A 115,343-nucleotide genomic window follows, 5' to 3' on the forward strand; every position below is an offset into this window, starting at 1 on the left:
GAGGGTCATTGGAAACTGGGGAACTTGAGTGCAGAAGAGGAGAGTGGAATTCCACGTGTAGCGGTGAAATGCGTAGAGATGTGGAGGAACACCAGTGGCGAAGGCGACTCTCTGGTCTGTAACTGACGCTGAGGAGCGAAAGCGTGGGGAGCGAACAGGATTAGATACCCTGGTAGTCCACGCCGTAAACGATGAGTGCTAAGTGTTAGGGGGTTTCCGCCCCTTAGTGCTGCAGCTAACGCATTAAGCACTCCGCCTGGGGAGTACGGTCGCAAGACTGAAACTCAAAGGAATTGACGGGGGCCCGCACAAGCGGTGGAGCATGTGGTTTAATTCGAAGCAACGCGAAGAACCTTACCAGGTCTTGACATCCTCTGACACCCCTAGAGATAGGGCTTCCCCTTCGGGGGCAGAGTGACAGGTGGTGCATGGTTGTCGTCAGCTCGTGTCGTGAGATGTTGGGTTAAGTCCCGCAACGAGCGCAACCCTTGATCTTAGTTGCCAGCATTCAGTTGGGCACTCTAAGGTGACTGCCGGTGACAAACCGGAGGAAGGTGGGGATGACGTCAAATCATCATGCCCCTTATGACCTGGGCTACACACGTGCTACAATGGACAGAACAAAGGGCAGCGAGACCGCGAGGTTAAGCCAATCCCACAAATCTGTTCTCAGTTCGGATCGCAGTCTGCAACTCGACTGCGTGAAGCTGGAATCGCTAGTAATCGCGGATCAGCATGCCGCGGTGAATACGTTCCCGGGCCTTGTACACACCGCCCGTCACACCACGAGAGTTTGTAACACCCGAAGTCGGTGAGGTAACCTTTATGGAGCCAGCCGCCGAAGGTGGGACAGATGATTGGGGTGAAGTCGTAACAAGGTAGCCGTATCGGAAGGTGCGGCTGGATCACCTCCTTTCTAAGGATATTTAACGGAATATAAGACCTTGGGTCTTATAAACAGTACGTTCCCTGTCTTGTTTAGTTTTGAAGGATCATTCGATTCTTCGAGATGTTGTTCTTTGAAAACTAGATAACGATAAGTAAGACATCACATTCAAAAGTAAGACCAAGAATAACTGTAGTGATTCTTTTTTAACGGTTAAGTTAGAAAGGGCGCACGGTGGATGCCTTGGCACTAGGAGCCGATGAAGGACGGGACGAACACCGATATGCTTCGGGGAGCTGTAAGCAAGCTTTGATCCGGAGATTTCCGAATGGGGAAACCCACCACTCGTAATGGAGTGGTATCCATATCTGAATACATAGGATATGAGAAGGCAGACCCGGGGAACTGAAACATCTAAGTACCCGGAGGAAGAGAAAGCAAATGCGATTCCCTGAGTAGCGGCGAGCGAAACGGGATCAGCCCAAACCAAGAGGCTTGCCTCTTGGGGTTGTAGGACACTCTATACGGAGTTACAAAGGAATGAGGTAGATGAAGAGGTCTGGAAAGGCCCGCCATAGCAGGTAACAGCCCTGTAGTCAAAACTTCGTTCTCTCCAGAGTGGATCCTGAGTACGGCGGAACACGTGAAATTCCGTCGGAATCCGGGAGGACCATCTCCCAAGGCTAAATACTCCCTAGTGACCGATAGTGAACCAGTACCGTGAGGGAAAGGTGAAAAGCACCCCGGAAGGGGAGTGAAACAGATCCTGAAACCGTGTGCCTACAAGTAGTCAGAGCCCGTTAACGGGTGATGGCGTGCCTTTTGTAGAATGAACCGGCGAGTTACGATCCCGTGCAAGGTTAAGCAGAAGATGCGGAGCCGCAGCGAAAGCGAGTCTGAATAGGGCGCATGAGTACGTGGTCGTAGACCCGAAACCAGGTGATCTACCCATGTCCAGGGTGAAGTTCAGGTAACACTGAATGGAGGCCCGAACCCACGCACGTTGAAAAGTGCGGGGATGAGGTGTGGGTAGGGGTGAAATGCCAATCGAACCTGGAGATAGCTGGTTCTCTCCGAAATAGCTTTAGGGCTAGCCTTAAGGTAAGAGTCTTGGAGGTAGAGCACTGATTGGACTAGGGGCCCCTACCGGGTTACCGAATTCAGTCAAACTCCGAATGCCAATGACTTATCCTTAGGAGTCAGACTGCGAGTGATAAGATCCGTAGTCGAAAGGGAAACAGCCCAGACCGCCAGCTAAGGTCCCAAAGTATACGTTAAGTGGAAAAGGATGTGGAGTTGCTTAGACAACCAGGATGTTGGCTTAGAAGCAGCCACCATTTAAAGAGTGCGTAATAGCTCACTGGTCGAGTGACTCTGCGCCGAAAATGTACCGGGGCTAAACGTATCACCGAAGCTGCGGACTGTTCTTCGAACAGTGGTAGGAGAGCGTTCTAAGGGCTGTGAAGCCAGACCGGAAGGACTGGTGGAGCGCTTAGAAGTGAGAATGCCGGTATGAGTAGCGAAAGAGGGGTGAGAATCCCCTCCACCGAATGCCTAAGGTTTCCTGAGGAAGGCTCGTCCGCTCAGGGTAAGTCGGGACCTAAGCCGAGGCCGAAAGGCGTAGGCGATGGACAACAGGTTGATATTCCTGTACCACCTCCTCACCATTTGAGCAATGGGGGGACGCAGGAGGATAGGGTAAGCGCGGTATTGGATATCCGCGTCCAAGCAGTTAGGCTGGGAAATAGGCAAATCCGTTTCCCATAAGGCTGAGCTGTGATGGCGAGCGAATTATAGTAGCGAAGTTCCTGATTCCACACTGCCAAGAAAAGCCTCTAGCGAGGTGAGAGGTGCCCGTACCGCAAACCGACACAGGTAGGCGAGGAGAGAATCCTAAGGTGATCGAGAGAACTCTCGTTAAGGAACTCGGCAAAATGACCCCGTAACTTCGGGAGAAGGGGTGCTCTGTTAGGGTGCAAGCCCGAGAGAGCCGCAGTGAATAGGCCCAGGCGACTGTTTAGCAAAAACACAGGTCTCTGCGAAGCCGTAAGGCGAAGTATAGGGGCTGACGCCTGCCCGGTGCTGGAAGGTTAAGAGGAGCGCTTAGCGTAAGCGAAGGTGCGAATTGAAGCCCCAGTAAACGGCGGCCGTAACTATAACGGTCCTAAGGTAGCGAAATTCCTTGTCGGGTAAGTTCCGACCCGCACGAAAGGCGCAACGATCTGGGCACTGTCTCAACGAGAGACTCGGTGAAATTATAGTACCTGTGAAGATGCAGGTTACCCGCGACAGGACGGAAAGACCCCGTGGAGCTTTACTGCAGCCTGATATTGAATGTTGGTACAGCTTGTACAGGATAGGTAGGAGCCTTGGAAACCGGAGCGCCAGCTTCGGTGGAGGCATCGGTGGGATACTACCCTGGCTGTATTGACCTTCTAACCCGCCGCCCTTATCGGGCGGGGAGACAGTGTCAGGTGGGCAGTTTGACTGGGGCGGTCGCCTCCTAAAGAGTAACGGAGGCGCCCAAAGGTTCCCTCAGAATGGTTGGAAATCATTCGCAGAGTGTAAAGGCACAAGGGAGCTTGACTGCGAGACCTACAAGTCGAGCAGGGACGAAAGTCGGGCTTAGTGATCCGGTGGTTCCGCATGGAAGGGCCATCGCTCAACGGATAAAAGCTACCCCGGGGATAACAGGCTTATCTCCCCCAAGAGTCCACATCGACGGGGAGGTTTGGCACCTCGATGTCGGCTCATCGCATCCTGGGGCTGTAGTCGGTCCCAAGGGTTGGGCTGTTCGCCCATTAAAGCGGTACGCGAGCTGGGTTCAGAACGTCGTGAGACAGTTCGGTCCCTATCCGTCGCGGGCGCAGGAAATTTGAGAGGAGCTGTCCTTAGTACGAGAGGACCGGGATGGACGCACCGCTGGTGTACCAGTTGTTCTGCCAAGGGCATCGCTGGGTAGCTATGTGCGGACGGGATAAGTGCTGAAAGCATCTAAGCATGAAGCCCCCCTCAAGATGAGATTTCCCATTCCGCAAGGAAGTAAGATCCCTGAAAGATGATCAGGTTGATAGGTCTGAGGTGGAAGTGTGGCGACACATGGAGCTGACAGATACTAATCGATCGAGGACTTAACCACACTTTTGAATTAGTGCTTACGCGTTATCTAGTTTTGAGAGAACACTCTCAAATTGTTTGGTGGCGATAGCGAAGAGGTCACACCCGTTCCCATACCGAACACGGTAGTTAAGCTCTTCAGCGCCGATGGTAGTCGGGGGCTTCCCCCTGTGAGAGTAGGACGCCGCCAAGCTTTTGTTTTTAAAAAACATATTTTATCATCGCGGGGTGGAGCAGTTCGGTAGCTCGTCGGGCTCATAACCCGAAGGTCGCAGGTTCAAATCCTGCCCCCGCAACCAAATTTATTCACTACATAAAAGTGAAATATGGTCCGGTAGTTCAGTTGGTTAGAATGCCTGCCTGTCACGCAGGAGGTCGCGGGTTCGAGTCCCGTCCGGACCGCCATTTTTTATTGTAAACGAAACGATCAGTTTTCGTTTTTTTTGTGTTTTCTTTTATAAGAATCATCAGCTTGGTTTATTGCCAAGCTTTCTTTATATCGACAAAGTCTTGGACATTAGAACATAATTCGATACACTAGAAGCAGTACACATGCAAAAGTATGGCGGAAAGGAGGTAGTAGTATGGATGAGTTTGACCTGATACATAGTATCACTCCACCGACAATCCATCATTCTTCCGTTGACGTAGGGATTGGTGATGACGCCGCCGTTTATACTGCAAATAGAGGGGTTCAGGAAATTGTGTGCGTCGATACGATGGTCGAGGATGTCCATTTCAAATTGGATTATTCCAGCCCTCAAGATATCGGTTATAAGGCTCTGGCTGTCAATATCAGTGACATTGCCGCCATGGGAGGATTTCCTAAGTTCTATTTGGTTTCTATTGCAGTCCCCACAACGTGGCAGGCATCAGATGTAAGAGCAATGTATGAAGGAATGAATGAACTGGCGAAACTATACCAGATGGATCTGATTGGCGGAGATTCAGTTTCTACTTCGGATAAATTAGTGGTCACTGTGACTGTGATTGGTGAAGTCGAGCAAGGACGGGCGTGTTTGCGAAGTTCGGCTAAGCCGAATGATATTGTGTTTGTGACAGGTGAACTAGGTTGCTCTGCCGCAGGTCTTTCTCTGTTATTAGAAGAGTTTTTTCCTCCTGTATCTATTGAAACGGCTCATTTTATTAAAAGGCATAAACGGCCGGAACCAAGAGTGATGGCTGGAAGGTTATGTTCGACATTTGAGCGTGTGGCTTTAAATGATATAAGCGATGGATTGGCCAGTGAATTAAATGAAATTGCGGAAGCCAGCTCAGTTACAATTGAAATTGAAGAAAGTCTGCTTCCAGTCCGCCAAGATTTGTCCAAACTTCATCCTCAATGGCAGAAGTGGGCATTATTTGGCGGAGAGGATTTTGAACTTACCGGAACCATTTCAAACCTTGAGTGGGACTTGTTAAAGGAGCAGTGCAAAAAGCTCTGCATCCCTATAAAACAAATAGGGGTAGTAATTGAGAATACAGGAAGCAGTGTAATATTGAATACAGGAAGCCAAAGGATGGCACTTGAGAAAAAAGGATATAATCATTTTAGATAAGACGGGTGATTTACAGTGAAGCAATTAACATGGAAAACAAAAAATCCCGAAGAGACAAAAGCAATTGCAAAGCTCACTGCTTCGTTTTCAAGACCGGGAGATGTCCTGACATTAGAAGGCGATTTAGGTGCAGGAAAAACCACTTTTACAAAAGGTTTTGCTGAAGGTCTAGGAATTAGTCGTGTAGTGAACAGCCCGACTTTCACTATTATTAAAGAATATAATGATGGCTCGCTTCCTTTATATCATATGGATGTGTATAGAATGGAAGACGAGAGTGAGGATTTAGGCCTGGAAGAATATTTTGAAGGGCAAGGTGTGTGTCTGGTTGAATGGGCTCATTTAATTCATGATCAGCTGCCCCATGACCGTCTGGAAATTGTGCTGAAAAGAGTCGGAGATGAAGAAAGAGAAATTACCTTCACGGCCGTTGGAAAACGGTATGAAACGCTTTGTGAGGAGATCAATAAACATGACAATATTAGCAATTGATACGTCGAACTACACGCTGGGTATAGCCCTGGTACAGGAAACGAAAGTGGTTGCGGAGTATATTACATATCTTAAAAAAAATCATTCTGTAAGAGCCATGCCTGCTGTACATGCTCTTTTGAACGATTGTGATTTGAAGCCTGAGGATATTTCTAAGGTTGTTGTTGCAAAAGGGCCTGGCTCATATACCGGGGTCAGAATAGGGGTTACACTTGCTAAAACACTGGCATGGTCTTTAAATGTTCCTATTTCTTCTGTATCAAGTTTAGAAGCGTTAGCTGCGAACGGTCGTTATTTCAATGGTTTGATCAGCCCTTTATTTGATGCAAGACGAGGACAGGTGTATACGGGGCTGTATGAATATAAAGACGGCCTTCTGCATCCTGTCGTTCCAGACCGGAATGTGCTGATGACTGAGTGGCTCGGGATGTTAAAAGAAAAAGGACAGCAAGTATTATTTTTGGGACATGATACAGCGATTCATGATCAGACGATTCAAGATATATTGGCTCATCAAGCGGTTATGGGAGATACTGTCCTTCACAATCCGCGGCCTTCAGAATTGGCTTATTTAGGTGCTGAAAAAGAGGCCGAGGACGTTCATCAGCTTGTTCCGGATTATTTGCGTCTTGCTGAGGCGGAAGCGAAATGGATCGAAAGTCAAAAATAGGGTGATGTGATGAAAACAAAATCAGCGATTAGAAAAATGCAGCTCGATGATATTGATGAAGTATATGAAATTGAATCGGCTTCCTTTACGTCTCCCTGGACGAAGGAGTCTTTTTACCATGAACTCTTGGAAAATTCATATGCCCATTACCTTGTCATTGAAAAAGATGGCTGTCTGGCAGGTTATTGCGGGATTTGGATTGTGATGGATGACGCACAAATTACGAATATCGCCATCAAGTCTGAATATAGAGGGCAATCTTTAGGAGAGGCTCTTTTTCGTTCGGCGCTTGAACTATGTAAAGAGAAGGAAGTGAGACGGCTTTCACTAGAAGTAAGAGTCTCGAATCATCCTGCCCAAGGCTTATATAAAAAGTGCGGTCTTCAGCCTGGCGGAATCAGAAAAAACTATTATACGGATAACGGGGAAGATGCGTTAATTATGTGGGTGACAATAAATGAATGAGCAAAAAGATTTATATGTATTAGGAATTGAAACAAGCTGTGATGAAACTGCGGCTTCTATTGTTAAAAATGGGAGAGAAATCGTATCGAATGTTGTTGCCTCTCAAATTGAAAGCCATAAACGTTTTGGAGGAGTGGTGCCTGAAATTGCCTCAAGGCATCATGTTGAACAAATTACGCTTGTTATAGAGGAAACATTCCGTAAAGCAGGCATGACATTTTCTGATATTGATGCGATTGCTGTTACAGAAGGACCTGGGCTTGTAGGGGCGCTATTGATTGGAGTCAATGCGGCCAAGGCTTTGAGCTTTGCCCACAATATTCCTTTAATCGGAGTTCATCATATAGCCGGTCATATTTATGCGAACAGGCTGATTGAGGAGCTTGTCTTTCCGGCATTGGCGCTGGTTGTTTCTGGCGGACATACTGAGCTGGTTTATATGAAAGAGCATGGTTCATTTGAAGTCATCGGGGAAACACTTGATGATGCTGCAGGCGAAGCTTATGATAAAGTGGCCAGAACAATGGGGCTTTCATATCCGGGAGGTCCCCAAATTGACAAGCTTGCTGAGAAAGGAACTGCGAATATTCCGCTGCCTCGCGCATGGCTTGAAGAAGGGTCCTATCATTTTAGCTTCAGCGGTTTGAAATCAGCTGTGATTAATACGCTTCATAATGCAGCTCAGAAAGGGCAGGTTATTTCTCCTGAAGACCTTTCCGCCAGCTTTCAGGAAAGCGTAATCGATGTGCTTGTGACAAAAACGGCACGTGCAGCGAAGGAGTACGGCGTTAAACAGGTTCTTCTTGCGGGAGGAGTGGCTGCCAACCGAGGCTTGAGGGCTGCATTACAGGAAGAATTTGATCAGCATAGTGATATCGATCTGTTAATTCCTCCGCTTTATTTATGTACTGATAATGCGGCAATGATTGCTGCTGCCGGTACGATTGCATATGAAAAAGGAATACGGGGCACTTACTATATGAACGGTCAGCCCGGACTTGAATTGATATCCTTTGAAAGTCTCACAAGATAATGTGAGGCTTTTATTTTATTAACAGATAATTCTTAATTATCCACAATGGTGTGAATAATTATTAAACTAAAGGTGGATAAAGAGATTGTAGCTTGTTAGTAACGGGGATAAAATCAGAATATTTTGTGGATATTGTGTATAAAACGCTTTCTTTCTTGATTGGAAAGGCATTTTTTTGTGGATAAAAAAACACCTCTAAAAAGAGGTGCTTGACTTTTTTATATGTCTTCTGTGGACAGTTCTTCCCATTCTGCAAGCAGGTTTTCCAGGTTGTGATTCAAATTTTCATTGTCTGCATGAATGGCTTGGACTTTCTCGTGATTTTGATATACTTCAGGGTCACAAAGCATTTCTTCGTTGTGGCTGATTTTTTCTTCTATCTCTGATACATTTGATTCAATTTCTTCGATGCGTCTGATTCTTTGGCGTTCTTTCTTTTTCCACTCTTTTTCTTCTTCATATGATCGTTTTGATTCAGATTTTCCGGCGGCCGGGCTCTGTACTTGTTCGGCTGTCTGCTGCTCTAATTCTTCTAGTTGGCGCTGCTGTGTTTTTTTCTCGGTATAGTAGTCATAGTCTCCAAGGAACTCTTCAACATTGTTTCTGGACAGTTCAAATACTCTTGTTGCGATTCGGTTTATAAAATAACGATCGTGAGAGACAAATAAAAGAGTGCCCGGATAGTCGATCAGTGCATTCTCAAGTACTTCTTTGCTATCTAAATCAAGATGGTTCGTCGGTTCATCAAGAATAAGAAAATTGGCCTTTTGAAGCATCAGCTTTGCCAATGCGACTCTGGCTTTTTCACCGCCGCTTAGTGAATGGACTGGTTTCAGGACATCATCTCCTGAGAATAAGAAATTCCCAAGGCATGTTCGAATCTCTTTCTCTGCAAGCTCCGGATATTCGTCCCATAGCTCGTCCAGTACGCGTTTAGATGATGTCAATTTGGCCTGTTCCTGATCGTAGTAACCGATACTGACATTTGACCCGTAGGAAATCGTTCCTTTATCCGGCTCAAGTGTTTTGATCAATGTTTTTAATAAGGTTGATTTTCCGATTCCATTCGGGCCGACAAGTGCGGCGCTTTCTCCTCTTGTGATGCTGAACGTCAGTCCGGTGAGGAGCGCCGGCTGGTCCTTATAGCTGATGGTGAGGTCTTGGGCACGTAAGACGTCATTTCCGCTTTGCTTTGTTATTTCGAAACGGAAAGCGGCTGTTTTTTCGTCACCTAACGGCCTAGACATGACGTCCATCCGTTCAAGCTGCTTCCGTCTGCTTTGTGCTCGTTTTGTTGTAGAAGCTCTGGCCAGGTTCCGGTCCACAAAGTCTTGCAGCTTGGCGATTTCACCTTGCTGTTTTTCGAACATTTTCAGATCCTTTTCATACTGCTCGGCTTTTTGTTCTAAATAGGCACTGTAGTTGCCGTGATATTTTTTGCTTTCTGAGCGTGAGACCTCGTACACTTGATTGACCACTTTATCAAGAAAGTAGCGGTCATGGGAAACGATAAGGATGGCGCCTTTATAGCCCTGTAAGTAGTGTTCAAGCCACGTCAGCGTATCAATATCGAGGTGGTTGGTCGGTTCATCCAGGATAAGCAAATCGGGCTGTGTTAACAGCAGCTTCCCCAATGCAAGTCTTGTCTTTTGCCCGCCGCTGAGACTCTGTACTTGTGCGGTATCGTCAAAATGGCTAAAGCCGAGCCCGTGCAGCACAGATCTTACGTCTGCTTCATATTGATAGCCGCCTTTGTCTTTAAAGTCCTGCTGAAGCCTGTCATAGGTTTTCATCAGAGCTTCAAGGTCATTTGCTTCAGCGGTCGCCATTTTTTCTTCAATGAGACGCATTTCTGTTTCCATCTCTTTTAGGAAATCAAATACCGTCAGCAATTCCTCTTTTATGGTAAGCTGAGAATCCAGGCTTGTGTGCTGCGCAAGATAACCCATGGATAAATCTTTAGGTTTCACGATTTCGCCCTTTTCATATGACAGCTGACCTGCGATAATTTTAAGGAGAGTCGATTTTCCGGCTCCGTTTCTGCCTACGATGGCAATTCGATCCCGGGATCTGACTTCCAGCTTTATATTGGTTAAAATAGTATCAGCTCCAAAAGACTTGGATAGCTGATTAACTTGTAAGATCATCATGTTATTTCACCTCTGTTATAATAAGTTAAGTGTAGCTTATCAATCAGCAGTCAGCAAACAATACATCGGAACTGGAAGATTATTGTTGAATAAGACATAGAGAAGAAAATAGTGTATGATCTTCTTAAGGAGAGTTTAATATGAATGGATTTTCTCATTTTAATGAACAGGGCAGAGCCCAGATGGTTGATATAAGCGAAAAATCTTCAACTGTTCGTACTGCGATTGCAGTTTCAAGCGTACAAATGAAAAATGAAGTGTACGAAAAAATAAAAAGTCATGACATCGGCAAAGGAGACGTGCTTGCCGTTGCACAGGTTGCCGGAATTATGGCGGCGAAGCAAACTTCATCTATTATTCCGATGTGCCATCCCCTCTCGCTGAGCGGAGTTGATATCTCTTTTGGGTGGGAAAACAAGGAATCAGAAGCCATTCTTCATATACAAGCAAGTGTCAAAACGAAAGGGAGTACAGGTGTGGAAATGGAAGCGCTAACTTCTGCTTCTGTGTCCGCCCTTACCGTTTATGACATGTGCAAGGCTCTAGATAAGGGCATGGTCATCGGTCCTACCTGCTTGTTAGAAAAAACAGGCGGGAAAAACGGTGATTTTAAAAGAGAAACATCCGAGTACGATTTGGAGGACCAAAAATGAATAAGGATCAATCAAAAATTCCGCAGGCGACAGCAAAACGGCTGCCGCTTTATTATCGCTTTTTAAAGAATCTGCATGCATCAGGAAAGCAGCGCGTTTCGTCTGCTGAGCTGAGTGATGCCGTAAAAGTAGATTCCGCCACGATCCGCAGGGACTTTTCCTATTTTGGGGCGCTGGGCAAAAAAGGATATGGATATAATGTGGATTATTTGTTGTCGTTTTTCAGAAAAACACTTGATCAGGATGAAACGACAAATGTCATCTTAATCGGTGTCGGAAATTTAGGAACAGCATTTCTCCACTATAATTTCACAAAAAATAATAATACAAAAATTTCAATGGCTTTTGATATAAATCAGAGTAAAATAGGAACTGAGGTAGGTGGAGTTCCCGTTTATAATTTAGATGATCTTGAGGTCCATATTAAGGACGTGCCCGTTGCGATTCTCACTGTCCCGGCGGTCGCCGCCCAATCTATTACAGACCGATTGATCGCCCTTGGAGTGAAGGGAATCCTTAACTTTACGCCGGCTCGTTTGAATGTGCCGGAACACATTCGAATTCATCATATAGATTTAGCTGTCGAACTTCAGTCACTGGTTTATTTTTTGAAGCACTACTCGGTAATAGAAGAAATCGAATAAAAGGAAAGGGGGAGCCCAAAATATGCCGATCGGTCCTGGAAGCCTTGCCGTTATTGCAATTGTAGCGTTGATTATCTTTGGCCCTAAGAAACTGCCTGAACTGGGAAAAGCAGCCGGAGACACACTTCGTGAATTCAAAAATGCTACTAAAGGTTTAGCGAGTGATGAAGAGGAGAAGAAAAAAGAAGATCAGTAAGATAGGATGACCCTTATGAAAGTTAATCAAATGTCGCTTATAGAGCATATCACTGAACTTCGAAGACGGTTGCTTATCGTGGCGATTTCTTTTGTCGTCTTCTTTATCGCAGGCTTTTTTTTAGCGAAGCCTGCTATCGTTTATCTGCAAGGGACTGATGAAGCGAAAGAGCTTACACTGAATGCGTTTAATCTGACAGACCCGCTGTACGTGTTTATGCAGTTCGCGTTTATCATCGGTCTTGTCCTGACCTCGCCAATCATTCTTTTTCAGCTTTGGGCTTTTGTAAGTCCGGGGTTGTATGAAAAAGAGCGCAAAGTTACGCTTGGGTATATCCCGATCGCCATTATGCTGTTTTTAGCAGGCGTGTCATTTTCCTATTATATTTTGTTTCCTTTTGTTGTTGATTTTATGAAGCGGATTTCTAATGATTTAGATGTGAATCAAGTGATAGGAATTAATGAATATTTTCATTTTCTCCTGCAGCTGACGATTCCGTTTGGCCTGCTGTTTCAAATGCCGGTCATTCTGATGTTTCTGACAAGGCTGGGGATTGTTACACCGATGTTTTTGGCGAAAATCCGCAAATACGCGTATTTCACGCTGCTTGTCATTGCCGCGCTGATTACGCCGCCGGAGCTTTTGTCTCATATGATGGTAACCGTTCCGCTCTTGATCCTGTATGAAATCAGCATTTTTATATCGAGGACCGCTTATCGGAAGTCGCAGAAAAACATGGCGGAATCTGATAAGGATGTATCTTCTTAAGACATAAAAAAAGCCAGTCCTATTTTTAAAGGGACTGGCTTTTCATTATTTCTGATCTTTCTTCAACTTAAGCGAAAAAGCAAACATTTTAAAAGAAATGCTTATATTGTAAGCGGCGAAGACCATCAGCAAAATGGAATAAAAAGACCACATGCTGCCTGGTGAGCTTGCGGCGAGGTAAGTGAAAATGACGCCGACGGCAAAATATATCAATCCCCAAGTCACTGGGTTCCTCATAAAAATAATCCTCCAATAATTAATTGCATTTGCGCGCTCTGCTGCTCAAGGTATTTTTGAACAGGTTCAAGCTGCATCAAAACCACGAATGTATTCATCATTATATGGGCAAAAATCGGTACGATAATCCGCTTTGTGCGTGCATATAGAAATGCGAAGGTAAAGCCCATCGCTGTATATAATAGAATGTGTTTCAAATCAGCATGCACAATGCCGAAAATAATCGAACTGATCAGGCCGGCAATAAAGAAATTTGTTTTTTCATACAGGACGCCGAAAATGATTTTCCTAAAAATGATTTCTTCTAAAATTGGACCGATGATGGAAGAAACGGCAATCATCAGCGGAACTGACTGGATGATTTTCAGGATGGCTTCGGTATTTTCTGATTCTCTGCCGATTCCCAAGACATAGTATTCTATAGATCCGGCAATCATCTGAGAAATAAGGGCGAGGAAAATACCGATAATCGCCCACATGATGGAAATGCCGATCGGAGCCTTTTTTTCATTATGGAGCGTACGTTTCGGAGCTGTTCTTAAAATAAGAAGAACAATGACCAGGCCGATGACAAAACTGATGACAGACCACAAACCCTGAGCCTGAATCAAGTTTTCATCGGTTACTTGTCCGCCTCCGAATCCTGCTTTATATAATAAAGGGACGCCGATGATGACTGAAAACTGCATGAGGACATATGTCAAAATAATAAACCAATACTGTTTTTTCAAATGGTATGTACTCCTTTATCCAATAAGATCAACTCATCTATAGCTATTGTAACACAACTCGACTAACGGTAAAAAAGCGAGGCGGCAGGAGACACGGAAAGAATAATGTAAGCGTGAAAATTTTTTATTCTTATCACTTGAAATTGGAAGTGAGATTCTTTATTATAAGAATTGTGTTAGCACTCTTTAGAGTTGAGTGCTAAAATTACATATTCATACTATTGAGGAGGTTATTACATTGTTAAAGCCATTAGGTGATCGCGTTGTCATTGAACTCGTAGAATCTGAAGAAAAAACTGCCAGCGGAATCGTTTTACCGGATTCTGCAAAAGAAAAGCCTCAAGAAGGCAAAATTGTGGCTGCCGGTTCAGGTCGCGTGTTGGAAAGCGGAGAGCGCGTTGCTTTAGAAGTAAAAGAAGGCGACCGCATTATCTTCTCAAAATACGCAGGTACTGAAGTGAAATACGAAGGTACTGAATACTTAATTTTACGTGAAAGCGACATTTTAGCTGTTATCGGATAAAACAGATTTGAAAATAAATTTTTAAAAACTTGAGGAGGTTTCGTGACATGGCAAAAGATATTAAATTTAGTGAAGAAGCACGCCGCGCAATGCTGCGCGGAGTAGATGCACTTGCTGATGCGGTGAAAGTAACTTTAGGACCAAAAGGACGCAACGTGGTTCTTGAGAAAAAATTTGGTTCTCCGTTAATCACAAATGATGGTGTAACAATCGCGAAAGAAATCGAGCTTGAAGACGCGTTTGAAAACATGGGTGCAAAGCTTGTAGCTGAAGTAGCCAGCAAAACAAACGATGTAGCGGGTGACGGTACGACTACAGCTACAGTTCTTGCTCAGGCTATGATTCGTGAAGGCCTTAAAAACGTAACGGCAGGCGCTAACCCTGTAGGCGTTCGTAAAGGTATGGAACAAGCTGTAACAGTTGCGATTCAAAACCTTCAAGAAATCTCTAAACCGATCGAAGGAAAAGAGTCTATCGCTCAGGTTGCTGCGATTTCTGCTGCTGATGAAGAAGTCGGAAGCCTGATTGCTGAAGCGATGGAGCGCGTTGGAAACGACGGCGTTATCACGATCGAAGAGTCTAAAGGTTTCACAACTGAGCTTGAAGTTGTTGAAGGTATGCAGTTCGACCGTGGATATGCGTCTCCTTACATGGTAACTGATTCTGATAAGATGGAGGCGGTTCTTGAAAATCCTTACATTTTAATCACAGACAAAAAAATTACAAATATTCAAGAAATCCTTCCTGTGCTTGAGCAGGTTGTTCAGCAAGGCAAACCATTGCTTCTGATTGCTGAGGATGTTGAAGGTGAAGCTCTTGCAACACTTGTTGTGAACAAACTTCGCGGCACATTCAACGCAGTTGCCGTTAAAGCTCCTGGCTTCGGTGACCGCCGTAAAGCAATGCTTGAAGACATTTCTGTCCTTACTGGCGGAGAAGTCATCACAGAGGATCTTGGCCTTGACCTGAAATCAACTGAAATCGGACAATTGGGACGCGCTTCTAAAGTCGTTGTGACAAAAGAAAACACAACAATTGTTGAAGGTTCTGGCGAAACAGACAAAATCGCTGCACGCGTAAACCAAATCCGCGCTCAAGTGGAGGAAACAACTTCTGAATTCGATAAAGAAAAATTACAAGAGCGTCTTGCGAAACTTGCTGGCGGCGTAGCTGTCATCAAAGTCGGCGCAGCGACTGAAACTGAATTAAAAGAGCGTAAACTTCGTATCGAAGATGCCCTTAACTCAACTCGCGCAGCAGTTGAAGAAGGTATCGTATCCGGCGGAGGAACAGCACTTGTGAATGTATATAACAAGGTAGCTGCAGTTGAAGCTGAAGGTGATGCTCAAACTGGTATCAACATCGTGCTTCGCGCGCTTGAAGAACCAATCCGTCAAATCGCACACAATGCAGGTCTTGAAGGATCTGTCATCGTTGAGCGCTTGAAAAATGAAAAAATCGGCGTAGGCTTCAACGCTGCAACTGGCGAATGGGTAAACATGATCGAAAAAGGTATCGTTGACCCAACAAAAGTTACACGTTCTGCACTACAAAACGCAGCTTCTGTAGCAGCAATGCTCTTAACAACTGAAGCGGTTGTTGCTGACAAACCAGAAGAAAATGCCGGCGGCGCAGGAATGCCTGACATGGGCGGCATGGGCGGTATGGGCGGCATGATGTAATTAAGGTTTTAAAACCTTTTTATATCAATGTTCTGTGATGTTTTATTAATTTCTTGTGTGCAGGTTTGTGTGCATCGATCCGAAATTTAATAAACCTAGACAAAAAAGAAGAGCCCATTATAGTAGAAGGTCTTTCATCAGTTTACTGAACTGTTGGGAGGCCTTTTCTTCCATATTTGCTGTCATATGAGCATAGATATTCATGGTTGTATTTATGTCTGTATGTCCCAATCGCTGTTGTATCTCTTTAATACCTACTCCTGCTTCAATCAATAAAGATGTGTGGGTGTGTCTGAATGAATGGGGAGTAATATTTTTTTCTATTTTAGCTTTTTTTAATAAGCGTTTAAGCCTAGTATCCACTACTTTTCTTAGTTGTGGATGCCCATCTTCACGGGCAAAAATAAATTCGTTATCTTGATAAGTAAGTCTGTTTTTTAATTTAATCTCATTTTGTTTAAGCCGATGCTTCTTTAACATATTAGTTATCATGTCATCAATCTTGATTGTACGTACAGAGCCCTTTGTCTTTGGAGTTAAAAGCTGATATTTCTTAAAATGATTGGTAGGGTTATAAAGAGTTTTATTAACTCGGATTGTACCTTGCTTTTCGTTGAAATCGCCCCCTATGATGTGTTCTTTATTTCATAATGGGACAAACGGCGATAAGGGAATCATTTCCGACCAAGAAGTAATTTAAAAAGTTTTTTTCAAAATTGATTTATAGAAGGGGAAAATAAGTAGTATATTTTCAAGTTCATCTATCCGTAGCTTACTTGAATTATCGTAACTTAAAGGATATAAAAAAAGAAAAGTGACTCGATTAAAATACTTGAAAAGTTAGGTGAAGAGTTAGAGACTAAGTGTGGATATTTTTTTAAAATAAATTCACCACCCTGTTTGCAGCTATCAAAATACGTAGCTGCTCTTTTTATTGAAACGTATATAGAAAATATCAATTTATAAAAAGTCTTACTTTAGGATTGTGAGGCTTTTTTTGAGCTGTATTTTGGATTTTTTTAATAAATTTGTTTAGCTTCTACTTAAAATTTAATGGTAATTGAAATAAATATGATAAAATAATATATATTATATTGCATATTGACATGTGTGGAAGGAGGATAAAGTATGAGTAATTTTACATTTTTTAAGGAAAAGTGGGAAGTTTTAGCTTTCTTTGGTGAATCTGCTGAACGAAATGTGTATACTTCTCCTGGTCTCGCTGTAATGGCACTAAGATCGTTTGCAGAACATTTAGCTAAGTCGATAGTTGCATTAGAAGGAATAGATGAACCTAAGCGGGATTTTGGTCAAGATAAACGTATTAAACTAATAGAAAGAAATGTTGATATTATTCCAAAAGATATTATAAGTATCTTTCATACCATTCGAAAGTTAGGTAATACAGTAAACCATAATGGCGATCATGCTATTGAAGTAACCTCAGACGAAGCAATGACTCTTTTAGAGTTAGGGTATTCCCTGGCGTCTTGGTTTAATGATGTATATATATATCCACCTTTTAGCATTGGTGAATTTGTAAAACCAGAAAAGATTGAAATGGTACAAGAAAAACTTGCTCACCTACAGTTAGAGTTAAAGCAAAAATCCAAGTTATATGAGCAAACTATTTCTGAATTAAAAGCAACGCCTGTTTCTACCAAAGAACGTGCGAATCGTAGAAAACGTAGTATTAACCGTCACTATCCTGAAAAAGAAGCACGTGTCATTATCGACCAACAGTTACGAGAAGCTGGATGGGAAACAAATACAGAATTATTAAACCATAGGAAAAACAAAACAATGCCAAAGCGCAACCGTAATATGGCGATAGCTGAATGGCCTACTTTAATTGGACCAGTAGACTATGCATTATTCATTGGAATGAAATTGGTTGGTTTTATAGATGCAAAAGCAAAAAATAAAAATGTGTATAGTGTCCTACAAGGTCAAGTAAAAGACTATGCTAGCAATATTAAATTCTTTAGTGATATTGAATTTGTAGATATGGAGGGTGAGTACCAAGTTCCTTTTCTGTATGCTGCTAATGGACGTGCTTACAATGAAACGATTGAAACTTTATCAGGTATATGGTTCTTCAATGCATTAGATAAAAATGGGTTATCACACGCCAATAACGGATGGCACTCACCAGATGAATTAAAAGAGAAATTAAAGATAAATGTGAAGGAAGCAGAAAGTGAATTATTAAAAAAACCTCTAGATGAATATGGACTTTATGATTATCAGCAAGATGCCATCTGTGCTATTGAGAAGGCTGTTGCTAAGGGTAAGAGGCGTATTCTACTTTCAATGGCAACTGGTACTGGAAAGACACGGACCGCATTAACATTAATGTATCGTTTACTTGAAGCGAATCGCTTTCATCGTATTTTGTATGTGGTAGACCGTACTTCTTTAGCTGAACAAACTGAAGACTCTGCGAATGCATTGATCTTTAAAGATATTACATTCGGGCAAACTTACACGATTCAACCAGTTGAGGAAACTGGTTTTAATGCAGATTCTAGAGTTAGACTTGCAACAGTTCAAGGGTTAAATCAGAAACTGCAAAATGGTGAACTTGGGACGGTTGGACAATATGACTTTATAATCGTCGATGAAGCCCATAGAGGTTACAAACTGGATAAAAATATTCCTGAAGATGAGATCGATTTCCGTGATGAAACTGAATATCAGAGCCAATATAAAAAGGTTATTGATTATTTCGATGCACCAGTTGTAGGGATGACAGCAACACCAACATTAACTACGACAAGGATTTTTGGTGAGCCAGTGTTTGAATATTCCTATTCACAAGCGGTTATTGATCAAGTCCTTGTTGATCACGATGTGCCAAAAAGATACCATACCAAACTTGCCGACGAGGGAATTAAGTTTAATGCAGGAGATATTGCTGAATTTATTAATAGTAAGACTGGAGAAATTGAGAGTAAGCGATTGCCAGATGAATTGAGTTATGATGTAACTGCGTTTAATAAAAGAGTTGAAAATATAGAGTTTAATAAGAATGTTGCAAACATGATAGCTGAAGATATACCATTAACAACTCCTGGAAAAACATTGATTTTCGCAGCTTCTAATATCCATGCGGATAATATGGTAATGTTTTTAAAAGAAGCCTATAAGGACTTTGGTGAAGAAATTCAAGATAATGATATTATGAAGATTACAGGTGAGATTAAAAATCATAATAGTGCTATTCGACGGTTCAGAAACGAAGAGCGCCCGAAGATTGTTGTAACAGTAGACTTACTTACAACGGGGGTTGATATTGAGGATATCGTTAACCTGGTGTTTTTACGTGCAATTAAATCACGGGTTCTATATGAACAAATGCTAGGACGTGCTACCCGTAAATCGAAAAATTTTGTTAAAGAGAAATTTTACATTTATGATGCAGTAGGTGTTTATGATATATTAAATAGCGTTACTAATATGAAGCCAGTTGCCACAAATCCAAAGCGTTCTATCAAGCAAGTTCTTGAAGATACATTAACCGCACCAACTGATAAAGAGTTCAAGACAAATCGTAGAGAATTAGTAGCTAAACTTAATCGTAAGCTATTTCACTTCACTGATATACAAAAAGAAGAAATTCAGTCTACTTTGCATTTAGATGATATAAATACTTGGGTGAAAAATTTAGATAAAGATGATCAACACAGCATTGTTGAAAAAGAAACGACAATTAATGAGCTTCTTTATTATATTAGGCAAAATGTTGATACAACTGGTGGTATTTTAATATCAAAACACAAAGATGAAGTGCGTGAAGCCTCTCGGGGTTATGGTGAAGGGAATCAGAAACCAGAAGACTATATTCAATCATTTTCAAATTTTATTAAAGAAGAAAAAAATAAAGTTAATGCACTAACGATTGCTATTACTGCTCCTGCAGACTTAACCAAACAAGACCTCAAAGAACTTCAGTTATATTTACGAAACAATACCTACACAGAGGACCAACTTAATAGTGCCTATTCCTCAAAAAATAAGGTTGAATTGGTTACTGATATTATTAGTTACATTAGACAAGTAGCTTTAGGTAGTCCACTTGAATCTACAGAAACACGTGTCAAACGAGCTATTAAACGGATTAAGGAAAGACATAATTGGACTGATAACCAAATTAAATGGCTGAATGTTATCGAAAAACAGTTAATTGCAAATATTGTCCTTGGACCAACTGCCGAAGAAGCATTAAGTGGACCTGCTTTTAGAGATCTTGGAGGATTGAGGAGAGCAAAGATTACATTCAAGGATGTAAATTTGGATGATCTTATTAGAAAAATTAATAGCGAACTATATGTAAGTTAAAGGAGAAATACACATGACATCTGATTCAGTAATTTCAAAACTCTGGAGCCAAGCAGGCGTTTTAAGAAACGACGGCGTGGGATATAATGAATATCTTTCAGAATTAACCTTTCTTGTTTTTCTTAAAATGGTTGAGGAACAAGATTTAAATAACCAAATCCCAGTTGGCTATCGCTGGTCGGATTTATCTACACTTGATGGTCGTAAATTATTAACCTTCTATGAGCAACTTTTAATTGACCTTGGAAAAGATAAAATAGAAATTAGTGAAGAAAGCTATAGAAAACTTCTCAATAATAATGATATTGATATTATTGAAGAGGAAGAGAATGGCGTATCCACTTATTATATTATTAATAAAAATGAGTTGCTTAAAAAAATATTTCATAGAGCAAAAACTGCCATTTCTGAGCCGAAAAACCTGAAGACGATCATTAATGCTATAGATGCAATTGACTGGTTTAGTCAGGATCGTGAAAATCTAGGTGACATGTATGAAGGGTTATTAGAAAAGAATGCTGAAGATACGAAATCAGGTGCTGGTCAATACTTTACTCCACGTGCGGTAATTGATGCTATTGTTGAAGTTATTAAGCCACGACTAGGTGAAAAGCTCCTCGATCCAGCATCTGGGACATTCGGTTTCATGGTTGCGGCAAATAAATATTTACGTGAGCATAATGACTACCATAAGTTAAATGATGTAGATTTTGAATTTCAAAAGTCTCATGCATTTTCTGGTATGGAATTAGTACCAGCTACTTACAGGTTAGCATTGATGAATGCTTTACTTCATGACATTGACCCAAAAGATTTGCGCATGGGAAATTCACTATCTGAAAATGGAATGTGGATGAAAAACTTTGATGTTGTATTGACAAATCCACCATTCGGGATTGCGAATGAGCGTGCGACACGTTCAGATGTTACTTTTGAATCATCCAACAAGCAGTTGAACTTTTTACAAGTTATATATAATTCATTAAAAAAAGATGGAATAGCACGTGCAGCTGTAGTTATTCCTGATGGAGTCCTTTCAGGAACAGGAATCGGTGCAGAAATTCGTAGAGATTTATTGCACAAAACAAATCTACATACGGTATTACGCCTACCAACAGGCATATTCTATAAGCCAGGTGTGAAAACATATGTTTTATTCTTTACTCGTGGAGAAACTGATGATAACAACACAAAAGAAGTTTGGTATTATGATTTACGTGCTCTAAACCACTTTACTCCAAAACAAAACAAATTAAAGTACAGTGATTTTAAAGAGTTCATTGAACTTTATGCTGGTGATGAAAATGGTGTCCGTCATGAAACTTATTCTGAAGAAAATCCAAATGGTCGTTGGCGAAAATATACGATAGAAGAAATTCTAGAAGATGAAGGTGTTAGTCTTGGCCTTCATTGGATTCGTGAAGAGGAAGAAATACGAGATATAACTGAGATTATTGAAGAATATGAAACAGAACGTTCAGAAATAGACCTTCAAATAAATAAGTTACTAGAAGAGATTCATGAGATTTTGGGGGCACACAAGAAATGAATATAAGTGAGTTTCGAACTTCCGTAATAAGAAAAGCTATATATGGAGAGCTAGTCCCTCAGTATAAAGAAGAAGGAACATCTACGGAGTTACTACAGCAAATTTTAGAACACAAAAAAGAAAAAAAGAAAGCAAAAGTCACTTCTACTATTAAAAAAAATTCTAATGGTATTTTCTATGAACATTTTGAAGATGGAAGTTTACGTGAGGTAGAGGAAGCATTTGATATCCCAGACTCTTGGAATTTCACATCACTTTCGACTGTAATAGATTTAACCTCTGGTAGAGATTTGAAAAGTAATCAATACTCTGATGAAGAGATGGGTATTCCATATCTAACTGGAGCAAGTAATTTTTTAAATGGTGAATTGATTATTAATAGATACACTAATGAACCTGCTGTAATTGCTCTTAAGGGAGACTTATTATTCACAGTTAAAGGTACAATTGGAGAAATGGCATATTTAAATTTACCAGAAGCTCATATAGCACGTCAGATAATGGCAATACGCTCAGAACATATACCGCTTCCATATATAAAAATCTTTCTTGATTATTATGTGGAGGAGTTAAAGATTAAAGCTAGAAGTTTAATTCCAGGGATATCTAGAGACGATTTATTAGGTGCACTTATTCCTATTCCTCCTCTACAAGAACAGTTACGCATTGTAAAAGCAGTTGAAACATGCTTTACTTTTGCAGACTTAGTTGAACAACGCCAAATGCTTACTAAACGGTTTAAGGTGAATTTGCAATCAGCATTGCTTAATGAGGCAATTCGTGGAAAACTAATCCCGCAAAATAATGACGATGAGTCAGTATTATCTAAATTAAAGTCTCTAGATATTAAAGGTGAAATATTTGAGGATGGACCATTTAATCTTCCAGATGGCTGGATATGGACAAACTTAAAAACAATTTCAGAGACAATTAAAGCAGGAGGAGATAAGCCGAAAGAAGTTTCCTCAGTAAAGACAGACGAATTTCCTTTTCCTATTTATGCAAATGGTGCAAAGGACAACGGTCTTTATGGATATTCCAAGGAGGCAAAAATAACTGAAGAGTCATTAACAGTTTCTGCCAGAGGAACAATTGGCTTTTCCGTTGTTAGAAGGGAGCCATATACTCCAATTGTTCGTTTGATTGTTATTGTTCCGAACCGTAATTTAATATGTTTAGAATATCTTAAGGTTGTGTTCGATGCATTTTATACAGATGGGAACGGAACTAGCATTCCTCAATTGACTGTTCCACATGTTAAGGAAAAGCTTATTCCTGTTCCACCTTTGCAAGAACAGGAACGAATTATAGCGGTTTATAAAAAATTGATAGCAAATCTTTGAGCTGCAATAAAAAATGATTAATTATTTATTAGACAAAAAACAAGGGTTATTTCATTATATATGTATCTTTCGTGTTAAATAATCAGGAAAGATGTTTTCTTGTTATCACCCATCATTTTTATTCTAATGGATAATTTATGGGTAAATTAAAAGAACTCACAGATTGTAATCTGTGAGGTCCTTGAATAATACACATGGATATTTTTCACGGCAATACAGCGTGTCGTGTTTGTGCCGATTTTATGCCGAAAAGCTTTTATATCAAAGGTTTGATCAGATTTATTGTTATTCAGTTCGAGCCATTTCAAGCAAAACTAATCAAGTTCGAGATGGAAGGTTCTATTGGATATAAACAAAATTGATTAAGACGAATGTATATAAAAAAGCTCAGAACATTAATATTCCGAGCTTATTTTATAACAATAGTGTTAATATAGTTAGTGCTTGTTTTTAGGCTGCTAATTCAATTTTTATTTTTGTGTTAAGTGTACTTTGTACTACATAACCATACTCAAATTGCATCTATTGAGGGTGTTTTTTTGTGTGCGAATTTGTGTGCAATCTTTTTTGCTTATATTAAAATGCATTTGATCAAAGTGTATTAAAATATTGATATAAAGCCTTTTTTTAAACCTATTTTCTTCAGTTATATCTAAAAATGAATGGGCGGCATGATGTAAAACCGACAAAAAACCCTTGATAAGCAAGGGTTTGTCGGCAACAGACGTCATTTTTGATGCCCTTTTGATGCCAATTATAAATTTTCGAGGCTTCTCACGAGTTCACTGAACTTGTGAGAGGCTTCTTTTTTTGTCTTTTGTGGTTTGATTTTTTCAGCGCATGCTTTATTTGCCCTTATCCACAAAGGGGAGGGGCATTGAGTTATTTATGTTTGGTCATTTTCTATATCCATTCATTCCTCGTAGAGCTTATTAACCAACTCGGTAAATGAATCACATATATCACTCAAAGCTCCATTAGAATCTTCATATGCAATTTCATGATCGCAGAAACCAGGGAGAGATTCTCTTTATTCTGCCGATAACCGAAACAGATTTCGTTACCGAAAAGAAAAAGACCCAGTTATCTAAATAAATAGTGCCACCAACACTCTTAGACGGTTTCCCCTAGGAAAGCACTGTCAAATAGAAATCCTGTTAAAATGTCTATGTCCCGACTCTATGGAGACAGATAATCCAATTATCAACTCTGATATTAGTTTTTTTATGATTTATCAAGGAGGACTTAAAAGTGCATTTTTCAGGAATTATAGATCGTTTGGCTTTATATGATTTACACAGAAAAAGAAGCAAAGATAAACATTTTTCTGCTGTTTTTAAAGTCGATGTAGATGATAGAGAGAAATTTTACAGTGCAAATATAGCTGATGTTTCAATTAATTTGAATAAATCTAAAAAAAGTTATAGGGTTGGAACATTTAGTTATGAATCCTTAATTCAAACTGGGAATCTTGTTAATGATACTTTAAAAGGGGAGGTTTTTTTAAATGAAAATGATATAGATCAACCCAATGTTATCTTTGTACATGGCTGGCGCATGGATTCGTACAATAGGATCAAAAAAATATTTCATAATCGTATAATGCACGATTTAGGCTGGAACATGTATTATTATTCTCTTCCATACCATTTTGAAAGAGAACCGGAAAATTCGCTGTATAGTGGCGAATTGATGATTAGTGCAAATATTGATCGTACAATTGAGTCGACAAGACAGGCCATTGTAGATTTACGGGCGTTAATTCACTGGATAAAAGCAAATAAAAAAGGCCCTGTTATCATAGTGGGAGTAAGCTTAGGGGGATGGGTCACTAATCTAATTGCTACCCTAGAATCCCAAATTGATGTAGTGGTATCAATCTTTTATGCCAATCGCCTTTCTTATTCAATATGGAACACGATCCCAGGTAAATTTATAAGAGAGGAATTAGAACAAAATGGTGTGACCTATGAATATTTAGAAAAATATTGGAATATCACAGATCCTAGTCAAGCCTTACCGAAAGTTAATAAAGATAACATTTTGTTGATTTCTGCTAAACATGATCAGTATATTGACTTAAAAGATGCAGATTATTTATGGGAAAGTTGGGGGAAACCCACAAGATATGTTTACAATTGTGGTCATTCCGGTATTGTTCTTTGTCGCAAAAAGCTGGCAAATAATACGCTTTCCTTTATACGAGAAAGGATACATACGGGCAAAACAGGTTCAGTTACATCGTAGACCTTATAAGAAAGGAATTTCTTATTAAAGATACCAAAAGTGATACAACCTTTTTCATATTTAATAATTTTATAAAAGTCAAAAAAGTCCCTTCCGATTAAGGATGGGCTTTCTCATAGACCGATATAAACATTCTCCAAAAATGAAAGTACCCTCTAATACAGCGGTGTGGTCACCTGCCTTTTAGAGCACGGCGAGATGCCGCAGAAAGTTGCGGGTTTGTACCGGCTTACGACTGTGAGTATATCCGTAGGTAACTCCCTGAAAGGATTTTAAAGATCTAAAGGGTTTTAGTAGTTTCTAAAAGATGAAGAAATAGCAGCACTGAAAGAGTTATTGAGAAGAACAAAGGGAGGAAAAAGAAATAAGGCTTGTAAGGAGTAGTTTAACAAGCCGTGGATTGGGGATTTTTGGGCCGGTTCGATACAAATCAACAATATTCAGATGGCAAAGCTTTTTTTTCATGATAATTGCATGCTTAATTTCCTTTTCTACCCTTCCTAATTTAAAAACTTTAGTATACTTTCCTCAGTTTCCTCAGTAAGTGTATTTTTTTCAACAAATATATCTATATATAAATATAAAGCCGTACATCCAGATGCAAAACCATTGAAATACGGACCAGAACTGAAGCGCCAGTGGAGAAAGACGTTAGATGAAGTTATTGTACCATTGGATGGCGAGCTGAGATAAAGTCGTTTTGAACTAAAGGAATCTATATAACGATAGGCCAACTGCGACTTGAGTTGGCCTATCCTGTTTATTTTAAAGAAACAGCGTGAGATTGCTGACGGAACTACTATGCGTACTAGTCGTTTTCTTTAATCACCATTTCCAGTTCTTCCACCTCTCTCCGAATACTAATCGCAGGCTCCCAAGAATCAATCAGACGAATTGCCTTCTGATTAGATTCCATCGCTTTCGTATGCTCTCCTGTACGATATAACAGTAGTGCCATCCCGTAATGATAATAGATCAACTCAACCTGATTGGCGTTATGTTTGTCGTACAGAATGTGATCGAAGGCGGCCTCTGCTTTCTCGAACTGATCACAGTTGACATAAGCGACACCCAAATTAAAATAGGCTTCTATCGTTTTTTCACCGCCGTACATGTTGCTGATTTCATTTGCCGCTTCATATAATTGAATGGCTTCTTCGTACTGGCAACGTACAAAGTTCAGGTCTCCCCGAACCAATAGCACCCTATGATGAATAGCAGGGGAAATAGGCTCATCTATGATTTCTTTCAAAATCGTCTCTGCTTTTTCAAAATTGCCTGCTTTTAAAAACCGTCTTGATTGCAGCGCAAGCCCCCACACCTTTAAATCGTGAACATTGGTATCCGCAGCGTCTAATTGCTCCAGAATTTTCAGGCCGGCTTCTATTTGCTGAAGAGCCCCGTCTAAATCATTGACTTCCATGAGTGCCCAGCCTGCTGTGTCCATTCGAAAGAAAGCTTCTAGTGTGTGTTTGCCTAATTGATGGGCGGCGTCGGCGGCTTTACGGCCGTATTCGATTCGTAAGGGCAGGTTGATTCTGCTTAGAAAATGGCTGATGCGAGTGATGAGTTCAATTAGGATTTCATTTTGTCTGGTTTCGCTTGACCATTTGATCACCTTTAGGATGTTTGGCCATTCTGTTTTGATTTGGTCTAAATCACGTCCAAGGAGATAGCTCCAATAAATAGAGTTTGGCTGTTCCCGCTTTAAATGGGTTTCCGCATAATGAATATAATAATGCGCCCACCGCCTGCGCGCCTCATTTTCAAAGTCCTGATTTTCGGACATGTGCTGTTCTCCGTATGCGACAACGGTTTGATGCACTAAGTACTGTGTTCTTTCTTTGCTTCGTTCCGGCTGAATCAAGGCGTATGACCGCATTTGTTCAACTGCGTAATGAAAACAGCGAGCGTCTAATCCGGCCGCTGCCGCCAGGCTTTTTTCATCTGGCGGCTTGCTGAAAAAGCATAGCACCTGCCATAGCTTCCGGGTGTCTTCATTGCATCTGTGCCATGTGCGCCCAAATAGAAAATCAAACAGATCTAATAGTGAGTAGCCTGCCTTTCCAAGTTCATGAATCAGCTGCTGAGCGGGAATGTCATCGTCTGACATATAGGCGATGCTGAGTGCCATGGCTTTCGGGTTTCCGGCTGTCGCTGAAATGAACTCACTCTTCAGTTCTGGAGATAGTTCCAGCAGCTGCGCTAGCTTTTCTCGTTTAGTTGGATCGTTGCACATTTGCAGGCAGCGGTTCACTTCTTGATGAAAATATTCCAGGGCATCTGTTTGTTCAAGTCCGCTCAGCTGGATGGTTACCATTTCACCGAAGCCTTCCCGATAGGCTTGCTTCAAGTTTTCACGTGCTGTGAGGAGAACTTTCACGCCTTGGGGCAGGCTGGTGATAAATTCGTGAATGGCTCTTTCAGCAGTGTCTATGCTGTCCACGATCAGCAGTACCGGTTTTTCTCTGGTGTAATTGGCCAAAGCATTGCGGACGACAAATCGTTTTTCGTTTATTGATTTATCGATTTGTTCCGTTCGACCGAGCTGATAGGCAATCGTATTTAAAAAATCACTAAAGCTTAATCCTTTCCAATCAGCACTGAGCCAGATGATGCTGTTGAATGCCGGCCAATCTGAGGAATCGCCGATACAGGAATAGGCTGCTTCAAGAGCAGTAGTCGTTTTTCCCATGCCTGCCCATCCGGTAATTAAACAGGCAGGTGATGCGGAAATCATCCATTGCCGTATTGCCTCGATGTCAAATCTCCGTCCTATAAAGTGACCCGACCAGCGTGACGGTAAGTTGTGTGTTAAAGGCTTCTGTTCTGTAAGCGTATTCGTTTTATGGTCGGGAACCTCAGGAAATAAACGTTTGACTGTTTTTTCAATATCTTCATCAAGCGGTGAACCGAATGATCCGTCTTTTCTTAACGTTTTTGCTTTTTTCAAACAAGATGCCGCCCAAACAGGCAATGCAGGTTTAATGACAGGTATGGTTGTGGTTTCAAGCAGGCCAGTAAACCACTCTATATTCATGTCGGTTTTTTCAAGAATGATCCAGATCATCCCGAACAGTTTTCCATCGTCAATTCTTCCGGGAATATAGTTCACACCCATCTGTCCGATCCAGCTTTTAATCGTGTTTGGGGAAACTCCCAACTGGTGTGCAATTTTATCTAAATAAGACTGTCCTGTTTTTTCATTCTTTTTCCTTCTGATCTTGTAATCAGGATGAAGTTTTAATGACTTGACGCCCGGTGCCAGCAGTTCTGCAAATTGTTTTTGATCTTCAAGTTCAGCCATAAAACCTGCACCTCCTATTAGTACTATTTTATCAATCCTGCTTGTTTTGTATATGAAAAATCAAAAAGTACAGTGCGGCTGTCCTTTTATACAGCATGAAAAGCTGTTGAATGTTTTGAAAAGCAGATAAAATGGGGGCAGTAACAGAAAATGCAAAAATGTATGCACTTACATTTCTTGATGAAGCGGCCATATGCCGTTAGAAGTGTTCATAAAGAAAGGAATTTGCCGAAATGACTCAAACAGTACCTACACAGATGAAAGCAGCTGTTATGCACAACACAAGAGAAATCAAAATAGAAACACTGCCTGTACCTGAAATCAGTCATTATGAAGTGTTGATTAAGGTCATGGCTGTCGGTATTTGCGGATCGGATCTGCATTACTATACAAACGGAAGAATAGGCAACTATGTGGTGGAAAAGCCATTTATCCTCGGCCATGAATGCGCGGGAGAAATCGCGGCTGTCGGCTCGTCTGTTGAACAATTCAAAGTCGGTGACCGCGTCGCTGTTGAACCAGGTGTCACGTGCGGACGCTGTGACGCGTGCAAAGAAGGTCGTTATAACCTTTGTCCGGATGTGCAATTTTTAGCAACGCCGCCAGTAGACGGCGCGTTTGTGCAATATATAAAAATACGGCAGGACTTTGTTTTTGCAATTCCAGATTCACTTTCCTACGAGGATGCTGCCTTGATTGAACCGTTTTCTGTCGGTATTCATGCAGCGATGAGAACGAAGCTTCAGCCTGGATCAACGATTGCGATTATGGGAATGGGCCCTGTGGGGTTAATGGCTGTCGCAGCAGCTAAAGCGTTTGGAGCGGGCACTATCATCGTAACCGACTTAGAGCCGCTGCGATTAAATGCCGCAAAAAAAATGGGAGCGACTCACGCCATCAATATCCGTGAACAGGACGCTCTTGAAGAAATTAAAAACATTACGAATGATAGAGGCGTTGACGTTGTTTGGGAGACAGCGGGGAATCCAGCAGCGCTGCAATCTGCACTGGCTTCTGTTCGCCGCGGCGGAAAACTTGCGATTGTCGGTTTGCCTGCACAAAATGAAATACCGCTTAATGTGCCGTTTATCGCAGACAATGAGATTGATATATACGGCATCTTCCGTTATGCCAATACGTACCCAAAAGGAATCGAATTCCTCGCTTCCGGTATTGTAGACACTGAGCATCTTGTGACGGATCGATATTCGTTGACGCAAACGCAAGAAGCGATGGAACGGGCCCTTCAGTTTAAGAACGAGTGTTTAAAAGTAATGGTTTACCCGAATGAACTGAGTTAAGAACAGGGGGAAGTTGTTTTCCCCCTTTCATGCCATGTGAAAGACTGAGTATGGCTTGTATTCATTTAAATGAAAACGGATTCTTGGGGTGTGAATGATGATTGAAACAGAAAAGATAACCGTATTGAAGGCAAAACATAAATCAGCTTCCAATGCCAGATTGTCCTGGCTTGAACGAATCGGATACGGCTTCGGTGATATGTCGTACAATATTGTGTTTCAATTTGTAAACGCATACCTTTTATTCTTTTATACGGACATCGGTGGCATACAGCCTGCGGTCATCGCCACATTGTTTCTTGTTGTACGGGTGCTGGATGCTATTTTTGACCCGATTATGGGGGTTATTTTAGATAAAACCAATACAAGGTGGGGAAAGGCAAGGCCTTATCTATTATGGGTCGCACTTCCTTTTGCATTATTCACTTTCTTGTGTTTCACGACGCCTCACTTTGGAGCAACGGGAAACATTGTATATGCGTACATTACCTATATCTTACTTGGCATGACCTTTAGTATGCAAACGATTCCAGTAAACAGCTTAACGGGGCGGATTACGAATTCTGTGAAAGAAAGAACAGTATTAACAACGATCCGTATGATATTGGTTTATATCGGAATCCTTCTCTCCATCTCTTGTGCAACGCCGCTTGTGGCATCATTTGGAGGGGATAACCAGGCTTTCGGATTTCAGATGACGGCTTTAGTCTATGCCATTGTCAGTATTGCTTTGAATCTCTTTAGTTTCTTTACAGTAAGAGAGCGGATTGCGCCTAAAAAGAGAGAAAAACAGGGAATCAAAAAGACGTTATCTGTATTGTTTAAAAACAAACCTTTGTTGGTTTTGACATCTTCATTTTTAGCATTTGCGATCGGGTTTAATATTAAAATCAGCACAATGGTGTACTACTTTACGTATAACGTGAACCACAAGGAATGGGTGTTTTTTGGAACTGTTTTATTCTTTGGTGCAGCATTAATCAGCAACTTGTTTATCCCTTACTTTTCTGAAAAGTGCGGCAGAAAAAATGTGATGATCATATCGGCTGCTCTATCACTGATTTCGTATGCGGGTCTGCAGTTTACAGCGTATTCATCGGTGACGCTCATTTTCATCTGGCTATTTGCTTCAGGGTTCTTTACAACCCCTTTAAACACGCTTGCTTGGGGCATGGTTGCAGATTGTGTTGATTATGCGGAATGGAAAACCGGAGTTCGGGCCGATGGAGTGGTAATTTCCAGTATGAGTTTTATTAATAAGTTAGGCGTTGCGCTTGCTGGATCGTTTTCAGCCATTTATTTAGGAGTAGCAGGATATGTGGCTAATACAGATCAGACGGCCGCATCGCTAAATGCAATAAAAAATATGAATGCATTGATACCGGGTCTTTTTATTTTACTCTCTATCATTTTAATATCCTTTTATCCTTTAACTGAAAAAAGATATAGAAACATCGTATCAGAGCTGGAAGAAAGGTCGAACGGTAAGTAAAATTGATTTAAAATTATTAATATTCGATGTAAAGAGTTGTATTTATGACTGAAAGTAATATACTCATAATGAAGTCTGAAGTGAGATAATAATCTAGAATTTGTAAATGAGTGTGATAAAAATGCGAAGTAATTCTGTTGTTTGTATTGGAGAACTATTGATCGATTTCTTCTGTACCGATGTAGACGTTGATTTAATGAAAGGACACAATTTTGTAAAAAGTGCCGGCGGGGCACCTGCGAATGTGTCAGCCGCCATTGCAAAGCTTGGCGGAGACGCTGCCTTTAGCGGAAAAGTAGGAAAGGACCCCTTTGGGTATTTTCTGAAGGAAACACTAGACGCTGTTAACGTTGATACTTCCATGCTGGTTATGGATGAGAAAGCACCTACAACGCTTGCTTTTGTTTCATTAAAAAATAATGGAGAGCGCGATTTTGTTTTCAATAGAGGTGCGGATGCTCTGTTTACAATGGATGATATTGATGAAGATAAATTGAGTCAAGCGAAGATCCTTCATTTTGGCTCGGCGACGGCATTGTTATCTGATCCATTTTGTACAGCCTATCTGCGGCTTATGTCCATTGCTAAAGATAAGGGACAATTTGTTTCTTTTGATCCTAACTATCGGGAAGATTTATGGAAGGGAAGAGTCCATGAGTTTGTCTCAATCGCAAAAAGAGCCATTAAATTAAGTGATTTTGTCAAGGTGAGTGATGAGGAGCTGGAAATTATCAGCGGTACTGAGGATCATGAGAAGGGCGTCAATATCCTTCATGAAATCGGAGCCAAAATCGTTGCCGTGACACTTGGTAAAAGAGGAACACTGCTGTCAAATGAAGCGAAAAAAGAAATCATTCAAAGTATTCCTGTTACATCCATTGATTCTACAGGTGCGGGGGATGCTTTTGTCGGTGCAACCTTATACAGATTAGCAAAAACCGATCATATTACATCTATCTATACTGATTTTGAGCAGCTGCATGATATCGTATCTTTTGCGAATAAGGTGGGAGCTGTTGTTTGTACAAAAATAGGGGCAATTGATGCATTGCCAAGTCTTGAAGAGATTGAAGCCCCTTAAAGGTAATGTCGGTATGATGTAAGGTCAGCGTCTGGCTGCTGATAGAAGAAGGAGGCTCTTTATAGGGCCTCTTTTTTTATTAAATGGTTAAAGTATTATCATTCACATCTACAGTACTCATGAAGTCGCAAAGAAACTGCATGAGCAATTTGATATTGAACATCCTACGATTCAAATTGAAAAGGGAACATTTTCTTGTAAGCTGCAGCCCGATCATAAAATATAACAGAGGCCTTGGAAGCCTTTGACTATGACACTACCTAAAAATGAGAGTGTTTTTTTAGTTTATAAGTGAATATAGACAGGTCCAATAGTAGTGTATTTTATAAAAAAATATACTATTTATAAAAATATTTTATAAAAAATCGAAACTTTTTGCCGAAAAACTAGTATATTTAAATAAGAATATTTATCCATCAATGAAAGCAGGAGGAAACCACAGCATGAGTATAATAGGAAGATTTAAAGACATTATGTCAAGTAACATTAATGCTTTATTAGACAAAGCGGAAAATCCGGAGAAAATGGTTGATCAATATTTACGAAATATGAATAGTGACTTAGGCAAGGTAAAGGCGGAAACGGCCTCTGTTATGGCTGAGGAGCAAAGAGCAAAAAGGGTATTAAGTGAGTGCCAGGCAGATATGGAAAAGATGGAGAGCTACGCAATGAAGGCGCTGCAGGCAGGTAATGAAGGGGACGCGAGAAAATTCCTGGAAAGAAAGACGTTCTTGGAATCGAAGCTGTCTGAACTGCAAATGACGTATCAGGCGGCCTCATCTAATGCCTCTCAAATGAGAAAAATGCACGATAAGCTTGTTTCTGATATTGGTGAACTTGAAGCGCGTAAAAACATGATGAAAGCCAAATGGTCAGTCGCGAAAACGCAAGAAAGAATGAATAAGCTAGGCACTTCTGTTTCAGGCGCGAATCAATCTATGTCCGCTTTTGGCAGAATGGAAGATAAAGTGAATCGCGCGCTTGACCAAGCAAACGCAATGGCAGAGCTTAACTCCGCCCCAAGCGATGGCATTGAGGATTTAACGGCTAAATATGATACTGGCAGTACGAGCGATGTGGATGATGAGCTGGCGGCATTAAAGGCAAAAATGATGTTGAATTAATCATACATAAGAAGCTGAAGTTTTGCCGATAGATAAAAGTACTTTATTTTATAGTGAGAGGTAGCAGAAATGGTAATTTCTTATAAATGTCCGAACTGCGGGAGTGATATGGTCTTTGACAGCGGATCAGGTATGCTGTCTTGCCACAGCTGCGGAAGACAGGATAATATTGAAAACCTGCCTGAAGAAAATATCACAACGAGGTTTTCTGAAGATGAAGCAAAAGAATATCAATGTGAAAACTGCGGGGCGGTTTTAATCACAGAGGCTGAAACGACAGCGACTACATGCGGTTTTTGCGGGGGAGCGGCTGTCCTGGCGGATCGATTATCAGGGGATCTTGCGCCCGCCAAGGTGATTCCGTTTACGATCAGTAAGGAGGAAGCGGTGCAGGCATTTCGAAAATGGTGCAAGAAAGGGCTTCTGACGCCGAAAGGTTTTATGTCAGCTGACCGGATTAAAAGCATAACCGGAATGTATGTCCCGTTTTGGATGTTTGACTTACATAGCAAAGTACAAGTGAATGCTCATTGTACAAGGGTTCACCGTTATACTGAGGGAGATTATAATTGCACGGAGACAGAGTATTATGAGGCATTTCGTGATATTAATCTGGACTATCTCAAAATCCCTGTGGATGCTTCAGAAAAAATGAATGATGAATTAATGGACAAGCTGGAGCCTTATTCATACGATGAATTGAAGGAATTTCAAACGGCCTATTTGGCAGGCTTCACTGCAGAAAAATACAATTATACTGATGATGAACTTTTCCCAAGGGCGGAAGATAAAATCAGCAGTTATATCGATTCTTATATAAGCTCTTCTTTTTCCGGATATACGACAGTGAATGTAAGGGACAAATATATCAATACTAAAAAAGTAAACAGCTTTTATGTTTTACTTCCGGTCTGGATGGTCAGTTACGATTATGAGCGGTCTGAACATATATTTGCGATGAATGGACAGACAGGGAAAGTTGTCGGCAAACCTCCGATCAGTTCAGGCAAAGTGGCAGCGTGGTTTAGCGGGATTGCCGGCGGGACGTTTATCGCCTTGAAACTCGTCTCACTCATGATGGGAGGCGGATTTTGATGAGCAGTTTTTGTAAGAAAATCATTCTCGCTTGTTTTGCTGTTCTTTTGCTGATGCCTTTACTGATAATCGGGACGGTGTCTGCGTCTGATCAAAAGCAGTATGTATATGATCATGCCAACCTATTAACAAAAGAAGAGATTGGGAAGCTTGAGGCGTTAGCTGATAAGTTAGGCGCCAAAAGGAAAACTGACTTTTTCATTATCACGACAAATGGCACGAACGGTGAAGACATTGCTCAGTATACCGGAGATTTTTATGATCAATATGGAAATGGCAGTACAGCTATTTTAACCATTGATATGAAAAAAAGAGAAGTATTTATCGCGGGTTTTAAAAAGGCTGAGCGGTATCTCGACAGCAGCAGGCTTAACAGTATTCGCAATACAATTTCATCGGATATATCCAGCGAACACTACTTTAAAGCGTTTAAAACATATATTACTCTTTCTTCTAAGGATATGGGCATAAAACCGGGAGTCAATCCTGATCTTATTTTGTTTAAGTGGTGGTTTCAGCTGATAGCAGCAGTTGTAGTGGCTGGAATAGCAGTAGCGGTTATGCTTTTTAATTCCGGCGGAAGGGTAACGGTTAACGGACAGACTTATATTGATAATCGCACGTCTGATGTCATCGATCAATATGACACATACATCAGAACAACCGTTACGAGAGAGAAAAAATCGTCAGATAAAGACAGCGGTGACGGCGGCGGAGTGACAAGGGGCGGAAGCTCATACAGCGGCAGCCGGGGAAGCTTTTAAGAGAAAGAAGAATAGATGATAGAAAGGTAAGGATGATAAATGGGGTTTTTCAGAAATCAGTTAGCGAATGTAGTAGAATGGGAAGAATTTAGAGATGATATGATTTTCTATAAGTGGAACAACCGTGAGATTAAAAAGGGAAGCCGCTTGATCATTCGTCCCGGCCAGGATGCAATTTTTTTGAACAATGGAAGAATTGAAGGGATTTTTCAAGATGACGGCGATTATGATATCGAATCAGAAATTATTCCTTTTTTATCGACATTAAAAGGCTTTAAATTCGGCTTTAATAGCGGAATGCGCGCCGAGGTGTTATTTGTAAATACGAAGGAATTTACCGTCAGATGGGGCACGAAACATGCAATTAACATTCCGGCGGCAGGAATGCCGGGCGGTATGCCGATTCGCGCAAATGGTACATTTAACTTTAAGGTGCAGGATTATATCGGTTTAATTGATAAAATTGCCGGGGTCAAAGATCAGTACGTAGTAGAGGAAATTAAAACTCGGATCACTTCTATTCTTGATCAGCTTCTTATGAAATGGATTACTAGAGAAGGAAAAGATATGTTTAATCTCCAATCTAATGCTTTTGATATTGCGAAGGGCATTAAAGAAGATTTAGATATGGAGCTGATCGGTGACGGAATGGCGATCACCGGTTTTCAAATTATGAGTTTCAATTATCCGCAAGAGGTTCAAGATATGATAACGAAAAATGCCTCCTACGGTATGGTTGGTGATGTGAACAAATATCAGCAAATTTCCATGACGGACGGGATGGCTTCCGGCAAGATGAGCGGCGGCGGAGCGGCATCCGATATGGCAGGAATGATGATGGGAATGAACATGGCCAATCAGATGATGAATCAAATGAAACAAAATCAGCCGACACAGACATCAGCTTCATCAAACAATGCTCCTAAAGGCGAGGACAAGCCGAATTTCTGCCCGAATTGCGGAACGAAAACAGGAGAAGCAAATTTCTGTCCTAATTGCGGCCATAAGCTGATTTAGCGGTAAGTAACTACTATTAAAAGGCCGGGAGCTGTAAAGCTCCCGCCAGTAACAGATCATCCATAAGGGTGGTCTTTTTTTATGATTTACTTTAGCGGCTTGGGGCACTAAATGGAAAGACAATATGGGGTGGCGAATTGCTTCAGGATGGTAATCACCCAAGGTGAAGTTTCGGATATTTATCAGCGGATCATGATGTTCACTTTGTTTTCCCATTGCCTCGGTATTCGTGTGTCTGCTATGGCTTTGAGAAAGACATGTTTACATCAGATTGGAGAAAAACTAAACTTTTTCGGGCTCGCCTCACGTCTATTTGTAGAAAGGGCTGGCAATACGTATCTATGCTGTTGTTACAAATCGACGAGAGAAGGAGGGACTGCATTAGCTGCATAATTTTCATATCAAATACGAAAACCCATGATTTCGGGCAATCATGGGTTTTTCTTTCGTTATTTTATTGGATATATCGGTCTCCGACGAGAAGCTTCGATATGACTTTGGTGGGGATTTTAAACTCGGTCACTCCCATATACCCCGGGGCGACTTCATATTCATCAAACGAGATGACCAGTTTATGATCTTTCGTAATATAAAACGTTTGATCCGGATCTATGCTCTTGAAGGGATCCATATCCTCGTCTGTAATCCAATAGATTTTATTTGAATCAGCCTTCATTTGCTTTTGCATTTGTTCTTTAATATTTTGGCTGATCACTTTGATATAGCGGTCATCTTTAAATAAACTATTAAGTGTGATCAAAATTTCATTCTTTTTGTCAATGTTAATATAACGGCTTTGTGTGTATCCGGAAGCCTGGGTTTTTTGTATATCCCGCCGAACAGACAAGAGATCGGGGGTGTCGGTCACCGTTTCATAGTTGCTGTAAATATCAAGATGCCCCTGTTTATTTTTTGATGCTGACTTGGCAAATTCCTGATAAAGCTCTTTACTTTCTTTTACATATTTTTTGTTGATGTTCTCTTCGAGTGATTTGTTTGTAAGGCCTGACAGAGCAGGGGTTTTAACGTCAATGCTTAATTGGTTCCGTTCTTCTTTGAATTCATTGAATGTGACGACTTTTACAATTTTCCCGATTACAGGGATTTTAGACATGGCATGAGCAGCATCAGGATTCATATTCACTGTTGTTATAAATAGGATAGCTGCGGCAACTACTGCGGATGTTGGCCATAGAAATATCTTTTTCCTTTTTGGTTTTTGTTGAAATGCTCTTTCTATAATGCTGTCCAATTCTTTTGGGATGGGCACATTTTCATACTCTTCTCTTAATTTTTCTAATCTCTTGTCCATTAAGAAAGGTCCTCCTTAGTCAAATTGATGCGCAATAACTTTAATCCTCTGTATAGGCGTGTTTTGACTGTATTAATGTTTTCGTCTGTAATTTCAGCAATTTCTTCTATTTTTAAGTCTTCAAAAAATCGCAGGATAATGATCGTTTTATATTGGACAGGTAATTCATCTAAGGCTTCATGGAGGTCAATATCTTTGTAGGTATCTTCCTTTCCGTGGCTTAAAAATTCTAGCGTTTGATCATCCATAACCTTTATTTTTTTTTGCCTGCGCAAGAAATCAATGGCAGTACGGACTAGGATTTTATAAAACCAGCTTTTTACGGTATTAGGGTTTCTGAGATTGTCGACAGAAGCAAGCGCTTTTTGGATGGAGTCCTGCAAAACATCCAATGCGTCTTCTTGATTTTTTACATAACTATATGCTAACCGGTAAAAACTTGCTTTATGGTCAGTAATGCATGTGACAAGCAATGTTTTATTATTCTGATCCTTCATTACGTTAAAGAGCTCCTTTATTAAAATATACGTATCATCGGGCTGTTACGAAAGATAGACGGGGAAAGATTAAAAATAGTTTGCGGAGTGCAGCGCCAAATTTTTGTCAGAGATAAGACTAATACTGTTTATGCTGATTTTAGTATGGACATATTTGCTTAGCGCTATTTTAAAGAACTAGTCGAGCTGTGATGATTTGGCCCGGTGCTGTAAAAGAAAGATATGAATGGCTTTTTATTATGATATGTAAATCGTGGCTTGTGAAGAAAAAAGAGACAAAAAAAACCCCGGTCACCGACCGGGTAAATCATTTGTTTGTATAGAAGAGATTTAGAGGTGTTCTAGTAGTGTTTCTTATGATAGTCATAGGATTTAACGTAATCATAATCTTTGTCATGATCATAATATTTCTTATAATCCTTTTTATCATGGTCGTAGTACTTCTTGTCATGGTCATAATACTTTTTGTAATAAGTTTTTTTGCAGCTATAGTACTCTTCTTTATATTTTTTGTAATAACCCATAGGAACCCCTCCTTTCAGGTTAGTCAATTTTAATATATGAAACTTTGATTACGTTGTTTGGACATTTACAATCATAAATAAAAAAAGGCTGTCTTTATTAGGGCACGATAGGGGAGATGAAAGCTAAGAGTGGAAAAAGCCGAATAGGGGATATTAAATTGAATTACGGCCAGGAAAAGCCAAAAAAAGAAAGCCCTATTAAGGGGCTTTCAGCTTTTCAGATATTTATTTCCATTCTGCAATTGTATCTATCGGCAGACGGTATGAGGCGTATCCTTTATCGGCCGCTTTTCCGATGGAGAGGAGCATGACCGGTACATAGCGCTCTTTTTCTAATCCGAAGGCTTCTGCGATATTTTCTTTGTCGTAGCCGCCGATCGGGTTTGTGTCGTAGCCGTGTGCGCGGGCTGTCAGCATCAGCTGCATGGAAACGAGACCTCCGTCAATCAGGATGGTTTCCCGGTTCACTTGCGCCGGCAGTTTTTCGAAATGAGCAGTCAGAGCTGCGATTTGTCTATCTTTTACCTCTTGCGGCATGTAGCCGAGCTCTACGGCTTTTGAATAAATCTCTTCTAAATAGTCTGCGTTGTTCATGTCTGCAAATACAGCGATGACGGCAGATGATGTGGTAACTTGTGTTTGGTTAAAGCTGGCAAGCGGTGCGAGCTTTTCTTTTCCTTCCGGGCTGTCGATGACGAGAAAACGCCATGGCTGTGCATTGACGGAAGATGGCGCTGTAGTAGCTTCCTCTAAGATTTCAGTCATCTCTTCTTTGCTTATTTTAACTGCCGGATCATAGCTGCGAATGGAGCGGCGTCCTTTCATAATCTCCATAAAATCATTTGTTTGTAATGTATTTCCCATGATGAAACACTCCTCTTATACTTTGATGTTGTCTATGTTTTTCTGCATTCGGGCCAGCACATCAATGAGTATGCGGCGTTCTTCTGCACTGACATTTGCGAGCATTTCTTTCATAAAACGCTCTTTTTCTTTCTTGGAAGACTCAATTCGTTCTCTCCCTTGCTCCGTTAAGCGAACGAGTGTGATACGGTTGTCCTCCGGCTTTCTTCTTCTTGATACCATGCCTTTGGCTTCAAGCTGTTTTACATGTCTTGTGACGGCTGCGCTATCAATATTGACCTTTTTTTGAAGGTCGCTTTGACTGATTTCATTGGCATGATAGAGCAATGTGAGTAATTCCAGACGAGATTGGCTGATGCCCGTGCATGCTTCGAACTTCACGCCGATCACTCTGTTCACGCATTGCATCTGATATAAAATCTCCGCTTCTTCCGAACAAAATGATGTCAAAACCCATCCCCTCTTTCTTGTCAGATCAATTAATTGATATATCAATGATTGACTCATCAACTAATATACACCCGTTTATCTATTTGTTCAAGTGTTACGTTTTACCTTTTGATTTTTATTTTGTTCAAGCTGCTTTGCCTTCATCCAGACCTTTTTTCTTTTTTATATGAAGAGGCAATGCGAACGAAGAGCAGGTTCATTGGCAAAAGATCTATAGAACTTAAAGTAAAAGCTTATGGGGAAAGTTACTTATGTTAACGTGAAGTAATCAAAAGGTAATCAAAAGTTATGAAAACATAATCATTTATAGATATTCTTGAAGCGGTATAGCCATTTTATCGTGGATAATTCTTATTTTATGAGTAAATATTACATAAATAAAAAATTTTCTGAATTTTATATTGACTGAAAGCGCTTTTATAAGTATGATGATATCATACATAACAACAATTTAACTATAATATAACAACAAATTAACTATAAAATACCAACTATATCTCACTAATTTGGTCACATTTGAAATCGCTTTCACGAAAGATCTTTGTGAACAGCCCGTTACATTATGTAAAACTTGCAGAGATTAAGGTTTGGATCTGGTCTGTCTGCATCATTTGCGGACAGGGTTATTTCAATGATTATGGATCATGATTGAAGCTGAACAAGATCCTTGAAGTGCCTCATCCGTTGGAATCAGGATTTAATGTCTGGAAATTTCAAAAGATTCAATTATCCATTCTACATACAAAGACAGGGGAGATAGATATGAATCAACAGGGTAATCAAAAGTCGTTTTTACATACTGTTATCTTAATCTCAACATTCGGAGGGCTTCTCTTTGGATACGATACCGGTGTTATTAACGGTGCTTTGCCGTATATGGCTGAACCGGGGCAGCTTAACCTCAACGCTTTCACTGAAGGTCTCGTTGCAAGTTCGCTTCTATTAGGGGCAGCGCTCGGTGCAGTGTTCGGCGGAAGGCTGTCGGATTATAACGGACGCCGCAAAAACATTATCTTTCTTGCCGTTTTGTTTTTTATTGCAACACTTGGTTGTACCCTTGCTCCTAACGTTACGATTATGGTTATCTCCCGTTTCTTGCTTGGCCTTGCTGTAGGGGGCGCGTCAGTAACGGTTCCGACCTATTTAGCGGAAATGTCGCCTGCGGACAGCCGAGGACGAATGGTTACACAGAACGAGCTGATGATTGTGACCGGACAGCTATTAGCTTTCACTTTTAACGCTATTCTTGGTACTGCCATGGGTGACAGCTCACATGTTTGGCGATTTATGCTCGCTATTGCAGCACTTCCGGCTGTCTTCTTATTTTTTGGGATGATTAAGATGCCTGAGAGCCCGCGCTGGCTTGTATCAAAAGGGAAAAATGGAGATGCCCTGCGTGTCCTCCGACGGATACGTGAAGAGAAACAGGCAAAAGCGGAACTTCTTGAAATTGAGGCAGCTATAACGGAAGAATCAGAGGTTAAAAAAGCAACTTACAAGGATTTGGCTGTGCCGTGGGTCCGCCGCATTGTATTTATTGGAATTGGAATTGCGATCGTGCAGCAAATTACGGGTGTCAACTCCATTATGTATTATGGTACGGAAATTCTTAAAAATGCGGGCTTTGAAACCAAGGCTGCGCTTATCGGCAACATAGCCAATGGACTTATCTCGGTTTTAGCGACGTTTGTCGGCATCTGGCTGCTTGGCAAGGTGGGCCGCCGGCCGATGCTGCTGACCGGTCTGATAGGAACGACAACGGCACTTCTGCTCATTGGCATATTCTCAACTGTACTTGAGGGATCGACTGCGCTTCCGTATGTCGTGCTTTCACTAACAGTTACCTTCCTTGCTTTCCAACAGGGAGCCATTTCACCGGTAACCTGGTTAATGCTTTCTGAAATATTCCCGCTGCGGCTGCGGGGGCTTGGTATGGGTTTCACGGTGTTTTGTCTCTGGATCGTAAACTTTTTTATTGGATTGCTGTTTCCTGTATTACTCGATAAAATCGGCTTGTCCAACACATTCTACATTTTCGTAGCTTTCGGAATCATTTCCATCACATTCGTGAAGAAATTCCTGCCGGAAACCAGAGGGCTTACACTTGAACAGCTGGAACATAATTTCCGTACGTATGACAGCCAAAGTGAAAAGAACGGCAATGAAGCGAATATTATCGGTTAAGGTGTCATAATGATAAGCGTTATAAACGCATGTAATCTGTAGAAAATAGAAAACCCGCGCTTTCTTAGCAGAGAAGCGCGGGTTTTATTTTGATGATTGCTTAATTTGGTTTTACCAGGATTTTCACTTGGTCTTTCTCTTTAATAAGGGCTCCAAAGCCTTCATCAATTAAGTCATCTAAAACGATTTTTTTGGTTACCAGTTTGTCGGCTGAGAAATATCCTTTTTTCATTAAGGATAGTACGGAAGGAAAGATATCGCGGTAGCCGATAATCCCTTTGACTGTACGTTCTTTAATAACGATATCATTCGGAAGGATCTCGGCGCCTTTTTCCCAAATGCTGACGATCACCGTTTCACCGGCAATGGTTGTTGATTGGATCGCTTGCCGCAATACAACCGGAACACCTGTTACTTCAAATGAAACGTTTACACCGCCGCCCGTGCGGCTGATGATTTCTTCAACGGCATCGCCGACTTTGGCCGGATCAATGATGATAGCTCCAAGTTCTTTCGCTTTTTGCTGACGTTCAGGGGACAGCTCAACAGCATATATTTCAGTTGCGCCAGCTGCTTTAAGCGCTTCAATCACTAGAAGGCCGATCGGTCCGCACCCAAAGACAGCTGCTTTGTCACCGGCTTTAATCTTGCTGGAACGGACAGCGTAAAGAGCGACTGCGGAAGGTTCAACAAGCGCTCCTTGCTCATAGGACAGCTCTTCAGGAAGTTTAAATAACAGTTCTTCATCAACGGCAACATATTCGGAAAAACCGCCTCCGCCTCCTGCTAAGCCAAGAAAGCCCATTTGCTCGTCCAGATTGTAGGCGCCTTGGTGCCCGTGGGTAGCGAAAATCGGTTCGACGACGACGCGATCACCGATTTTATAGTTTTCTACGCCTTCACCAACTTCAACAACTTCACCGGAAAACTCATGGCCCATCGTGACAGGCGCGACTTCCTTAGTAAGCGGATGTGGTTTTTCGACCGGGATAAAGATTGGGCCGCCTAAATATTCATGCAAGTCACTGCCGCAAATCCCGCACCATTTCACTTTGATTTTTACTTTGTCGGGTTCTGTTTTCGGTTCTTCAATGTTTTCAATACGGATGTCTTTTTGATTATGCCATCTTGCAGCTTTCATGGATTATCACTCCTCCGTTTTTTAAGACGAGTATTTACGCATTGTATCAATATGAACTTGATACTTTTCACAAATTCGACATTTTTAAAAACAAAAACAGGGAGAAACCTCTTATATAATGAAGGGTACGTTATTTTTAATAAAGATACTTTGGAAAAAAGAGTCTAGCACACTCTTTTTTCTTTAAATCAGAGTATTTCACTTGGTTTATAGCTGTGAATTTGTTTTGAATAAATGTGTTTAATGTCAGTCCATATTGAATGCGATGACTACTCTATAAATATTATAACTCTAATTTTACTTTTATAATAGTATAATCTTCCATACAATTTTCCTATTCGAGGAAATTGTATGTTCTTTTCTGATTGCTCAGATATGTTTCAGCTTGAATGCTATACATAGGGATACCTTGTGTTACATTTGTAATATTTAGAGATAATTGATTGATATAATGGTAAAAGTTTCTCCTTTTCTTGTAATATTTCTGTAAGGTGATTGAAATAAAATATCAGCGGTTCATAGTGTATAATTTTCCCTAGAAGAAAACATGTCGGGGGGACAAAAGCTTGAAGAAGTTATTTTTAGCGGCTTTTATTTTAGTAGGTAGTACACTTGGCGCAGTCGGTTTTTCAACTGAAGCCAGTGCGAAACATGTGAATGGAAATATTACTTGGTATAATGGAGTTGGAAAAAAAGGTTCTTCGGGCAAAAAGTTAGGACATTGGGATTGTGCTACAAAAATTGGTTTTGATGTTCCGAGAAACGGCACGAAAATTAAGGCGTACGCTAAAGCGAAGCCTAAAAAAGTAATTACAGTATATAAAAATGATGTAGGCAGAATGCCAAATGCAGTATTGGATGTAAGTCCGAAAGCGTTTAAAGCGTTAGGATATCCTTTAAGCAAAGGCAAAGTGTCAGGTCATTACAGCTATTAATAGATAATCTGAAAAGCAAGAATAACCGTTTCTTGCTTTTTTCTAATGGTGGAGATAAAAGATGAAAAAGACAATGGCGTTTTTCTCAGTTGGTATTGTGCTGGCGGCAGCGGTGATTTTCTCTGTGTATTGGTTTATGAATAAAGGTGAAGAGAAGACAGATGTATCGGTAAGTGCGGCGGGCGGCGGAAATCTGCTTGTTTCCATTACAGATACCGATTTGTTAACAAAATATTATTTGAATGATAAAGTGCTGCATGAGGATAAACTGACGAGTTATCCGGCTTTTGCACTGGATCAGCAGCATGATGTGCTGTACTATACGGGCAATAATGATCAAAATGAGATGCGGCTGTTCAAACTTGATTTGAAGTCTAATAAAAAGAGTACGCTTTATAAAGGTGTGGAGAGCGCGGACAGCTTGTTTTTGTCAAAAGATCAATCGAAGATTTATTTCCGTCTCGGAAGCCCTGATGAAAGCAACTTCCGTCTCGCTTCATTTGATTTGAAGACGAAGCGGTATGAGAATGTGTTTCCGGCAGCGGATGATCAGGATGACAGTGTCAGCAGTTTCTTTTATAACAGCGATAAAGATTCATTGGCGCTGCTCCATTATTCTGTTGAAGAAGATTATAAAAAAACAGATGAAGCGAATGAGAAGGGCACTGACCCTGAACCGACAAAGATTCATTTTGCTGCCGGGAATCAAAACGAAATTGATGAACTGACGAGCCTTGACCAATTTATTAGTGATATTGCCGTTTCTGCGGATGGAAAAAGCATCTTGTTTACATCATATGTAGAAAAAGGCGCAGAACAAACAGCGAAAATCAATCTTATGAATGTGAAAACAAAAAAATATGAACCGATCATTTCTGACCAAAAAGATTTTACACTGTTAATCGACGCACAGCCTCAATTTTCCAAAGACGGCAAGACGATTTATTTTCTTGCGGAAGCTAAGGGGGCAAAACTGCTGAAGGATGAAACCGGACGCGAAGCAAAGGTCAGAACGGTCTATTCCTATAACACAGAAACGAAAAAGTGCCAAAAAGTATGGGAAAACCCGAACGGAATTATTAACAGTTATTCTGTGGTCAAGTAATAAGAAAAATCACTCAGTGCGATGCTGAGTGATTTTTGTTTAAGGAATGAGTTTTGAGGATCGGCACAGACGCTCTTTTTTTCAGGTCCTCTTTTTGGCGGTTTATTTTCAAGGCGATCACCTTTATTCACCAACATTTCATCATAATTAGGTAATTGGCGGTGCGGGTATTTGCAGGAGAAAGATAAAAGACCCCGCATATGAAAATGGAGGTCTTTGCTGTTCGTCTATTCACGCTTCGAGAGAATTCATGAGGCGATTGAGGCGGTTCCGGTGATGCGGTTATATGCAGCATTCCATCTTGAATCGCGGATGCTTTTCTAAAAGGGAAGTGCTAACTTGTTTTCGTCTGGCTGTTGTTTTGCAGATTCACTAATGTACGGACGCCGTCGATCATTTTACTGCCGCACAATGGGCATTCCGGTGTATCACTGCTGGCAAAGTTTTTTCTGGTCCAGCCATTACAGTCTTCTTTCGTACACTCCCATGTGGTTACTTCTTCTTGAGGCAGAGGTTCTTGATTACGTTTGTTATAGTAAGACATAAAGTCACTTCTTCCCTAATGAATTTTACTGCACATCTTTATTGTCTCATACTTTCCTCTATTCTCCTAATTCCTTTTTCTTTATTGCTTTCCAGCGAGTTCTTCTAAAAACGAAAGCAATTCGCCGTTAAACGCGTCAGGCTCCTCTAAAAATGGGCAATGGCTGCTTTTAGAAAAAGTCACGAGTTTAGATTGCGGTATTTTGTTATGTAGATATTCACCCGCTTTTGTTGAGAAAAACTTGTGATCCTCACCAAAACAAATCAGTGCAGGCACTTGAACGTTTTGCACGGTCTCACGATAATCCGCTGCAGTTTGGTTAAATAAAATCGTGCTGGCAATGGCGGCGGGCTGTTTCCTGATTTCCCTAAGCATCCACTCTTCTTCTTTTGCGGCAGGCGGTTCTGCGAACATATTAGCGATGAAATTTTTGTAAAATGGCAGCGGATCTGTTTGAATGGATTCCATGGCTGCTGTTAATCCCGCAAAGTCAAATGCTCCATGCTCCCAGCCTTCCCAATTGTAATCGGAAGCCGACTGATCAACGATGGTGACGGCTTGTATCTTATCATGCCCAAATTGATTGATATAATCCCATACGACAAAAGCGCCCATTGACCACCCGACAAGCACCGTGTTTTCGAGCTGGAGTGCCTCTATAAATTGCCTCACATCTTTAGCATATTCAGAAATCGTGTGTCCATGAAGAGTTTTTTCCGACTCGCCGTGTCCTCTTAAGTCGAGGCGTATGCATTGGTAATTATTTGATAAGGCGGAGAATTGTTTGTGAAAAAACTCCCCGCTCATTAATACTCCGTGGATAAAGAGTATGGGTGTGCCTTCCCCATACATTTCGTAATAAAGCTGTGTGTGATCCTTAAGAGTGATATAAGGCATATCGAGCGTTCCTCCTTTAATTTGTACCAGAAGAATGGTGGGCTGAGTGAGCGGCAGCGGTTGTGCTGATAATCGCAGCGGTTGAAGCGGCTTGCTGGGCTTGGAGAACGGTTTCAATTACCGCGTATAAACCTGACTCCGCGATGAGATTTTTTTCTATGGTATCGCCCATGAAAAGACTGACGGCTATTTTGAAATTTATATCTTTATGCCATTTAAGGGCCTTTTCTTTATTAAGAAGCTGAACCGTTTCTATGACTGTGCTGATGTGTTTTTCAGGTTCTTCAAGAAATGTGAGTAAACCGATGTCGGGATAGTGAATATCTTTAGGTTTTTTGTATAACTCATTGATAGACCGGAACATCTCGTGGCAGCGTCTGGCAAGTTCATCTGTATCTTTTTCTTGGTGCAAGGCAAGGATCTGGCTTAGAAATTGAAGGTTCTGGCCTTTTTTAAAACCTGCGGCGGAAAGCTTTTGATAAGAAGATTCCGCTTGTTCCATCAATGCGGTTTTTTCTTTGTCGATTCCAGCGAGCATTACGGCGAATGGGTAATTTTGAGTTGATGTCAGGAAATAATGCTGCTGCTTCATCAGCTGATAAATGGATGAAGCGCCTGACATGATTTCTTTGGCTGTTTTTTGTTCAGACTTTCCGGTCAGCACAATTAAGGCAGACAGATAGGTGAAAATATCTCTTTTGAAGCCCTGTTTCAGCATGTCTTCGTAAAGATCACTAAATGCCTGAAATTGTTCCTTTGCTTTATCTTGAAAATGAATGTCAAGGATAGAGGCGATGGTAAAACGGTGATGCGAATTCAATGTGGAAAACATGCCGACATTTGCCTTGATATAATTGCTAAGATCGTAAAAACGCCGAAAATCAAATTCTCTTTTATTCACAATATATGCAGATGCGGTGAGCATTAATAGTCCTTCATGTGCGATTTTCCATTTTAATTGTTTTTTCAGTTCGGTATAAATGGAGATGTAGTTGTTTACGTTGTTTTGCAGTTCTGATGTAAGCATAGGAGCGGCTCCTTTCTATATGTCCTATTACGTATTACGGGGAACAGCTTTTGAAAGTTTCATTTTTGGGAAGACAATAAAAAAACTTGCCGGAAGCCGGCAAGTTTTATTGATTTGGATCCACAACATCCATAGGCCTCATCATATCGTAATCTTCATGCTCTAAAATATGGCAATGCCAGACATACCGTCCGCTGTATGGGCCGAATTTCGCCATGATTCTGATGACTTCCCCCGCATGGGACTGTACGGTGTCTTTCCAGCCTTTTTCGCTTGGAGGCGGCGGGACGGCCGGACCTGTAAAGACGACGTTGCCGGTTTCTGCGTATTTGGCCGTGTCAAAGGGGCGGCGGTCCAGTACACGGAAAGAAATCAAATGCAGATGGATCGGATGGGTGCCGCGCGTCGGATTAATGATAGACCAAATCTCAGATGTGCCGAGCTTTGGAGCTTCTGTTACAGGATCGCTCCATCGTTTGTTATTCAACAGCAGGACAGGCCTTCCATATTCATCTTGAGTGCCAGTGAGTTTCAGTGTTCTGAGATTTTGTATTTTTTCATCAGTGACAGGAGGCAGGTTTGTGAGAAATCTAGGTTTTCTGCTTTCATCTTTTTCTTTTAATGGCTTTATGACGCGAAACTGCATGACATTGGCGTCGGATTCGGGATTGGCGGGCCCGCCGCAGCCTTCGCTGTTTGCCAAAACGATGGATTGTCCTTCGAAGGCTGCAAAATCAATGATGATATCAAATCGTTCTGCCGGAGCGAGACTGATGGAGCTGAGTTTAACAGAGCGGGGCAGGAGGCCGCCGTCAGAGCCCACTTGGAGAAATTCGCCTCCGTTATCTAGCGATAAGTTATAGGTTCTTGTATTTGAAGCGTTTACGATCCGAAAACGGTACGCCCGAGGTTCTACTTCCATATACGGCCATGCCTTCCCATTTACGAGAATGGTATCACCGCAAAAAGCCGGAACGATGGATGGGGTGGGCAAGGTTGGTGAGGGATTCTCCGGTCCGCTCGGATAAAACAGTGAGCCGTCCTCGTTAATCGTCCGGTCCATGATCATGAGCGGCACATCATATTCGCCTGCGGGCAGCTTCAGCCGTTTTTCTTTCGGGTCGTGAATGATATATACTCCGGCGAGTCCGGCGTATACATTTAATCTTGTCAGCGCCATCGCGTGGTCATGGTACCACAGGATAGCTCCGCGCTGCCGATTAGGATAATGATAGATTTCTCTGGAGAAATAAGGCCCTGTTTCTTGAAAGCCCTTTGAGAACCAGGCTTCCGGATAACCGTCACTGTCATAAGGCGTGGCGCCGCCATGTAAATGAACGACGGTTTTGACTTCGGGCTCTTGGTGATGGCCTTCCGAATGATGGATGGTATGGTCAATCGGAAGAAAATGCTGATCAGGAAGGTCATTCATCCACTTAATTTGAACGTTTTCATTTCTGTTGACTTCAATCGTAGGTCCGGGAAACAAGCCGTTGTAACCCCAAAGACGGGTTGGCGGGAGGTCACGATGAAGCTTTTGATAGAATTCCTTCATGGTGACTTCGTAGTAGGTGCTTTCTTTTGTCTGCTGGTGCGGCTTCAGCACTTCTGGAATAGGAAGCATATCCGCAAATTTTTCAAGATTCATATTCATCTGTCCTTATATTTAGTGAAAACCTAGTAATACACAGTAAATGATGGCAAGGACAGAAAGGTGACATAAAAAATCCCGCCCATTAAGGCAGGATTTCGGGATCAGGCTGTTGCGCTGAATGGTTTTCAGAGGTGTTTGCTTTTTCTTTGCGGCTTTTGAAAATAAAGTAAGATCCGAGAACGATGGCTGTTATGAATCCTGTCAGCAGCAGTTCATCTCGCATGGAAGAGATAAATGCCATCGAAACCAAAATGCCGCAAATGGCGATAATGGTCAGGTAGGTTAAATAAGGGAAAAACCACATTTTTATTTTCAACGATTCGGGCTTCGTTTTTTCGAGATTTTTCCGCATTCGAAGGTGAGAAACAGCGATCGCCAGATAGACAAGGAGGGCAATGGCGCCTGATGAATTGACTAGAAATAAGAATACCGTTTCAGGTGAAAAGTAGTTCATTACCACCGCTATATAAGAGAAAAAGGTTCCGGCAACAATCGCTTGTACGGGCACTCCTTTTTTGCTCAGCTTCATAAAGCGGCGCGGTGCTTCTTTTCTTTCTGCCAGTGAATAGAGCATTCTTGATGTGGTGTAGAGGCCTGAATTCAGACAGGACAATACGGCTGTGAGAACGATGAAGTTCATGATTTGCGCCGCAGCCGGCACGCCTATATGTCCAAGCACCGCTACGAACGGGCTCTCCAGAATGTTGGCGGAGTTCCATGGAAGCAGCGCGACGACGATAGCTATCGAGCCGACGTAGAAAACGATGATCCGCCAAACGACTGATCTGGTTGCTTTTGTAACGGATTGAACGGGGTTTGATGTTTCTCCGGCGGCGATGGCGACGATTTCAGTTCCCATAAAAGAAAAGATCACGACAACGATGCCTAATAAAACAGAGCTTATTCCCTTTGGAAAGAACCCGCCCTCACCCGTCAAGTTTGACAATCCGACCGGCTCGCTGCCGGGAGCAATGCCAAAAATGAATGCAAAGCCGATGAGTAAGAAAGCGACAATGGTTACGACCTTAATAAGTGAGAGCCAATATTCAAACTCTCCAAACGATTTGACAGAATAGACGTTTGTGAGAGTCAATAAAATGGTCAGTAACAGGCTTGTCAGCCACAATGGGATATCATGAAACCAATATTGGATAATTCCGGCTCCGGCGATAGCTTCAATCGCAATGACAATAACCCAAAAAAACCAATAAAGCCAGCCGATTGTAAAGCCGGCCCAAGGACCTATGGCATCGTGCGCATATTGGGAAAACGATCCGCTTGTGGGGTTGACTGACGACATTTCACCAAGCATTCTCATAATAAAGATGACCAAGAGGCCTGCTAAAGCATAGGAGACAATCGCACCGGGGCCTGTAGAATGAATGACCGATCCGCTGCCTACAAATAGTCCGGCGCCGATAACGCCTGCGATGGATATCATCGTCATATGACGGGTTTTCAGTCCCCTTTTTAATCCTGATTCAGATTGGTTCATAGTATACCTCCTAATAGGACTATTTAAGTATCGAATATTCTGACAAATTAAATTGTATCATATATTGGCAAAAAATCTAAAGATTATGTTAGAAAATATGACATTTTATTTCAAATTGTATATAACATATTAAAGAAATTACACGCTATATCATACAGGTTACATCCTTATATCGAATTCCTTTTTCTGTAGAAACTTGGCTTTTTTCCATGTTACGCTCGGTATGAGACGAGCAGACAGGGAGCTGAATAATATGAAGGGAAGAGTAAAGTGGATAGATATATCAAAGGGTATAGGCATTATTCTAGTTGTCTTAGGCCACGCGCCGACAGATGATGTATTGAAAAGCTTTATTTTTTCATTTCATATGCCGTTGTTTTTTTTCTTATCGGGCGCCGTTTACCGGGATACAGGGCTTGGTTTCTTTCAGTTTGCGCTGAAGAAAGCCAGGGGGCTGCTGGTTCCTTATGCTGTCTTCTCGGTGATCACGTATTTGTTTTGGCTGCTGGTGGAACGGCATTTTCAGTTTCTCGGCAGTGCGGATGTTGATCCGGCTGTGCCTTTGAAAGGTATTGTTTATTCAATACCGGATCATTATATGCTTACACACAATCCGGCACTGTGGTTTTTAACCTGTTTATTTCTCGTAGACATCGTATTTTTTTTGTTGAAAAAAGCATGCCGCGGAAAGTGGCTGATTCTCATTGCAGGAAGCTGCCTGGTCAGCGTTGTGAATGTTTATGTACTTCATATCAGCCTGCTTTGGAATGCCGAGGTAGCCGCAGCTGCTTTGGGTTTTTATACAATTGGTTTTGTGGTGAGAAACAAACTGAAGGAGCTTTCTTACAGAAGAACCATTTTCGCTGTGGTTGTATGTTTTTCATTGATCGCTCTTTTGCAGATGGAGAATACAAGAGTTGATATGAGGGCGAATGAATACGGCAATATGCTGATTTTCTACTTGACGGCTGCGCTTGGCACGGGGGGAGTCGTTTTTGCGAGTTTTAAGCTTCGTAAGCTCGCTTTCTTACAGTTTCTCGGCAGGAATTCGTTAATCATTCTCGTTTTGCACTATCCTATTCTTAGGACGATGGAAGCTGTCGTATATTATGTGCTGAACATCCCCGTATCTTCGACATATCAAGCGGGCTGGGGAATTCTCTATACAGCAGCGACCTTTGCCGCACTGGTGCCTTTTATTTTCTTTTTCAAACGCTATCCGGTTTTGTTCGGGAAGCCTTTGGCTAAGCGGAGAGTGTATGGCATCCGAGGATTGTTCCCGGGAAAATATAGAGAATACAGGTCGTATTGAGGGCGGATGAAAAGAAAAAATTTTCTGTCATTAGCTCTTTTTTGTGATTTGCTATATTATTGAAAAATTGTATAGATGGAAGAAGTCTTGATACGCCTGGGTTCAGGCGTTTTTTTCTGTATGAAATTAAGTTGGTTCAGGTGAAAAATGTTCTATAATCACTATTTTTCTGAGGTAAGTGAATCATGTTTCTGTAGACCCACTGCGGTGTTGCTTTGTATGATAAATATAGCTTAAAACATGGACGGAAGGAGGATTTTGATGGAGAGATATGATGAACTGAAAAAAGGCGAAACCGGGGCGCTCATCAGCATCGCCGCGTATCTTGTTCTGTCTGCTGTTAAGCTGGTGATCGGCTATGTGTTTCATTCAGAAGCGCTTACGGCGGACGGATTAAACAATACGACAGATATTATCGCTTCAGTTGCGGTGTTCATCGGTCTTCGCATCTCTCAAAAGCCTCCTGATGAAGATCATCCTTACGGCCATTTCCGTGCTGAAACGGTCGCATCACTTATCGCTTCTTTTATCATGATGGTTGTCGGGCTTCAAGTGCTGCTCAGTGCGGGAGAATCTATTTTTTCTTCTAAAGAAGAGTCACCGGATATGATTGCGGCATGGACGGCTGCGGCGGGTGCGGTGGTTATGCTGCTTGTGTATCAATACAATAAAAGGCTTGCGAAAAAGGTCAACAGCCATGCGCTGCATGCGGCTGCTGCTGATAATAAGTCCGATGCGATCGTCAGTGTCGGAACGTTTGTCGGTATTTTCGCGGCGCAGTTCCATCTTGCTTGGATTGATACGCTGACAGCGTTTTTGATCGGCCTTTTAATTTGCAAGACGGCTTGGGATATCTTTAAGGAAGCGTCTCATTCTTTGACGGACGGCTTTGATGTGAAGGATATATCTGATTATAAACGGACGATCGAACAGATCTCCGGAGTCAGCCACTTAAAGGATATCAAAGCCAGATATTTAGGCAGCTCTGTTCACGTGGATGTTGTGATTGAAGTAGAGTCTGATCTGAATATTAAAGAAAGCCATGATATCGCAAACGAGGTTGAGCGGAGGATGAAGGAGGAGCATGCGATTGATCACTCGCATGTCCATATGGAGCCTTTACAAAACAAGTAAAACCTGTTGAAGCTTCCCGTTATGGGAGGCTTTTTTTGTGGTTTGCTGTTGTATTTGTTCATTGATATTTCTGTTAAAAATGTTGAAATCAGCAAGTGTAAAAAGTATTCAATTGGAAACAGTTTGCTAGATTCGTTTTTTTATACCGGGCATTTTTTGTGGTAAAGTTAGGTTACTATAAGAAACTAGATAGATGAGTAGGAGGAAGAGAATGGCATACCATGAAGAGCTGCATCCTTTGCTGGGTAAAGCTGTTGAACATATTGATAAAGTGATGATTGGGAAAAGAGATATAGCGATACTCAGCTTAGCGGCCATTCTTGCCAAAGGGCATGTGTTATTAGAGGATGTTCCAGGGGTGGGAAAAACGATGATGGTACGCTCGTTGGCAAAATCAATCGGCGCTGATTTTAAAAGAATCCAATTCACCCCGGATTTGCTGCCGTCCGATGTGACGGGCGTATCCATTTATAATTCGAAAACGATGGAATTTGAATACCGGCCGGGTCCGATTATGGGTCATATTGTGCTGGCGGATGAGATCAACAGAACATCGCCAAAAACCCAATCTGCATTACTTGAAGCGATGGAAGAGGGGAGTGTGACAGTAGACGGAAAGACGATGCCGCTTGCCGAGCCTTTCTTGGTGATGGCAACCCAAAACCCGGTGGAGTATGAGGGGACGTACCCGCTGCCCGAGGCGCAGCTCGACCGCTTTTTATTCAAGCTCCGTATGGGTTATCCGTCTGTTGAAGAGGAATTAGAGGTATTGGCGCTCCAAGAGAAAAGCCATCCGATCGAGACAATGGAGCCTGTTATCACAAAAGAACAATTTGTCCGCTTGCAGCAAGAAGTGCAGCATGTCCAAGTGGACGCAAGTATTAAGGCTTATATTGTTGACTTGACGCACAAAACGAGACAGCACCCTTCCGTTTATTTAGGCGTGAGTCCCCGTGGATCTATCGCCCTGATGAAAGCCGCTCAGGCATATGCGCTGATGCACAATCGCGATTATGTCATTCCGGACGATATTCAATATCTTGCGCCTTATTCCTTGCCGCACCGAATGATTTTGCATTCTGAGGCGAAGTTTGAAGGAATGCAGTCTGAGGCGGTCATCCGGGAGATCATTTCAAACGCGAAGGTCCCGGTTCAAAGGTCGCTGAGCCGATAATGAAGAAAAAACTGCATTGGTTGGTTTATGGATGGAAGCTGTTGGTGCTGCTCGTTTTGACGGCTGCAGTATTTTCCTATGCAATGTTTCAAGGCGGTTTTGTAAGCTGGTTTTTATTTTATGCGTTTCTTCCTTTCGTCTTGTATGCGGGTTTGTTTTCTTTGTATCCGATCAGTGCAATGCAAGCGGTGCGGGAGACGGACCGTACCCAGGTCAATGCTGGCGGTACGCTTAATATAAAGGTAACCCTTACGCGGAGGGTTCCGTTTCCGCTCATGTATATGGTGATTGAGGATTGTCTGCCGGAAACGCTTGAAAAGCTGTACGGAGATCAAGCGGCGGCGAAGCGGCTTGTGTTCCCGTGGTTTAAAAGGAAAGTCACGATGTCATACCGATTATCCCCAGTTCCGAGAGGCGAGCATCATTTGCATACCGTCAGAGTTCGAACGGGTGATGTGCTGGGCCTTGTGGAAAAGGAGGCTTATTATGAAGTGAAGCACTCTTTTTTGGTGTTTCCATCTTATCAATTTCTCCATTTTCAGCTGAATGAACGGCATCTTGAAGAAGGAATAAGCAGCTCTGCACCTTTCCAGATGAATCATTCCATGGCTGCGGCAAGTGTGAGGGAATATCAGCCGGGAGACCGGATTGCAGCATTGGACTGGAAGACCTCGGCCAGACGCAGCCAGCTAATGACAAAGGAATTTGAACCGTCCAAAAACAAAAACCTGTTTCTCTTAATGGACCGTTCTCCTTCGGCGTCTTTTGAAGAGGTTGTTTCAGCGGCTGCGTCCATTCTTCATTCTGTTTTAAAAAGCGGCACGGGGGCAGGCCTTGCTTCCGCCGGAAAAGAAAGATCCGTTTTTCCGATTCAGCAGGGAGAGCAGCATTTTCAGCGGCTGATGCATCATTTGGCCGTCGTGGCTTGTGACGCGGCAGCTCCTCTCAGCCGCTTTATGGAAGAAGAACTTGCACAGCAAGCCGTGCGGCATGCTGATAAAGTAGTTGTCACCGGGCAGGTGACCGAAGACTTGGTAAGAGCAATCGAAATCAGTTCCGGTTCCATGCCGGTTACGATTATTTTGGCTAAAGAGAAAGAAGCCGCTCTGTCCCAAGCAGAAACGATTATGATCGAGCGCTTACTAAAGCGGGGAACAGGGGTCCGGATCATAAAAGACGGCGGATTTTCTCAAGTTTTTTAGGAAAGAGAGGTGAAGAACCACATGCCGCTTGATGAAAATCAGGGAAGCCGCATGAGCTTGCTGTTATTTTACTTCTTAGCCTTTTTATTATTGTGGGAATGGCTCAGACCGTTACACAATTTTAGCGATACAAAGCATACGGGATTTTTTATCCTGTTTATCGGCTTGACGTTTTTGCTGACGTTTTTCAGGGTGAAGTGGTATGTCACAGTTCCATTTTGCATCTTGTTTACGTTGATTTCTATTCATATCCTGTTTTATGACGGCTCGATTTTTAACGTAAGCTGGATCAGCTCCTTTTTACAGGATGTATTCATGAATATCGGCTTTATCAAATCAGGAAACTGGAATGAGATGATTCCTTCCTTCCGCACGCTCTTGTTTTTTGTGCTGCTGTGGCTTCTCGTTTACTTGCTGCATTACTGGGTGATTTACCAGCGGAAGATTTTATTTTTCTTTATCATGACAGTTGCTTACATCACCATTCTTGATACGTTCACACCGTACGACGCCACCTACGCCGTCATCCGGATTGTGCTGATCGGATTTTTTATGCTGGGGCTTTTGTATATGGACCGCATTAAGATTATGGAAAGGCTGTCTTTTAAGAAAGCTCATATCTTAAAATGGTTTCTTCCTTTGACCGTTTTTGTTATCGGCTCAGCGGCATTCGGTCTTGCCGCTCCGAAGTCTGACCCTAATTGGCCTGATCCCGTTCCTTTTCTCAAAAAGGTCACCAATCATGATCAAGTGTCAGCTCAAGAAAGCAAAATCGGGTATGGGAATCATGATGAATCCCTTGGCGGTCCGTTTCAGGAAGATGATACGCCGGTTTTTACATGGCAAGGCAAAAAACGTTCCTATTTCAGGGTAGAAACGAAGGATACCTATACAGGCAAAGGATGGGTTGAAACTGATGTGGGGACGTCTTATCAGCTCACGGGCGGCCTTGTGGAAAATCTGTGGTTTGATCAGCGGGTTTCCACAGAAAATGAAACTGCGCGTGTGAAGGTAAATAAGCTGTACGGATATAATCACGTAATGTATCCGATCGGCGCGGCAAAAATTAAGCCTAAACAATCCGTTTTGCTTGAGATGAATGGCAATACGGAACAAATTTCGCCTGTCAGTGAACAATCCGGCAAAGTGCGCAATATGGGAAACTATACAGTGGCGTACAAGTCGCCGGTCTACAAGCTGAATGAGCTGAGAGAGGTTAAAGTTAAAAAGAGCAGAGAAGAAAACAAATTTGACGAGCGATATATGCAGCTTCCCGATACATTGCCGGTGCGGGTCAGAAACCTAGCCCGGGAGCTGACGCAGAGTAAAGGCAATATGTATGACAAAGCAAAGGCGATCGAGGATTATCTGGGCTCGAATGAGTTTGCTTATGAGACGGAAAATGTCAGCATACCAAAAAACGGCCAAGATTACGTCGATCAATTTTTATTTGAAACAAAACTCGGCTATTGTGATAACTTTTCTTCGGCTATGGTTGTATTACTCAGATCGGCAGGCATTCCATCCCGCTGGGTAAAAGGGTATACATCTGGTGAGTATAAAGAGGCCGGCAATAACAATGGCCGAATTTATGAGGTGACGAATAACAACGCCCATTCTTGGGTGGAGGTTTATTTCCCGGGGCAAGGCTGGGTGACATTTGAGCCGACAAAAGGGTTCACTAATCCTGCTGAGTTCACGTCAAGTTCGAGCCAGTCGAATAAAGAAGGGAAAGACAGCGATTCATCCCGGAATACCTCTGAAGATCGCGGCGAAAAGAGCAAGCCGCAGCAGCAAAAAGAGCAGCAGAAGAAACAGCAGCCATCTGTGGACGAAAAACCGTCCGCTGCAAATGAGAGTATCAGTCCCGCATGGTACGTAACTGCCGCAGCAGCCCTTTTAGCGGCACTTGGTTTATATGCCGCGCGTTCCAAATGGATTCCGATGCTCGTCGCCGTAAAATTAAAGCGCCGTACCGATAATGAAGTCTTCTTTGAAGCATATGATGCACTGCTTCGCCAGCTGAAAAGAAAAGGAAAAGGGATACAAAAAGGCGAGACGCTACGTGACTATGCAGCGAAAATCGACGCGGCATACGGGTCTGAGGAGATGTCAGAGCTGACTCACCGCTATGAGCGAGCTTTGTACAGAAACGATGATTCGGCGGCTCTTTGGAATGATTCCAAAGAGTTATGGGAAAATTTAATTAAAAGGAGATAGTCTTGACCGCTTACCCTCCTGTTGTTAGAATAAGTGAATATTAAATCAGAGTCCGCGAGCGATTGTCCGGACGCTGAAAACGGTCTTACCAGCAGAGGGCAGAAACCGTGTTCCACATCTGTCCTCCGTTTTTTTCTGTGTCAAAAAACTTAGAGGAGATTAGGTGACAACCATGACGAAGTTAGTGAATGAAATGATTCTTGTCCTTGATTTCGGCAGTCAGTATAACCAGCTTATTACACGCCGTATTCGTGAATTTGGTGTTTACAGCGAGCTGCATCCGCATACATTGACGGCTGAAGAAATTAAAGAAATGAATCCTAAAGGTATTATTCTATCCGGCGGTCCAAACAGTGTGTATGATGAAGGTTCTTTCCGCTGTGATGAAAAAATCTTCGAACTTGATATTCCTGTTTTGGGAATTTGCTACGGCATGCAGCTGATGACTCATTATCTTGGAGGCAAGGTAGAGGCAGCAAGCCAGCGTGAGTACGGAAAAGCGAACATTCATATCGAAGGAACGCCTGATTTGTTTAAAGACCTTCCGAATGAGCAAGTTGTATGGATGAGCCACGGAGATTTGGTTGTTGAAGTTCCTGAAGGTTTTACGGTTGATGCCACAAGCCATCATTGTCCAAACTCAGCAATGAGCAAAAAGGATAAAAAATGGTACGGCGTTCAATTCCACCCGGAAGTGCGCCATTCAGAATACGGCAATGACCTGTTGAAAAACTTTGTTTTCGGTGTATGTGATTGTGAAGGTAAATGGTCAATGGAAAACTTTATCGACATCGAAATGCAAAAAATTCGTGAAACTGTCGGAGATAAAAATGTACTGTGCGCGCTAAGCGGCGGTGTTGACTCTTCAGTTGTAGCGGTTCTGATTCATAAAGCAATCGGCGACCAGCTGACTTGTATCTTTGTTGACCACGGTCTCCTTCGTAAAGGCGAAGCGGAAGGCGTTATGAAAACGTTCAGTGAAGGCTTTAACATGAACGTGATTAAAGTGGACGCGAAAGATCGGTTCCTGAATAAGCTAAAAGGCGTTTCAGATCCTGAACAAAAACGTAAAATTATCGGAAATGAATTCATTTACGTATTCGATGATGAAGCGGACAAGCTCAAAGGAATTGATTATCTCGCTCAAGGAACGCTTTACACAGATATCATTGAGAGCGGAACAGCGACTGCGCAAACGATTAAATCCCACCATAATGTCGGCGGGCTTCCTGAGGATATGCAATTTGAACTGATCGAGCCGTTAAATACTTTGTTTAAGGATGAAGTACGTGCGCTTGGTTCAGAGCTTGGCATTCCTGACGAAATCGTTTGGCGCCAGCCTTTCCCTGGTCCTGGTCTCGGTATCCGTGTCCTTGGTGAAATTTCTGAGGAAAAACTTGAAATTGTTCGTGAATCTGACGCGATTTTGCGTGAAGAAGTCGCAAAACATGGTTTGGAGCGCGACATTTGGCAGTATTTCACTGTTCTTCCCGACATCCGCAGCGTAGGGGTTATGGGCGATGCCAGAACATATGATTACACAATCGGCATTCGTGCGGTTACTTCAATTGACGGAATGACTTCTGACTGGGCTCGTATCCCTTGGGACGTGCTTGAAGCGATTTCTACACGTATCGTAAATGAAGTGAAACACATTAACCGTGTCGTGTATGATATTACAAGTAAGCCGCCTGCTACGATTGAGTGGGAATAAGTAAAAAGAAGCTTAGAATCCTTGGTTTATAAGGGTTCTAAGCTCTTTTTTTCTTTTGAAGCAAACAATTTGCAAACAATCCCATTACTTAGCAAAACCATGGAGGGAAATGAGGGATGGTTTCTTCAGGTAATTCAGTAACTATTTTTTTACAGTAATTATGGACTTCCTCAACTCTATTAGCCATTATATATTCAATAAGTTCATCTTCTGTGTCGAAAAAATTTTCATTATAAGTAAACATTGGTGGCAATTCGCTAGAAGATGTTTCGATAAATATTTGTAATCCAAGAAATCCATTGGAATACCCAAAATCATAGTACCCATATGTATAATTTCCTTCACTATTTCGTTGATGGAAAAAATCATCATATGTCTTTGATACATTTAACAGATATCCTGGCTTTAAAAAAGTTCCTTCTTCTTTATTAGCCAAACACCTTTGATAGGCATGTATCATTCCATTTTGATATGCTACTGATAATAACAATTCAGGATATTTTTTTAATTTCTCTAGAAAATTCTCTTTTTCTGTCCATTCATTATGAAAATCAGATAGGTACGTAGCAGCATTTTCGGAAAAATTATATATTTCCGAAGTGAGAAGAACTCCTTCTTCTTTTAAAATATTGCTTAATGAGTGTATAAAAAAGCTTCCGTCAGTAATTATTGGTATTATTCTGGTATTTTTATTATTTTTCCAAGCTTCATCAAGCGTAACTAAATAATATTGATTCGCAAATTCCTCCAATTTTTCAGAAAGTATATCAATAATCTTATTTAAATCTTCATCACCAAATGAAAAACCTATAAAGACGACGCAATGACTACTTAATAAAGTTTTCAATCTGTCTCCAATTGGTTCCTTCTCTAATCTTTCATAACATTTTTGATAATCATCTTTTGTAGCAACAATTGATCCAATATTATTAATCGAACCATGAATTTTAAAAACTCTCTTGGAAAAAGTATTCCATAATGAGGTATCTTTGTTATCAATAATCGGAAAAGTAGCACACTCTTTCTCAAAATAGTCATCCCAGTTTGTTGTTACTATAGTGTTGATTTGTGGGATCTTTGCAACTTCTTTATGGAACCTTGTTGCAGAATTATATAATTTCGGAAAAGTCTTTACCCTATCAAACCGTTCTTTTATTTTTCTAAATAAAGCTTTTCTTCCATTCGGAACCTCATTACAAAAAGCACTCATCAAATCAGAAAAACTAATATCTGTTGTGAGAGCTAAATTATATTTATCATGTAAAAAATTAAGAATATCCATATAAAATGACATTGGTAAAACACTCTTAGACTCTGTGCTAATACCCGCACCACAAAAAAGAATTAGTTCTTCATTTTTTACGGATTCAATAATTTCATCAGGCATATTAAAACTTTTGTTATCCCCACATAGTGCACAACCACAAATGCTATTTCCTTCTATGTGCATACTAACTACCTCCCTGTTAAAGCCTATTAATTAAATTATCATTTACCAACTAGACTTTTTCAACAAAAATAAGTTACATATTTTTCCGAATGAAGGATATGTAACTTGAATGATTTTATTGGTCTTCAATATTCTGTTTTCTTCGGATGTATTGATTAGATATTAACTGACTCTGTTTTTATTATCAGTATTAATTTGTATGATATTAGTTAATCTATTTGCAACTTCTCTATTCATATTAGGATACAAGTGTCCGTAAGTTCCTAAAGTTGTTTGAATATCTTCATGTCCTAAGCGGTCACGAACCACTAGCGTTTTTAATGTTTAGAAAGCATTGAGTGGGGAATAAGTAAATACCTAAGAAAAACGTCCCTTTATAAAAGGGGCGTTTTTTTTTGTTAACTTTTTGAAACCGTTTTGGCAGTTCTTATATCTAACAACATAGGAGGTGGATAAGGTGAAGGAAGAAAGATTGATTACAAAGGCGAGAAAAGGAAATACTCGGGCCTTTGAAAAGCTTATGCTAGCACATCAGGAGACTCTATATAAAACAGCCTATCTCTATTTGAGAAATAAAGAAGATGCACTTGATGCTGTACAGGAAACGGCTTATAAAGCTTTTATAGGTATAGAAAAACTAAAAGAGCCAAAGTACTTTTTAACGTGGCTCACCCGAATACTCATTAATTCAATTTTTGCAATGAAGAAAAAGAAGGGAGAATTGGTTCCGTTTGAAAGCCATCATGACACTGGCACTGATCAAAGGAATATTGAAGAATATATAGACTTGCGCAATGCGCTTGATACACTTGATGAACATGTTCAGTTAACAATTCAGCTCTATTATTTTCAAGATTATTCGATTTCAATGATAGCTGACCAAACAGGAATGGCAGAAGGCACAATTAAAACACATTTACATAGGGCAAGAAAATCACTAAAACAGGAGCTGGAAAAGGAGGATAAAAAAATATGGAAAAACACCAAGTAAAGCAGTTGTATGATGACATAGAAGTGCCAAAGAAGGCATTAAAGAAAGCAATACATCAAGCTGTCGTTCGTGCTGAAAATGAAAGTAACACAAGGCGCCGTTTTAAATGGGGACGAACAATTACAAATGGAATCGCTGTTGCTGCTATGGTATGTATACTGTATTTAACGTCCGGGCTTTTTCTGCCATCTGTAAACAAAGCGATGGGAAGCATACCCATTGTCGGCCAAATTTATAAGGATTTTCAAGATAAAGTTGGCCTATCATTGTTTAAAAGCAATTTGGTCACAGCTTTGAATGAAAAAGCAGAGTCTAGGGGAATCACTGTTTCTGTAAACAGCTCCTATTACGATGCCGGACAGCTTGTCTATAACTTTACTGTTGATAACTTCCAGTCTGATGAAAAAGAGATCATGTATGATGTGGACGAAGCGAGTTATAACGACAATTTTTCAATCAATTACGATTCCTTAATGCTTAAAAAATTAAATAACAAGCAATACGCAGGACAATTAAGGATTTATACAAATGGTACTGAAATAAAAAATGGGGATACCGTGCCCTTTGTTATTACGCATATCAATGAAATACAGGGAAATTGGAGATTTAAACTGCCTATTACCAAAAAGAATGCGAGTTATTTAGAAAGCTCAAAAGTGGTATCGGTTTATCATAATCGTTATCAATTTTCCAATATTCAAGTGGAAAACGGGAAACTTGGATCTGTCCTTCAATTTACAATAGATTATCAAGGCATAGCAAAGCATGATACGGTTGAAATTAACGAAGTCAAAGATGATTTAGGAAACACATATGAGATGACATCGTCAAACATCGAACTTGGAGACCGCAAAAAAGTAACCGAGAGAACGGTAAGAGCAAAAGGACAGACACAGTTAAAATCACCAATCAATCCAAAAGCGAAAAAGCTAACTTTAATAGCAGATATCAGATCTGAGGCAGAGGGCAGTGAAATCGTTCCGCTAAATGCAGGGATGCCGCTTCGTCTTTCAGAAACAAAACATCAAAACATAGGGATTGAAATCAATAACATTAAACAGGAAGGGAGGAAGGTATTGGTTCATTACCGCTTCACTGGAGTTGACACTTCAAGTATGTCAAAAGATGACTTAATGAATATAGGTGAAATGATTGGCCTTGGTGATATGAAAAAAATGCAATCATGGTCTGATCCAATGGGTGATTATGAAGAAGGTTATTATTTGAAAGCAAATACAGCTAAAGTGAAAAATATGGACACAGCAGAAATGTTATCTACTTTTGAACTGGATGATTATTATGATGATGAGCTGTCTTTAAAGCATTTTGAGTTTAATGAATACGGTCTGTATATTGATAAAGGCGTTTTAAATGACTTGATTCAACTAGAGCCATTCTCGTTTACTGTACCAGTGCATCAAGTGAGTCAGCCTCCAAGATAAAATAATCATAAGTTGAAAAGCCGTATGTAGTCATGCATACGGTTTTTATCATTGTTGCCTATTTAGTCAATAGACGAATAAACTAATTTTTTTAATAAGTAATGTTCGTTATTTTATATTGTCATTTCAAATCGAAGTTGGTACAATAGACACAGAAATCAAATAAGATGAATTCGTATAATCGCGGGAATATGGCTCGCAAGTCTCTACCAAGCTACCGTAAATGGCTTGACTACGTAAACATTTCTTTCGTTTGATATAAATAAAACAGGTTTATTTATTCAAACTGAAATCCGTCTGTAGTCAAGCGTCCCAAAATGTATTGGGGCGTTTTTTATTTGGCGATTTCAGGGCAGGATAAATAGCAAAGAGTGAAGGGAGTCACATAGCTTGAAAAAGTTTTTTCAGTTTGATGAGCTGGGCACCAGCTATCGCAACGAAATCATCGGCGGATTAACGACCTTTTTATCCATGGCGTATATCCTGTTCGTCAATCCGATTACGCTTGCTTTGGAAAGTGTAAAAGATTTTCCGGAAGCATTGAGAATAGATCAAGGCGCGGTCTTTACGGCGACAGCTTTGGCGTCAGCAGCAGGCTGTATCTTAATGGGATTGATTGCGAGATATCCGATTGCCATTGCGCCCGGTATGGGGCTGAACGCGTTTTTTGCGTTTTCTGTTGTTCTCGGTATGGGGATTTCCTGGCAGGCGGCTTTGTCTGGTGTTTTCATTTCAGGACTTATCTTTGTTGCTCTTTCTTTAACAGGTTTTCGTGAAAAAATCATTAACGCCATTCCGCCTGAGCTGAAATTGGCAGTCGGAGCGGGGATTGGCCTATTTATTACATTTGTCGGCTTACAGGGCTCAGGGATCATTGCAGCGAATCCTTCAACCCTTGTCACAATCGGAAACATTCACAGCGGTCCTGTTTTGTTAACGATTTTCGGTGTCATTGTAACGGTTATTTTAATGGTGCTTCGCGTGAACGCTGGCGTGTTTATCGGGATGCTGTTAACGGCGATTGCCGGGATGATTTTCGGTTTGGTTCCGGTTCCGTCTCAAATCGTGGGAAGTGTGCCGAGCCTTGAACCGACGTTTGGACAAGCTTGGATTCACTTGCCTGATATTTTCTCTCTGCAAATGTTGGTCGTCATTTTAACATTCTTGTTTGTCGGATTTTTTGATACGGCTGGTACACTGGTTGCTGTGGCAACACAGGCTGGTTTAATGAAGGAAAATAAATTGCCGCGTGCGGGCCGTGCGCTTTTAGCTGACTCAACTTCAATCGTTATCGGCTCCGTGCTCGGGACGTCTACGACAACATCTTATGTGGAATCAAGCTCGGGTGTTGCTGCGGGCGCTCGTTCCGGATTTGCGGCAATTGTAACTGGGTTTCTCTTTTTACTCGCTATGTTTTTCTCGCCGCTTCTATCAGTCGTTACCACGAATGTAACCGCTCCGGCATTAATTATTGTTGGTGCCTTGATGGTTGCGCCGCTCGGCAAAATCGCGTGGGATAAATTCGAAGTGGCTGTGCCTGCTTTCTTAACAATGATTATGATGCCATTAACATACAGCATCGCGACCGGGATCGCGATCGGATTTATTTTCTATCCTATTACAATGATTTGCAAAGGAAAGGGAAAAGAGGTTCATCCGGTGATGTACGGGCTGTTTGTGGTGTTTGTTCTGTACTTTGTCTTCTTAAAATAAAAGAGCGGAAACCGGCTGCGGCAAGCGGCCGGTTTTTGATTTAGGTTTTTGATCGTAAAAGGTAAAACCATTACATACAATATACCGTCATATAGGTGTCAGGCCATCGGGCTGTTAAAAGCGGGAAATGACTTGACTGTTCAGGAAGGCTTCGGTACCTTATATAAGTGTTTTATTTTCTTGCTGAATGGTATTCCGCCGTATTTTTCTGATAGGAGTTGCTAACATGACGGAAGAAAGAAAAGAAACAATTGATGAAGTGAATCATAATCAAGGAATAGATGAAGAGCCGGTTTTGTCAAGGGTCTCCAGAAAAGCGAGCCGCCAGCAGAAGCAAAAACAAAAGCAGGAGCGGCCGGCGTCGTCTGTTAAAAAGACGCTCGGTTCGATCGGTTCCGCTGTCAAACGGTATGGCAGCTTTGCGTCTGCTATTTTAAAATCGCCGGTAAAAACTGTAGTGGCGGACGGTTTTTCCCATTTTAAATATGCCGTTATCTCAATGGTGCTGTTTAGTGTCATTTTCTCAATCGGCAACTGGTTTCAGCTGACAGCCAGCAAAGGAAGGCAGCTTGGATACGGCGTTCACCACCCTTTTTACGACGGATTTTTTGTGGTGCTTGTGTATACGCTGATTTTCCTGGCGGTGATGGTCATTGCCATTTGGATTGTGTCACGCTACATGATGAAACAGAAATTGCCGTTTAAGAAGATCGCGGCAGACTTTGGATCATTGCTTGTGCCTGTGATGGCGCTGTCGGTGCTATGGATGATTTTCGCAATAGTAAATATCACTCCTTTAACCACAGCGTTTACGGTTCTCATGTTTTTTGGCTTGCTTTTCAGCGTGTCTCTGCTAATTCAAAGCATTCATCAAAAAGCCGACCGTGTTTCATTAGACCTTATTTATTGTGTACTAGCCGCTTTGGCGGTCGGGCTGATCTTTATCACGGCAAGTTGGCCGTTTATCTCGGGTTACCTGACATCTTCACTTATTCCGCTTTAATCGGAAAAGCCGGCTCCAAATGAGGCCGGCTTTTTTGTATACTCGCCGCCACACTTTTTACAAAAAAAACTAAAAAACATAGTTGATTTATAAGATTAATCGGTTTATTATGGATTGACATATAAATGACAGCGCTTTTATTTTTTCGGAGAGGATGATGGTTATGTCCCGTTTACTTCGTGAAGCGATTCATCAAAAGAAGCAGTTTTTAATATCGAAGCTGTTGTTATCCGGTTTTTATCAGCAAGATGATAAGCGGCTGAGAGATTATACGCTGAGTGAACTTGAAAAAGAATATGAGTCGTTGAAAACATTGAAAAAAGAGCCGCTTCAATGACAAGCAAGTAAGACCTGCCGCAAAGCAGGCTTTTTTTATTTTTGAAAAGGGGATAAAGAGGGTAAACTAATGCTGAGGATATTTATGTCGAAAAATTTAGTGTCTCTGAGTTTTTACTGTGCATTGTAAAGGGCTTATTTCTCTAGTAGAATATGATTGCTTTAGCGTAAATTGAATGGTTTAGGGGGGATGATAATTGATGCAAACCATCTTGTCTAACAGTATAGCCATGGTTATCATTATTCTTATCATTAATATTGTATATGTATCTTTTTTTACGATCAGAATGATTTTAACGCTGAAAGGCCAGCGGTATCTAGCGGCTTCGATCAGTACGATTGAAATTTTAGTTTATGTGACAGGCCTCAGTCTTGTGCTGGACAATTTAGACCAAATTCAAAATGTCATTGCATATGCGCTCGGCTATGGTCTCGGTGTTATCGTCGGTATGAAAATAGAAGAAAAACTCGCTCTAGGCTATATCATGGTAAATGTTATTACAAAAGAGCTTGATCTTGACCTCCCCAGACAGCTGCGGGAGAAAGGGTACGGCGTGACAAATTGGGTGGCCGGAGGGCTTGAGGGCGACCGTACGGCGCTTCAAATCCTGACACCGAGAAAATATGAGCTGCAGCTTTATGATACGATTAAAACACTGGATTCAAAAGCTTTTATTATCGCGTACGAACCGAAATCAATTCACGGCGGTTTCTGGGTGAAAGCAGTGAAAAAGAGGAGAATCAAAGAATAATGGCAAAACCGAAAAAGAAACGGTTTGAAGTAACCGAGCAGCAAACGATTGACACCGTACTAAATCAAATGAAAGAAGAGGGATATATGCCCGTCAGACGCATGGAGGAGCCGATCTTTACAGAAAAGAAGGAAAATGGATCAATTCAGATCATTCCATGCGGGAAAAAAATCGTATTTGAAGGGAAATTGATCTAAACCCGAACATTAATAGAATGAAAATTAGTATCGTTCGATAATGTCGTTGACATTATCCAAGTCCGTTGTTAAGATAAACATGAAATCAAAACACGACCTCATATAATCTTGGGAATATGGCCCATAAGTTTCTACCCGGCGACCGTAAATTGCCGGACTATGCAGGAAAGTGAACAAATAACTGACATGGCTATCGCAGAAGCGAACGACTGACGATACACGCACCATGCCCGGTTTGTGTTGCTTCCTCATAAGTGCAATGCAAGCCGGGTTTTTTCTTCTGAAAACAAAAGCATTAGAAGGTGGGAACAGAATGCAGCCGCTAGTAGGAGTCATCATGGGAAGCACTTCCGATTGGGAGACAATGAAAAACGCATGCGACATACTTGAAGAACTTGATGTGCCATACGAAAAAAAGGTCGTTTCCGCTCACCGGACGCCTGACTTGATGTTTGAATACGCAGAGGGAGCAAGAGAAAGAGGCTTGAAGGTGATTATTGCCGGAGCCGGCGGAGCGGCACACCTGCCGGGGATGACAGCGGCAAAAACGACATTGCCGGTTATCGGAATTCCGGTTCAGTCGAAAGCGCTGAACGGGCTTGATTCACTCCTGTCTATCGTTCAAATGCCGGGCGGAGTGCCGGTGGCGACAACAGCCATCGGAAAAGCGGGCGCGGTTAACGCCGGACTGTTAGCGGCGCAAATTTTGTCAGCTTTTGACGAAACAATCGCCCGAAAGCTGGATGAAAGAAGAGAGAACACAAAAAAGACAGTGTTGGAAAGCAGTGATCAGCTTGTCTAAAAAAATCATCTATCCGGGAGCCATGATCGGCATCATCGGCGGCGGCCAGCTTGGAAAAATGATGGCTGTCGCAGCAAAGCAAATGGGATACAAAGTTGCGGTCGTTGATCCTGTAAAAGACTCGCCGTGCGGCCAAGTGGCTGATATAGAAATTACCGCCCCGTACAATGACAGAGAAGCGATTCGGAAATTGGCCGGGATCAGCGACATGATCACATACGAATTTGAAAATATTGATTACGACGCACTGCACTGGCTTGAAGAGAACGCGTATCTTCCGCAGGGAAGCGAGCTTTTGCTCATTACCCAAAACCGGGAGACAGAGAAAAAGGCGATTCAATCAGCCGGCTGTCAAGTTGCCCCGTATCGGATCATCCATACACAGGATGACCTGAAAGAAGCGGTTCAGTTGCTCGGGCTGCCTGCGGTGCTGAAAACATGCCGAGGCGGATATGACGGCAAAGGGCAATATGTCATTAAAGATAAAACACAAATTGAAGATGCGTCCGCGCTATTGCAAAACGGAACTTGTATTCTCGAAAGCTGGGTTCCTTTTAAAATGGAGCTGTCCGTGATTGTGACAAGATCAGTAAATGGAGAAATCACGACATTTCCCGCTGCGGAAAACATTCATAAACACAACATTCTGTTTCAAAGCATTGTTCCGGCAAGAGTGGAAACGGATATCCTGACTCAGGCTGAAAAGCTTGCGGTTCAGCTGGCGGATAAGCTCGGACTTGTCGGACCGCTGGCTGTAGAAATGTTTGTGGCGGAAGACGGAGAGCTGTTGATCAATGAACTGGCTCCGCGGCCACATAACTCAGGCCATTACACGCTTGATCTTTGTGAAACCAGCCAGTTTGAACAGCATATCAGAGCGTTGTGCGGCTTGCCTCTTGGAAAAACGGAGCTTTTGAAGCCCGGCATGATGGTGAACCTTCTCGGTGATGAAGTGAAGCTGGTGGAGGAAGATCCCGCGCTTTTAAAGGAAGCTAAACTTTATATATACGGTAAACACGAAATAAAACAAGGCCGCAAGATGGGTCATATCACCTTTTTGAAGCAGCCTGAAGATAAATGGATACAGCATATCACAAATAAGTGGATGAATAGAGACGGAGGACGAACAGAATGATTGAACGTTATTCAAGACCTGAAATGTCCGCGATTTGGACGGACGAAAACAGATTCCAAGCTTGGCTGGAGGTTGAAATTCTCGCCTGTGAAGCGTGGGCAGAGCTTGGCGTGATACCGAAAGAGGATGTAAAAGTCATGCGCGAAAACGCATCTTTTGACATCAACCGCATCTTTGAAATCGAACAGGATACACGCCATGACGTCGTTGCTTTCACACGCGCGGTTTCTGAATCGCTTGGCGAAGAAAGAAAATGGGTGCATTACGGATTAACATCAACTGACGTAGTAGATACGGCTCTTTCTTACGTATTAAAACAGGCAAACGACATTTTGCTCAAGGACATTGAGAGATTTGTTGACATTATAAAAGAAAAAGCGAAAGAACATAAATATACGGTTATGATGGGGCGCACACACGGCGTACACGCTGAGCCTACAACATTTGGCCTGAAGCTTGCGCTTTGGTATGAAGAAATGAAACGCAACTTAGAGCGATTCAAGCAAGCCAAAGAAGGCATCGAGGTTGGGAAGATTTCCGGCGCTGTCGGCACATATGCGAACATTGACCCGTTTGTTGAACAATATGTTTGTGAAAAACTTGGGTTAAAAGCAGCCCCTATTTCAACTCAGACGCTTCAGCGCGACCGCCATGCCGATTATATGGCTGCACTTGCACTTGTTGCGACAAGCATTGAGAAATTCGCTGTTGAAATCCGCGGCTTGCAAAAAAGTGAAACACGCGAAGTAGAAGAATTTTTCGCAAAAGGGCAAAAAGGTTCCTCAGCGATGCCGCATAAACGGAATCCGATCGGATCAGAAAACATGACGGGAATGGCACGTGTGATCCGCGGCTACATGCTGACGGCTTATGAAAACGTTCCGTTATGGCATGAGCGTGACATTTCTCATTCATCAGCTGAACGAATCATTCTTCCTGATGCGACGATTGCATTGAACTACATGCTTAACCGTTTCGCCAATATCGTGAAGAACTTGACGGTATTCCCTGAGAATATGAAGCGCAACATGGACCGTACGCTTGGCCTGATCTATTCTCAGCGTGTACTGCTTGCTTTGATCGACACAGGTCTTACCCGTGAAGAAGCGTATGACACTGTTCAGCCGAAAGCGATGGAAGCGTGGGAGAAACAAGTTCCATTCCGCCAGCTTGTAGAAGCGGAAGAGAAAATCACATCCCGTCTTTCTCCGGAAAAAATTGAAGATTGCTTTGATTACAATTACCACTTGAAAAATGTAGACCTGATCTTTGACCGTTTAGGTTTAGCATAAAAGAAGCCGTGGGCGGCTTCTTCTCTGCCGCCTTAGATTGAAAATTCCCAACATTCGGGTTAGGAGGCCTTCTGTGAATATTGTGAAAAACGAACTTTTATACGAAGGAAAAGCGAAAAGAATTTACAAAACGGATGATGAAAACACGCTATACGTGGTTTATAAAGACTCCGCTACTGCATTTAACGGTGAAAAAAAGGCTGAAATCAGCGGGAAAGGCCGTTTGAATAATGAGATTTCCAGCCTGATTTTCAAATATCTCCACGACAAGGGCATCAATAATCATTTTGTGGAGCGCATTTCCGAAACCGAACAGCTCATTCAAAAGGTGACCATTGTGCCGCTTGAAGTTGTGGTGAGAAATGTAGTGGCAGGAAGCATGTCCAAACGTCTCGGCATTCCAGAAGGAACGGAGCTAGAACAGCCGATTATCGAGTTTTACTACAAGGATGACGCGCTGGGTGATCCGCTCATTACAGAAGATCATATTTGGCTGTTAAAAGCCGCGACTCCTGAACAGGTGGAAAAGATCAAGTCCATTACAAAAACGGTAAACAAAGAACTTCAAGTCATTTTCAACGATTGTAATGTCAGATTAATAGATTTTAAGCTTGAATTCGGCTTGGACACAGAAGGACAAGTGCTGCTTGCGGATGAGATTTCTCCTGACACGTGCCGCCTGTGGGATAAAGACACGAACGAAAAGCTCGACAAAGACGTATTCAGACGCAATTTAGGCGGCTTAACCGACGCATACGAAGAAATTTTCAAAAGACTGGGAGGCATTTAATATGTACAAAGTAAAAGTTTATGTCAGCTTAAAAGAGAGTGTATTAGATCCGCAGGGGAGCGCGGTTCAGCATGCCTTACACAGTATGTCTTACCAAGAAGTCGCCGACGTTCGCATCGGAAAATATATGGAGCTTACGATTGAAAAGTCTGACCGTGATCTCGATGTGCTTGTGAAAGAAATGTGTGAAAAACTTCTTGCGAATACAGTCATTGAAGACTATAGATACGAAGTTGAGGAGGTTGTCGCACAGTGAAATTTGCGGTGATTGTTTTACCAGGCTCCAACTGTGATATTGATATGTTTCACGCCGTAACGGATGAACTCGGTGAAGACGTGGAATACGTCTGGCATGACGAAACAAGCCTTGACGGTTTTGACGGCGTATTAATTCCGGGCGGATTCTCTTATGGAGACTATTTAAGATGCGGCGCCATCGCCAGATTCTCCAACATTATGCCGGCAGTGAAAAAAGCGGCTGAAGAAGGAAAGCCTGTTCTCGGCGTTTGTAACGGATTCCAGATTCTGCAGGAGCTTGGCCTTCTGCCGGGTGCGATGAGACGAAATAAAGATTTGAAATTCATCTGCCGTCCGGTTGACCTGATTGTGCAAAACGATGAAACAGTGTTTACATCTTCTTATGAAAAAGAAGAATCCATTACAATTCCGGTTGCCCATGGCGAAGGGAATTTCTACTGCGATGAAGAAACGCTTGCGGCTTTACAAAAAAATAATCAAATTGCTTTCACATACGGTTCCAATATTAACGGAAGTGTGAACGACATCGCGGGTGTCGTCAATGAAAAAGGAAATGTACTGGGCATGATGCCTCACCCTGAGCGCGCGGTCGATTCTCTGCTCGGAAGCGCCGACGGACTTAAATTGTTTCAATCTATCGTGAAAAATTGGAGGGAAACTCATGTCACTACTGCTTGAACCAAGTAAAGAACAAATTAAAGAAGAGAAAATCTATCAGCAAATGGGAGTCAGTGATGATGAGTTTGCATTGATAGAATCCATTATAGGAAGACTTCCGAACTATACGGAGATCGGCATTTTCTCGGTAATGTGGTCTGAGCATTGCAGCTACAAAAACTCAAAGCCGATCTTGCGGAAATTCCCTACAAGCGGCGAGCGCGTGCTGCAAGGGCCTGGAGAAGGCGCCGGAATCGTTGACATCGGTGACAATCAGGCGGTTGTGTTCAAAATTGAATCTCATAACCACCCGTCAGCGATCGAGCCTTACCAAGGAGCTGCCACAGGCGTAGGCGGAATCATTCGTGATGTATTCTCCATGGGCGCGCGTCCAATCGCAGTCTTAAACTCTCTTCGATTTGGCGAACTGACTTCACCGCGCGTGAAGTACTTGTTTGAAGAAGTAGTCGCAGGAATTGCCGGATACGGTAACTGCATCGGAATTCCGACAGTCGGCGGAGAAGTGCAATTCGACAGCTGCTATGAAGGCAACCCGCTTGTTAATGCCATGTGCGTCGGATTGATCAACCACGAAGACATTAAAAAAGGCCAGGCTAAAGGGGTCGGCAACACCGTGATGTATGTCGGCGCGAAAACGGGCCGCGACGGAATCCACGGGGCAACTTTCGCTTCTGAGGAAATGTCTGATTCTTCTGAGGAAAAACGTTCTGCCGTCCAAGTCGGAGATCCTTTCATGGAAAAACTTCTGCTTGAAGCATGTTTAGAAGTCATCAAATCTGACGCCCTTGTCGGCATTCAAGATATGGGAGCGGCGGGACTGACAAGCTCAAGCGCTGAAATGGCAAGTAAGGCGGGTTCAGGAATAGAAATGAATCTGGATTTGATTCCGCAGCGTGAAACGGGCATGACGGCGTACGAAATGATGCTTTCTGAATCACAGGAGCGGATGTTATTAGTTATCGAGCGCGGACGTGAACAAGAAATCGTTGATATTTTTGAAAAATACGACCTTGAAGCCGTTTCTGTCGGCCACGTAACGGATGATAAAATGCTTCGCCTTCTCCATAACGGAGAGACGGTTTGTGAGCTTCCGGTCGATGCATTGGCGGAAGAAGCGCCTGTTTACCACAAGCCTTCAAAAGAGCCTGCTTACTACCGTGAATTTTTAGAAACAACTGTCCCTGCACCTAAAGTGGAAGATGCGAAAGACACACTTCTTGCCCTCTTGCAGCAGCCGACCATCGCAAGCAAAGAGTGGGTGTATGATCAGTATGATTACATGGTTCGGACAAATACTGTAGTCGCGCCTGGCTCTGATGCGGGAGTGCTCAGAATCCGCGGAACGAAAAAAGCCCTTGCTATGACAACCGACTGTAATGCCCGTTATTTATACCTGGATCCGGAAGTCGGCGGAAAAATCGCTGTGGCAGAGGCGGCGCGCAACATCGTTTGCTCTGGTGCAGAACCGCTTGCAGTTACGGATAACCTCAATTTCGGAAACCCGGAAAAACCGGAGATTTTCTGGCAGATTGAAAAAGCGGCCGACGGAATCAGTGAAGCGTGCAACGTGCTCAGCACACCGGTTATCGGCGGAAACGTTTCTCTTTATAACGAATCAAACGGAACAGCCATCTATCCGACGCCTGTTATCGGCATGGTCGGTTTAATTGAAGATACAGCACATATCACAACACAAAGCTTTAAAGAATCCGGCGATTTGGTTTATGTGATCGGCGAAACAAAGCCGGAGTTTGCAGGAAGCGAGCTTCAAAAGCTGACAGAAGGAAAAATCTTCGGCAAAGCGCCGGAGCTTGATCTCAGCCTTGAGCAGGCTCGTCAAAAAGCCCTTCTCGAAGCAATCCGTTCTGGTTTGGTTCAGTCAGCTCATGACGTGTCAGAAGGCGGACTGGGTGTTGCGCTTGCTGAAAGTGTGATGTCAACAGAAGGACTTGGCGCAAACGTCACATTAGAGGGCGAAGCTGCTTTGTTATTCAGTGAATCACAATCAAGATTCGTGATCTCTGTGAAAAAAGAACATCAGCAATCATTTGAAAAGCTTGTCAAAGACGCGATTCATGTCGGTGAAGTAACATCAGACGCAATTCTCACAGTCCAAAGTCAAGAAGGAAATCTATGGATTCATGCGCAGACTGAAGAGCTGGAACGCGCATGGAAAGGAGCTATCCCATGCTTGCTGAAATCAAAGGCTTAAACGAAGAGTGCGGCGTTTTTGGGATTTGGGGACATGAAGAAGCCCCGCAAATCACGTATTACGGGCTTCACAGCCTCCAGCACAGAGGACAAGAGGGCGCGGGGATTGTGGCGACTGATGGAGAAAAGCTGTCGGCGCACAAAGGCCAAGGGCTGATTACGGAAGTCTTTCAAAATGGTGAACTCAGCAAAGTGAAGGGAAGAGGCGCCATCGGCCACGTTCGCTATGCGACGGCGGGCGGCGGCGGATATGAAAATGTTCAGCCGCTCCTCTTCAATTCTCAAAATAACGGCAGTCTCGCGCTTGCACATAATGGAAACCTGGTGAACGCGACTCAGCTGAAGCAGCAGCTTGAAAATCAAGGGAGTATTTTTCAAACTTCTTCCGATACAGAGGTGTTGGCTCATCTCATTAAAAGAAGCGGCCATTTCGCATTGAAGGATCAAATTAAAAATGCTTTGTCTATGCTGAAAGGCGCGTATGCGTTTCTCATTATGACTGAAACAGAAATGATTGTGGCACTTGATCCAAACGGACTCAGACCGCTATCCATTGCGATGCTCGGAGACGCGTATGTCGTAGCCTCAGAAACGTGTGCGTTTGATGTGGTCGGCGCGACTTATCTGCGTGACGTTGAACCGGGGGAAATGCTGATCATCAATGACGAAGGCATGAAAACAGAGCGTTTCTCCATGAACATCAACCGTTCAATCTGCAGCATGGAGTACATTTATTTCTCAAGACCTGACAGCAACATTGACGGTATCAACGTGCACAGCGCCCGTAAAAACCTTGGAAAAATGCTCGCTCAGGAATCAGCGGTAGAGGCTGATGTCGTAACGGGAGTGCCGGATTCAAGTATCTCCGCAGCCATCGGATATGCAGAAGCAACCGGCATCCCGTACGAGCTTGGTCTGATCAAAAACCGTTATGTCGGCCGAACGTTTATCCAGCCGTCACAGGCTCTTCGCGAGCAGGGCGTCAGAATGAAGCTTTCCGCAGTGCGCGGAGTAGTAGAAGGCAAACGTGTTGTCATGGTTGATGATTCGATCGTGCGCGGAACGACAAGCCGCCGGATTGTAACGATGCTGAGAGAAGCGGGCGCAACAGAGGTGCATGTGAAAATCAGCTCGCCGCCGATCGCTCATCCGTGCTTCTACGGAATCGACACGTCCACTCATGAAGAACTGATCGCCTCCTCCCACTCGGTGGAGGAAATTCGCCAAGAAATCGGAGCGGATACGCTGTCATTCTTGAGCATAGACGGATTACTAAAAGGTGTCGGCAGACAGTATGAAGGCGAGCAATGCGGCCAGTGCCTCGCTTGCTTTACAGGGAAATATCCGACAGAAATTTATCAGGATACCGTTCTCCCGCACGTAAAAGAAGCGGTATTGACAAAATAAATGTTGAAAATGGGATAAAGGCAGCGGAGGTTCGGCTGCCTTTATCTTTCTGCAACAAAGAACGGTAAGCGGGAATTACGAAGCGCGCAAAAAGGAGTGATTGTGATGTCAGAAGCATACAAAAACGCAGGAGTTGACATCGAAGCCGGGTACGAAGCTGTAAAACGGATGAAAAAACATGTGGAACGCACAAAAAGACTTGGCGTCATGGGCAGTCTTGGCGGATTCGGCGGCATGTTTGATTTATCAGAGCTGCCTTATAAAAAGCCGGTTCTTATTTCAGGAACAGACGGAGTGGGGACAAAGCTGAAACTCGCTTTTTCAATGGACAAGCATGATACGATCGGCGTAGACGCTGTGGCAATGTGTGTAAACGATGTGCTTGCGCAAGGAGCGGAGCCGCTGTTTTTCCTCGATTATCTTGCTGTCGGGAAAGCAGATCCCGTAAAAATTGAACAAATCGTAAAAGGCGTTGCCGATGGCTGTGAACAGTCGGGTTCTGCGCTTGTCGGCGGAGAAACGGCCGAAATGCCTGGTTTGTACACACCTGAAGAATACGACATCGCCGGTTTCTCAGTCGGTGTTGTCGAAAAGGATGAAATCGTTACGGGCGAAAACATCAAAGAAGGGCATCTTCTGATCGGCCTCAGCTCAAGCGGCTTGCACAGCAATGGGTTTTCGCTTGTGCGAAAGGTTCTTCTTGAAGACGCAGGGCTTAACTTGGATGAAACATATGAAGCTTTCGAGCGCCCTCTTGGCGAAGAGCTGTTAGAGCCGACGAGAATTTATGTCAAGCCTGTGCTTGAAGCCGTCAAAAGCGGCAAGATCGACGGCATGGCGCATGTGACTGGCGGAGGCTTTATCGAAAACCTGCCCCGTATGCTGCCTGAAGGCTTAAGCGCGGAAATTGACCACGGCTCTTGGCCGATTCCGACGATCTTCACATTTTTACAGGAGCGCGGCAAGCTGAAAGAGGAAGACATGTTCAACGTCTTTAATATGGGCATCGGCTTTGTCCTTGCCGTAAAAGAAGAGCATCTGACGGATGTGATTCAAACACTTGAAGGCCATGGCGAAAAAGCTTACTTAATCGGCCGTGTCAAACAGGGGGAAGGCGTCACTTTCGGCGGTGCGTCTCTTTCATGAAAAAGTTTGCGGTATTTGCATCCGGAAACGGCTCGAACTTTGAAGCGATCGTCACTCGGTTAAAAGAAGAGAATTGGAATGCGGAGGTTTCACTGTTAGTGTGTGACAACCTTGAGGCAAAGGTGCTTGAACGTGCGGAGGCATTCAGCATCCCGTCGTTTGCATTCCAGCCGAAATCATATGAGAACAAGCCCGCGTTTGAGCGCGCGATCATAGAACAGCTCCGCCTCCATGAGGTTGAACTAATTGTGCTTGCCGGATATATGAGATTGATCGGTGACACTCTGCTCAAGGCATACGGCGGGAAAATCGTAAACATCCATCCGTCTCTTCTGCCTGCGTTTCCTGGAATTGACGCTGTCGGCCAGGCGTACCGGGCAGGCGTGAAGGTGGCCGGCATTACGGTTCACTATGTCGATGAAGGTATGGATACAGGGCCGATCATCGCCCAGAAGGCGGTCGAAATCGGGGAAGGCGACACATTGGGAACAATTGAACAACACATACACGAACTTGAGCATAAGCATTATCCTAGCGTAATCAAAGAGCTATTAGGACTAAACAGCAGAGGTGAAAAGCAATGACAATTAAACGCGCACTAATCAGTGTTTCAGATAAAACGAATCTTGTCCCTTTTGTGAAAGAACTAACAGAGCTTGGCGTTGAAGTCATTTCAACCGGCGGCACGAAAAAACTTCTTCAGGAAAACGGCGTGAACGTCATCGGAATTTCTGAAGTAACAGGCTTTCCAGAAATAATGGACGGACGCTTAAAAACGCTTCATCCGAATATTCACGGAGGACTTCTTGCTGTGCGTGACAATGAAGAGCACATGTCCCAAATCAATGAGCACGGCATTTCTCCGATCGACTTAGTTGTAGTCAACCTCTATCCTTTTAAAGAAACGGTTTCTAAAGAGGATGTCGCTTATGAAGATGCGATTGAAAACATTGATATCGGAGGACCCGGCATGCTGCGCGCCGCATCCAAAAACCATCAGGATGTTACGGTCATCGTCGACCCTGCTGATTACAATCCGGTCCTGAATCAAATTAAAGAAGAAGGCGGCGTTTCTCTTCAGAAAAAACGCGAACTGGCGGCGAAGGTTTTCCGCCACACGGCTGCATATGATGCGCTTATCGCCGAATACTTAACAAACTTTGTCGGCGAAAAAGATCCAGAGCAATACACAGTGACTTTTGAGAAAAAACAATCTCTTCGCTACGGAGAAAATCCGCATCAAGAAGCGACGTTTTATCAAAGCGCACTGCCGGCAAGCGGTTCAATCGCATCAGCTGAACAGCTGCACGGCAAAGAGCTTTCTTATAACAACATTAAAGACGCCGATGCGGCGGTCCAAATTATACGTGAGTTTACAGAGCCGGCGGCAGTTGCGGTCAAGCATATGAACCCATGCGGCGTCGGAACAGGCAAAACGATTGCAGAAGCGTTTAACAGAGCGTTTGCGGCAGATGAAACGTCTATTTTCGGCGGCATTATCGCGCTTAACCGTGAAGTGGACAAGGCAACGGCGGAAGTGCTGCATAAGATCTTTTTAGAAATCATTATTGCGCCTTCATTCAGTGAAGAAGCACTTGAGGTGTTAACGTCCAAGAAAAACCTGCGCCTCTTAACATTAGATGTGTCAGCTTCTATTAAAAAAGAGAAACAGCTTACTTCCGTTCAAGGCGGACTATTGATTCAAGATTTAGACATGCACGGCTTTGATGACGCAAAAATCAGCATCCCGACAAAAAGGGAACCGAACGAACAAGAATGGGAAGACCTTAAGCTTGCTTGGAAAGTCGTGAAGCATGTGAAATCAAACGCGATCGTACTTGCAAAAGACAACATGACAGTCGGGGTAGGCGCAGGACAAATGAACCGCGTCGGCTCGGCGAAAATCGCGATTGAACAGGCTGGAGAAAAAGCGAAAGGCAGCGCGCTTGGATCTGACGCTTTCTTCCCGATGCCTGATACTGTTGAAGAAGCGGCAAAAGCTGGTGTCACAGCTATCATTCAGCCTGGCGGTTCTGTCCGTGATGAAGATTCTATCAAAAAAGCGGATGAGTACGGCATTGCCATGGTGTTCACCGGAATCAGACATTTCAAACATTAAGGGGATGAAAACGACGTGAATGTATTAATCATCGGTAAAGGCGGAAGAGAGCACACGCTGGCATGGAAAGCGGCAGAAAGCAGCCTTATTGATACTGTATTTGCAGCGCCGGGAAATGACGGCATGACATCTTCAGCTACACTTGTCAGCATCGAGGAAAATGACCACACCGGACTTGTTGCGTTTGCAAAAGAAAACAACGTCGGTTTAACAATCGTCGGGCCAGAGGTTCCTTTAATCGAAGGTCTTGTTGATGAATTTGAAAAAGCGGGCCTGCGTGTTTTCGGTCCGTCAAAAGCGGCAGCAATTATAGAAGGCAGTAAGCAATTTGCAAAGGATTTGATGAGAAAATATCAAATCCCGACCGCTGAATACGAAACATTTACTTCGTTTGACGAGGCTAAAGCCTATGTACAGGAAAAAGGCGCTCCGATTGTCATTAAAGCGGACGGACTTGCGGCTGGCAAAGGCGTTACTGTAGCGATGTCGGAAGAAGAAGCGATCGCGTGCCTTCATGATTTTCTGGAAGATGAAAAGTTCGGAGATGCCAGCGCGTCTGTTGTCATCGAAGAATTTCTCTCCGGAGAAGAATTTTCTCTTATGGCGTTTGTGAAGGGAGAAACCGTCTATCCGATGGTGATCGCCCAGGATCATAAGCGTGCTTTTGACGGAGATAAAGGGCCGAACACAGGCGGAATGGGTGCTTATTCTCCGGTTCCGCAAATTTCAGAAGAAATCGTTCAGCACGCTGTAGAGACGATTGTCAAACCGGCAGCAAAAGCAATGGTCCAAGAAGGACGTTCCTTTACGGGTGTCTTATATGCGGGCCTTATGCTGACACAAGACGGTTCGAAGGTGATTGAATTTAACGCCCGTTTTGGCGATCCGGAAACACAGGTTGTCCTGCCGCGAATGGAATCCGACCTTGTGCAAGTTCTTCTTGATCTGCTGGATGAGAAGCAGGTTGAATTGAAATGGAAGGATACATCTGCTGTGAGTGTTGTGCTCGCATCTGATGGCTACCCGGAAAGCTATGCCAAAGGCACGCCGATCGGAACCCTCACATCAAGCAAGGATCAAGTAGTTGTCTTCCACGCCGGAACAAAAGCAGACGGCGAAACATTTGTCACAAACGGCGGCCGTGTCGCAAATGTGACGGCATTTGATGATACCTTTGAAGCAGCGAGAGACAGAGTGTATCAAGCCGTTGACGAAATCATCAAGCCCGGATTGTTTTTTAGAAAAGACATCGGAGCCCGCGCACTGAGAGTTTCTCAGAAATAAGATGAAAAAACCCGCAGTTTGTGCTGCGGGTTTTTTGATGTCAGACAAAGGCATGCTGAAAGGCTGAAGAGGAAAGAACCACTAATGTCGTTGGTTTTCCGTGGTCCATGCAGGCATCGATAAAATCCTCAAGGGTATGCACCGATTCGGTGACGACCTTTGTTACATAGCTGTACATGCCTGTAATGCGATGATTTTCTGCTACGTCAGGGTGGCTTTGGGCGAAGGCGGCGTAATGTTTGCAGCTTTTCGGTTCCATGAGGATAAAGGCTGTAACCTGTTTGTTTAGCTTTTCAAAACAGATATTGGCGCTGTAACCTGTGATGATTCCTTTTTCTTCAAGCTTTTTGACCCGTTCAGCTGCGCTGGGAGAGCTGAGTCCGACGAGTTTCCCCAACTCAACCATGGTAAGTCTTGCGTTTTTCTGTAAATGCGAAAGGATTTGTAAGTCTGTGTGATCCATTTTGTTGGCTCCTTTTTATTTTAAGCAGAAACATATAGATTCCTTCATTATTAAATCCATTGGGTTCATTTTTCTTAATTGTAGCATATGGCTGTCTGTTTTCTTTTTCTATAATAAAGCCAGAGCAAAAAAGGAGAAATAATGATGGAAACTTTACGGCGTTCGCTTACTTGGGTGCAGGGGACTGCGCTGACGATAGGGGCAGTGTTAGGATGCGGAATATTGATTCTCCCTTCCGTCACGGCTAATACGGCGGGACCGGCTTCTTTATTGGCATGGGTGCTGATGTCTTTATTGTCCTTTCCGCTTGTCGGCACGCTGGCACGGCTTGTGAAAATAGCGCCGAGCGCGGGAGGGATTACTGCATATGTTCAGCTTGCTTTTTACAGTAAAGCCGCTGCTGTCTTAGGGTGGATCATGATGGGTTCAGTACCGATCGGAGTGCCGATCATAGCGCTGGCCGGCGCGCATTATGTCGGCTCTGTCACGGGAGCGGGGAATGGCCAGATAACTCTTATAGCAGCCGGTATGCTGGGATTATCTATTATTCTCAATATAAAGGGATTGCGGCTGTCCGCGAAAATCAGCACCCTGGTCATCTTTATGATAGTGCTTTTACTGATTTTAGCCGCAGCGGTCTCGCTTCCTCATGTGAAAGCAACTGCGTTTCAGCCGTTTCTTCCTCATGGCTGGTTTGCTGCCGGTTCGGCATCTGTTGTGATCTTTTTTTCATTTGTCGGCTGGGAGATGATCACGCCGCTGGCAGAAGAATTTAAGCGTCCGGAAAGAGACATTCCGGTCAGCTTGTTTTTAGCCGCCGTCTGTGTAGCGCTATTGTATATTATGATTTCTTTCGTGACCATCGGAACGCATGCTTATGGCGGAAACGGAAACATTGCCTCACTCAATATGTTAATGTCAAAGGGAATTGGCAAAAGCGGTGTCTATGTGACCGCATGGCTGGCACTTTTTATCACCTTCAGTACGATTCACGCGAACATTGCCGGATTTTCAAGAATGGTTTACGCATTGGCGAGAGAGGGACATTTTCCGCATTATTTTGAAAAGGTCAGCTCAAAAAGCCATACGCCGGTGCGGGTGCTGATAGGGCTCGGAATCGTGTTTGGCTTGGTTCTCGCGGTGAACGGAGCGCTTCAGATTGATCCGGCGTTTTTGCTGAAAGGGCCAAGTGCCGCGTTTATCGCATCCTATTTGTTTACATTGGCGGCGGCGCTGAAGATCTTGCACTGGAGGGATATCGGCTGGTGGCTGGCTTTAACTGCATTTGTTTTATGTTTGGGGATTTACTGTTTTTGCGGCTGGGCCTTCTTTTATCCGGTTGTGCTCGGGGTAGCGGGGATGATGTATAAGAAATATGGGCGAGAAAATAAATAACAAGCCAAATGTCGGCTTGTTATTTTTCTTGTTGCTCATTATGATTTGTGTTTGCGGCGTTTTGGCACATATAAGTAACAGGGCAAAAACGTAAAATTCCGGAGGCTGCTTTCATGCCGCCCATAAAGATACAGAAGAGAGTCATTTTGCACCAAGGCTTTCTGGTGTACTTTGCTGCTGCGGCGGACATAAGGGTTAACCCGCAGGCGATTCGGAAAACGGCATTAAGTAAACTGATGTTTTGTTTCATTGATTTCAAGCTCCTTTTCACTTAAAAAAGTTTTTTAATCTAATCTTCAAAAATTTGTAACGTTTAAGCCGTGCGTGATATGTAAGGATGTGATACGATAAATCTAATACATGTAAAGGAGAGTATGTGAATGTCCGAACGTACCTTTAACTGGAAAAATAAAGACATCAGGTCACAGGTCGATGTTGTAGACTCAAAGCTTCTTCCGACACTCCTTTTACGGAATGCTCTCGTCTTAAATCCATTTTTAAAACAATGGCTGAAAAAAAATATTTGGATTTACCAAGACCGTATTGTCTATGTCGGGGATGACCTCCCAAATAAAACAGGTCACATTCATACGATTGATTGTGAAGGAAAGTACATTGTGCCTGGTTATATCGAACCGCACGCTCATCCTTTTCAAATATATAATCCCCATACGCTGGCGGAATATGTGTCTCAATTTGGAACAACAACATTTGTGAATGATAATTTATTTTTGCTTTTACAAAGCGGAAAAAAGAAAGCGCTTACTGTTTTGAACGAACTGAAAAAGCAGCCTGTTCAATATTTTTGGTGGTCTCGGTATGACCTTCAGACAGAGGTGCTCCATGAGGATCATATCTTGCCGTTTGATGTACGAAAGCAGTGGATGGAACATCCGGATGTTCTTCAAGGCGGCGAAATGACAGGCTGGCCTCGTTTGATGGACGGCGATGATTTAATTTTGCACTGCATGCAAACCACTAAAAAGCATCGAAAGCGTATTGAAGGGCACTTTCCCGGGGCTTCAGAAAAAACGCTTACAAAAATGAAGCTGTTCGGAGCCGATTCTGATCACGAAGCGATGACAGGGGATGAAGTGCTGAGAAGATTAGAGCTTGGATATTATGTCTCGCTCAGAAACTCTTCGATCCGCCCTGATTTAAAAAACATATTACAAGATCTTCATGAAAGAAATTTCCGCCAGTACGATCACTTTTTTTATACGACTGACGGAGCGACGCCTAATTTTTATAAGGGCGGCATGATAAATGAAATGATCCGGATTGCGCTGGACGAAGGTGTGCCGGCAATTGACGCCTATAATATGGCATCCTTTAATATAGCGAAGTATTACCAGATTGATGATTACCTAGGTGTAGTCGGGCCGGGGAGATTAGCCTCGTTAAATATTCTTGATGACCCTGCAAATCCTGATCCGGTTACCGTCCTTTCAAAAGGCGTGATCCTGCGTGAAGACGGCCGAAATATGAATGCGTTTACAGAAATGGATTGGAACAAAGGCGGTCTTGTCCCGTTAGAGCTGTCATATGATATGACGATGGATGATTTACAGTTTTCGATGCCGATGGGTGTGAAGATGCGAAATGCTGTTATAATGGAGCCGTATATGATTGCGATCGACAATTCAGTTGACCAGCTTTCTTTTGACCATGATGAATGTTACTTAACAATGCTTGATAAGCAGGGGAAATGGCGTGTGAACACGATGGTCAAAGGATTTGCCTCCAGTGTGCAGGGATTTGTCAGTTCCTTTACGACGACCGGCGATATTATCGCGATTGGAAAAAATAAAGCTGATATGCTGCTTGCTTTTGCACGTATGAAAGAAATCGGAGGGGGGATTGTCCTCGCGGAAAACGGGGAAATTCTGCACGAGATCCCGTTGCATTTATGCGGATGCGCCTCTTCCGAAAAGTACGAGACTGTGCTCGAAAAGGAATTAAAGCTGAAAACCCTTTTGGCTGAAAGAGGCTATCAATTTTCTGATCCTATCTATACGCTGCTCTTTTTGCAGAGCACTCATCTTCCTTATATACGCATTACGCCGAGGGGAATCTTCGACGTGATGAAAAAAACTGTACTCTTTCCGTCGATAATGCGTTAAAATATAAAAGAGCAGGGAGCCAACACATGAAAAAATGGATGGCAGTTTGTATGCTATGTTTCGCGTTTTTCTTGCTTGTTTCTTGTCAGCAAAAGGACTCTCTCCCAGGAAAAACAACGAAGCCAACAGCTCCGTTGACGGGATTGAAGACTGAGCAGAAAGTGGCTGAACGGCGGCCTGTGGCTGTTGTCATGAACAACCATCCTAAGGCGAGGCCGCAATCAGGGCTGGATAAGGCTGATATTGTCATAGAGGCGCTTGCTGAAGGGCAGATCACGCGGTTTTTGGCCGTTTTTCAAAGCCAAATGCCGGAGACTGTCGGACCTGTGCGGAGTGCGAGGGAATATTTCGTCACTCTCAGTAACGGCTTTGACAGTATTTTTGTCCACCATGGCTGGAGCCCCGGCGCAAAAGAGCAGCTGGAGTCCGGAGCTGCCGACAATATAAACGGATTGGATTTTGACGGAAGCTTGTTTTGGAGAGCCGATTTTAGCAAACCGCCTCACAATTCCTATACGTCTTATAAGTACATAAAAAAGGCTGCGGAGCAAAAAGGATATGAGCTGAACGGTGAAACAAACGCCCTTCCTTTTCAAACATCAGAAGCAAAACCTTCTAATGAATCTTACAATGTTCGGGTAGATTATGGAACAAAGAACGTTACAAATCTTGTCGAATATGATTATGATAAAAAAGCTGACGCTTATACGAGAAGCTCTGATGGTGTAACAACGACAGACCGGGAGACCGGAAAGCCGGTTGCAATGCAAAACATTTTCATTGTTGAAGCCAGCCATCACATTATTGATCAAGACGGAAGGCGGGGCATCGACATTGAATCAGGAGGGAAAGGTCTCCTGATTCAGCACGGGAACGCCATTGAGACAGACTGGAAAAATGAAAGCGGCCGTATTCTGCCTGTAAAGGACGGAAAGGTGCTTCCGTTTGTGCCGGGAAAGACATGGATCAATATCGTGCCTGATCTCGATGCAGCTTCCATTAGTAAAGGAGAAGGTGTGTAACGATGCAAATCGATAAATTACGCGGTAAAGAGCTAGACCAGCTATTTAATTCCATATTATCGCTCAAAGACCTTGAAGAATGCTATCGCTTCTTCGATGATCTTTGCACAATTAATGAAATTCAATCTTTGGCGCAGCGTCTTGAAGTTGCAAGAATGCTTCGCGACGGAAATACGTACCATAAGATTGAAACAGAAACGGGGGCTTCCACAGCCACCATTTCCCGTGTGAAGCGATGCTTGAATTATGGAAATGATGCTTATGAAATGGCGCTTGACCGCGCGAAGGAGATGGAAAGTGAGTCTTCTTCAACATAAGAGTACCGCCTTGCTTACACAGCAAGGCGGTTTTTTTATGAAATGGAGTGCTTGAGGCTGGCTGTTTCGGACGTGCTGTCATCCGTTTTTCGGTACGCAATATGCTGTTTGGAAAAGTGAATCGGAGAATCAATTCCAGCCGCGGCAGCCAGATTAAACAGGCCTTCTCGTAATGAAATCACGTAATTGCAGACCCGATGCTGTTTTTCCTCTATGCTGAGCGCTTTTTGCAGTTTTGGATCAGTTGTCGCTACACCGACGGGACATGTGTTTGTATGGCATACTAATGCGCGGATGCAGCCGACTGAAAACATCATGCCGCGCGCAATGTTTACGAAATCAGCCCCGAGTGCCAAAGCGATTGCAACCTTATCAGGTGTCAGCAGTTTTCCGGAAGCGAAAATTTTCAGCTTATCCCGCATGCCGTATTTTCTGAGCAGCGTATCAACGATCGGGAGCGCTGTCATGATTGGAAGCCCTACTGTGTCAGCAAGTTCGTGAAAAGAAGCGCCGGTGCCGCCTTCACTCCCGTCAACCGTGATAAAATCAGGATGCTTTCCGCTTTTTTTCATATAAGAGACAAGCTCTTCGATTTCGTCAGGATTCCCTACGACAATCTTCATGCCGACCGGTTTTTTGCCCACTTCACGAAGCTTTTCTATAAAATCAAGCATCTCAGGAACGTTCGAAAATTCATGAAAACGATTTGGGCTGTCAATTGACTTTCCGGGCTCCACATTACGAATATCAGCAACTTCTTCCGTCACCTTTACACCGTCAATATGGCCGCCCCGTGTTTTGGCTCCTTGAGCGAGCTTCAGTTCAAACGCTTTAATTTGATCAAGCCGGCTTTTCTTTTTAAACTCTTCAAAAGAAAATTCTCCGTTTTTTGAGCGGACCCCGAAAAGACCCGGCCCGATCTGACAAATAATATCGGCGCCTCCTTTTAGGTGGTACTCAGACAATCCGCCTTCTCCAGTATTCATCCAAGTGCCGCCTGCCTGATGCAGTCCTTTTGACAATGCCGTGATCGCGCGGTCTCCAAGTGACCCATAGCTCATAGCGGACTGGCCGACAAGACCCTTCGCATAAAATGGCTTCTCACATGTATTTCCGCCGATGACCTGCACATCGTCAGGGTGCAGAAAATACGGATCTGCTTCGATTCGCTCGGTATGTTCGCTGCGTCTTAACAGGTTGTCCTTGTCAACTTTGTATACTTGGGTTTGGATTTTGGGTGTTTGGCTGACGCGAAGCTCCTCTCTTTGTTTTGGAAAAAGAGAGTTGCGGATATAATAGCCTGGTTTATCAAAATCTCTTTCAGACCCGAATCCCATCATTCTGCTTTTATATTTACCCGACATGACGGTTTGTTCATATTCTCTCCTTGAAAAAGGCTGTTCCTCATTATCATTGCTGAATAAATACTGTCGCAGCTCCGGCCCGATTTTTTCAAAAATATAGCGTATTTTCCCTGCTACGGGGTAGTTGCGGAGTACGGAATGTTCCTGCTGTTTTTCATCCTTTATGTAAATCCAGATCAACAGTGCTATTGGGATAAGAAGAATCCCGATTAATAATGCTATGAGGGCAATAATTACTTTCTCCATCTTTTCAAACTCCTTTTTTATGTAACCATTTCCACTGTTTGACGATTTCCAAACAATAACACTTTGACAGGCGGGAAAATGACAGGAAATGTAACGGAAAAGAGTGCAGATTTAATGGATAAATATATAAGGAGGCGAATCAAACAGTCTTTTTCAGTGAATAACGAGAATGACTGCTTTTTCCGTTTTTCCGCAGTATGTGAATTTGTTATAATATTTAAATGGTAAGAAACGAATGGAGGACGTATTACATGTACGATGTTACCGAGTGGAAGCATGTCTTTAAACTCGATCCGAATAAAGAGATATCTGACGAGCAGCTTGATATGCTGTGTGAATCCGGAACTGACGCAATTATCATCGGCGGAAGCGACAATGTGACGGAAGACGACGTACTGAGGCTGATGTCAAAGGTGAGGCGTTTCTTAGTGCCGTGTGTCCTTGAAGTGTCAACTACTGATGCCATCGTGCCGGGATTTGACCTGTATTTTATTCCGAGTGTGCTCAACAGCAGAAATCCGGACTGGATAGTGGGGCTTCACAAGCAGGCAATGAAGGAATACGGCGATTTGATGTCGATGGAGGACATTGTGACAGAAGGATATTGTATTTTAAATCCTGATTGTAAAGCGGCTGTTTTGACAGATGCGGATACGGATCTGGACGCGGAGGATGCGGCTGCCTATGCGAGGGTCTCTGAACATTTGCTTCACCTCCCTATTTTTTATTTGGAGTACAGCGGGGTGCTTGGAGACATAGAAGTCGTCAAGGAAACGAAGGCTGTGTTAGAAAGAACTACCCTATTCTACGGCGGCGGCATTAAAGACGCGGATACGGCTAAACAAATGGCTGAGCACGCGGATGTAATTGTCGTGGGAAATGCGGTATATGATGATTTTAAACAGGCGCTGGGGACTGTAGCGGCTGTAAAAGGCGAGTAGCGAAACGGACGGATTTGGTTTATGATAGAACATATGTTTGAATAGGCGGTGAACGGATTTTGAATTATATAAGCAATCAATTATTAAGCGGACTCAATCCAGTTCAGCAGGAAGCGGTCAAAACAACGGACGGGCCGCTTCTGTTAATGGCTGGCGCAGGAAGCGGAAAGACGCGGGTGCTGACGCACAGAATCGCTTACCTCATGGCGGAAAAGCATGTGGCGCCTTGGAACATCTTGGCGATCACATTTACGAATAAAGCAGCGAGAGAAATGAAGGAACGTGTGGAAAGCATTCTCGGACCCGGGGCGGATGATATTTGGATTTCGACTTTCCACAGCATGTGTGTGCGGATTTTGCGGCGAGATATCGACCGAATCGGCATTAATCGGAATTTCTCCATCCTTGACACGTCAGACCAGCTCTCGGTGATTAAAGGCATTTTAAAAGAACGCAATATCGACCCGAAAAAATTCGACCCGAGAAGTATGCTCGGCTCCATCAGCAGCGCGAAAAATGAGCTGATTGATCCGGAGGAATACGCAAAATCGGCAGGCGGCTATTATGACCAGGTCGTCAGCGATGTATATACGGATTATCAGAAAAAACTTCTGAAAAACCAATCGCTTGATTTCGATGATTTAATTATGACAACGATCAAGCTGTTTGACCGTGTGCCGGAAGTTCTTGAGTTTTATCAGCGCAAGTTTCAATACATTCATGTTGATGAATATCAGGATACAAACAGAGCGCAGTATCTGCTTGTGAAGCAGATGGCAAAACGCTTCCAGAATATTTGCGTAGTAGGAGATTCTGACCAGTCGATTTACAGATGGCGCGGAGCGGATATCGCCAATATTCTTTCCTTTGAAAAAGATTATCCGAGTGCGAGTGTCATTTTGCTTGAGCAAAACTACCGCTCAACCAAGCGGATTTTGCATGCGGCCAATGAAGTGATTAAAAACAATTCAAACCGCAAGCCGAAAAATTTGTGGACAGAAAACGATGATGGAATCAAGATTTCATATTACCGCGGCGATAATGAATTTGGCGAAGGGCAGTTTGTCGCAGGGAAGATTCATCAGCTCAGCAGCTCCGGCAAGCGCCGCCTTTCCGATATCGCCATTTTGTACCGGACGAATGCCCAGTCGCGGGTTATTGAGGAAACCCTATTAAAAGCAGGGCTGAACTACAACATCGTCGGCGGCACAAAATTCTATGACAGAAAAGAGATTAAAGACATTCTCGCGTATTTGCGACTCGTGTCAAATCCAGACGATGACATTAGCTTTAACCGAATTGTCAACGTGCCGAAACGCGGTGTCGGTGCAACATCAATGAATAAGATCGCCGAATACGCCGCAATGAACGGCATGTCCCTGTTTCAGGCCCTCGGCCAGGTCGATTTTATCGGTGTAAGTGCCAAGGCGGCCAATGCGCTTGACGGCTTCAGACAAATGATTGAGAATCTCACAAACATGCAGGATTATTTGTCAATTACAGAGCTGACTGAAGAAATTCTGGACAAAACGGAATACAGAGAAATGCTGAAGGCTGAAAAATCAATTGAAGCCCAAAGCCGTTTAGAAAACATTGATGAGTTCTTGTCAGTAACGAAAAACTTCGAACAAAAGAGCGAAGACAAAACCCTCGTTGCATTCCTGACTGATTTAGCGCTGATTGCTGATATCGATCAGCTTGATCAGCAAGAGGAAGAATCAGGAAGCAATGATGCTATCACATTAATGACGCTGCACGCGGCCAAAGGCCTTGAATTCCCTGTTGTTTTCTTAATGGGACTTGAAGAAGGCGTATTCCCCCACAGCCGATCTTTAATGGAAGAAGCAGAGATGGAAGAAGAACGCCGGCTGGCTTATGTAGGCATCACCAGAGCAGAACAGGAGCTTTATCTGTCCAATGCCAAAATGCGGACATTATTCGGCAGAACCAATATGAATCCGGAATCAAGATTTATTTCTGAAATACCGGATGAGTTATTGGAGAACCTAAATGAGAAGAAAGAAACAAGAGCGGCATCTGCGAGAAAAATGCAGCCAAGACGCGGTCCTGTTTCACGTCCGGTCTCTTATGCAAGCAAAACAGGCGGCGACGGGCTGAACTGGTCGGTAGGCGACAAAGCCGGACACAAAAAATGGGGCACAGGAACGGTTGTCAGCGTGAAAGGCGAGGGCGAAAACACGGAGCTTGATATCGCATTCCCAAGTCCGGTGGGCGTCAAGCGTCTTCTCGCAGCATTTGCACCGATTGAAAAGCAGTAATTGAATGATGAAAGGAAGAATCTGATGGACAAAGAAGCAGCGAAACGCCGGGCAGAAGATCTGCGCAGCACAATCAACCAGTATAGCTATGAATATTACACCTTAGATGAGCCAAGCGTTCCGGATTCTGAGTACGATAAACTGATGCAGGAGCTTCTCGATTTAGAGGAAGAATATCCGGATCTCAGAACGCCGGATTCTCCCACGCAGCGTGTTGGCGGCGCCGTGATTGACGCTTTTCAAAAAGTGCGTCACGGCACACCGATGCTTAGTCTCGGCAACGCTTTTAATGCTGAGGACCTGCGTGATTTCGACCGCCGTGTCCGTCAGGCCGTCGGAGACGATGTGGCGTACAATGTGGAGCTGAAAATAGACGGTCTTGCTGTTTCTCTCCGTTATGAAGACGGCTATTTTGTCAGAGGCGCGACAAGGGGAGACGGAACAACGGGCGAGGATATTACGGAGAATTTGAAGACCATTCGCAATATCCCGCTGAAGATGAAACGTAATCTTTCCATAGAAGTGCGCGGCGAAGCCTACATGCCGAAGCGTTCGTTTGAAGCGCTGAATGAAGAACGGCTGAAAAAAGAAGAAGAACCATTCGCCAATCCGCGAAACGCTGCCGCGGGATCACTCAGACAGCTCGATCCGAAAATTGCGGCGAAACGAAATCTCGATATCTTCGTCTACAGTATAGCGGAGCTTGACGAAATGGGTGTGGATACACAAAGCCAGGGGCTTGATTTTCTCGACGAGATCGGATTTAAGACAAACCAGGAACGAAAAAAATGCGGTACCATAGATGAAGTCATTGATATGATCGAAGAGCTGCAAGCCAAGCGTGCCGACCTGCCGTACGAAATCGACGGCATCGTAGTGAAAGTGGACTCACTTGATCAGCAGGAGGAGTTAGGCTTTACGGCGAAAAGCCCGCGCTGGGCCATTGCGTATAAATTTCCTGCCGAAGAAGTCGTCACAACGCTGCTTGATATAGAACTGAACGTCGGAAGAACAGGTGTCATAACGCCGACTGCGGTACTTGAGCCTGTAAAAGTTGCGGGTACGACCGTCCAAAGAGCATCCCTTCATAACGAAGATTTAATTAGGGAAAAAGACATCCGTATTCTTGATAAGGTTGTGATCAAAAAGGCGGGCGACATCATTCCGGAAGTCGTGAATGTACTGACTGAGCAGCGCACAGGGCAAGAGAAAGAATTTAACATGCCGACAACCTGTCCGGAGTGCGGAAGCGAGCTTGTGCGCATCGAGGGAGAAGTGGCCTTGCGCTGCATCAATCCTGAATGTCCCGCGCAAATCAGGGAAGGCTTGATTCATTTTGTCTCACGTAATGCCATGAACATTGACGGACTGGGAGAGCGTGTGATCACCCAGCTGTTTCAAGAGAAACTCGTCCGCAATGTGGCGGATTTGTATAAGCTGACGAAGGAACGGGTCATCCAGCTTGAACGGATGGGTGAAAAATCTACCGACAACCTGATCAGCTCCATTCAAAAATCGAAGGAAAACTCATTGGAGCGTCTGTTATTCGGCCTTGGTATCCGCTTTATCGGCTCAAAAGCCGCTAAAACGCTTGCCATGCACTTTGAAAGCTTGGATTATCTGAAAAAAGCGAACAAAGAAGAGCTGCTTGCGATTGATGAAATCGGAGAAAAAATGGCTGATGCAGTGATCACATATTTCCAAAAAGAAGAAATGCTCGAGCTGCTGGATGAATTAGAACAGCTTGGTGTAAACACATTCTACAAAGGCCCGAAAAAAGTAAAAGTGGAAGACAGTGATTCTTATTTCGCAGGCAAAACAATTGTCCTGACCGGAAAGCTGGAAGAGCTGTCAAGAAATGATGCCAAAGCGCAGATTGAAGCGCTCGGCGGAAAGCTTACCGGCAGCGTCAGCAAAAACACAGATTTGGTCATCGCCGGAGAAGCGGCGGGGAGCAAGCTGACAAAAGCGGAAGAGCTGAACATTGAAGTATGGAATGAAGAACAGTTATTGGGAGAGCTAAAGAAATAAGAGGAGTGTTTTCTATTGAAAAAGTCTTTGCTAGTGGCGGCAGCCTCGGCAGCAGTGTTAATGCTGTCTTCCTGCTCGCCGAGTTTTGGGGGGGATAAGGAGGAAGAGATTACGCAAAAAACTGAGAAATCCTCAGAAAAAGCGATTATACCAAAATACAATATCTCTGATTCCTATTACAAAATGGTGCTTCCGTTCAAAGCGGGAAAAGCACGCGGCCTGACAACAGAGCGGTTAAATACAAGGCTGGATATTGACGAATTTGAAACGGGCCTTATGCGCCTCGCTCAAGATTCATTCTCGACGGATGATTATTTGTTCCAAGAGGGCCAATACTTAGATGAAGATACGGTGTTAAGCTGGCTGGCCCGCAAAAAAGAAGGCTCTGATCTGAAGAAAGCGGAAAAAGAAGATAAAGACTTTGAAAACCTGGGCCTTAATCCGGTACTGCCAAGTTCCGGCTCAACAAAAGAAAAGAATGAAAACAGTCCTGTTTATTTGGCGACAATGCTTGAGCATGACTATTTAGTCAGAAAAGATAAAAATTCCATTCAGCTTGGCGGCGTAATGATCGGGCTCGCATTAAACTCAGTCTATTACTACAGGGAAAAAACAGGTGATCCTCAGCAAGAGGTGACAATTGATGACAAAACGCTTCGGAAGGAAGGCGAAAAAATCGCCCAGGAAGTCATCAACCGTTTGCGTAAAAAAGATAATCTGAAAAACATTCCGATTACGGTCGCGCTTTATAAACAGGCGTCAAAAACATCAATCGTTCCGGGGAACTTTATCGCCAAAACCGAAGTCAAAGCCGGCTCCACCGATATCGGCAGCTGGGATGATGTCAAAGAAAAATATGTATTCTTCCCGGCAGATGACTCAACAAAGCAGAAGTATCCGGACGATGCGGAGCTGTTTACACGCTTTAAAAACGCAATTGACAGCTATTTCCCGAATTACACAGGCGTTGTCGGAACGGCTATGTATGAAAATGATGACATGAAAAAAATGAAAATTGAAATCCCGATGCAGTTTTACGGAAAGAGCGAAGTCGTCGCCTTTACGCAATACTTAACGGGAGAGGTCATGGACTACTACTCAAAGAACTCGCTCGATGTTGAAATTGACATCACCTCATCAGACGGACAGGAAGCCGTTATCCTCCGCAATGCAGGCGATAAAGAGCCGACTGTTCACATATATGACTAAAATAAGTTACCCCCTTGCGCCGCAGCGGCGCTGGGGTTATTTTGCGTTTATATTGAATTTGGGTATCATTGGAGAGGATGTGCATTTATGTTATGATGTTTTAAAAATAGAAAAGGGTTGAAAACATGAAAAATAAATCCTTTTATTTCATATGGGCGGGTCAGTCGATTGCCAACTTAGGAGATTCTCTATATGTGCTGGTGCTGACCCTGTTTACTTATCAAGTCACAGACTCGGCTTTTTTGGCATCGCTTGTGGCCATGATGCAATTTGTCGGCCAATCATTAAGCGCAGTATTTATACCTGTTTTTATCAATAAATACAGGCTCAAGCAGATTTTGATCTTTTTACAGTTGACGCAAACAATACTTTTATCTTTGCTGCTCCTCATATTTATTATAGATTTTAAATCTATTGTAATCTTTTTCTTGATAGTATTTTTCATGTCGCTGTTAGATGGAGGAACCATCCCGGTCAGAAATTCTATGATTCCCCGTTTTGTTCCAAAACCCATGCTATTGAAAGCAAACAGTCTTGTGCTGACCTCTGATCAAATCGTGCTCTTGCTCGGTTGGCTGCTCGGCGGCATTTTGATCAAATGGCTCGGGCCCCAATTGCTATTAATGCTGACTTTTGTGCTTTATGGCACTTCGACAGTGTCTTTATTTTTTGTCAAGGATGCGGGTAAAGGAGATGTCGAACAGGAAGAAAACGAATCTTTTATTGATAAAATCTCAGCTGGCTGGAAAGCAATTTATCAAATGCCTGTTATCAGAATGCTGACTGTTCTTGAGCTTTTATCCATGTTCGGCAGAAGCATTTGGACTGGGGCCATCATTCTTGTATATGTCGATGAAGTGCTTCATAAAAACGAAACATGGTGGGGATTTATTAATGCCAGCTATTTCGCGGGTACCATTACAGGCGGTTTAATCGTATGGAAATTTTCGAAAACCATCAACGGAAAGCTGTTTTCAATGATTTTATGGACATCACTTGCTATCGGCGCTTCTACATTATTTCTTGCGCTAAACAAGTATGCGCTGGCATCCCTGCTTCTTGTCTTTATTCTGGGACCCTCTTTTCAGCTCAGGGGGATTGCGATCAGAACTTATGTGCAGGAGAACATAAACGAAACACTGCTGCCGAAAATCCTGTCTGCTCAGCATACAATAAGCACATTTGTATACGGTGCTTCTATCTTGATTATGAGCAGTCTAACTGATTGGCTTGGTGTGCAATATGTCTTTTTCTTGAATTTTATTATTTTTACTGTTTCAGCGCTTCTATCATTAAAACTAAAAAATGAACAAATATAGACAATATATTATAAATATTTACAAAAATATTTTTGTATGTTTAAATTGGTTTTATCAAATACTTTTTGTGAAGAGGTGGAATTTTGGACGGTCACTTTAATTTATTTCCTCTTACTCATCATCAAAAAAGAATTTTAAATATTGAAAATTTATATCCCGATACAGCTATTAATCATATTGGCGGACTTGTACAAATCAATGGAAAACTTCATCTTGAGACATTACAGAAAGCCATTCAGCTTTGTATCAGACAGACAGAATCCCTTAGAATAAGGCTTGTGAAGCAGGAAGAATCAGTTCTTCAATACATAGAAGAAAAAACTCAGGTCCATGTGCCGTCTGCCGATTTTACTCAAACCGATTATCCTTTTGAAAGAATGCTAGATTGGGCGGAACGGGAATTTAAAATACCATTCTCTTTATATGATAGCGCGCTTGCTCAATTTTATGTATTTCAAACAGATGAAGCGACATGCGGATATTTAATCAAATGCCATCATATTGTCGCTGATGGCTGGTCTATGAAAATCATCATTGATAAGATTAAAAATCTGTACATGCAGCTCACAGCCGGTGAACCGCTTACAGAAGAAGCTGATAATTATTCGATTCTCATAGAAAAAGAGAAAAAATACCTTTCTTCATCACGATATCATAAAGATGCCGCGTTTTGGAAAGATGAATTTTCTCATTTGCCGGACACCTTCCTGTCAAAAAGCTCTGCACACATTGCCGGAAAACGCATGCGGTATAAGATGGAGCAGGAGCATTCGGCCGCAGTTTATAAATTTATTCAACAGCAAGGCTCTTCGTTAAACGCTTTATTTACTGCATCGTTGTTTTGGTATTTAAGCAAGATAACCGGAGAGAATGATTTCATTATAGGGACGCCGGTATTAAACAGATCAGGTAAGAAGGAAAAAAGCACTGCAGGGATGACTGTCAGTACGATGCCGTTCAGAAAGAAAACAGAGCATGAAATATGTTTTTCAGACTTTTTACAAGAAGTCAATTCCGATTATATGAAATACTTTCTACATCAACGATATCCCTATGACGAACTGGTGAAGGAACTGCAACTTGCAAAACAGGGATACGACCAGCTTTTCCAAATTTATATTAATTCATATAACACTGACCTAGCTTCTGATATAAGCGGATGTCATGTCGAATATGATGAATTATATAACGGGTCGCAGCCTTATTCCCTGCAGATCGCCGTTAAAGAATGGGATGAAGGCGGAGCGATCGAATTGCAGTTCGACTACAAGGTATCCGATTACAGCGAATCGGACATTCAGCTATTGAATGACCGTTTACAGCGCTTGATTTTATTAGTTATCGAGAATCCAGAAATGAAATTAAGAAATTTGTCTCTATTAACTGAACAAGAAAAAAGAGACGAAATCGTGAAGTGGAATCAGACACGGGCCGATTATCCGAAAGATCAGACAATCGATCAATTATTTCAAGGGAAAGCCGCACAGCATCCGTTCTATACAGCGATTGAGGATGGAAGCAAACAGGTTTCCTATCAAGAATTGGATAAACGCTCCAACCAGATTGCCCGTTACCTTATACATAAAGGAATAAGCCGCGGTCATTTTGCTGCCGTGAGCATGAAACATTCACCGGATTTGATCGCTGTGTTGCTGGGGATTTTAAAAGCAGGCGGCGCCTATGTGCCGATCGATCCCGAGTATCCAGCCGAACGCATTCAATATATTTTAGAAAACAGTGAAGCGGCGTTTTTTATCACAGATCCGCTTTTTGAGACAGACTGCCGTTTGCCAAGCCACGTGAAAAAAATCAGTTTTGACTGCGCCATGTTTCATGATTTAGACACGGGACAGTTAGACATCAAGAACGATCCTTCCGACATCGCATATATGATTTATACTTCAGGATCAACAGGGCAGCCGAAAGGCGTGATGATTGAACATCAATGCCTTGTAAACTACATCATATCAGCCTCTCAGAATTATACTTCTTCCCAAGATGATAGCTTTGCGCTCTACTCATCCATAGCTTTTGATTTAACCGTTACATCCATTTATACCCCATTAGTGACAGGAAATAAAATCATCATTTACAGACAAGAAGATCTATCGGAGTTTATACTTCATCGAATCGTAAAGGAAAAGAAAACGGCTGTTATCAAGCTGACGCCAGCGCATTTAGCGTTATTGAAAGATGAAAATTTGTCAGACTCCTCTATAAAAAGAATGATCGTCGGCGGGGAGCAGCTGCCTGTTTCATTAGCACGTCAGGTAACAGAATCATCAGATCACTGCATTGAGATTTTTAATGAATACGGACCGACAGAAGCGACAGTGGGATGTATGATCCACAAATATAATCCAAAACAGGATAAGCAAGCTTCGGTCCCAATCGGGATTCCGCTGCAGAACACTGAAATTTATTTATTAGATGAACAGCTGCAGCCGGTTCTGCCTGGATCCCAAGGCGAACTGTACATATCAGGCGATAATGTCGCCAGGGGCTATTGGAAGCGCCCAAATCTCCAAAAAGAACGTTTTCTGGATAACCCTTTTATAAAGAACAGAAAAATGTACAAGACAGGCGATCTGGCGAAAAGATCCAGCAGCGGATTGCTTGAATATGCAGGGCGGAAAGATCATCAAATCAAATTAAAAGGCTACCGTATTGAACTGGGAGAAATTGAGTTAGCCCTGCTTTCGCTAGAAGACATAGATGAGGCCGTTGTCATTGATTTTGCTGATTCACAGGGCAGAAAACAATTGGCGGCATATGTTGTCAGCTCAACCAAAACGACAGCAGCGCTGGAGCTTCGGAAAAAGCTCTCTGACAAACTGCCCGTTTTTATGGTTCCGGCCTACTTTATTCATATGGATCGGATTCCGCTTACGCAAAATGGAAAAACAGACAGAGAAGCGCTCCCTGACCCTTTACTGTCTCAAGAGCAAACGTACTGCAATTTAGACGAAAAGCAGAAAGCCGCAGAGGCGGTTCTTCTGGAAACCGCGAAAGAGATTCTCGGCCAGACTGATATTCGCCCGGAAGATCATTTTTATCAACTTGGCGGTGATTCCATTAAAGCCATTCAATTTGTTTCAAAAATGAAAGAAAAAGGGCTTTTTATAAGGACCCAGGATATTTTGACATATCCCGTATTCAGAGAGCTTGTCAGTGTCGTGACGAGTAAACAAGCTCCCTCCATTCCGCAGCAAAAAGCTGAAGGCAGGGTTATGGACACACCGATAACAAAATGGTTTTGGTCCTTGAATTTAAAGTGCGAGCATTTCTGGCATCAATCGGTCATGCTCGCTGCTAAAAAAGAGATCAGCCTGGAAAATGTAAAGGCGATTCTGTCTGTTTTGATCAGCCATCACGATACTTTAAGAATGACTGTTGAAAAAGAAACGATGACCTTGTTTTATCACAATGAAGATATTGAGCCTCATATCGAATATTGGGATGTATCGAGTCTTACTGAGAGGGAGCAAGCCAAGCAAATAGCAGTGATCGGACAGGAAATGAGAGAAAAGACGGACTTATACAACGGTGTGCTTTTTAAAACAGGTGTAATCAAAGCGAAAGAAAAAACCCATCTGTTATTTACAGCCCACCATCTGATTGCGGACGGAGTATCATGGCAAATCCTGATTGATGATTTTCTTGCTCTTTTACATTCAACGAACAAGCAGGAAGGGAAGGGACTGCCTTTAAAGACACATTCTTACCAGGAATTCTCAGCTTCTATAAATGAGTATGCCGATTCCCGTGAGGCGGAAGAAGAATACAGCTACTGGGCAGAAAAAGTGAGGAAGATTGAGCCGCTCTACGGGCTCCGTCCTGAGGGTTCGAAAGTAAAAGACAGCAAAAAACTGAAACGGGTTTTGAGCCGTCAATTGACTCAAAAACTGCTGAGTGAAGCAAATGAGGCGTATCAGACCCAAACGAATGATTTGCTGCTCACTGCGTTAATCCGTGCTTGCCGTCAATGTACTGGCAAAGACGTTATTTCTTTAGAATTAGAAGGCCACGGAAGAGAGCCGCTGAAGGAACACTTAGACTTTTCGAGAACGTTCGGGTGGTTTACAGCCATGTATCCTGCCGTGTTTCAGACTGAGGCCGATCTGCCGGCACAAATCCGTTCGGTGAAAGAAAACATACGGAGCATCCCCAATAAGGGTATCGGCTACGGCGCCCTCACCTACTTGAGTAAGCGAATGCCGGACCATATAAAACCCGAGCTGCGCTTTAATTATTTAGGGGAAGTTGACCGTTTTTTAGCGGATAAACCTGAATACAGCATGACTTATTTAAATTCAGGAGCCGAGTCATCACCTGAAAATGATCTGACAGTCAGCCTAGATTTAACAGCGGGAATTTATGACGGACAGCTTACGGTGGATTTAAGCTGCAGCGGCCTTTATCAAACAGAAGACATGGAACAGCTTCTAGATGAATTTTCTGTACAGCTGACGGAGCTGGCTGAACATTGTTGTAAGCAAGAGTCTGTCGAATATACGCCATCAGATTTTGAGACTGCCTCATTATCTATGGAAGAATTGGATTCCTTGTTCAAATGATGAGAAATGTATGGCTGGTTTTTTGTCTTTGTATTTTGTCAGTTCAAACGTGGAATGGCGGACAGGCAAGCGCTCAGACGCCAGTTGATAAGCGTATTGACGTCCTGATTGAAAAGCAGATGAAGAAAAGCAAAATACCTGGGATCTCAGTGATTGCTGTAAAAGGTAATGATGTAGTGTACGAAAAGGGATTCGGTTATGGCGATGAGGGGCATAACCGCCCTGTGACCAGCTCGACATTGTTTGAGATGGGCTCAACCTCTAAGGCGTTTACTGCTCTTGGCGTGCTTAGGCTTGCCCGCTTGGGGACAATCAGTCTGAATGATCCTGTCAGCCGGTATGTCAGCGGATTTTATGCAGTTTACAAAGGAAAGAGAGAAGATATCACGATCAGTCAGCTGCTGCATCATACAAGCGGAATCCCATTTTTGTCGATAGCGGATATTAAAGCTGATTCAAGAAAAGACGCCTTGGAGCAAACAGCAAAAGGGTTACAGGGAGTTGAACTTAGTCATAAGCCGGGAACTGCATTTGAATATGCCACAATTAATTATGATGTGCTGGGATATATCATCGAACAGGCATCAGGCCAGCCATATGAGCGATATATGGCTGAGCATGTTTTTAAGCAGTTAGATATGTCAAACACTTATGCCGGGAGGACCGCTGGTCATGCAGGTGATGTATCAGCAGGTTTTAAAATTGGATTTGTAAAGGCCAGAGCCTATGAGGCGCCTGAGTATCGGGGGAACACGCCTGCCGGATATATTTTCACAAACGGAGAGGATTTATCCAAATGGCTTCAATTTCAGCTGAAACACAGTGACGCTGATATAAACCGTCTGATTGAACAGAGTCACCTGCCGGATAAAAGTGTAAAAGCAGACGAGCCGGGCGTATATTACGGTGCGGGATGGTCAGTTTTTGAAAAAAAGGGCAAAGTCAAGGAAGTGTTTCATGCCGGCTCCAATCCTAATTTTTCTTCGTTTATTATCGTCAGCTCCGACGATAATGCGGCTGTAGGTGTTCTGGCCAATATGAACAGCGCGTACCCTGAGAAAATTGCTCGTTCTGTTTTACAAGCGATTTCCGGCCAAAACCAAATAGAGGACGATGCTGTAACTGATCCCTTTCAATTTATTGATAAAGCAGCTGCCAGCATGCTGGGTTTATTCAGTATATTATTTATCGTTCTTCTGTGCCGTATCTATATTTGGCTGAGAAGAGCAAAAGCGAAAAGCCTTCCCGTTCAACAGCGGACAAGAATAAAGGCATTGCTTTGGGGGCTATTACTGGCAGTCGGCATGCTGGTGCCGAAGCTTATTTCTGTTTTTGCCTCTAATGGTTTGCCATGGAGCATGATATTCATCTGGGGTCCTGTTTCTCTTCAATATTTAGCAACGGTTTACTATATGCTGCTATTTGCCTCCTGTATATTCGGTTTAACCGCATGCTTATTCAATCAACGTGCCGCAAGAAGGAGTGAAACGCATGAAATGTGAAGCATATATCCCTGGCATTCAGCCGTTTAACGAACTATTTTATCGCAGCTGTTTTTTTAACTGTTATTTTTCCGTCGTTCGCTCGTTTCAGCAAGAGATGTATCCTTATCTTTTAAATGATATTTATTCTTATCAAATGGATGAAGAAGGTTATCCGATAATTGAACGGACAGAAGTTCATGATCCCGAGCATGTCATGAATTTGCAGGGGATTTACGCGGATAAGCAATCAATGAGCGGCAATCTCATAACTGATATAAAACAGGACATTCTTGAAAACAAACCCGTCATCATATGGCTGGACACATACGCCCAGCCTTACAGGCAGGAATATATGTCTAAACATAACCGCAACTGCATGTTGATTTACGGCTTTCATGACGCTGAACAGACCGTTCTTGCCATTGAAAACCGTTATCCGGATAACTTGTCATATGAGACCAGAAACATCTCAAATCATCATCTGGTCAAAGCCTATCAAGCTTATCACGACTATTTTCAGCCGCCTGCCGCTTTTCATTCGTATGCCTCTTTTTCTTATGATCCAGATAAGGACTGCTCAGGGCATAGCATCTTCAAGGATGCTAGTGCCTATTTTGTTCAAAATGTCACCAAGTATCTAGAACGAATGTTATCCGGTTTGGCGAGTTTCAGCCGGTTTATCGATCAATTTCACAGCATAAGAGACAGCGAAAAGCTCCTTCACTCATTTAACGAGATTTTAAATGTAAAAAAAATAGAGCAATACCGCCTCTCCCTTCTTCCGGCGTTTGGCCAGCTTACAGCTGTGACAGCCGACATTATTAAGGAATGGGAAACGGCGCGGCATCTTGCGGCAAAGCTTTATTTTTCGGGAGGATCATCTTCCGGTTATGAAGACCGGATTAAAGATTCACTGAAAAAAGTGCTGGAGCTTGAAGCGGCACATATTGAATGTCTGAAGGATATTGGTAAAGAGGAGAGGGTCAAATGATCAAATTATTCTGTCTGCCATATGCCGGGAGTTCGAGCACCATCTTCAGCGGATGGAAAAGGTTTCTTGATGAGTCAGTTGAACTGATGGCCTTGGAGCTTCCCGGACATGGAACAAGAATGTCTGAGCCCTTGCTGAATCATGCAGAATCTGTGGCAGAAGACCTGTTTGAGCAAGCAACATCCCATTTGGGTGATTCGGATTATGCCATTTTTGGACACAGCATGGGATCACTGCTTGCATATGAGCTGCAAAAGAAATTAACCGCTGAAAATAAACAGCCGATCCATATGTTTTTTTCCGGGCGGTTTCCTCCTCATATCCAGGAAAAGAAAGTGCTTCATCAGCTTTCAAATTCCGCTTTAAAACAAGCGATCATTGAGATGGGAGGTGTGCCCGAAGAGTTCAACAAAAATGAGCAGGTGCTTGATTTTTTCCTGCCTATTTTAAGAGCTGATTTTCAGCTCCTGGAGACCTACAGGAACACAAGCGTTCATCCTCTCTCCTGCGATATCTCGATTTTTTACGGAAAACGCGATCTGCCGTCCGTGCTGTTTGATTTATCGGACTGGAATCAGTACACCGATCAGACATGCAGATTTTACGAATTTGAGGGCGATCACTTTTTTATTAATCAAAGGACAGAAGAAGTGACAGCAAAAATCAATCATATTTTGAATCAGACAGGAGTGGTGTGAAATGGATTTCAGAAACGCCGGTGTTATCGGAGGAGGCGTCATGGGGGCCGATATGGCTCTTGATTTGTCTGCGAATGGGTATCATGTGATTTTACTGGATGTCAGCGACGAGAAACTGAAAGCCGCTGAAGAAAATATAAGAAAGACGTTCCGGCTTGTTCAGCTTATGCGAAAAGATAAATTCAGCATGTCACTGGATGATGTGCTTGAGAACATTCAGTTTACGACTGAGCCGGGCAATTTGAAACCTGCTGATATCATCATCGAAAATGTAACGGAAGATTGGAATATCAAACGGCAGGTATATACGCAATTACGTGATATCTGCCATACAGAAACCATCTACCTTGTAAATACAAGCTGCATCTCAATTACGAAGGTAGGTTCACTGATGCATCGCCCGGAAAAGGTGATTGGAGCGCATTTTATGAACCCTGTTCCTTTGAAAGAACTCGTAGAGGTGATTCGGGGTGATGCCACTTCTGATGAGACCGTCGATGCAACCGTACAGTTTTTGAAATCTTTTGACAAAAAACCTGTTGTCGTGAACGATTTGCCTGGATTTGTATCAAATCGGGTGTTAATGCTGACCATTAATGAAAGCATTTGGACAGTTCAAGATCAGGTGGCGACACCGGCAAATGTTGATAAAATTTTCCGCGGCGGATTCGGGCATAAAATGGGACCGCTTGCGACTGCGGATTTAATTGGTCTTGATACGATCCTTAACTCCCTGCTGGTTCTATATGAAAGCTACAAAGATTCAAAATTCAGGCCTTGTCCGCTGCTTGTGAAAATGGTGGATGCAGGAAAGCTGGGAAGAAAGTCAGGCCAAGGATTTTTCCAATACAGTTAAAGGAGGAACGCCCATTGAAAAAGGGAGTTAAGTGTGTTGTCTGGGATTTAGATCATACGCTATGGGATGGGATTCTGCTTGAATCCGATGATGTAAAGCTGAAGGACGATATAAAAGAAATTTTGACCGAGCTTGATGAACGCGGCATACTGCTGTCTATTGCAAGCAGAAACGACGAAGCGTCTGTTATGGAGAAATTAAAGGAATTCGGAATAGACCATTTCTTTTTATATCCGGAAATCGGCTGGAATGCAAAATCGGCTTCCTTGGAAAAGATCAGCCAAAATCTCAATATCCATAAAGATACGCTGCTTTTTATCGACGACCAAGTGTTTGAAAGAGAGGAAGTGCAAAATGCCCATCCGGACATTTCGTGCTGGGATGCTGCCCGCTATAAAGATCTCATCAACGATCCTCTCCTGAAGCCGGCATTTATAACAGGGGATGCAAAAAGGCGCCGGCAGATGTATGTGGAGGATGATCACAGAAGAGAGGCTGAAGAGCAGTTTGAAGGACCATCCGAGCAATTTCTTTCCAGTCTGAATATGAAGTTTACAATCAGCTATGCGCAGGAAAGCGACCTGCAGCGGGCCGAAGAGCTTACGGTGCGTACGAATCAGCTGAATGCAAGCGGAAAAACATACGATTATGAGGAATTGGATTATTTTCGAAAGTCGGATTCTCATATGCTTTTAGTCTGCGAGCTTGAGGATAAGTACGGCTCGTATGGCAAAATCGGACTCTCTTTAATCGAAGATAAGGGGGATGAATGGCACATTAAACTTCTTTTAATGTCATGCCGGGTCATGTCTCGCGGTGTCGGTACGATTTTGCTGACAGCCATCTTAAATGAAGCGCAAAAGCAAAGCAAAAAGCTGTTTGCAGATTTTAAACAAACAGATCGGAACAGAGTGATGTATATCACATATAAGTTTGCCAACTTCAAAGAACATACAAAGGGTCCGGACGGCTTCATCTTATTTGAAAATGACCTGAGCCAGATTCAGCCGTATCCTGCATATGTCGAGGTCAAAACTGAATTCAGCCAATCGCCTGTTGCGGAAAGCAGCAATTAATCTAAATAGCGGGGAGAGCAAATTGATGAATCTTCATGAACAAATAAGAGAATATATTGAACAAAATCTGGTGGTTTTTGACGATGAAATCGAGTTATCAAATGATGACCACATCTTTGAAATGGGGTTTGTGAATTCTTTATTTGCGATGAAGCTTGTGACATTTCTCGAGCAAAATTTTGGGTTCCAGCTTGATAACGAAGATTTAGATATTGCGAACTTCAGCACTGTAAACCGGATCGTCAGTCTGATTGAAAAGAAACAGACGGGGGCCGTTGCAAATGAAAACAGCTGAGAAAAAAGCCGACATCATTCAGGAATTCCGGGTTTACTGCAACGAAAAAATCAGACCGTTTGCGGGTGAATTTGATGAGACGGAGTGCATCCCGGAAGAATTGATAAAAGATTTAGGAAGCAAATCTTATTTTGCCGCGGGCATACCGGAAACCTATCACGGTTTGGGATTGAACCCCGTTGAGTACGGTTTGTTTACTGAACAAGCAGGTAAAGCGTGCTGTAATATTCGAACCCTGCTGACTGTGAATTCATTAGTCGGTGAATCTCTGCTGCGGTACGGCACAGAACGCCAAAAAGAAGAATGGCTTGTGCCAATCGGAAAAGGAGAGAAGATCGGAGCGTTTGCATTGTCTGAACCAAACATTGGTTCAGACGCAAACCACATTGAAACATCGTATACAAAAAGCGGCAGCCGCTATATCATCAACGGCAGAAAAAAATGGATTTCCTTTGGTGCCATTGCTGACTTTTTTCTCGTTATCGCCCGTGATGGAGAAGCAGTGACCGCCTTTATTGTAGACAGCCGCCAGAGCGGAGTAACGGTAAAAAAAATGGAAGGCATGATGGCCAATAGAGCTTCTTATCTTGCAGAAATAGAGTTTGACGGCGTCGAGGTTTCTGATGAACAAATATTAGGACCAGCCGGAGGCGGTTTTAACTATATCGTTAACTTGGCTTTGGATCATGGGAGATACAGTGTCGCATGGGCCGGCTTGGCGATTGCACAGGAAGCCGTCGATTCGTTAGTCACGTACTCACGAAAGAGAAGCCAATTCGGAGAGAAGCTCTACAAACATCAAATGATTAAAGGCATGATCGGTGATGCTGTAACGCAGCTGCATGCAGCACGTGCTTTATGTATGAAAGCCGGCGAAATGAGGATGAAACAAGATCCAGAGGCCGTGACGGAAACGTCTATTGCAAAATATTTCACTTCAAAGATCGCTGTTGACGTTACCAACTCGAACGTGCAGATCCACGGGGGAAGAGGCTTCAGCAAAGACCATTCAGCCGCCCGGCTGTACAGAGAAGCCAAAGTATTGGAGATCATTGAAGGAACATCTCAAATTCAGCAGCAGGTTATCGCGAATTATGGATTGAGACGATATTTTGTTAAACATATATAGGCAGGATGGAGAGGATTCTGTGAGTGAGCAAATGAATAAAATAGATAAAAAAAATATAGCCAACATACTCGGACTGACAGCCATTCAGGAAGGGATGCTTTTTCACCATTTAATGGAGCCGGAAGGAAATGCTTATTTTGAACAAATGCTCATAAAAATGGAAAGTGAACCGGAGCATACTCTTTTTGAAAAAGCATGGCAGCAAACGGTTCAGCAAAATGAAATGCTTCGGACGGTGTTCAGATGGAAGGAAACATCGAAGCCGATTCAAATTGTATTAAAGCATCATAAAATAGATATCCGATATCAGAACCTCCTATTCAAGCAAGGTATTTCCCAAGAGAAGCTGAAGGAGGAGCTTGCGGCGCATGACCGAAAAGAGCCGTTTCAGCTTCAAGAAGTGCCATTCCGCGTCACGTTGTATCAAACAGGAGAGAATTCCAGATGGATGATGATCAGCTTTCATCATATCTTGATGGATGGCTGGAGCATGGGAATTGTCCTCAAAGAGTGGCTGGAAGCATATCAAGCGTTATCAAAGGGACAGTCACCTGTTATTTCGCAAAAACCATCCTATCAAGCTTTTGTGAAATGGCAGCAGGCACAGCAGCATAAAACGAAAGACAGCCAGGCAGCATTTTGGAAAGAATTATTGAAAGGCTGGGAGCCCGTGCAACTGTTGCCGAATACAGAAAGACCGGGAAACCGAAACGCCATGTTTTCCAAACACGAGATCAAGCTCCCAGCTTCAGAAGGAAAGGCTCTGCGAGCATTTGCTTCTGAACAGCAAGTTACACTTGCTTCAATTATATACACTGTCTGGGGACTGCTTCTGATGAAGTATTCTGATCAAGAAGAAGTGGTTTTCGGGACAACTGTTTCAGGAAGAAGTGCTGATGTGCCGGGGATTCAACAGATGACAGGACTGTTTATCAACACGCTTCCGCTGCGTCTTCGCTTTATGCCTCAATCCACACCTTTAGATGTGATTCAGCTTGCACATGAACAGACTGCTAGGAGAAGTGAATATGAGCATACGCCACTGTCTGATTTAAAAACATATGCGGGGCTGACTGCTGAGCAATCATTGTTCGACTCGATTGTTGTGATTGAAAACTATCCGCTTGATCAAATGCTTAAGTCAAGCGACCATCCTCTTACAATCGAACAATATGATATGTTCGAACAGACTGAATTTGATTTGACATTGAGTGTACAGGCTTTTGATGAACATATTCATTTCTCATTTATATATCATCCCGATGTCATGTCGGCTGCTCAAATGAATAGGCTGGGACAGCATTTTCTCAACCTGTTATGGGAAGTCATTGAGCATCCGGCAGAAAGATCCATCCATCGCCTCAATATGCTTTCAAAAGATGAAATACATTATCAGCTTGAAGAGTTTTGTAACTATAAAGGCATGACCGAAAACGAACATCCAACTGTTATAGATTTGTTTGAGCAGCAGGCGGAAAAGACGCCGGACGCTCTGGCTGTGACGTTTCGCTCAGAAGGCCTGACTTATGATCAATTGAATAAAAAAGTGAATCAGCTCGCCCGCTTTTTAGAAAAGCAGGGTGTCAAACCTGCACAAAGAGTCGGTATTTTAACAGAACATTCAATTGAAATGGTGATCGCTTGTCTTTCTGTTTTAAAAGCAGGCGGCGCTTATGTTCCGATTGATCCCGATTATCCTGCGGAAAGAATTGAATATCTTCTTCAGGACAGCGCAGTAAAACTGCTGTTAACACAAGATATTGAGGGCCTGGTTTACTCGTACGATGGTCTAAAAGTAGATATTACCGACCAAAAGCTTTATCAGGGGAACGACAGCAATCTGGTGAAGCATTACGGCCCGGAGGACATTTCGTATTGTATATATACCTCAGGAACAACAGGCAGGCCAAAAGGGGTGCTTGTTAAGCATCTAGGTCTTGAAAATTATATTTCCTGGGCCGCCGAACAATATGTGAGAGGGGAAAAAAGAGATTTCGCCCTTTATACATCTTTGTCGTTTGATTTAACGGTGACCTCTATCTTTACCCCGCTTGCGACCGGAAACACAATTATTGTGTATCAGGATAAAAACAAGCAGCTTCTTGTGGAACAGATTTTGAAGGATAATCGCGCCCACGTCATGAAATTGACCCCTTCCCATCTGCATTTCATTTCCGAGCTGCCGTTTCAAAACAGTGCGATGAAATGCCTGATACTGGGGGGAGAGCAATTAGAAACGTCCTTGGCTGCAAAAATTGAAGAAAACTTCAATGGACAAATTGAGATCTTTAATGAATACGGTCCAACGGAAACGGTGGTGGGCTGCATGATTCACCGTTACACCTCTGTTCGGGATAAAGATCTATATGTGCCGATTGGACGTCCTGCCGCACACACCGATATATACATTCTTGATTCAAACTTGAATCTGCTGCCGCAAGGGGCGGAAGGCGAATTATATATCGGTGGAAAAGGAGTAGCAGCAGGCTACTTGGGGCGGGAGGAACTGACCGCTGAGCGCTTTGTGGTACATCCCTTTAAACCGGGTGAAACCTTATATAAAACAGGAGATGCCGCCCGTTTTTTGCCGGATGGAACGATTCAGTTCTTAGGCAGAAACGATGACCAGATCAAGCTTAGGGGGTATCGGATTGAGAGCGGTGAAATTGAGCACTGGCTTTGCCGGTACGGACGGGTAAAAGCGGCATCGGCCGTCGTAAAAAAGGACGCGTCCCAGACACCGTGCCTGGCTGCCTATCTTTTTACTGACGAGACGATTGATGAAAAACAGCTGCGCGCTTTCTTACGCCAGCATTTACCTGAATATATGATTCCATCTCACTTTATTGTGATGAGTGAGATGCCGCTTACAGCAAACGGAAAACTGGATAAAAAAGCATTGCCTGAACTTACAAAAGAGACAGAACGGAAGGCGATTGCGCCATCATCTGCTTCTGAAACAGAAAAGATGGTACTGGAGATTTGGCGGCATGTGCTTGGTAAAGACAGTATCAATATACAGGACAAGTTTTTTGAAATTGGCGGCACTTCTCTGCATCTGATTCAGGTCAATCAGCAGCTTTCTAAGAAAACGGGAAGAAGTATTCCGATGGTTGAGATGTTCCGGCGTCCTACAGTTCAGTCTCTTGCAGATTTTTTGTCAGCTCCTGATGAAAAGCAGCGAGAAAACAAAACACCAATAATATCAAAGAAAAGTGCTCCATCAGATGAAAGCATCGCCATCATCGGCATGGCCGGCCGTTTTCCTGGAGCCGAAAACATAGATGAGTTTTGGCGCAACCTGCAAAACGGCAAGGAATCCATCTCCTTTTTCAGTGATGAAGAACTGCTTGCGGCAGGCATTGATGAGCAAACATTTACCAGAACTGATTATGTAAGAGCGAAAGGAATCATTGAAGGCCCCGATTTATTTGATGCATCTTTCTTCGGCTATTCACCGGGACAGGCGGAGGTTATGGACCCGCAAATCCGCCTTCTTCATGAATACGCGTGGAAGACGCTGGAGGATGCAGGCTGTGTTTCCGCTGATTATGAAGGGAAAATTGGTTTGTTTACAGGGACAACTTCAAATTTTCAATGGCTTCAGCATTTCGCAGATTCACTGGATGGCCAGATGTCAGAGCTGTTTGAAATTGGTTCTTTAAATGATACCTATACGATCAGCACAAGGGTTGCTCATAAGCTCAATTTAAAAGGTCCTGCTATCACGCTTCAGACAGCATGCTCAACTTCCTTGGTTGCGCTGCATTTGGCCTGCAAGTCTGTGCTGAATGGAGAATCAGATGTTGCGCTGGCAGGAGGTGTGTCTATTCTTCATCCGGTTACTTCCGGATATATCTACCAAGAGAATATGGTGAAATCGCCGGATGGCCATTGTCGCGCCTTTGATAAAGACGCCAAAGGCACCGTAGGCGGCGATGGCGTCGGATTTGTCGCAGTGAAATCATTGAGCCGCGCTTTAGCCGAGGGGGACCGCATTTATGCGGTGGTAAAAGGATCTGCGGTCAACAATGACGGTGACCAAAAGGTAGGATTCAATGCACCGAGTGTGGAAGGCCAGACACAGGTGATAAGAGATGCGATTGCTGACGCTGGCATTGAGCCGGAAACGATCAGTTATATAGAAACCCACGGGACGGGAACAGCTCTCGGAGACCCAATTGAAATTGAAGCTTTGACTAAAGCATTTCAAACGAATAAGACAGCCTTTTGCCGGATTGGATCGGTAAAAACAAATATAGGCCATCTTGATGCGGCAGCCGGTGCAGCGGGTCTCATCAAAACAGTTCTGTCTCTAAAGCATCATCAACTTGTTCCGAGCCTTCATTTTAAAGAGGCAAATCCGAATATTAATTTTAAAAACAGTCCTTTCCTGGTGAATGACAAGCTCCAAATGTGGGAGAAGACAAATACCCCAAGACGCGCCGGAGTGAGTTCTTTTGGTATGGGAGGCACCAATGCCCATGTGATTTTGGAAGAAGCGCCTGTCAGTGAACGTGAAGAACATCCGCGTGCATATCAGCTGTTTCCTCTTTCGGCCAAAACGATGAATGCTCTCGAAAAAACAAAAGACCATCTGCTCGAGCAGATGGAAAGGAATCCGGAGCTTAATGCCGCTGACGCCGCTTATACGCTGCAGGCCGGAAGACAGCACTTTGATTATCGGCAAATGTTTGTGGCAAAGGACAGAGATGATGTCATCCGTTTGCTTTCTGAGAAGAAGGACAGGGGACTCAGCCGAATGTCACGGATTCAGGAAAAGCAGGATAAAAAATTAATCTTTATGTTTACAGGGCAGGGCAGTCAATATGTCAACATGGGCCGGGATCTGTACAGGGAGGAGCCGTTCTTCAAAGAGACGATGGATCGCTGTTTTCACGAATTCTATGAAACGACCGGAGAAAGGCTTGAAGATTTTCTTTATCCCGATCAGGAGCATGAAGACTCTGCCGTGAAAAAACTTCAAGAGACGAAGTATGCCCAGCCGGCTATTTTTGCGCTGGAATATGCGCTGTCACTTCTGCTTATGAAGTGGGGGCTCCGTCCATGGGCAATGATTGGCTACAGCTTCGGTGAACTAACTGCTGCCGCGGTATCCGGAGTATTTACACTAAGTGATGCCATCAAGCTGATCAGCTTACGGGGACATGTGATGCAAGAGGCGCCTGCAGGCACAATGCTGAGTGTGCCGCTGCCGGAGGAAGAACTGAAGGCCATTCTGCCTGATCACATTTCATTGGCTGTTGTGAATGACGCTTCCTGCATTGTGTCGGGGCTTGAGCATGACATTGCTGTATTTGAAGAACAATTGAAAGCCGAAAAAGTGCTTTGCATGAGAGTAAAAGGATCGATAGCTGCTCATTCGCAGGTTATGAAATCCGCTGCTGAACGATTTGGGCAAACGGCTAAGCACATTGCTTACGAAAAGCCTGGTATACCTTTCTTTTCGAACTTAACCGGCGATTGGATTGCGGATGAAGAAGCAGCGGATTATGAATATTGGAAGCGGCACATGACTGAGACTGTGCGCTTTGCCGAAGGAATTGCCGTGTTATCGAAGCAGGAAAATGCCATCTTTATCGAAATCGGCCCGGGGCAGGATTTAAGTGTGCTGGTAAAAAGATCGATTAAGGATGAGCTCCGTCAGCATGCTTGCAATGTGCTGAAAAACAGCAAGCAGAGTATGTCGGATGTTCAGTTTTTACTCAGCAGAATCGGAACGATGTGGATGTATGGCGCGGACATTGAGTGGTACAGTCTTCACGAGGACAGAAATCCTCGGAAGACCTCTATGCCTCACTATCCTTTTGAAAAGGAATCGTATTGGTATAAACGGAATCATATCGCCGCCCAGAAAGGCAAACAGCATTCAGGGGGCAAGCTTCCGCTACAGGAGTGGTTCTATCTGCCGCAATGGGAGAAAGAAATCCTAGCAATTTCTCCCGAGATCGAAACGGCGGAACAAAGTTTGCTAGTTTTTATGGAAGACAGTGATTTTTGCCATAAGCTTATTCGCGATCTCCAATCATTCTATGACTCTTGTGTCATCATTCAAAAAGGGCATCAATACCAGCAGGTTGAAAAAGGCGTTTACACGCTTCGCCCTGATTCAGCGGAAGATTACAGCCGTCTATTTGAAGCGTTTGAGAAGGATAACATCCGATACAGCCGGATTTTGCATCTCTGGGGGCTTGCGGAGATGGATGAATCCGCAGACGCTTCCGAGTGGATTGAGCAAATGCAAACTAATTCCTATTACTCCCTGCTTTACTTGGGCCAGGCATTGAAAAAGAAAGGAACAGAGCAGGAAATTTCAATCTTTGCACTATCATCTCTTACGTATCAGCTTGGCGGAGAAGATACGCTGTATCCAGAGAAAGCCATACATCTAGGGCCTAGTATGGTCATATCTCAGGAAACACCGTTCCTTCGCTATAGAGTGATTGATATAGACAGTCAGAAAGAGGGATCCTGGAAAGAAGACAAGCTGCTCGAGCTCATCAAATCAGAGCTGATGACAGAGTCTGGGAATCTCTTAACGGTTTACAGAAATAACAAGAGATACACCCGGAATTTTATTCGAACAGCCGTGCCTTCTGAATCATCAGAGGGACACCTTCGTCCCGACGGCGTATACCTGCTGATTGGCGGGCTGGGCTTTATCGGTTTAAATGCAGCAAAAACGATTGCTGAGAAAACCCAAGGAAAACTCATTTTGACGAGCCGTTCAGGCCTTCCGCCACGAAGTGAATGGGAGTCCTTGATTAGCACGCATGCTGAGGATGATCCAACGGTTAAAAAAATAAAGTCGGTATATGAGATAGAAGAAGCAGGTGCAGAAGTGACCGTGGCTGCTGTGGATGCAAGCTGTGAAGCCGATATGACTGAATTGGTTCAAATGGCCGAGCGTAAGTATGGTTCGATCCATGGTGTCATCTATGCGGCTGGTGTAACAGGCGAACGGTCATTCAGGATGATGGAACAAACGGATAAAAGTTTCTCAAATGCTCATTTTCAAGCAAAAATGACGGGTGTTGCAGTTTTGGAAAAAGCTCTGGCACATCGTCCGCTTGATTTCTGTTTTTTGATTTCATCTTTATCGCCGATATTGGGAGGACTTGGATTTACCGCCTATACTGCAGTGAACCAGTTTGTCGATGCCTTTGTATATGATCATAATTCACGGCATCCGGTTCAGTGGACAGCTCTAAATTTGGACGGATGGGAATTTGAAGACGGCAAAAAGCCGGATATACCTATTGGAGGGGATTTAGAGAATACGCTGATCCGCGCACAAGAAGGTCGAGAGGTCTTCGAAAGAATTTTCACGTTTGAGCATACGGATCAGATTGTGGTGTCTGCCACGGATCTGCAGGAAAGGATACAAAAATATGTAAATCGTCTGCAGCAGCCTAACGATGAAGAGCATGAGGACGTTTCGCTGTACGGCCGGCCAGAACTTACCGCTGAATATGCTGAGCCGGTGACTGATATCGAGAAAAAACTTCTTGTTCATTGGCAGTCGTTTTTCAAGATTGATCAAATCGGCATAGACGATGATTTCTTTGAAATGGGCGGGGATTCGTTAAAAGCGATTACTTTCATTTCTGTTATTCATCAAGCGTTTCATGTCGAAATTGCACTGCCGGATTTCTTTAAGATTCCGACGATCAGGCAAATGGCCGATTTTATCAGCCGAGCCGAAAAGAAAATGTACAAAAAGATAGAAAAAGCTGCAAAACGGGATTATTATCCCCTGTCCTCAGCGCAAAAGCGGCTTTATCTAGTTCAGCAGTTTGATAAAACAAGTACTGGCTACAATGAGTTCACAGCGGGCCGGATTGCAGGAAAGCTTGAGATGAAAAAGCTTGAGCATGCATTCAGGCAATTGATCTTGCGGCACGAGAGTTTAAGAACATCCTTTGAAGCGGTAGACGGCGTTCCAATGCAGTGCATAGCTGAGCATGCGGAATTCCATGCAGACTTTTTTGACTTATCACATACGGCAGATGAGGAAGTGCGGAAGCAAAAAGAACAAGAAGTCATCAGCGGCTTCTTAAAGCCGTTCCAGCTTGATCAGGCTCCGCTTATGAGAGCGGGGGTTATTAAGAATAACGATAATGAGTATATTCTGATGCTTGATATGCACCATATTATTTCTGACGGTTTATCTCAGGATATCTTAGTCAGCGAGTTTATGGATCTGTATGACGGCAAGGAGCTTGCGCCGCTGGAGCTGCAATATAAAGATTTCTCAGAATGGCAGAATCAGATGCTTCAGTCTGATGATTTGAATGAAGTGAAAACATATTGGCTGAAGCGGCTTGACGGTTTTCGTGAGCTTCAGCTGCCGGCTGATTATCAAAGACCTGATGTCAAAAGCTTTGCAGGCGCCCATTACCGATTTCATATCAGCGGAGAAGAGCTTGAGGCGTTTAAAGCGATAATGGCTGATGAAGACGCCACGCTGTTTATGGGACTTTTAGCAATCTATCAAGTCTTGCTGCACAAGCTCACCGGACAGTCTGACATTGTGGTAGGAGTTCCTGTTGCAGGGAGAAGGCAGGAGGAATTGCAGCGGATCATCGGTATATTTGTAAATATGCTCCCGCTTCGGTTTTATCCTGAAAAAGAAATGACGTTCACTCA

The 115,343-nt window shown here is 43.0% G+C and carries 87 protein-coding genes, 2 tRNA genes, 3 rRNA genes, 4 pseudogenes and 2 riboswitches (2 of these 98 cut by a window edge); of the genes and pseudogenes, 74 read left to right on the forward strand and 22 right to left on the reverse strand.

All coding sequences use genetic code 11. From position 1 onward, the window contains the following. From AAHT65_RS10075 to tsaD, 10 genes are all read left to right on the forward strand, one after another. A 16S ribosomal RNA gene (locus tag AAHT65_RS10075) occupies positions 1–916 on the forward strand (it extends 634 nt beyond the left edge of the window). Positions 917–1,097: 181 nt separating this feature from the next. Further along, positions 1,098–4,025, forward strand: a 23S ribosomal RNA gene (locus AAHT65_RS10080). 55 nt (positions 4,026–4,080) lie between these two features. Next, positions 4,081–4,196, forward strand: a 5S ribosomal RNA gene (rrf, locus tag AAHT65_RS10085). The 16S, 23S and 5S rRNA genes sit together here with 2 tRNA genes alongside, the layout of an rRNA operon. Positions 4,197–4,225: 29 nt before the next feature. Continuing rightward, positions 4,226–4,302 (forward strand) — tRNA-Met (locus AAHT65_RS10090). A gap of 29 nt (positions 4,303–4,331) precedes the next feature. Continuing rightward, positions 4,332–4,408: transfer RNA gene (locus AAHT65_RS10095), tRNA-Asp, on the forward strand. A 179-nt stretch (positions 4,409–4,587) separates the two neighbouring features. Next, on the forward strand, positions 4,588–5,562 hold the full coding sequence (gene thiL / locus AAHT65_RS10100) for a thiamine-phosphate kinase (protein WP_343311442.1): 975 nt from the start codon (positions 4,588–4,590) through the stop codon (positions 5,560–5,562). A 15-nt stretch (positions 5,563–5,577) separates the two neighbouring features. Continuing rightward, complete coding sequence (gene tsaE, locus AAHT65_RS10105) at positions 5,578–6,054, forward strand: tRNA (adenosine(37)-N6)-threonylcarbamoyltransferase complex ATPase subunit type 1 TsaE (RefSeq protein WP_010787707.1); 477 nt, start codon at positions 5,578–5,580, stop codon at positions 6,052–6,054. Continuing rightward, positions 6,035–6,724 (forward strand): tRNA (adenosine(37)-N6)-threonylcarbamoyltransferase complex dimerization subunit type 1 TsaB, encoded by a 690-nt coding sequence (tsaB, locus tag AAHT65_RS10110; protein ID WP_343311443.1) that lies wholly within the window; start codon positions 6,035–6,037, stop codon positions 6,722–6,724. Before tsaE ends, tsaB begins: the two co-directional genes overlap by 20 nt. A gap of 9 nt (positions 6,725–6,733) precedes the next feature. Next, positions 6,734–7,189: a ribosomal protein S18-alanine N-acetyltransferase gene (gene rimI / locus AAHT65_RS10115; RefSeq protein WP_343311444.1), complete on the forward strand. Its 456-nt coding sequence runs from the start codon at positions 6,734–6,736 to the stop codon at positions 7,187–7,189. After that, on the forward strand, positions 7,182–8,222 hold the full coding sequence (gene tsaD / locus AAHT65_RS10120; RefSeq protein ID WP_343311445.1) for a tRNA (adenosine(37)-N6)-threonylcarbamoyltransferase complex transferase subunit TsaD: 1,041 nt from the start codon (positions 7,182–7,184) through the stop codon (positions 8,220–8,222). Before rimI ends, tsaD begins: the two co-directional genes overlap by 8 nt. Positions 8,223–8,440: 218 nt before the next feature. Here the strand turns inward: tsaD and AAHT65_RS10125 are convergent, their stop codons facing one another. Then, entirely contained in the window at positions 8,441–10,372 is a 1,932-nt protein-coding gene (locus tag AAHT65_RS10125; RefSeq protein WP_088116617.1) for an ABC-F family ATP-binding cassette domain-containing protein, read from the reverse strand. A gap of 140 nt (positions 10,373–10,512) precedes the next feature. Here AAHT65_RS10125 and moaC point away from each other — a divergent pair, with 140 nt between their 5' ends. The 4 genes from moaC to tatC are packed head-to-tail and all read left to right on the forward strand — an operon-like array spanning position 10,513 to position 12,633. Beyond that, positions 10,513–11,025 carry a cyclic pyranopterin monophosphate synthase MoaC gene (moaC, locus tag AAHT65_RS10130; protein ID WP_088116618.1) on the forward strand — a complete coding sequence of 171 codons (513 nt, stop codon included), beginning with the start codon at positions 10,513–10,515 and terminating at the stop codon, positions 11,023–11,025. Then, on the forward strand, positions 11,022–11,669 hold the full coding sequence (locus tag AAHT65_RS10135) for a redox-sensing transcriptional repressor Rex (RefSeq protein ID WP_003328531.1): 648 nt from the start codon (positions 11,022–11,024) through the stop codon (positions 11,667–11,669). Before moaC ends, AAHT65_RS10135 begins: the two co-directional genes overlap by 4 nt. A gap of 22 nt (positions 11,670–11,691) precedes the next feature. Continuing rightward, the gene (gene tatAY, locus AAHT65_RS10140) at positions 11,692–11,865 is read left to right on the forward strand and encodes a sec-independent protein translocase protein TatAY (protein ID WP_003328530.1); all 174 of its coding nucleotides are present in this window, start codon (positions 11,692–11,694) and stop codon (positions 11,863–11,865) included. 6 nt (positions 11,866–11,871) lie between these two features. Then, positions 11,872–12,633, forward strand: a complete 762-nt coding sequence (gene tatC, locus AAHT65_RS10145) for a twin-arginine translocase subunit TatC (protein WP_087941821.1) — start codon at positions 11,872–11,874, stop codon at positions 12,631–12,633. A 45-nt stretch (positions 12,634–12,678) separates the two neighbouring features. Here the strand turns inward: tatC and AAHT65_RS10150 are convergent, their stop codons facing one another. Both AAHT65_RS10150 and AAHT65_RS10155 read right to left on the reverse strand, forming a co-directional pair. Continuing rightward, positions 12,679–12,870: a YdiK family protein gene (locus AAHT65_RS10150; RefSeq protein WP_003328528.1), complete on the reverse strand. Its 192-nt coding sequence runs from the start codon at positions 12,868–12,870 to the stop codon at positions 12,679–12,681. Beyond that, positions 12,867–13,601, reverse strand: coding sequence for a CPBP family intramembrane glutamic endopeptidase (locus tag AAHT65_RS10155; RefSeq protein WP_061573198.1), 735 nt, complete (start codon positions 13,599–13,601; stop codon positions 12,867–12,869). The genes AAHT65_RS10150 and AAHT65_RS10155 overlap by 4 nt, the downstream gene beginning before the upstream one ends. Positions 13,602–13,839: 238 nt before the next feature. Between AAHT65_RS10155 and groES the strand changes: the two genes are divergently transcribed. Together groES and groL are read left to right on the forward strand one after the other, a co-directional pair. Further along, positions 13,840–14,124, forward strand: coding sequence for a co-chaperone GroES (gene groES / locus AAHT65_RS10160; protein WP_003155970.1), 285 nt, complete (start codon positions 13,840–13,842; stop codon positions 14,122–14,124). A 47-nt stretch (positions 14,125–14,171) separates the two neighbouring features. Further along, a complete protein-coding gene (groL, locus tag AAHT65_RS10165) occupies positions 14,172–15,806 on the forward strand; it encodes a chaperonin GroEL (protein ID WP_003328525.1) in 1,635 nt (544 codons plus the stop codon). Between the two features lie 117 nt (positions 15,807–15,923). Here groL and AAHT65_RS10170 read toward each other — a convergent pair. Beyond that, positions 15,924–16,427, reverse strand: a pseudogene (locus AAHT65_RS10170) (site-specific integrase); the annotation flags it as partial. 507 nt (positions 16,428–16,934) lie between these two features. Between AAHT65_RS10170 and hsdR the strand changes: the two are divergent. Genes hsdR through AAHT65_RS10185 form a run of 3 tightly spaced genes read left to right on the forward strand, consistent with a single transcriptional unit; the run spans position 16,935 to position 23,039 of the window. After that, positions 16,935–20,147 carry a type I restriction-modification system endonuclease gene (gene hsdR, locus AAHT65_RS10175; RefSeq protein WP_343311446.1) on the forward strand — a complete coding sequence of 1,071 codons (3,213 nt, stop codon included), beginning with the start codon at positions 16,935–16,937 and terminating at the stop codon, positions 20,145–20,147. 13 nt (positions 20,148–20,160) lie between these two features. Next, positions 20,161–21,696, forward strand: a complete 1,536-nt coding sequence (locus tag AAHT65_RS10180) for an N-6 DNA methylase (RefSeq protein ID WP_343311447.1) — start codon at positions 20,161–20,163, stop codon at positions 21,694–21,696. Continuing rightward, entirely contained in the window at positions 21,693–23,039 is a 1,347-nt protein-coding gene (locus AAHT65_RS10185; RefSeq protein ID WP_343311448.1) for a restriction endonuclease subunit S, read from the forward strand. Before AAHT65_RS10180 ends, AAHT65_RS10185 begins: the two co-directional genes overlap by 4 nt. Positions 23,040–23,952: 913 nt before the next feature. On the opposite strand, the pseudogene AAHT65_RS10190 reads toward AAHT65_RS10185, so the two are convergent. Continuing rightward, a pseudogene (locus AAHT65_RS10190) lies at positions 23,953–24,107 on the reverse strand (SMI1/KNR4 family protein); the annotation flags it as partial. 104 nt (positions 24,108–24,211) lie between these two features. On the opposite strand from AAHT65_RS10190, the pseudogene AAHT65_RS10195 reads away from it, so the two are divergent. Continuing rightward, positions 24,212–24,452, forward strand: a pseudogene (locus AAHT65_RS10195) (abhydrolase domain-containing 18); the annotation flags it as partial. A gap of 210 nt (positions 24,453–24,662) precedes the next feature. Further along, positions 24,663–25,286: an alpha/beta hydrolase family protein gene (locus AAHT65_RS10200; protein WP_343311528.1), complete on the forward strand. Its 624-nt coding sequence runs from the start codon at positions 24,663–24,665 to the stop codon at positions 25,284–25,286. Between the two features lie 808 nt (positions 25,287–26,094). Here AAHT65_RS10200 and AAHT65_RS10205 read toward each other — a convergent pair. Beyond that, the gene (locus AAHT65_RS10205; protein WP_343311449.1) at positions 26,095–28,593 is read right to left on the reverse strand and encodes a tetratricopeptide repeat protein; all 2,499 of its coding nucleotides are present in this window, start codon (positions 28,591–28,593) and stop codon (positions 26,095–26,097) included. Between the two features lie 233 nt (positions 28,594–28,826). Here AAHT65_RS10205 and gutB point away from each other — a divergent pair, with 233 nt between their 5' ends. From gutB to AAHT65_RS10240, 7 genes are all read left to right on the forward strand, one after another. Beyond that, entirely contained in the window at positions 28,827–29,894 is a 1,068-nt protein-coding gene (gene gutB, locus AAHT65_RS10210) for a sorbitol dehydrogenase (protein WP_343311450.1), read from the forward strand. A 97-nt stretch (positions 29,895–29,991) separates the two neighbouring features. Further along, positions 29,992–31,386 carry an MFS transporter gene (locus AAHT65_RS10215; protein ID WP_327854430.1) on the forward strand — a complete coding sequence of 465 codons (1,395 nt, stop codon included), beginning with the start codon at positions 29,992–29,994 and terminating at the stop codon, positions 31,384–31,386. 121 nt (positions 31,387–31,507) lie between these two features. After that, positions 31,508–32,467, forward strand: a complete 960-nt coding sequence (locus AAHT65_RS10220) for a carbohydrate kinase (RefSeq protein WP_343311451.1) — start codon at positions 31,508–31,510, stop codon at positions 32,465–32,467. 443 nt (positions 32,468–32,910) lie between these two features. Further along, positions 32,911–33,591 (forward strand): PspA/IM30 family protein, encoded by a 681-nt coding sequence (locus tag AAHT65_RS10225; protein WP_088116626.1) that lies wholly within the window; start codon positions 32,911–32,913, stop codon positions 33,589–33,591. 69 nt (positions 33,592–33,660) lie between these two features. Beyond that, entirely contained in the window at positions 33,661–34,686 is a 1,026-nt protein-coding gene (locus tag AAHT65_RS10230) for a TFIIB-type zinc ribbon-containing protein (protein WP_106361014.1), read from the forward strand. Beyond that, a complete protein-coding gene (locus tag AAHT65_RS10235) occupies positions 34,686–35,450 on the forward strand; it encodes a TPM domain-containing protein (protein ID WP_343311452.1) in 765 nt (254 codons plus the stop codon). The genes AAHT65_RS10230 and AAHT65_RS10235 overlap by 1 nt, the downstream gene beginning before the upstream one ends. Before the next feature lie 39 nt (positions 35,451–35,489). Then, positions 35,490–36,467, forward strand: a complete 978-nt coding sequence (locus AAHT65_RS10240; RefSeq protein WP_343311453.1) for an SPFH domain-containing protein — start codon at positions 35,490–35,492, stop codon at positions 36,465–36,467. A 454-nt stretch (positions 36,468–36,921) separates the two neighbouring features. Here AAHT65_RS10240 and AAHT65_RS10245 read toward each other — a convergent pair whose 3' ends face one another. From AAHT65_RS10245 to AAHT65_RS10265, 5 genes are all read right to left on the reverse strand, one after another. Then, on the reverse strand, positions 36,922–37,779 hold the full coding sequence (locus AAHT65_RS10245; protein WP_010787804.1) for an anti-sigma-V factor rsiV: 858 nt from the start codon (positions 37,777–37,779) through the stop codon (positions 36,922–36,924). After that, a complete protein-coding gene (locus AAHT65_RS10250; protein ID WP_003328506.1) occupies positions 37,779–38,276 on the reverse strand; it encodes an RNA polymerase sigma factor in 498 nt (165 codons plus the stop codon). Before AAHT65_RS10250 ends, AAHT65_RS10245 begins: the two co-directional genes overlap by 1 nt. A gap of 341 nt (positions 38,277–38,617) precedes the next feature. Beyond that, the gene (locus AAHT65_RS10255) at positions 38,618–38,800 is read right to left on the reverse strand and encodes a hypothetical protein (RefSeq protein ID WP_003328505.1); all 183 of its coding nucleotides are present in this window, start codon (positions 38,798–38,800) and stop codon (positions 38,618–38,620) included. Between the two features lie 225 nt (positions 38,801–39,025). Then, positions 39,026–39,664, reverse strand: coding sequence for a nitroreductase family protein (locus AAHT65_RS10260; protein ID WP_003328504.1), 639 nt, complete (start codon positions 39,662–39,664; stop codon positions 39,026–39,028). A 15-nt stretch (positions 39,665–39,679) separates the two neighbouring features. Beyond that, positions 39,680–40,174 carry a MarR family transcriptional regulator gene (locus tag AAHT65_RS10265; RefSeq protein WP_343311454.1) on the reverse strand — a complete coding sequence of 165 codons (495 nt, stop codon included), beginning with the start codon at positions 40,172–40,174 and terminating at the stop codon, positions 39,680–39,682. Positions 40,175–40,876: 702 nt separating this feature from the next. On the opposite strand from AAHT65_RS10265, the gene AAHT65_RS10270 reads away from it, so the two are divergent. Continuing rightward, the gene (locus tag AAHT65_RS10270) at positions 40,877–42,298 is read left to right on the forward strand and encodes a sugar porter family MFS transporter (RefSeq protein WP_013390413.1); all 1,422 of its coding nucleotides are present in this window, start codon (positions 40,877–40,879) and stop codon (positions 42,296–42,298) included. Between the two features lie 100 nt (positions 42,299–42,398). Here the strand turns inward: AAHT65_RS10270 and AAHT65_RS10275 are convergent, their stop codons facing one another. After that, entirely contained in the window at positions 42,399–43,439 is a 1,041-nt protein-coding gene (locus AAHT65_RS10275) for a 2,3-butanediol dehydrogenase (protein ID WP_343311455.1), read from the reverse strand. Between the two features lie 566 nt (positions 43,440–44,005). Here AAHT65_RS10275 and AAHT65_RS10280 point away from each other — a divergent pair. After that, positions 44,006–44,374: an RlpA-like double-psi beta-barrel domain-containing protein gene (locus AAHT65_RS10280; RefSeq protein WP_003328500.1), complete on the forward strand. Its 369-nt coding sequence runs from the start codon at positions 44,006–44,008 to the stop codon at positions 44,372–44,374. Positions 44,375–44,435: 61 nt separating this feature from the next. Continuing rightward, entirely contained in the window at positions 44,436–45,479 is a 1,044-nt protein-coding gene (locus AAHT65_RS10285; RefSeq protein ID WP_420915244.1) for a hypothetical protein, read from the forward strand. A gap of 334 nt (positions 45,480–45,813) precedes the next feature. On the opposite strand, the gene AAHT65_RS10290 is transcribed toward AAHT65_RS10285, so the two are convergent. The 5 genes from AAHT65_RS10290 to gabP all read right to left on the reverse strand — a co-directional run bounded on the left by AAHT65_RS10290 (position 45,814) and on the right by gabP (position 51,096). After that, on the reverse strand, positions 45,814–46,023 hold the full coding sequence (locus AAHT65_RS10290; RefSeq protein ID WP_003328497.1) for a cold-shock protein: 210 nt from the start codon (positions 46,021–46,023) through the stop codon (positions 45,814–45,816). A gap of 81 nt (positions 46,024–46,104) precedes the next feature. Next, a complete protein-coding gene (locus AAHT65_RS10295; RefSeq protein ID WP_010787811.1) occupies positions 46,105–46,920 on the reverse strand; it encodes an alpha/beta fold hydrolase in 816 nt (271 codons plus the stop codon). Between the two features lie 16 nt (positions 46,921–46,936). Beyond that, on the reverse strand, positions 46,937–47,947 hold the full coding sequence (locus AAHT65_RS10300) for a DUF4003 family protein (RefSeq protein ID WP_151291174.1): 1,011 nt from the start codon (positions 47,945–47,947) through the stop codon (positions 46,937–46,939). A gap of 106 nt (positions 47,948–48,053) precedes the next feature. After that, positions 48,054–49,595 carry an outer spore coat copper-dependent laccase CotA gene (cotA, locus tag AAHT65_RS10305; RefSeq protein ID WP_106273275.1) on the reverse strand — a complete coding sequence of 514 codons (1,542 nt, stop codon included), beginning with the start codon at positions 49,593–49,595 and terminating at the stop codon, positions 48,054–48,056. A gap of 88 nt (positions 49,596–49,683) precedes the next feature. After that, the gene (gabP, locus tag AAHT65_RS10310) at positions 49,684–51,096 is read right to left on the reverse strand and encodes a GABA permease (protein WP_010787814.1); all 1,413 of its coding nucleotides are present in this window, start codon (positions 51,094–51,096) and stop codon (positions 49,684–49,686) included. Positions 51,097–51,349: 253 nt separating this feature from the next. Between gabP and AAHT65_RS10315 the strand changes: the two genes are divergently transcribed. From AAHT65_RS10315 to guaA, 6 genes are all read left to right on the forward strand, one after another. Then, positions 51,350–52,408: an acyltransferase family protein gene (locus tag AAHT65_RS10315; RefSeq protein WP_343311456.1), complete on the forward strand. Its 1,059-nt coding sequence runs from the start codon at positions 51,350–51,352 to the stop codon at positions 52,406–52,408. A gap of 261 nt (positions 52,409–52,669) precedes the next feature. After that, on the forward strand, positions 52,670–53,542 hold the full coding sequence (locus AAHT65_RS10320; RefSeq protein ID WP_010787816.1) for a cation diffusion facilitator family transporter: 873 nt from the start codon (positions 52,670–52,672) through the stop codon (positions 53,540–53,542). A gap of 211 nt (positions 53,543–53,753) precedes the next feature. Then, positions 53,754–54,716: an AAA family ATPase gene (locus AAHT65_RS10325; protein WP_003328487.1), complete on the forward strand. Its 963-nt coding sequence runs from the start codon at positions 53,754–53,756 to the stop codon at positions 54,714–54,716. Next, positions 54,716–55,918 (forward strand): DUF58 domain-containing protein, encoded by a 1,203-nt coding sequence (locus AAHT65_RS10330; protein ID WP_343311457.1) that lies wholly within the window; start codon positions 54,716–54,718, stop codon positions 55,916–55,918. The genes AAHT65_RS10325 and AAHT65_RS10330 overlap by 1 nt, the downstream gene beginning before the upstream one ends. Before the next feature lie 21 nt (positions 55,919–55,939). Next, positions 55,940–58,138 (forward strand): DUF4129 domain-containing transglutaminase family protein, encoded by a 2,199-nt coding sequence (locus AAHT65_RS10335; protein ID WP_343311458.1) that lies wholly within the window; start codon positions 55,940–55,942, stop codon positions 58,136–58,138. 172 nt (positions 58,139–58,310) lie between these two features. Then, a complete protein-coding gene (gene guaA / locus AAHT65_RS10340) occupies positions 58,311–59,852 on the forward strand; it encodes a glutamine-hydrolyzing GMP synthase (protein ID WP_003328484.1) in 1,542 nt (513 codons plus the stop codon). A gap of 88 nt (positions 59,853–59,940) precedes the next feature. Here guaA and AAHT65_RS10345 read toward each other — a convergent pair whose 3' ends face one another. Both AAHT65_RS10345 and AAHT65_RS10350 read right to left on the reverse strand, forming a co-directional pair. After that, on the reverse strand, positions 59,941–61,302 hold the full coding sequence (locus AAHT65_RS10345) for an SIR2 family protein (RefSeq protein ID WP_343311459.1): 1,362 nt from the start codon (positions 61,300–61,302) through the stop codon (positions 59,941–59,943). Positions 61,303–61,417: 115 nt separating this feature from the next. Next, a pseudogene (locus AAHT65_RS10350) lies at positions 61,418–61,614 on the reverse strand (site-specific integrase); the annotation flags it as partial. Positions 61,615–61,759: 145 nt separating this feature from the next. On the opposite strand from AAHT65_RS10350, the gene AAHT65_RS10355 reads away from it, so the two are divergent. The 19 genes from AAHT65_RS10355 to purD all read left to right on the forward strand — a co-directional run bounded on the left by AAHT65_RS10355 (position 61,760) and on the right by purD (position 80,858). Beyond that, a complete protein-coding gene (locus AAHT65_RS10355; protein ID WP_106273282.1) occupies positions 61,760–62,293 on the forward strand; it encodes a sigma-70 family RNA polymerase sigma factor in 534 nt (177 codons plus the stop codon). Beyond that, entirely contained in the window at positions 62,275–63,735 is a 1,461-nt protein-coding gene (locus AAHT65_RS10360; RefSeq protein ID WP_343311460.1) for a DUF4179 domain-containing protein, read from the forward strand. Before AAHT65_RS10355 ends, AAHT65_RS10360 begins: the two co-directional genes overlap by 19 nt. A 153-nt stretch (positions 63,736–63,888) precedes the next feature. Then, a riboswitch (purine riboswitch) is annotated at positions 63,889–63,990 on the forward strand. Positions 63,991–64,125: 135 nt separating this feature from the next. Continuing rightward, positions 64,126–65,448: a hypoxanthine/guanine permease PbuG gene (gene pbuG, locus AAHT65_RS10365; protein WP_106046208.1), complete on the forward strand. Its 1,323-nt coding sequence runs from the start codon at positions 64,126–64,128 to the stop codon at positions 65,446–65,448. Positions 65,449–65,674: 226 nt separating this feature from the next. Further along, entirely contained in the window at positions 65,675–66,451 is a 777-nt protein-coding gene (locus AAHT65_RS10370; RefSeq protein ID WP_343311461.1) for a hypothetical protein, read from the forward strand. A gap of 163 nt (positions 66,452–66,614) precedes the next feature. After that, positions 66,615–66,788 carry a Fur-regulated basic protein FbpA gene (locus tag AAHT65_RS10375; RefSeq protein ID WP_003328478.1) on the forward strand — a complete coding sequence of 58 codons (174 nt, stop codon included), beginning with the start codon at positions 66,615–66,617 and terminating at the stop codon, positions 66,786–66,788. A gap of 196 nt (positions 66,789–66,984) precedes the next feature. After that, positions 66,985–67,539, forward strand: coding sequence for a DUF2179 domain-containing protein (locus AAHT65_RS10380; protein ID WP_035175013.1), 555 nt, complete (start codon positions 66,985–66,987; stop codon positions 67,537–67,539). Beyond that, positions 67,539–67,736, forward strand: coding sequence for an NETI motif-containing protein (locus AAHT65_RS10385; RefSeq protein WP_003328476.1), 198 nt, complete (start codon positions 67,539–67,541; stop codon positions 67,734–67,736). The genes AAHT65_RS10380 and AAHT65_RS10385 overlap by 1 nt, the downstream gene beginning before the upstream one ends. A 78-nt stretch (positions 67,737–67,814) precedes the next feature. Beyond that, a riboswitch (purine riboswitch) is annotated at positions 67,815–67,916 on the forward strand. Positions 67,917–68,049: 133 nt separating this feature from the next. Further along, complete coding sequence (gene purE / locus AAHT65_RS10390; RefSeq protein WP_010787827.1) at positions 68,050–68,538, forward strand: 5-(carboxyamino)imidazole ribonucleotide mutase; 489 nt, start codon at positions 68,050–68,052, stop codon at positions 68,536–68,538. Next, positions 68,531–69,673 carry a 5-(carboxyamino)imidazole ribonucleotide synthase gene (gene purK / locus AAHT65_RS10395; RefSeq protein WP_063638972.1) on the forward strand — a complete coding sequence of 381 codons (1,143 nt, stop codon included), beginning with the start codon at positions 68,531–68,533 and terminating at the stop codon, positions 69,671–69,673. The genes purE and purK overlap by 8 nt, the downstream gene beginning before the upstream one ends. Continuing rightward, on the forward strand, positions 69,670–70,965 hold the full coding sequence (gene purB / locus AAHT65_RS10400) for an adenylosuccinate lyase (RefSeq protein WP_063638971.1): 1,296 nt from the start codon (positions 69,670–69,672) through the stop codon (positions 70,963–70,965). Before purK ends, purB begins: the two co-directional genes overlap by 4 nt. A gap of 73 nt (positions 70,966–71,038) precedes the next feature. After that, positions 71,039–71,755 carry a phosphoribosylaminoimidazolesuccinocarboxamide synthase gene (gene purC, locus AAHT65_RS10405; RefSeq protein ID WP_061573244.1) on the forward strand — a complete coding sequence of 239 codons (717 nt, stop codon included), beginning with the start codon at positions 71,039–71,041 and terminating at the stop codon, positions 71,753–71,755. 1 nt (position 71,756) lies between these two features. Continuing rightward, positions 71,757–72,011 (forward strand): phosphoribosylformylglycinamidine synthase subunit PurS, encoded by a 255-nt coding sequence (gene purS, locus AAHT65_RS10410; RefSeq protein WP_010787831.1) that lies wholly within the window; start codon positions 71,757–71,759, stop codon positions 72,009–72,011. Next, on the forward strand, positions 72,008–72,691 hold the full coding sequence (gene purQ / locus AAHT65_RS10415) for a phosphoribosylformylglycinamidine synthase subunit PurQ (protein WP_199681656.1): 684 nt from the start codon (positions 72,008–72,010) through the stop codon (positions 72,689–72,691). The genes purS and purQ overlap by 4 nt, the downstream gene beginning before the upstream one ends. After that, positions 72,675–74,903, forward strand: coding sequence for a phosphoribosylformylglycinamidine synthase subunit PurL (gene purL, locus AAHT65_RS10420; protein ID WP_063638970.1), 2,229 nt, complete (start codon positions 72,675–72,677; stop codon positions 74,901–74,903). The genes purQ and purL overlap by 17 nt, the downstream gene beginning before the upstream one ends. Continuing rightward, a complete protein-coding gene (purF, locus tag AAHT65_RS10425) occupies positions 74,879–76,309 on the forward strand; it encodes an amidophosphoribosyltransferase (RefSeq protein WP_003328468.1) in 1,431 nt (476 codons plus the stop codon). The genes purL and purF overlap by 25 nt, the downstream gene beginning before the upstream one ends. A 105-nt stretch (positions 76,310–76,414) precedes the next feature. Next, on the forward strand, positions 76,415–77,455 hold the full coding sequence (gene purM, locus AAHT65_RS10430) for a phosphoribosylformylglycinamidine cyclo-ligase (RefSeq protein WP_088116644.1): 1,041 nt from the start codon (positions 76,415–76,417) through the stop codon (positions 77,453–77,455). Beyond that, positions 77,452–78,039, forward strand: coding sequence for a phosphoribosylglycinamide formyltransferase (gene purN, locus AAHT65_RS10435; RefSeq protein WP_088116645.1), 588 nt, complete (start codon positions 77,452–77,454; stop codon positions 78,037–78,039). The genes purM and purN overlap by 4 nt, the downstream gene beginning before the upstream one ends. Beyond that, positions 78,036–79,574: a bifunctional phosphoribosylaminoimidazolecarboxamide formyltransferase/IMP cyclohydrolase gene (purH, locus tag AAHT65_RS10440; protein ID WP_088116646.1), complete on the forward strand. Its 1,539-nt coding sequence runs from the start codon at positions 78,036–78,038 to the stop codon at positions 79,572–79,574. Before purN ends, purH begins: the two co-directional genes overlap by 4 nt. A gap of 15 nt (positions 79,575–79,589) precedes the next feature. Then, the gene (purD, locus tag AAHT65_RS10445; RefSeq protein ID WP_094231564.1) at positions 79,590–80,858 is read left to right on the forward strand and encodes a phosphoribosylamine--glycine ligase; all 1,269 of its coding nucleotides are present in this window, start codon (positions 79,590–79,592) and stop codon (positions 80,856–80,858) included. 40 nt (positions 80,859–80,898) lie between these two features. On the opposite strand, the gene AAHT65_RS10450 is transcribed toward purD, so the two are convergent. Further along, complete coding sequence (locus tag AAHT65_RS10450; protein ID WP_010787839.1) at positions 80,899–81,321, reverse strand: Lrp/AsnC family transcriptional regulator; 423 nt, start codon at positions 81,319–81,321, stop codon at positions 80,899–80,901. Between the two features lie 144 nt (positions 81,322–81,465). Between AAHT65_RS10450 and AAHT65_RS10455 the strand changes: the two genes are divergently transcribed. Then, positions 81,466–82,716 (forward strand): APC family permease, encoded by a 1,251-nt coding sequence (locus tag AAHT65_RS10455; protein WP_343311529.1) that lies wholly within the window; start codon positions 81,466–81,468, stop codon positions 82,714–82,716. A gap of 19 nt (positions 82,717–82,735) precedes the next feature. Here AAHT65_RS10455 and AAHT65_RS10460 read toward each other — a convergent pair whose 3' ends face one another. Continuing rightward, the gene (locus tag AAHT65_RS10460; protein WP_003328459.1) at positions 82,736–82,966 is read right to left on the reverse strand and encodes a YgaP family membrane protein; all 231 of its coding nucleotides are present in this window, start codon (positions 82,964–82,966) and stop codon (positions 82,736–82,738) included. A 130-nt stretch (positions 82,967–83,096) separates the two neighbouring features. Between AAHT65_RS10460 and AAHT65_RS10465 the strand changes: the two genes are divergently transcribed. The 3 genes from AAHT65_RS10465 to AAHT65_RS10475 are packed head-to-tail and all read left to right on the forward strand — an operon-like array spanning position 83,097 to position 86,178. Then, positions 83,097–84,839 carry an adenine deaminase gene (locus tag AAHT65_RS10465; protein WP_088116649.1) on the forward strand — a complete coding sequence of 581 codons (1,743 nt, stop codon included), beginning with the start codon at positions 83,097–83,099 and terminating at the stop codon, positions 84,837–84,839. Between the two features lie 26 nt (positions 84,840–84,865). Then, complete coding sequence (locus AAHT65_RS10470; protein WP_088116650.1) at positions 84,866–85,861, forward strand: DUF3048 domain-containing protein; 996 nt, start codon at positions 84,866–84,868, stop codon at positions 85,859–85,861. Positions 85,862–85,863: 2 nt separating this feature from the next. Beyond that, the gene (locus AAHT65_RS10475; RefSeq protein ID WP_003328456.1) at positions 85,864–86,178 is read left to right on the forward strand and encodes a YerC/YecD family TrpR-related protein; all 315 of its coding nucleotides are present in this window, start codon (positions 85,864–85,866) and stop codon (positions 86,176–86,178) included. 35 nt (positions 86,179–86,213) lie between these two features. Here the strand turns inward: AAHT65_RS10475 and AAHT65_RS10480 are convergent, their stop codons facing one another. After that, positions 86,214–87,788, reverse strand: coding sequence for an FMN-binding glutamate synthase family protein (locus AAHT65_RS10480; RefSeq protein ID WP_343311462.1), 1,575 nt, complete (start codon positions 87,786–87,788; stop codon positions 86,214–86,216). 251 nt (positions 87,789–88,039) lie between these two features. Here AAHT65_RS10480 and AAHT65_RS10485 point away from each other — a divergent pair, with 251 nt between their 5' ends. The 14 genes from AAHT65_RS10485 to AAHT65_RS10550 form a co-directional block, all read left to right on the forward strand. Beyond that, on the forward strand, positions 88,040–88,729 hold the full coding sequence (locus AAHT65_RS10485; protein WP_088116652.1) for a heptaprenylglyceryl phosphate synthase: 690 nt from the start codon (positions 88,040–88,042) through the stop codon (positions 88,727–88,729). A gap of 59 nt (positions 88,730–88,788) precedes the next feature. Then, positions 88,789–91,008: a DNA helicase PcrA gene (gene pcrA / locus AAHT65_RS10490; RefSeq protein ID WP_343311463.1), complete on the forward strand. Its 2,220-nt coding sequence runs from the start codon at positions 88,789–88,791 to the stop codon at positions 91,006–91,008. 24 nt (positions 91,009–91,032) lie between these two features. Further along, on the forward strand, positions 91,033–93,039 hold the full coding sequence (ligA, locus tag AAHT65_RS10495) for an NAD-dependent DNA ligase LigA (protein ID WP_343311464.1): 2,007 nt from the start codon (positions 91,033–91,035) through the stop codon (positions 93,037–93,039). Between the two features lie 60 nt (positions 93,040–93,099). Continuing rightward, positions 93,100–94,248 (forward strand): CamS family sex pheromone protein, encoded by a 1,149-nt coding sequence (locus AAHT65_RS10500; RefSeq protein WP_258729900.1) that lies wholly within the window; start codon positions 93,100–93,102, stop codon positions 94,246–94,248. A gap of 125 nt (positions 94,249–94,373) precedes the next feature. After that, positions 94,374–95,567, forward strand: coding sequence for an MFS transporter (locus AAHT65_RS10505; protein WP_258728746.1), 1,194 nt, complete (start codon positions 94,374–94,376; stop codon positions 95,565–95,567). Positions 95,568–95,647: 80 nt separating this feature from the next. Beyond that, complete coding sequence (locus tag AAHT65_RS10510; protein ID WP_343311530.1) at positions 95,648–100,144, forward strand: amino acid adenylation domain-containing protein; 4,497 nt, start codon at positions 95,648–95,650, stop codon at positions 100,142–100,144. After that, a complete protein-coding gene (locus AAHT65_RS10515) occupies positions 100,141–101,646 on the forward strand; it encodes a serine hydrolase domain-containing protein (RefSeq protein WP_343311465.1) in 1,506 nt (501 codons plus the stop codon). The genes AAHT65_RS10510 and AAHT65_RS10515 overlap by 4 nt, the downstream gene beginning before the upstream one ends. Further along, the gene (locus AAHT65_RS10520) at positions 101,636–102,619 is read left to right on the forward strand and encodes a C39 family peptidase (protein ID WP_343311466.1); all 984 of its coding nucleotides are present in this window, start codon (positions 101,636–101,638) and stop codon (positions 102,617–102,619) included. The genes AAHT65_RS10515 and AAHT65_RS10520 overlap by 11 nt, the downstream gene beginning before the upstream one ends. Beyond that, positions 102,616–103,317: a thioesterase II family protein gene (locus tag AAHT65_RS10525; RefSeq protein ID WP_343311467.1), complete on the forward strand. Its 702-nt coding sequence runs from the start codon at positions 102,616–102,618 to the stop codon at positions 103,315–103,317. The genes AAHT65_RS10520 and AAHT65_RS10525 overlap by 4 nt, the downstream gene beginning before the upstream one ends. Before the next feature lies 1 nt (position 103,318). After that, the gene (locus AAHT65_RS10530) at positions 103,319–104,173 is read left to right on the forward strand and encodes a 3-hydroxyacyl-CoA dehydrogenase family protein (RefSeq protein WP_343311468.1); all 855 of its coding nucleotides are present in this window, start codon (positions 103,319–103,321) and stop codon (positions 104,171–104,173) included. Between the two features lie 14 nt (positions 104,174–104,187). After that, positions 104,188–105,249, forward strand: coding sequence for an HAD-IIIC family phosphatase (locus AAHT65_RS10535; RefSeq protein WP_343311469.1), 1,062 nt, complete (start codon positions 104,188–104,190; stop codon positions 105,247–105,249). A 25-nt stretch (positions 105,250–105,274) separates the two neighbouring features. Further along, complete coding sequence (locus AAHT65_RS10540) at positions 105,275–105,544, forward strand: acyl carrier protein (protein WP_088116661.1); 270 nt, start codon at positions 105,275–105,277, stop codon at positions 105,542–105,544. Then, a complete protein-coding gene (locus AAHT65_RS10545; protein ID WP_094231576.1) occupies positions 105,531–106,673 on the forward strand; it encodes an acyl-CoA dehydrogenase family protein in 1,143 nt (380 codons plus the stop codon). The genes AAHT65_RS10540 and AAHT65_RS10545 overlap by 14 nt, the downstream gene beginning before the upstream one ends. A gap of 19 nt (positions 106,674–106,692) precedes the next feature. Continuing rightward, a protein-coding gene (locus tag AAHT65_RS10550; protein ID WP_343311470.1) for a non-ribosomal peptide synthetase/type I polyketide synthase crosses the window boundary here: on the forward strand, positions 106,693–115,343 show its 5' portion. It continues 448 nt past the right edge of the window; only the first 8,651 of its 9,099 coding nucleotides appear in the window; the start codon lies at positions 106,693–106,695; the stop codon falls past the right edge of the window.

The sequence above is a fragment of the Bacillus atrophaeus genome (assembly GCF_039519175.1).
Classification (GTDB): domain Bacteria; phylum Bacillota; class Bacilli; order Bacillales; family Bacillaceae; genus Bacillus; species Bacillus atrophaeus.

What these genes read in the sequence shown, in the direction of transcription:
- thiL (WP_343311442.1), top strand. Translation starts at nt 4,588, where the DNA reads ATGGATGAGTTTGACCTGATACATAGTATCACTCCACCGACAATCCAT.
- tsaB (WP_343311443.1), top strand. Translation starts at nt 6,035, where the DNA reads ATGACAATATTAGCAATTGATACGTCGAACTACACGCTGGGTATAGCC.
- rimI (WP_343311444.1), top strand. Translation starts at nt 6,734, where the DNA reads ATGAAAACAAAATCAGCGATTAGAAAAATGCAGCTCGATGATATTGAT.
- tsaD (WP_343311445.1), top strand. Translation starts at nt 7,182, where the DNA reads ATGAATGAGCAAAAAGATTTATATGTATTAGGAATTGAAACAAGCTGT.
- AAHT65_RS10125 (WP_088116617.1), bottom strand. Translation starts at nt 10,372, where the DNA reads ATGATGATCTTACAAGTTAATCAGCTATCCAAGTCTTTTGGAGCTGAT.
- moaC (WP_088116618.1), top strand. Translation starts at nt 10,513, where the DNA reads ATGAATGGATTTTCTCATTTTAATGAACAGGGCAGAGCCCAGATGGTT.
- AAHT65_RS10135 (WP_003328531.1), top strand. Translation starts at nt 11,022, where the DNA reads ATGAATAAGGATCAATCAAAAATTCCGCAGGCGACAGCAAAACGGCTG.
- tatAY (WP_003328530.1), top strand. Translation starts at nt 11,692, where the DNA reads ATGCCGATCGGTCCTGGAAGCCTTGCCGTTATTGCAATTGTAGCGTTG.
- tatC (WP_087941821.1), top strand. Translation starts at nt 11,872, where the DNA reads ATGACCCTTATGAAAGTTAATCAAATGTCGCTTATAGAGCATATCACT.
- AAHT65_RS10150 (WP_003328528.1), bottom strand. Translation starts at nt 12,870, where the DNA reads ATGAGGAACCCAGTGACTTGGGGATTGATATATTTTGCCGTCGGCGTC.
- groL (WP_003328525.1), top strand. Translation starts at nt 14,172, where the DNA reads ATGGCAAAAGATATTAAATTTAGTGAAGAAGCACGCCGCGCAATGCTG.
- hsdR (WP_343311446.1), top strand. Translation starts at nt 16,935, where the DNA reads ATGAGTAATTTTACATTTTTTAAGGAAAAGTGGGAAGTTTTAGCTTTC.
- AAHT65_RS10180 (WP_343311447.1), top strand. Translation starts at nt 20,161, where the DNA reads ATGACATCTGATTCAGTAATTTCAAAACTCTGGAGCCAAGCAGGCGTT.
- AAHT65_RS10185 (WP_343311448.1), top strand. Translation starts at nt 21,693, where the DNA reads ATGAATATAAGTGAGTTTCGAACTTCCGTAATAAGAAAAGCTATATAT.
- AAHT65_RS10200 (WP_343311528.1), top strand. Translation starts at nt 24,663, where the DNA reads ATGTATTATTATTCTCTTCCATACCATTTTGAAAGAGAACCGGAAAAT.
- AAHT65_RS10205 (WP_343311449.1), bottom strand. Translation starts at nt 28,593, where the DNA reads ATGGCTGAACTTGAAGATCAAAAACAATTTGCAGAACTGCTGGCACCG.
- gutB (WP_343311450.1), top strand. Translation starts at nt 28,827, where the DNA reads ATGACTCAAACAGTACCTACACAGATGAAAGCAGCTGTTATGCACAAC.
- AAHT65_RS10215 (WP_327854430.1), top strand. Translation starts at nt 29,992, where the DNA reads ATGATTGAAACAGAAAAGATAACCGTATTGAAGGCAAAACATAAATCA.
- AAHT65_RS10220 (WP_343311451.1), top strand. Translation starts at nt 31,508, where the DNA reads ATGCGAAGTAATTCTGTTGTTTGTATTGGAGAACTATTGATCGATTTC.
- AAHT65_RS10225 (WP_088116626.1), top strand. Translation starts at nt 32,911, where the DNA reads ATGAGTATAATAGGAAGATTTAAAGACATTATGTCAAGTAACATTAAT.
- AAHT65_RS10230 (WP_106361014.1), top strand. Translation starts at nt 33,661, where the DNA reads ATGGTAATTTCTTATAAATGTCCGAACTGCGGGAGTGATATGGTCTTT.
- AAHT65_RS10235 (WP_343311452.1), top strand. Translation starts at nt 34,686, where the DNA reads ATGAGCAGTTTTTGTAAGAAAATCATTCTCGCTTGTTTTGCTGTTCTT.
- AAHT65_RS10240 (WP_343311453.1), top strand. Translation starts at nt 35,490, where the DNA reads ATGGGGTTTTTCAGAAATCAGTTAGCGAATGTAGTAGAATGGGAAGAA.
- AAHT65_RS10245 (WP_010787804.1), bottom strand. Translation starts at nt 37,779, where the DNA reads ATGGACAAGAGATTAGAAAAATTAAGAGAAGAGTATGAAAATGTGCCC.
- AAHT65_RS10250 (WP_003328506.1), bottom strand. Translation starts at nt 38,276, where the DNA reads ATGAAGGATCAGAATAATAAAACATTGCTTGTCACATGCATTACTGAC.
- AAHT65_RS10255 (WP_003328505.1), bottom strand. Translation starts at nt 38,800, where the DNA reads ATGGGTTATTACAAAAAATATAAAGAAGAGTACTATAGCTGCAAAAAA.
- AAHT65_RS10260 (WP_003328504.1), bottom strand. Translation starts at nt 39,664, where the DNA reads ATGGGAAATACATTACAAACAAATGATTTTATGGAGATTATGAAAGGA.
- AAHT65_RS10270 (WP_013390413.1), top strand. Translation starts at nt 40,877, where the DNA reads ATGAATCAACAGGGTAATCAAAAGTCGTTTTTACATACTGTTATCTTA.
- AAHT65_RS10275 (WP_343311455.1), bottom strand. Translation starts at nt 43,439, where the DNA reads ATGAAAGCTGCAAGATGGCATAATCAAAAAGACATCCGTATTGAAAAC.
- AAHT65_RS10285 (WP_420915244.1), top strand. Translation starts at nt 44,436, where the DNA reads ATGAAAAAGACAATGGCGTTTTTCTCAGTTGGTATTGTGCTGGCGGCA.
- AAHT65_RS10290 (WP_003328497.1), bottom strand. Translation starts at nt 46,023, where the DNA reads ATGTCTTACTATAACAAACGTAATCAAGAACCTCTGCCTCAAGAAGAA.
- AAHT65_RS10295 (WP_010787811.1), bottom strand. Translation starts at nt 46,920, where the DNA reads ATGCCTTATATCACTCTTAAGGATCACACACAGCTTTATTACGAAATG.
- AAHT65_RS10300 (WP_151291174.1), bottom strand. Translation starts at nt 47,947, where the DNA reads ATGCTTACATCAGAACTGCAAAACAACGTAAACAACTACATCTCCATT.
- cotA (WP_106273275.1), bottom strand. Translation starts at nt 49,595, where the DNA reads ATGAATCTTGAAAAATTTGCGGATATGCTTCCTATTCCAGAAGTGCTG.
- gabP (WP_010787814.1), bottom strand. Translation starts at nt 51,096, where the DNA reads ATGAACCAATCTGAATCAGGATTAAAAAGGGGACTGAAAACCCGTCAT.
- AAHT65_RS10315 (WP_343311456.1), top strand. Translation starts at nt 51,350, where the DNA reads ATGAAGGGAAGAGTAAAGTGGATAGATATATCAAAGGGTATAGGCATT.
- AAHT65_RS10320 (WP_010787816.1), top strand. Translation starts at nt 52,670, where the DNA reads ATGGAGAGATATGATGAACTGAAAAAAGGCGAAACCGGGGCGCTCATC.
- AAHT65_RS10325 (WP_003328487.1), top strand. Translation starts at nt 53,754, where the DNA reads ATGGCATACCATGAAGAGCTGCATCCTTTGCTGGGTAAAGCTGTTGAA.
- AAHT65_RS10330 (WP_343311457.1), top strand. Translation starts at nt 54,716, where the DNA reads ATGAAGAAAAAACTGCATTGGTTGGTTTATGGATGGAAGCTGTTGGTG.
- AAHT65_RS10335 (WP_343311458.1), top strand. Translation starts at nt 55,940, where the DNA reads ATGCCGCTTGATGAAAATCAGGGAAGCCGCATGAGCTTGCTGTTATTT.
- guaA (WP_003328484.1), top strand. Translation starts at nt 58,311, where the DNA reads ATGACGAAGTTAGTGAATGAAATGATTCTTGTCCTTGATTTCGGCAGT.
- AAHT65_RS10345 (WP_343311459.1), bottom strand. Translation starts at nt 61,302, where the DNA reads ATGCACATAGAAGGAAATAGCATTTGTGGTTGTGCACTATGTGGGGAT.
- AAHT65_RS10360 (WP_343311460.1), top strand. Translation starts at nt 62,275, where the DNA reads ATGGAAAAACACCAAGTAAAGCAGTTGTATGATGACATAGAAGTGCCA.
- AAHT65_RS10370 (WP_343311461.1), top strand. Translation starts at nt 65,675, where the DNA reads ATGACGGAAGAAAGAAAAGAAACAATTGATGAAGTGAATCATAATCAA.
- AAHT65_RS10375 (WP_003328478.1), top strand. Translation starts at nt 66,615, where the DNA reads ATGTCCCGTTTACTTCGTGAAGCGATTCATCAAAAGAAGCAGTTTTTA.
- AAHT65_RS10385 (WP_003328476.1), top strand. Translation starts at nt 67,539, where the DNA reads ATGGCAAAACCGAAAAAGAAACGGTTTGAAGTAACCGAGCAGCAAACG.
- purE (WP_010787827.1), top strand. Translation starts at nt 68,050, where the DNA reads ATGCAGCCGCTAGTAGGAGTCATCATGGGAAGCACTTCCGATTGGGAG.
- purB (WP_063638971.1), top strand. Translation starts at nt 69,670, where the DNA reads ATGATTGAACGTTATTCAAGACCTGAAATGTCCGCGATTTGGACGGAC.
- purS (WP_010787831.1), top strand. Translation starts at nt 71,757, where the DNA reads ATGTACAAAGTAAAAGTTTATGTCAGCTTAAAAGAGAGTGTATTAGAT.
- purL (WP_063638970.1), top strand. Translation starts at nt 72,675, where the DNA reads ATGTCACTACTGCTTGAACCAAGTAAAGAACAAATTAAAGAAGAGAAA.
- purF (WP_003328468.1), top strand. Translation starts at nt 74,879, where the DNA reads ATGCTTGCTGAAATCAAAGGCTTAAACGAAGAGTGCGGCGTTTTTGGG.
- purM (WP_088116644.1), top strand. Translation starts at nt 76,415, where the DNA reads ATGTCAGAAGCATACAAAAACGCAGGAGTTGACATCGAAGCCGGGTAC.
- purN (WP_088116645.1), top strand. Translation starts at nt 77,452, where the DNA reads ATGAAAAAGTTTGCGGTATTTGCATCCGGAAACGGCTCGAACTTTGAA.
- purH (WP_088116646.1), top strand. Translation starts at nt 78,036, where the DNA reads ATGACAATTAAACGCGCACTAATCAGTGTTTCAGATAAAACGAATCTT.
- AAHT65_RS10450 (WP_010787839.1), bottom strand. Translation starts at nt 81,321, where the DNA reads ATGGATCACACAGACTTACAAATCCTTTCGCATTTACAGAAAAACGCA.
- AAHT65_RS10455 (WP_343311529.1), top strand. Translation starts at nt 81,466, where the DNA reads ATGGAAACTTTACGGCGTTCGCTTACTTGGGTGCAGGGGACTGCGCTG.
- AAHT65_RS10460 (WP_003328459.1), bottom strand. Translation starts at nt 82,966, where the DNA reads ATGAAACAAAACATCAGTTTACTTAATGCCGTTTTCCGAATCGCCTGC.
- AAHT65_RS10465 (WP_088116649.1), top strand. Translation starts at nt 83,097, where the DNA reads ATGTCCGAACGTACCTTTAACTGGAAAAATAAAGACATCAGGTCACAG.
- AAHT65_RS10470 (WP_088116650.1), top strand. Translation starts at nt 84,866, where the DNA reads ATGAAAAAATGGATGGCAGTTTGTATGCTATGTTTCGCGTTTTTCTTG.
- AAHT65_RS10475 (WP_003328456.1), top strand. Translation starts at nt 85,864, where the DNA reads ATGCAAATCGATAAATTACGCGGTAAAGAGCTAGACCAGCTATTTAAT.
- AAHT65_RS10480 (WP_343311462.1), bottom strand. Translation starts at nt 87,788, where the DNA reads ATGGAGAAAGTAATTATTGCCCTCATAGCATTATTAATCGGGATTCTT.
- AAHT65_RS10485 (WP_088116652.1), top strand. Translation starts at nt 88,040, where the DNA reads ATGTACGATGTTACCGAGTGGAAGCATGTCTTTAAACTCGATCCGAAT.
- ligA (WP_343311464.1), top strand. Translation starts at nt 91,033, where the DNA reads ATGGACAAAGAAGCAGCGAAACGCCGGGCAGAAGATCTGCGCAGCACA.
- AAHT65_RS10500 (WP_258729900.1), top strand. Translation starts at nt 93,100, where the DNA reads ATGCTGTCTTCCTGCTCGCCGAGTTTTGGGGGGGATAAGGAGGAAGAG.
- AAHT65_RS10505 (WP_258728746.1), top strand. Translation starts at nt 94,374, where the DNA reads ATGAAAAATAAATCCTTTTATTTCATATGGGCGGGTCAGTCGATTGCC.
- AAHT65_RS10515 (WP_343311465.1), top strand. Translation starts at nt 100,141, where the DNA reads ATGATGAGAAATGTATGGCTGGTTTTTTGTCTTTGTATTTTGTCAGTT.
- AAHT65_RS10520 (WP_343311466.1), top strand. Translation starts at nt 101,636, where the DNA reads ATGAAATGTGAAGCATATATCCCTGGCATTCAGCCGTTTAACGAACTA.
- AAHT65_RS10525 (WP_343311467.1), top strand. Translation starts at nt 102,616, where the DNA reads ATGATCAAATTATTCTGTCTGCCATATGCCGGGAGTTCGAGCACCATC.
- AAHT65_RS10530 (WP_343311468.1), top strand. Translation starts at nt 103,319, where the DNA reads ATGGATTTCAGAAACGCCGGTGTTATCGGAGGAGGCGTCATGGGGGCC.
- AAHT65_RS10540 (WP_088116661.1), top strand. Translation starts at nt 105,275, where the DNA reads ATGAATCTTCATGAACAAATAAGAGAATATATTGAACAAAATCTGGTG.
- AAHT65_RS10545 (WP_094231576.1), top strand. Translation starts at nt 105,531, where the DNA reads ATGAAAACAGCTGAGAAAAAAGCCGACATCATTCAGGAATTCCGGGTT.